Below are 112600 nucleotides of genomic sequence, written 5' to 3' on the forward strand. Positions count from 1 at the left end.
GCAACCATCGTCTCATCCCCAGAAAGACACTCCACAACAAACCGTAGCCGCTCGTCCATGATGCCAGTCTCTCGCCAAACCATCGCCGGTCCTCCGGCGGACAAGAAAACTGTCACCCATGCTATCGGTCCATTCTGTTACCTATCTATCCGGTTCGGACACAGCTTCTTTCTCCCCGTCACTATACGGGGAGAAATGCCCGGCAGGGCAATGAGGGGCGGCGCCAACATCTGAAACTATCGAGCTAAAGCTCCTCGGAATGCCCGATAGCCACACCATACTCCGCAGCCGAATCCAACATCGTGTGCCACAGACTTTCGGCAAACGTCGCAAACACCAGGAGGTTGAACACCGCCTGCCCATCCGCCTGGTCACCACCACGCCAGAGCGTGACGCTGGTGTGATCCATCGAGGTCGCGGCAGCAGCGCCAACCGGAAACGCATCGGGATGCAAATCAATCGACGACAGTTTCGCCAGCATGGCGCGCGCCTTGAGGCCGCAGATGCTGATCAGCACGCGTGCATGCGATTGGTCGGATAGCGAAGCGGAAGATGCAAAGGTCTGAGCGAGCACCTCAGTCCTGCCACCCTTCGACAGGACAAAAAACTGATCCGGTCCCGACCAGATCAGCGTCGCATCCGCGGTGCCACCCGCCTTCGGCGTTTCCGGAGCCGCGACGCCGAAACGAGCGTTCGCCGCCTCGGCCAAATCACCCGCCTTGCCGCGCCGTGCCATCACCTGGACGAGGTCGAAATTGCGGATCTCGGTCAGCGACACACCGGCATCGCCTTGCACGCCGTAAGCGCCAGGAGCGAGCGCGCGCTCGAGCGGGCTGCGAACATCCCAGGAAAAATCAGCCACGCTGGCGCCCTCCATCGGGATCGTAGAAGACGGGATTGCAGAGTTCGACATCATAGTCTTCACCGCGCAGCGGATCATGCGCGTGGACGATCTCGCCGATGCGTTCGCGGCCGCGCTCGACAAGGCCGAGACCGATCCACTGGTCGAGCGTCGGCGAGAAGCAGACCGAGGTGACGTAGCCCTGGTCGTTATCAGGCCCGGGCGTCTGGCCCTTCGGGATGATGTGCGCGCCGGAGCGCAGGCGGCGCGCCTTGTCGACCGGCTTGATCCCGACCACGACCTGCCGGTCCGGCGCCACCAGCGCCTCGCGGCCGGCCATGACGCGACCGATGAAATCCTTCTTGGTCGACATCATCTTGCCAAGGCCGAGATCGGCGGCGGTCGTCGTGCCGCTCAGTTCCGGTCCGGCGACATGGCCCTTTTCAACGCGCATGACGCCGAGGGCTTCTGTGCCATACGGCGTCACGCCGAACGGTTTTCCCGCCAGCATCAAATTGCGTGCCATCGCTTCACCGTAACGCGCCGGCACCGAAATCTCGAACGCCATCTCGCCGGAGAAGGAGATGCGGAACAGCCGCGCCTTGATGCCGCCGCGCAAAGCGACTTCGCGCACGCCCATGAAGGGAAAACCTTCGTTCGAAAGGTCCTCGGCAGGGTCGACGATTTCCTTCAACAGGTCTCGCGTCCTTGGCCCGGCAATCGAGAACTGCGCCCACTGGTCGGAGACCGAGGTCAGTTGCACGTCGAGTTCGGGGAATAGCACCTGCCGGCAGAATTCGAGATGCTGCATCACCAGCCCGGCCTTCGCCGTGGTCGTGGTGAGGAAATAATGGTCCTCGGCCAGCCGCGAGGTCGTGCCGTCATCATAGACGAGGCCGTCCTCGCGCAGCATCAGCCCGTAGCGGGCTTTTCCCACGGCAAGGTTTGAGAAGGTGTTGATGTAGACGCGGTCGAGGAAGGCGCCGGCATCGGGGCCGTGCACATCGATCTTCCCCAGCGTCGAGACATCGCAGAAGCCGACGCCCGAGCGCACCGCCTTGACCTCGCGGGTCACGGATTCCAGCCAGTCCTTCTCGCCCGCGCGCGGATACCATTGCGCGCGCTTCCACAGGCCGGTGTCGACAAAGATCGCGCCCTGTTCGGCCGCCCAGTGATGCGACGGCGTCAGCCGCGTCGCATGGAAATTTTCGTCGCGATGGTGGCCGGCAAAAGCGCCGATGGCGACCGGCACGTAGGGCGGGCGATAGATGGTCGTGCCCGTCTCGGGAATGGATTTGCCCGTCACCGCCGCCATGATGGCGAGGCCGGCGACGTTGGACGTCTTGCCCTGGTCGGTCGCCATGCCGAGCGTGGTGTAGCGCTTCAGGTGCTCGACCGATTCAAAACCCTCGCGCTGCGCCAGCTCGATGTCGGACGCGGTGACATCATGCTGCTGGTCGACGAAAGCCTTGCCTTTGCCAGCGACATGCCAGAGCGGGGTCAGCGAGAACGCCTCGTCGTCGGCGACCGGTGCCGATCCCGCATTGCCGATCCGGCTGGCGTCACGCGCCGCTGCGGCGCCGGCCTCGAAACCTGCGCGCAGGCAGGCGCCTAGCCCGAAGTCGCCATTAGCCGCACCTGCGGCGACCATACCGGGCGGCGCGCCGTCCGGCACGAAAGCTGAGATGTCGTCGCGCCATTTCGGCCGGCCGCGATGGTATGAGGTCAGCCCGACCGCCGGATTCCAGCCGCCGGAAACGGCAAGCCCGTCGGCCTCGACCTCGGCGCGCGCGCCGCCGGTCAGCGACACCGCTATTTTTCTTACGCCGTCCTTGCCGCCGTCGACGCCGCTGACCGAGCCGTGCAGCACGGTGAAGCCGTTCCTGGAGGCGAGGGAACGATGGGCAGGCGAGACGTCAGTCCGCGCATCGATCACCGCCGCGACCTGCAGTCCGGCTGCGAGCGCGGTCTCGACCGTGCGCCAGCCATCCTCATTGTTGGTGAACAGCGCAACACGCTTTGCCGGCGTCGCGGCATAGCGCGCGACATAGGTCCGCATCGCCGACGCCATCATTACGCCGGGCGTATCGTTGCCGGCAAAGACGATGGGACGCTCGATCGCGCCTGCAGCCACAACACAGCGCTTGGCCACGATGCGCCACAGCCGCTGTCGCACCTGATGCTCGGGCGGAACCGGCAGATGATCGTTGACGCGTTCGATCGCGCCATAGGTGCCGCCGTCATAGACGCCGAACAGCGTCGTGCGCGTCATGATGCGAACGTCAGGCATTGAGCTGAGTTCGGCCAGTGTGCGCTGGATCCATTCCGCAGCCGGCAGCCCATCGATCGTGCCGCCATCCGACAACAGACGGCCGCCGAGCGCAAAATCTTCTTCGCACAGGATGACGCGAGCGCCGCTGCGCCCGGCCGCCAAAGCCGCCGCCAGACCTGCGGGGCCGGAGCCGGCGATCACCACATCGCAATGCGCCCAGGCTTTGTCGTAGTGATCCGGATCGGGGGTGACCGCCGCGCGACCCAGACCCGCGGCGCGTCGGATCGCCGGCTCGTAGACCATTTCCCAGAATTTTGCCGGCCACATGAAGGTCTTGTAGTAGAAGCCGGCGACGAAGATCGGTGCGAACAGCTGGTTCACCGACATCACATCGTGGCGCAGCGACGGCCAGCGGTTCTGGCTGGCCGCTTCGAGGCCTTCATAGAGTTCGGCCGTCGTGGCCTTGGTGTTGGCCTCGCGCCGTGCGCCGGTGCGCAGTTCGACCAGCGCGTTGGGTTCTTCCGAGCCCGCAGTCAGAATGCCGCGCGGACGATGGTATTTGAACGAGCGGCCGACCAGCTTGACGCCATTGGCGACCAGCGCCGACGCCAGCGTGTCGCCCTGGAAGCCGGAGAGGCTCTTGCCATCGAAGCGGAAGTTGAGCGGCGCCGAGCGGTCGATGAGACCGCCGGATGTGAGACGATGGGATTGGCTGGAACTCACGATGGCCGGCCTCTCATCGATCCAATGCCAGGCGGGACCGTCGCGCTCTTCACCCTCCCCCTTGTGGGGGGGGTCGCTGCGCAGCAGCGGGGTGGGGGTGCGGCACCGACCCCCACCCGGACCTGCGGTCCGACCTCCCCACAAGGGGGAGGTAGGGGGCTGGCGCTTTTCGCGACGGCTGTGGTCTCGACAGAATAGCTCATGTCTCCACCTGGCTCGCACCAGCCCCCGCCGCCGGTTCCACCGCCGAGATCTCGTGCGTCAGCGTGTTGCGGGTGACCTTCAGCCAGGCCCGGCAGCCACCGCCGTGATACCAGTTCTCTGCCATCACGCCGGCGATGTTGTCGCGCAGATAGACATAGTCGTAGACGGCATCTTCGCCGGCATCCGCCGCCGGCCGTACAGGCTTGGCATCGCCGAGATAGCTGAACTCGCCGAGTTCGCGTTCGCCGCAGAAAGGACAGGTGATACGCATCTTGTTCCGGCCGCCTCAATGCAGGTTCGGTTGGGCGCCTTGGCCCTTTTCGTCGATCATGGCGCCGCGCTGGAAGCGGTCGAGCCGAAACAGCGCCGCCTCCTTGTGCGTTTCGTCACGCGCCAGAAGATGGGCAAAGACGAAGCCGGAACCGGGCGTCGCCTTGAAGCCGCCATAACACCAGCCGGCGTTGAGGTAGAGCCCGTCGACCGGTGTCTTGTCGATGATCGGCGAGCCATCCATCGACATGTCCATGATACCGCCCCACTGGCGCAGAAGCCGCACGCGGCCGATCATCGGGATCAGCGCCATGCCGCCTTCGCAGACATCTTCCATGACAGGCAAATTGCCGCGCTGGGCGTAGGAATTGTAGCCATCGATGTCGCCGCCGAAGACCAGCCCGCCCTTGTCCGACTGGCTGACATAGAAATGCCCGGCGCCGAAGGTCATGACGCCGGGGATGAGCGGCTTGATCGCCTCCGAGACGAAAGCTTGCAGCACATGGCTTTCGATCGGCAGGCGCATGCCCGCCATCGCTGCGACACGCGACGATGACCCGGCGACTGCCATGCCGACCTTGCCGGCGCCGATCTTGCCGCGCGACGTCTCGACGCCAGTCACCTTGCCGTTGCCGTCCCGGACAAAGCCGGTGACCTCGCAGTTCTGGATGATGTCGACGCCGAGTTCGCTCGCCGCATGGGCATAGCCCCAGACCACCGCGTCATGCCGCGCGGTGCCGCCGCGGCGCTGCAGGAGGCCGCCCTGCACGGGAAAGCGCGCATGGTCGAAATTCAGGAACGGCAGCATCTTCTTCAGCGCCGCCTGGTCGAGCAGTTCGGCATCGATGCCATTGATGCGCATGGTGTTGCCGCGCCGCGCATAAGCGTCGCGCTGCGCATCGGAATGATAGAGGTTGAGGACGCCGCGCTGGCTGACCATGGCGTTATAGTTGAGGTCCTGCTCCATCCGCTCCCAAAGCTTCATCGAAAGCTCGTAGAAGCCGGTATTGCCGGGCAGGCCGTAATTGGAACGGATGATGGTGGTGTTGCGGCCGGCATTGCCGGAGCCGATCCAGCCCTTTTCCAGCACGGCGACGTTTCTGATGCCGAACTCGCTGGCGAGGAACCAGGCGGTGGCGAGCCCATGGCCGCCGCCGCCGATGATCACAACATCGTAGTGGTCCTTGGGCGCCGCATCGCGCCAGGTGCGCTGCCAGTTCTTGTGGCCGGAAAGGGCAGCACGGGCGAGCGAGAAGATCGAATATTTCATCAGGTCATTCCGAGGTCGCTCGCACCGCTAGGACGATTATATGTCCAGCGTGTGGTCGCGCTCCCATTGCGTGAAGTGCGAAGCATAGGAATTCCATTCCTGTTGCTTCAGCTTTAGATAAGCCGACGAGAATTCCTCACCCAGCGCCGCCTTGAGCGATTTGTCCTTGTCGTATTCGCGAAGCGCGTCGAGCAGGTTGAGCGGCAGCTTCGGCGCGCCCTTCACAGTGTGACCGTTCTGGTACATGTCGATGTCGTAGCGCTTGCCGGGATCGGCCTTGGAGCGGATGCCGTCGAGACCGGCGGCAATGATGACGGCCTGCAGCAGATAAGGGTTTGCGGCGCCGTCCGGCAACCGCAGCTCGAAGCGGCCGGGGCCGGGCACGCGCACCATGTGAGTGCGGTTGTTTCCGGTCCAGGTCACCGTGTTCGGCGCCCAGGTGGCGCCCGAAATGGTGCGCGGCGCGTTGATGCGTTTGTAGGAGTTCACCGTCGGGTTGGTGATGGCGGCCAGCGCCGAGGCATGTTTCATGATGCCGCCGAGGAAATTCTTGCCCTTGGCCGACAGGCCGAGTTCCATCGCGTTATCGGCAAAGACGTTGACCTTGCCGGCCTTGTCCCAGACCGAAATATGGGCGTGGCAGCCATTGCCGGTCAGGCCCTGGAAAGGCTTTGGCATGAAGGTCGCGCGCAGGCCGTGTTTCTCGGCCACCGACTTGACCATGAACTTGAAGAAGGAGTGCTTGTCGGCGGTGGCGAGCACATCGTCGAAAGCCCAGTTCATCTCGAACTGGCCGTTGGCGTCCTCATGGTCGTTCTGGTAGGGGCTCCAGCCCAGCGCCAACATGTGGTCGCAAATCTCGGCGATGACATCGTAGCGGCGCATCACCGCTTGCTGGTCGTAGCAGGGTTTTGAAGCCGTGTCGTATTTGTCGGAGATGACGCTGCCGTCCGGCGAGATCAGGAAGAACTCTGCCTCGACGCCAGTCTTGACATGCATGCCGTCAGTGGCGGCTTCCGCGATCAGCCGGCGCAGCGTGTTGCGCGGCGCCTGCTCGACTTCCTTGTCGTCCATGATGCAGTTGGCGGCGACCCAGGCGACATCGGGCTTCCACGGCAGCTGGATCACCGAATCCGGATCCGGCACCGCCAGCATATCAGGATGCGCCGGCGTGAGGTCGAGCCAGGTGGCGAAACCGGCGAAGCCGGCGCCGTCCTTCTGCATGTCGGCGATCGCCTGCGCCGGCACCAGCTTGGCGCGCTGGCCGCCGAACAGGTCGGTGTAGGAAATCATGAAATATTTGACGCCGTTCTCTTTGGCGAATGCGGCGAGATCGTTCCCCATTATAGTTCCTCGCTTATTTTGATGTGTTTTTTAGAAGCCGTTTTTCCCCGGTATCCAGTTGGTGCCGGCCAGCGGCACGCCAGCCATGGCGGCGGCTTCGATGGTGAGGGCTACGAGATCCTCGGGCTCGAGATTGTGCAGGCTGTTCTTGCCGCAGGCACGCGCAATGGTCTGCGCCTCCAGCGTTATCACCTTGAGGTAGTTCGCCAGCCGCCGTCCGGCGGCGATCGGATCGACCCGCTTCATCAGTTCGGGGTCCTGCGTGGTGATGCCCGCGGGGTCGCGACCCTCGTGCCAGTCGTCATAGGCGCCGGCGGTGGTGCCGAGCGCATTGTATTCGGCCTCCCAGCGCGGGTCGTTGTCGCCGAGCGCGACGAGCGCTGCCGTGCCGATCGACACCGCGTCGACGCCGAGCGCCAGCGCCTTGGCGACGTCGGCGCCATTGCGGATGCCGCCCGACACGATCAGCTGCACCTTGCGGTGCATGCCGAGATCCTGCAGCGCCTGCACCGCCGGCCTGATGCAGGCAAGCGTCGGCTGGCCGACATTTTCGATGAATACTTCCTGGGTGGCCGCCGTGCCGCCCTGCATGCCGTCGACGACGACGACATCGGCGCCGGCCTTCACCGCAAGTGCTGTGTCGTAATAGGGGCGGGCGCCGCCGACCTTGACGTAGATCGGCTTTTCCCAGTCGGTGATCTCGCGCAGCTCGAGGATCTTGATCTCGAGATCGTCCGGCCCGGTCCAGTCGGGATGGCGTGAGGCCGAGCGCTGGTCGATGCCCTTCGGCAGCGTGCGCATTTCGGCGACGCGGTCGGAAATCTTTTGTCCCAACAGCATGCCGCCGCCGCCGGGCTTGGCGCCCTGGCCGACAACGACTTCGATGGCGTCGGCACGGCGCAAATCCCTGGGGTTCATGCCGTAGCGTGACGGCAGGTACTGGTAGACCAGTTGCTTGGAATGGCCGCGCTCTTCCTCGGTCATGCCGCCGTCGCCCGTGGTGGTCGACGTGCCTGAGAGCGTAGCGCCACGGCCGAGCGCTTCCTTGGCCGGGCCGGACAGCGACCCGAAGCTCATGCCGGCAACGGTGATCGGGATTTTCAGCTCGATCGGCTTCTTGGCATAGCGCGAGCCCAGCACGACCGACGTGTCGCACCGCTCGCGATAGCCTTCCAGCGGATAGCGCGAGATCGAGGCGCCGAGGAACAAAAGGTCGTCGAAATGCGGCAGCTTGCGCTTGGCCCCGGCGCCCCTGATGTCATAGATGCCGGTCGCCGCCGCGCGGCGGATTTCGGAAAGCGTGTAGTCGTCGAAGGTCGCGGATTTGCGCGGCGTCGTCGGCGGGTTCTTGTAGGTCATGCTGCCTCAATACGCGTCGGCGTTGTCGATATTGAAATTGTAGAGCGTGCGCGCCGAGCCGTAGCGCTTGAATTCCGACGGCTTGACGCCGGTGACGCCGGCGCGGTCGAGCAGTCCCTGCAGCAGTTCGATATGCTCGGGCCGCATCTCCTTGGCGATGCAGTCGGCGCCCAGGCTTTCGACCTTGCCGCGCACGAACAGCCGCGCTTCGTAGATGGAATCGCCAAGTGCGTCGCCGGCATCGCCCAGCACCACCAGATTGCCGGACTGCGCCATGAAGGCCGACATGTGGCCGATATTGCCGTGCACGACGATGTCGATGCCCTTCATCGAGATGCCGCAGCGCGAGGATGCGTTGCCCTCGATGACGAGCAGCCCGCCCTTGCCGGTGGCGCCGGCATACTGGCTGGCGTCGCCCTTGATGACGATCGAGCCCGACATCATGTTTTCGCCGACGCCAGGTCCGGCCGAGCCGTGCACGGTGATGGCAGCGCCGTCATTCATCCCGGCGCAGTAGTAGCCGACGCTGCCGCGCACATCGATGCTGACCGGCTGGTCGACGCCGACGGCAACCGAATGGCTGCCCTTCGGGTGCAGCACTTCCCACGCCGTTTCGTTGGAGCCGGGCGTCAGATTGTGAAGCGCCTGGTTGAGCTCTCGCAGCGACGACACATTGAGATCGAAGACCCGGGACGCCTGGTCTTGCGCCGCCTTCGAAAGTTTGGTTGCCGGCATGGGCTCAATGCTCCCAGAAATAGACGGTTGCGGGTTCCGGTTCCCAGACCCTCGCATTGTCTATGCCGGGCAGTTTGGTCAGCGCGCGATATTCCGAGCCGAAGGCGACATACTGGTCGGTCTCGGCCATGACGGCGGGCTTGCAGGCGATCGGATCGCGCACCACGCCGAAACCGTTCTTGGTGCCGACGACGAAGGTGAAGAAGCCGTCGAGGTCGGACAGCGTACCTTCCAGCGCCTCGCCGAGGTTCTTGCCATGCGCCATCTGCGAGGAGAGATAGGCGGCGGCGACCTCGGTGTCGTTCTCGGTCTCGAATTTCATGCCCTCCCGCACCAGCTCACGCCGCACATTGTTGTGGTTGGACAGCGAGCCATTGTGCACCAGGCACTGGTCGGCGCCGGTCGAGAACGGATGCGCGCCCATAGTGGTGACGGCCGATTCCGTCGCCATGCGGGTATGGCCGATGCCATGCGTGCCGGTCATCGAGCGGACGTCGAAGCGGTCGACGACCGCTTCCGGCAGACCGACTTCCTTGTAGATTTCCACCGCTTCGCCGGCGCCCATGATGCGCACGTCGGGGCGGATTGACTGCAGCGCTTCGCGCGCGGCATCGACCTTGTCGGGCGCGGTTCTCAACACTGCATGGGTGGACTTCACCGCTATGCTCACCGGCGCGCCGATGGCCTTCGCGAGTTCGGCGTCGAGGCCGCGGAAATCGCGCTCGGGCTTCGCGGACTGGATGGTGATCTTGGCTTCATTCCTGGAAGGCGCGCCATAGATGGCAATGCCGGCGCTGTCGGGGCCGCGATCGCTGAGCGATATCAGCATCTGCGACAGCATCGAGCCGAGCTGCGGCTCAAGCGACTTGTCTTTCAGAAAAAGTCCGACGATTCCACACATGTCAGCCTCCCGACGTTACCACTAGACGATGATGTATCGAATGCGTCGTGCGAATTCAATCGTATGAAAAAAATATTCCTGTAGTTACGTATCCGGCTCGATGCGGCCTTGTGAACTATCGCCGCCGTCGCGGGCGCTGTGAATCCATGTGGCGGTGCGGATGCGGGCTATTCTGTAGGCATCGAGGATCGACAGCGCATAGATCAGGAAGCCGCCGGCGTGGCGGCCGACGAAGCTGGCATCGGCCGGCGCGATCTTGGCCGTCACCCAGGCGAGGATCACCATGAAGAACAGGAACTGCAGGCCGCGCACGGGCACGCCCAGAATGACGTGGCCGCTGGCCGGTAAGACGATGGCAGCGCCGAGCACCAGATACGGGTTTGTCGGTGCGGGTGCGCTCATGCGACCTGCCTTTCCTGTCGGTTGATGGCATCGCGCAGCACTGAGGCCGAGGTCAGCAGTCTCTCGACCAGCGTTGGATCCAGCCTTGCGCCGCCGAATGCGGCCTGCCGGAACACGCCGTAGCGCGCCCGCTCGGCCTCGGCCAGCAGCCAGACGATGCGCACGCCGTTCGGGGTGATCAAGAGTTCCTTGGCGCGGCCTTCGGCAAAGATGTCGAGATGGCTGGCGATCAGGTTCTGCGGAAAGCGCGCCGCCCTGAGGTCGGTTCGCAGCACGGCTTCAGCCGGAAATCCCGGAGCCTTCGGCAGCGTATGCTGAAGATGATCGAAATTGGAGAAGGTCGTCGGCGAGCCCGGCCGCATCATCATGTCGAAGGTCGCCGGCACCGCAACCGGCTCTGTGATCGTGACACTCAACCATCGCGCCGGCAGCTTTCGCGTTGCCAGCGTGTCGACGATGGTGCGCAGCTGCACGCGCTGTCCGTTCCATGTGCCGGCCCAGGTGACAACGCCGGCTGTGCCATCGGAGACATCAACGGCATCTGTGATGACGGTCCGGATGCTGGCTGCCTCGGCTGCAAGATCAGCCTTGGCCTTTTTGCGGCTGGCGCGCGTATGCCAGGCGAGGTGCAGGACGAGAGCCACGGCGACCGCCCCGGCCAGCAATGCTGTCGTCACGTCAGACACCTCGTCACGCCATGCCCGCCCAGACCGGCAGGCCCTCTCCTGTCAATAGCCCTGCGGCTTCGGCCACGGCATGGTGAACTGGTCGCCGCGGCGCACATAGCGGTAACGGTAGAAGTGGAACCACAGCGAGATCAGGAAGTAGAAGGCGACCATGGCGATCAGCTGCGTGCCGTAGCCGAGGAAGATCGCAAAGAAGGTCACCACGCAGAGGCAAAACAGCACGATCGCCGGGATCGGGTGGAACGGGTGCGTATAGCCGCGGCGGATCGTGCCCAGCGGCCACTTTTTGCGGAACATCATGATGTTTATGCTCATGAAGGTGTATTGCAGCACGCCCGACAGGATTGAGAAGGTGATCGCCTGGTTGAGGTCGGCGATGAAGGCGAAGGCGAGCGCGATCGGCAACAGGAACAGGATCGAGCGATAGGGCGTGCGGTATTTCGGGTGCACGGCCGAGAACCATGTCGGCAGATAGCGGTCGCGTCCAAGCGAGAACCACGCGCGGGCCGCATCGTTGATACAGCCATTGGCCGACGCCAGTGCCGCGAGCAGCGTGGCGACGAACAACAGGTTTTCCAGCAGCGGGCTGCCGGTCAGCTTGCCGGCGTCCCACAAGGGATAATAGGTGATACCGAGGTACTCCCAGGGCATCAGCGAGGCGCAGACATACCAGGTCATGGCGGCGGCGATCAAAAGCGTGATCATGCCGGCCATGGTGCCGTAAGGCAGCGAACGCGCCGGCGAGCGCACTTCCTCGGCGGCCTGCGTGGTGCCTTCGATGCCGAGATAGTACCAGATGCCGAACTGGAAGGCCGCGATGACGCCGATCCAGCCATAGGGCAGCGCATTGCCGGGGGTGACCAGTTCGTTGAGCTTCAGCACAGCACCCTGCGTCCAGGGGCTGACCGAGAAGAACAGGATAACGATCGAGACATAGGCTATCGCCGTGATGACGAAGTTGACGTTGAGCGTCATCAGCACGCCGCGATAGTTCAGCCATGCCAGCACGACGATGGTGGCGGCAATGAAGGAGTTGTGGGTGAGCCCTTCGACGCCGGCCTTGGCGACGATGGTGTCGCCGAGCAGGATGGCGTCCGAAACCTCCAGCATGGTGTAGGCAAAGACCAGGAACAGCGCGACGTTGAAGGCCATCAGCGGCCCGACAATGTGCTTAGCCTGCGCGTATTGGCCGCCGGCGGCGGCAACCGTCGATGTCACCTCGGAGTCGATCATGGCGACCGAAGTGTACAAGAGCCCGACCACCCAGCAGACGATCAGCGCCGCCAGTGCGCCGCCCTTGTCGGCCGAGAAATTCCAGCCGGTGAATTCGCCGACCAGCACGATGCCGACGCCAAGCGCCCAGACATGGGCGGGGCCGAGCACGCGTAGCAGTGAAACTCTGTCGCCGTGTATTGCCGGTTCAAGCGTGATCGTCATTGTTCAATCCCCACTCAGATCCGGTGTTTTTCGGAAGCGGCTTCAAGCTCGCCTTCGCGCGAGGAAGTCAGCACCTCCTCGGAATAGGTCGTGTCGATCTTGAACCAGTCGTAGAGCATCCACAGCGCAAGCACGACCGAGATGCCCCACGATGCGTAAGAGAGTGCGACCCACATGAGCGTGCTTCCCCAAAATCTCTGGCGTTACTTGTCGTCGAACTTTTCGTTGATGACGTCGCGATATTCGCGGTCGGAGGCGCGGAACAGGAAGACGAAATAGCCGATCAGCACCGCCGCCATGATGATCAGCGTCGGCCAGTCGATGATGTAGTGGAAGCGGTTCTGGATGATGTCGTGCGCGGTCTCCGGCGTATAGCCGAGCTTTTCCCAGATCGAGGCCATGGTCGGGTTCTGTCCCAACGCTTCCCAGGTTTTGGCATCGAGCGCGTCGATGGATTTCGCCGCACCCGCCAGGCCGAGTTTCAATGGCAGCCACAGCGCCACGAAAATGGCGACCACGACGACCACGATATCGAAAATCTGCCCGGCCTTGCCTTGTTCCGGCGGCGTGTAGCGCGACATGTCTTCTACCCCTCAGGACGTTCTGTTTTCAGGACTTGCGGCTGCGGGCCGCGTCGGCGTTCTTGATGTCGAGACCGTAGATGAAGTCCTTGTCTTCCTTGTAGTGATTGACCATCGCCAGGATGGCGGCCGTATTGAAGATCAGCACGGCGGCGGCAGCGATGGCGACGACGATCTTGATCCCGGTGTCCGGGATGTAGGGCCATGTCATGACGAGCACGAAGAGGATCGTCGCCCAAAGGCAGATGATCAGGAGCGCGGACCCGCGCAGGTCGGAACGGTACAGCGTTTCGATGCGCTGCTGCAGGTCTGACATCGGTTTCCCCTTTTCCAGCGCCCGACCCCGAATTGGCCGCCCGCTGCCTCTTTCAACAGAGTGAAATTTTTTTCATAAATTCGGGCCGAATCCAGCAATTGTCAAGCCGATTTTACGTTGGGTTAACCGTTTGTCCCCAGCCGCGAATTTTGCCTGACAATGAAATTATTTGCTTCCGGGTATTGCGGCATCAGGACGTTTGCGATCAATATTCGACCAAATGCTCCCGCCTCGCGCAGGGAGCCGGGAACACAATAGAATTTTCGAACGGAGGATTTGCGGATGACGGCATCCTGGAGATTTTCGACCCTGGCGGATCGCCATCGCGCGTTAGGCTCGAAGCTCGAAGACTGGAGCGGCATGGGCACCGCCTGGACCTACGACAAGGACGCCGACGAGGAATACACCGCCATCCGCACCAGGGCCGGGCTGATGGATGTGTCGGGCCTGAAGAAGGTTCACATCACCGGGCCGCACGCCTCACACCTCATCGACCTGGCAACGACGCGCGACGTGGAGAAGATCTATCCCGGCAAGTCGGCCTATGCCTGCATGCTGAACGAGGCCGGAAAATTCACCGACGACTGCATCCTCTACCGCACCGGGCCGAACGCCTGGATGGTGGTGCACGGCTCCGGCACCGGCCATGAGGAATTGCAGCGCGCTTCCGTCGGCCGCGACGTATCGCTGCGCTTCGACGACAATCTGCACGACCTGTCGCTGCAGGGACCGACCGCGGTCGACTATCTCTCAAAGCATGTGCCGGGCATTCGCGACCTCAACTATTTCCATCATATGCAGACGCAGCTGTTCGGCTTTCCCGTCATGATCTCGCGCACCGGCTATACCGGCGAGCGCGGCTACGAGATATTCTGCCGCGGCCAGGACGCCGGCACGATCTGGGACAGGATCCTCGACGAGGGCAAGAGCGCCGGCATCATTCCGTGCCGCTTCACCACGCTCGATATGCTGCGCGTCGAAAGTTATTTGCTGTTTTATCCCTATGACAACTCGCAGAAATATCCGTTCGAGAACGAAGGCCCCGGCGACACGCTGTGGGAGCTCGGCCTCGACTTCACCGTCAGCCCCGGCAAGACCGGCTTTCGCGGCGCCGAAGAGCATTACCGCCTCAAGGGCAAGGAGCGCTTCAAGATCTACGGCGTGCTGCTCGACGGCAAGCAACCCGCGGATGAGGGCGCGCCGGTCTATCGCGACGGCAAAAAGGTGGGCGTGGTCACCTGCGCCATGTATTCGCCGCTGGTCGAGAAATCGATGGGCATCGCCCGCCTCGACGTCGACTGCGCGGTCAAGGACACCAAGCTCGAGATCCGCAACAAGAGCGGTTCGATCAGGGCGACGGCGCAGCCTCTGCCCTTCGACGATCCCAAAAAGACCAAGCGCACGGCGAAAGGCTGAGGCACAATCGACAGCGAGGGGTTTCGAGGTACGAAGTAGAGAATGGCAGCCAAAACGATCATCAGCCGGCCCATTTACGGAACCCTGTCCCCGCAGCCCGGCAAGCATCATCTTTTCGTGGCGGATGCGGAAGGCGCGCTGGCGATCGTCGATATGGCAAGGACGGCGCCCCCCGGCTTCTTCGACGGCGCCGAAATCGTCTTCATTCCCGGGGCCGACGGCAAGCATGTTGCCGCTCTTGAGGCACTGAAGTCCGCGCAATTTCATGTCGCGCCAACCTTCGCCAGCCTGCTGCCCCGGCTGAAGCAGACGCTTGCCAACGCGCATATGGGCCTGCGCCTCTATCTCGCCGGCACCGAAGGGCTGATCGGCCAGGCCATGCAGGTGGCGCTCGAAGCCGGCATCGATCATACCTCCATGCAGACCGAGCATCGCGGCTCATTGGCGCGGCGCATGCAGTGCGTGCATTGCAAAGGCATCACCGAAAATGTGACGACGCAGCCGGCCACCTGCGCGCATTGCGGCCTGCTGCTTCTGGTGCGCGATCATTATTCGCGACGGCTGGCAGCATTCCAGGGCGTCTGCATAAATGCCGAGGATCGCTCGGAGATTCCTCCCATCGAGGAGGTCTTCCCATGAGCACCGGCACCACCAAGCTCGATGTCGTCGTCAGCGACGTCGTCCCGGTCAACGAACTGGTGACGCGCTTCCATTTCCGCCGCCGTGACGGTGAGCTTTTGCCGACCTTTTCCGGCGGCGCCCATGTCGTGGTCGAGATGCGCGATGGCGACCGCACAAGGCTCAATCCCTATTCGCTGATGGGATCGCCGCTCCACACCCGCGAATACACCATCTCGGTGCGCCGCGACGATGTCGGCCGCGGCGGCTCGTTGTTCATGCACCGGAGCGTCAAGCCCGGCCTGGAGATGGTGGTCAGCTACCCCGTCAATCTGTTCTCGCTCGACCTCAGGGCAAAGAAGCATCTGATGCTTGCCGGCGGCATCGGTATCACGCCGTTCATGGCGCAGACCGCGCAGCTCGCCGGGTCCGGCGGCAATTTCGAGCTGCACTACACCTGCCGCACCGCCTCGCTCGGCACCTATGCCGATGTGCTGCAGGAGCGCTATGGCCGTCGCGTCCGGCTCTATCACGACGACCGCGACGAGCGCATCGAACTCGACCGTCTCTTGTCCTCGCAGCCGCTCGGCACCCATCTCTATGTCTGCGGCCCGGCCGGCATGATCAACTGGGTGCGCGAGCGCGCCACGGCTCTCGGCTGGCCGGCGGAGACCGTGCATTACGAGCATTTCGCGGCACCCCAGCCCGGCCTGCCGTTCGACGTCACACTTGCCGTCAGCGCCAAGTCCATCCGCGTCGGCGAGCAGCAGAGCCTGCTCGAAGCCATCGAGGCCGCCGGCGTCGATCCGCCCTATCTCTGCCGCGGCGGTGTCTGCGGCCAGTGCGAGACCAACGTCATCTCGCATGACGGCAAGTTCATCCACAACGACCACTGGCTGAGTGAGGAAGACCACCGCTCCGGCTGCAAGATCATGCCGTGCGTGTCGCGCTTCGAAGGCAAGTCGCTGGTCCTGGAAAGATAGGAGGCGAGCTTGGGCATCACCTTTCGCAAGGAAACGTTTCGCGACGATTTCACCTTCAGGAACAGCCCGGAACACATCAGGCGGTTTCCGTTTCCGTTCCACGAAGACAGCTACATGTATGCGGTCAACATCGAGCCGCATGTCGTCGGTCCCAAGGGCAGCGTGCTGGAAAACCTGATCGACGTCGACGAGCACTATGTCGCCGAGATGCAGGACCGCGCTTTGGTGCTGGCCGAGGATCCGCTGCGCTGCCAGTCGCTGCCGCACATGACGCTGGCCGGCTGGGACCTGCTCGAACTTTTGATGGAGCAACAGGCACTTGGCTATCCCGAGCATTTCACCCTGATCCGCGACGGCGACCGCTGGCGCTGGATCAACCGGCCGCTCGGCATCGACGACACCTTCACCTTCGGCGACACCTCGACACTGCCTTACGGGCCGATGGAGTACATCACCCGCCAGAGCCAGGGCGATTTTTGCATCCTCGACCAGCGCGACGGCAATCTGTGGATGGATGCCGGCATGGTCACCACCCAGGCCGACTGGTCGCTCGATTTCGACATCGGCATGAATTTTTTCGAATGGCACGCGCCGGTGCCGCTGGCGCATGAAAAGGGCATTTTCGTCAGGGCGCTGAAGTTCCTCACCAACATCCAGCAGGGCAAGCCGGCGCGGCGGCTGAACTGGACGATGACCATAAACCCGCGCCTCGACACCAGCCCGGAGAATTACCACAAATGGGGCCCGGACCGCGCGACGGTGACGCCCGAAAATGTCGGCGACAAGGTGCATCTGCGCGTCGAACTGCAAAGCTTCTGGCGCTTGCCGCGCTCGAACGGCATCGTCTTCCCGATCCGCTGCTATCTGATCAAGATGAACGAACTGGTGACACAGCCGAAATGGGCAAGGCGACTGCACCGGGTGATCCGGGATTTGCCGGAAGAGCTGGCCACCTACAAGGGCCTGACGCGGTATCGGCCGACGCTGCTCGAATGGCTGTCGAAGTTGGATGATGGCAGTGCGACGTCACCGGGGTTCGGGCCGGACTAAAGGCCCCCTCATCCGGCCGCTGCGCGGCCACCTTCTCCCCGAGCGGAGAAGAGATCGCCAGCGCTGACGCCAGACTCCTCTCCCCTCGGGGAGAGGTCGGATTGCCCCGAATTGCTCTTGCAATTCGGCCTTGGCAATCCGGGTGAGGGGGCTGCGGCGGTCCGATTACCCAGCGCTATTCTGCGGATAGCAAATGATCGACAGATACCGCATCGGCAGTTTTGTCAGCTGCTCCGGCCCATGCGGCGCATCGGCGTCGAAGAACAGGCTGTCGCCCGGCTTCATCGGATAGAGGTTGCTGCCGTGCCGGTACACCACCTCGCCCTCCAGCATGTAGAGGAATTCCATGCCCTCATGCTGGAAGGTCGGGAACACATCCGAATCCTCGGTCAGTGTGATCAGATAGGGTTCGACGACGACGCCGCTGGTGTTGGAGCCGATATGGCCGAGCAGATTGTATTGATGGCCGGCGCGGGTGCCGCGGCGTTCGACATCTAGCCCTTCGCCGGCCTTGACGAAGACGGCGCTGCGCTCTTCCTCGAAACGCCGGAAGAAGGCGGTGACGGGAACGCCGAGCGCCCTGGACAGCGCCTGCAGTGTGGTCAGCGACGGCGAGGTGATGCCGTTCTCGATCTTCGACAGCATGCCCAGCGAAATATCGGTGGCGACGGCGAGATCGGCGACGGTGATGCCGAGCTTCTTGCGGAAGGCGCGCACCTCGCGCCCGATCGCCACCTCCAGCACTTTTTCGCGCTTGTCGCGAATGGCGTGCGGATTCTGCGTCAGCGGCGCGCGGATGGCCTTCCCATCAGCGGAGGTCTTCGGCAGCGGCTTTGCTTTTGCCGAAGCGGGACCAGCCTTGGAGTCGGAACTTGTCTTCGCCATCTCGCCCCCGAATCCCTGTGATTTATTTCACTCCAGGTGAACATATTCGGTGCCGATACAGAAACGCAACCGCGACAGCAAGCCCTTAAGTCGAATGGTGTCCGCTCAGGATTTGCGCTGTCATCAGTTTCTGCTGGAAATCTGGTGGGGCGAAATGCGGTTTCGCCATAAGCCCAGTTGACAGCATCGAAGAGGCAATTACTGTCACTGTGAGTGAAATTTGTTTCGTAAGAGCAATCCTAAGAAAAGCGTGAAGCGGTTTTCCCATAGGAACTGCGTCAAAGTCGAAATCATCCCGGGAGGCCTGCCATGAAAACGCGCGTTGCCGTCATTGGAGCGGGGCCATCCGGTCTGGCCCAGCTCAGGGCCTTCAAGTCGGCTGCCGACAAGGGCGCCGAGATCCCCGAAATCGTCTGCTTCGAAAAGCAGTCGGACTGGGGCGGCCTGTGGAACTACACCTGGCGCACCGGCCTCGACGAGCATGGCGACCCCGTCCACGGCTCGATGTACCGCTACCTCTGGTCGAACGGACCGAAGGAGTGCCTGGAATTCGCCGACTACACATTCGAGGAGCACTTCGGCCGTCCCATCGGCTCCTACCCGCCACGCGCGGTGCTGTGGGATTACATCAAGGGCCGGGTCGAGAAATCAGGCCTGCGCAAATGGGTGCGCTTCAACAGTCCGGTGCGCATGGTGACCTTCTCGGACGAGACGAGAAAATTCACCGTCACCGCGCATGACCGCACGAACGACGTCACCTACTCCGAGGAGTTCGACAATGTCGTCGTTGCCTCAGGGCATTTCTCGGTTCCCAATGTTCCTTATTTCGAAGGCTTTTCGACGTTCAACGGCCGTATCCTGCACAGCCATGATTTCCGCGATGCTATGGAGTTCAAGGGCAAGGACATACTGATCATCGGCCGCTCCTATTCTGCCGAGGACATCGGCTCGCAGTGCTACAAATACGGCGCCAGATCGATCACTTCCAGCTACCGCTCCAAACCGATGGGGTTCAAATGGCCGGAGAACTGGAAGGAAGTACCGCTGCTGCAGAAGGTCGTCGGCAAGACGGCGCACTTCAAGGATGGCACCACCAAGGACGTCGACGCCATCATCCTGTGCACCGGCTACCTGCATTCCTTCCCGTTCCTCACGGAAGAGCTGAAACTGAAGACCGCCAATCGCATGTGGCCGGACGGGCTCTATGAGGGCGTCGTGTGGGAGAAGAACCCGAAACTGTCCTATATCGGCATGCAGGACCAGTTCTACACTTTCAACATGTTCGACGCCCAGGCCTGGTTCGCCCGCGACGTCATCATGGGCCGTATCAAGCTGCCGTCGGTACAGGCGATGGCCGAGCACGGCGCCAAGTGGCGGGCACGCGAAGAGACGCTGGAAGACGCCGAGCAGATGATCTGGTTCCAGGGCGACTACACCAAGGAATTGATGGACCAGACCGACTATCCCGGCTTCGACGTCGAGGCGGTCAACCAGACCTTCATGGAGTGGGAGCACCACAAGGCGGAAGACATTATGAGCTTTCGCGACCACGCCTACCGCTCGCTGATGACCGGCACCATGGCGCCATTGCACCATACGCCCTGGCTGCAGGCGCTGGACGACTCGATGGAAAGCTATCTCCAGGTGAAGGGCGTGGCGGCGGAATAGGTCGGCGTGATGCAAAACAATGCGCCGGCACCGGCCCAGTTTCAATTCAGAGGGTAGTCGGGAGCCGCATCGGTCTCCGTCACCTTGACCCACACCAATTCGCTATAATAGGCACCCTCCGGGCCGGTGCCGTACATGGACAGTCTGTCAGCCATCAGCAGATGTGTCATGTCGTTGAGTGCCCGGCCGGTCGGCTCCTCGGGCCAGGCGAAGACGCCGTCGGTTTTGGCGCCGAACCTCACATCGGTGCAGCCGAAATCGATCTCGACCTTCCAGGATAGCAACGGCCTGATATCGCTGGGCGGCGGGCGCGGCGGATCGGGCTGCTCGAAGTGATGGTCGACCGAGACTCTCGTCGGCACTGCCGGCGTGATGCCTTTGGCTTTGAAGGAGGCGATGGCGTCGTCGCCAAATCTTGCGAGCAGGCCAGCGTGCCATAACCGGTAGGTCGCGCGGAAAAAGCCGCTGACCCGGATAGATTTGCCGTCGTTGTTGAAGACGTTCACAGCGGCGTAGAAACGGCGCAGTCGTGGCGCCAGCGCCGGCCAGTCGCATTCGGCCGGTGTCCCCGGCGTCGAGATGAAATCGTCAAGCAGATCGCTGCCGCGCACATTGGCGTTCAGCACCGTGCAATCCTCACCATGGATATGCCAGTGCCGCCGGAGCTCGGCTGCTGCGATGCCAGGCTTGCGCAGCTCTTCCACCGAGGCGCGAACCCGAGCAATCGCGTAGGACGTAGCCGCATCCAACGTCTCAAACCCCGAAACCACATGCTCGCCGGTCTTGGCCATGTCGAAGACGACGACAGTAAAAGGCGGTTCGCGCTGATCGGACATTCGGCAGCAAGCTCAGGCTGGTCGAGGATGAAGCAGCTTTCCGCGCGAAAATGCGCCAAAGTCAAGAGCTGGAGCGCGGCCTGCCATTTCCAGAAGAGGCGAACTCCAGAAGAGGCGAAACCGTCTATCCGAGCCGTGCTTGAGCTTTCGCGGCTCAGGGGTCGAAGACCGACCGCGATGATGTCGATGGCAGGTTGTTGCCAGCCCGCGACAATGCCGCGACTTTGGACAGTGCGACCAACACTTCCTGGCCGAGATCGCGTGTGCCGGCCACGGGGCAGGTGATGATCATCACTTCAATCCAGCGGATAGTCGGGAGGCGCCTCCGTCTCGGTCACCTTGGCGGCTAGTATCTCGCAGTCGTTGGCCCAGTCGGGGCCATCGCCGCGCATGGCCATCATGTCGGCCATCAGCAGGAACTGCATGGTTCTGAGCGCCCAGTCGGTGGGCTCTTGCGGCCAGGCGAAGATTCCGGCGGCGTCGCCGCCGAACTTCACGTCATGGCAGACAAAACCGACCTCGACCTTCCAGGATCGCAGCGTCACGCCTGGCGGCGGGTAGGGCGGGTCGGGAAGCTCGAAGTAATTGGCGACCATGAGCTTCGTCGGCTCCGCCGGCTCGATCCCCTTGGCCTTGAAGGCGGCAATGGCGTCGTCGCCAAAGCGCTCGAGGAGGCCGTCTCGCGTCAGCCTGTAGGTCGAGCGAAAGAAGCCGCCCGCCCAGACGGATTCGTTGTTGCCGTTGGAGATCAGCAGCGAGGCGCGGAAGCGGCGCAGCCTTGGCGCGAGAACTTGCCAGTTGCATTCGGCCGGCATCGACGGCGTCGCAATGAAATCGTCGAGTAGATCGCTGCCGCGCACTCCGGCGTTCAGCACCGAACAGTCTTCGCCATAGAGGTGCCAGAGCTGGCGAAGCTCAGCAGTGGCGATGCCGGGCTTGCGCAACTCCTCCACCGAGGCGCGAACCCGCGCAATGGCGTAGGACGTCGCCGCCTCCAGCGTCTCAAACCCCGAAACTACGTGCTCCCCGTCCGGCTCGCCGGTCTTGGCCATGTCGAAGACGAGTACGGCAAAAGGCGGTTCGCCGGGATTGGACATTCAACAATTATCCTAGTCTTGCCCGCGCCTTCGCCGTCCAGGCATTGAACAGCCGGTCTGCGACGATGCCGATGAAAGCGATGGCGAGACCCGCGACAATGCCGCGTCCGGAATCGGCCTTGGACAGCGCGATGAAGACTTCCTGGCCGAGGTCGCGTGTGCCGACCATGGCGCAGATGATGATCATCGCCAGCGCCATCAGGATCGTCTGGTTGACGCCCAGCATGATTTCGGGAAGCGCCAGCGGCAATTGCACGCGAAAGAAGGTCTGGCGCGGCGTGCAGCCGGAAACCTTCGCCGCCTCGATCAGCGCCGGCGGCACTTGCCGGATGCCGTGATTGGTGTAGCGGATCGCTGGCACCACGGCGAACGCGACCGTTGCGATCATGGCGGTGACGTCGCCGACCCGGAACAGCATCACCACGGGAATGATGAAGCAGAAGGACGGCAGCACCTGCAGCGTGTCGATGATGGGCGTGACGATCTTTTCGAAGCGGTCGCTGCGGGCGGCCGCGAGACCGATCGGAATGCCGATCAGGCAGGCGATGAAGGCCGAGATGCCGCAGAGATAGACTGTGGCCATAGTCTTTTCCCAAAGGCCGGTGACGGCGCAGAAGGCGGTCAGCGCCGCGACAAGGGCGGCCAAACGCAGGCCACTGAGCTGATAGCCGGCGAGGCCGAGCAGGGCCACCGCGCCGAGCCACGGAAAGCCTTCGCAGAAGGCGCGCAGCGGGTTCAGTACATTGAGGATGAGCGCCACGCGAAACGCTTCGATCACGTCGAAGAAGTTGATCGTCACCCAGCTCACCGCCGCCTTCCACAGTGGCGCGGTGGTGAAGGTGATCTCCTTCGGCACCGCTGCGAAGGCCGGTACGAACAGGCCGAGCAGCGTCGTCACGACCAGGATGGCGATGGCCAGCGACAGATTGGGATAGCGCCGCCAAACGCTCTGGTTCGCCTGCCGTTGAACGTGGTCTTTTGCCTGCTTATGCGCGATCGCCTGGCTCAGCCGGTCGAGCGCGATTGCGAGCGCCACAATGGCGAGCCCGGCTTCCATCGCTTCGCCGACCTTCAGCGCACGCAGCGCCAGCAGCACATCATAGCCGAGGCCGCCGGCGCCGATCATCGAGGCGATGATCACCATGTTCAGCGCCAGCATGATCACCTGGTTGACGCCGATCATCAGTGTCGGCCGCGCCGACGGCAGCTGCACGCGCCACAATTTCTGCCGCGCCGTGCAGCCGGCCATCTCTGAGAAATCGTCGATCTCGGAGGGCACCCGCGACAGACCCAGCATCGTTGCCCGCACCATGGGCGGCGTGGCGAAGATGGCGGTGGCGATCATCGCCGAGACCGGGCTGTTGCCGAACAGGAGCAGCATCGGGATGAGATAGGCGAAGGTCGGGATGGTCTGCATCAAATCGAGGGCAGGGGAGATGATCAGCCGCTCGGCCCATGGCTTGCGCCACGCCCAGATGCCGGCGAACAGGCCGGTGACGATGCAGAACGGCACCGCGATGGAAATCAGTGCCAGTGTCAGCATGGCGCTGGTCCACTGGCCGAACAGCGCGGTGTAGAGGAAGCAGCCGCCGACCAGCATGCCGAGTTTTCTACCGCCCACGGCGTGCCCGGCGATGAAGGCGGCTACGCAGACGCCGATCCAGGACAGGCGCGGCAGGACATAGGCATCGGCACCGTGACCAATCTTGAAATTCTTGGCCAGCAGGTCGAGCGCGAAATCGAGGGGAACGCCGAGCACCGCGGTGATCGAGCGGGTCAGCCAGGACAAGTTCGACTTGATCCAGCGCATCAGCGCACTGACCCAGTCGGCGACGGGAACGACCGCATCGGCCGGATAGTCGACCGCCCATGGCAGCCTCTCCTGCAGCAGGAATACCACCAGCACGGCGGCCAGCGCCAGCGCCCAGATCAGCAGCCAGCGCTGAACCGGTGGCCTCGTTTGGCTGGCGCTTGCAGTCACCGTCATGCGCCGGCTCTTTGCTTGTCGATGCCGGCCAGCAGTCCGATCACGGCTTGCGGCGTCACCTCGCCGATCGACTTGCCGCTGCCGTTGACCACCGCGAACGGTTTTCCCGAAGCGACGATGCTGGCCGAGAAGCTGGCGATCCTGGCGTCGGGCGAAACCGTGCCGCCATGCTCGGAGCCATCCAGGGCACGCATCAGGCTGCGCGCCGAAATCACCTTGGCGCGGTCGACATCCCGGGTGAATTCGGCGACATAGTCGGTCGCCGGATTGACCACCAGTTGCTCCGGTGTGCCGATCTGGATGACCTCGCCGTCCTTCATGATGGCGATGCGGTCGGCCAGCCTGATCGCCTCGTCGAAATCATGGGTGATGAAAACGATGGTCTTGTGCAGCATGGTCTGCAGCCGCATCAGCTCGTCCTGCATCTCGCGGCGGATCAATGGGTCAAGCGCCGAGAACGGCTCGTCGAGGAACCAGATCTCCGGCTTGGTCGCGAGGCTGCGGGCAATGCCGACGCGCTGCTGCTGGCCGCCGGAGAGTTCGCGCGGATAGAAATGCTCGCGGCCGCGTAAGCCCACGAGATCGATCACCTCCCGCGCTCTCGCTTCGCGCGTCGGCCGGTCTTGGCCCTGGATACTCAGCGGGAAGGCAATGTTCTCCAGCACGTTCAGATGCGGCAGCAGCGCGAAATTCTGGAACACCATGCCCATGCGATGGCGCCGCAGTTCGATCAGCGCCGAATCGGAAATCTTGAGCAGATCGTTGCCTTCGAATTCGACCTTGCCGTGGGTCGGCTCGACCAGCCGCGACATGCAGCGCACCAGCGTCGACTTGCCGGAGCCGGACAGCCCCATAATGATGAAAATCTCGCCCTGGCGGATTTCGAGATCGACGGCGCGCACCGCGCCGACCAGTCCGGCCGCGGCGATGTCGGCCATGCTGGCCTTGCCGTCACGCTCGCGGATGAAGCTGGCCGCGTTCGATCCGAACAGTTTCCAGACATTACGGCAGGCAAGCTTTATCGGCCGCACATCCTCCGGCGTGCCAGTTGCCTGCGGTTCAGTCGCTTCCGTCATCCAATGGTCCTTCTGGAAAATGGAGATAAGACCCGGCCGCTAGGGCCGGGTCTGGCTTCCAGTCAGGCGATCACTGCGCCCAGGCTTTCCAGTCTGCTTCGTGGGCGGCGATCCAGGCGGCGGCGACATCTTCGGGCGTCTTGCCGCCGAGGTCGATCTCGCCGCTCATCTTGTTGAGCTCATCGGTGTCGATCGTGTACGCCTTGGCCACCTTGTAGGCGACCGGCCATTTGTCCTTCATGCCGGACCAGGAGTATTTCCAGATTTCGCCATGCGGTTTGCCGCAATCATATTTGGCATCCGGGTTGGTGCCCCATTTCGGGTCGGTGTAGCACTCGGGCGTATACTCCGGGAATTCGACCCACTCGCCCTTGTACTTGGCCGGCGCCCAATGCGGCGAATAGATCCACAGCATGATCGGCGCCTTGCGCTGATAGGCCGAGTCCAACTCGGCGAACATCGCCGCGTCGGTGCCGGCATGGATGACGGTGAAGGGCAGCTTCAGCGCCTCGACGCGCTCGTCGTCAAAGCCTTCCCAGGTTACCGGGCCGCCGAGATAGCGGCCCTTCGGCGCCGTCTCCGCTGTCGAGAACGCCTCGGCGCATTTCGGGTCCTTCAGCGCTTCCCAATTGGGCAGGCCGGGGCATTTCTCCTTCATATATTCGGGAAACCACCATTCCTCCTTGGCCTTCGGCCCGAGCTTGCCGAGCCGCTCGGTCTGGCCGGTGGCGTCTGAAGCCTTCATCGCTTCGCCGGCCGTCGTGTCCCAGAACTCCAGGCCGACATCGAGGTCGCCATTGGTGAGGCCGGTGGTCAGGCTGGAGAGGTAGTCGGCTGTCGGATATTCGACGGTATAGCCGAGCTTTTCGAGGATACCGCCAAGGATCTTGGCGTTGAGGTTGACGCTGGTCCAGTCGAACAGCGCGATCTTGATCGGGTCGTTGGATTCAGGTGCTGCTGCGTGGACCGGTGATGTAAGCGCACTTGCGGCGGCAAGCGCCAAGGCTCCCATTGATAGGTTCGAAATCACACTGCGAAATGACATGCTTGTTCTCCTGTCAAACCATGTGGAAATTTCTTGATCGTTCCCTTCTTGCGTCTTTTCTTGATTGTGTTGGAAAGGCGGGTCGTTACGCAAGCTCGTTCGCACCAAGCCAGTGCCGCGGCCGCAACTTGCGCAGGCGAAATGGTTGCTCGACTTGGTGTTTATGTGATGCCGGGCGGGCCCGCGTCATGGCATCGGATGGATTGCTGCGTGAGCAATCGTCAACGGATCGATCGCCGCTCCAGCGGCGCTCTCAGACGTGCGAGCCATCAAGGTCCCATGGTCTCGGCCGGCAAGCCCCATCCCCGCCAGGCCGTTTCATGGGATGGAATTATATATACCAACGTTCATGCGGCGCAACGGCTGATGCCCTGTGCACTGCGGAATTTCAGACTGGCGATTGCCAACCGCCAGAGCTGACGTTCACGACATGATCAGGCCGCCATCGACATTGATGGTTTGGCCGGTGATGTAGGTGGCGTCGTCGCTGGCGAGAAAGCTGACCAGGCCGGACACGTCCTCGCCGCTGCCGGCGCGTCCCATCGGGATGTTCTTCACCCATTCGGCCATCAGCTCGCCGGGCTTGTAGTCACCCATCAGCTTGCCCCACGCTGCGTCATTATAGGCCCACATGTCGGTGTCGATGATGCCGGGGCAGATGGCGTTGACGGTGATCTTTTCCTTGGCCACTTCCTTGGCCAGGCTCTGGGTAATGCCGACGACGCCGAACTTCGACGCCGCATAGTGCGGCGTGTAGATGAAACCCTGCCGCGCCTGGCCCGATGCCGTGTTGATCAGCCGGCCGCCGTCGCCATGCTTGCGAATGCGCGCGATCGCTTCCTGGCAGCACAGGAACACGCCCTTGGTGTTGACGGCCATCACCTTGTCCCACTCGGCCTCGGTCATCGCCTCGATCCGGGCGATGGTGATGACGCCGGCATTCTGCACCGAAATGTCGACACGGCCGAATTCCTTCTCGGCGAGGTCGTAAAGCGCGGTGACCTCATACTTCCTGGTAACGTCCATGCGCATCGACGCGACCTTGGCGCCTGCCGCTTTCAGGCCGGCGGCGACGTCCTCGACGCGGGTATCGATGGCGCTGACCACGACCGCGGCACCTTCCTCGGCGAAGCGCTTCGCCATCGCCGCGCCGATGCCACCGCTCGCGCCGGTGATGACCGCAGTCTTGCCTTCAAAACGCTTCTGCATCTTTTCTCCTTACCAGCAGACAAAACCGCCATCGACGATCAGGTCGATGCCGGTGACGTAACTCGCGGCGCGGCTGGCCAGGAACACGGTCGGGCCGACCATCTCTTCCGGCGTCGCCATGCGCCCCATGGGCGTGTCGCGTTCGAAGATCTTGATCTGTTCGGCGACCTCCGGCCGCTTGTTCATCGGCGTCAGCGTGTAGCCTGGGCTCACCACATTGACGCGCAGGCCGCGATCGGCCCATTCCATGGCGAGGCTTTTCGACATGTGGATGACCGCCGCCTTCGACGAATTGTAATGCGCCTGGGTCAGGCCGCGATTGACGATCGAACCCGACATGGAGGCGATGTTGATGATCGAGCCCTTGCGCCGCGTCAGCATGGCGCGCGCTTCGGCCTGGCAGGACAGGAACACGCCGCTGACATTCACGTCGTAGATTTTCTGCCATTTCTCCAGCGACAGCGTCTCGGCGGCCTCGGCTCCTGCAATGCCGGCATTGTTGACGGCGATGGTCAGCGCGCCGAGCTCCTTTTCCGTGCGCTCGACTGCGGTCGCCAGGTCGGCCTCCGACGTCACCGTCCCGGTCAGCACCACCGCCTTGCGGCCAAGCACGGCGATCCTGTGCGCGGTCTCATCCAGCCCGCCTTTCGAGGCATGGCCGAAACAGGCTATGTCGGCGCCGGCTTCGGCGAGCCCGATGGCAATGGCCTGGCCAATGCCGCTGCCGGCGCCTGTTACCACCGCTACGTCGCCGCTGAGATCGAATAGTTTCATGTTGTTCCCCCTCCTGAAATGAAGGGGCGCTAGTCTTTGCTGGCGCCCCGCGCGGTCCGGTCCTTGGGAGGATACCACCTGCTGCGCTTTGTTCCGACTCCTGTCCTCAGCTCGTGGCGAGTTCCATCACCGCGACATTGCTGGCCTCGCTGCGGCCGAGAATGCCGCGCTGGCGGCCGCGGCTCAGCACCAGCACGCGGTGCGACAGCCCCAGCACCTCCTCGAGGTCGGAGCTCACCACCACCACCGCCATGCCGGAACGGGCGAGGTCGGCGATGACGTCGTAGATCGCAGCGCGCGCACCGACATCGATACCGCGCGTCGGCTCATCGAGGATGAACACCTTCGGCGGGCGTGACACCCATTTGGCGATGATCACCTTCTGCTGGTTGCCGCCGGAAAGCTTGCTGACCGCCTGGCCAGGTTTGCCCTTGACCCCGAGCCTTGCGATGCCGGCTTCGGCGAATTTCTGCACCGCTTTCGGAAACACCCAGCCCTTCGGCGCGACATGGTCGAAATTGCCGAACGCCAAATTCTCGCCGATGGTCTGGTCGAGCACGACGCCTTGCGCCTTGCGGTCTTCCGGCACCAGCACGACGCCGGCCTTGATCGCTGCCGCCGGCCCGCTGAGATGCACCGATTTGCCGGCAACGCGCACCGAGCCCGACGAGATCGGATCGGCGCCGGCGATCGCCCGCACCAGTTCGGTGCGGCCGGCGCCGATCAACCCGGCAATGCCGAGGATCTCGCCTGCTTTGACCGAGAAGGAAACGTTGTTGAAGCTCTTCTCCGGCGAGGACAGGTTGTCGACCTCGAGCAGCGTCTCCTCGCGCGGCGGCGTCAAGTGTGGGAACATCCGCTCGACCGAGCGGCCGACCATCTGCTCCACTACTGTGCGCACGGGAATATCGGCGCGTTCGTGGCGGGCGACGATGCGTCCGTCGCGCATCACAACCACGCGGTCGGCAATCTGCGCGATCTCGTCGAGACGATGGCTGATGTAGATGAAGGACATGCCCTCCGCCTTGAGCTTGCGGATCTGCTGGAACAAAAGCTCCGTTTCCTCGCCGCCAAGCGCTGCGGTCGGTTCGTCGAAGATCAGCAATTCGGCATTGAGCGTCAACGCCTTGGCGATCTCGACCTGTTGCTGGGCGGCGATGCGCAGCGTGCCCACCTTGCGCTCGGGCGAGACGTCGAGGCCAAGCCGCTTCAACTGCGCCGAGGCCTTGGCGTTCATCGCTGCGCGGTCGATGCGGCCGCCGCGCATCGGCAGGCGCCCGACATAGACGTTCTCCGCCACCGACAGATCCGGCAGCAGCTTCAGTTCCTGATGGATCATGCCCACACCGGCATCGATGGCGGCGGCGGGCGAGGCGGGGGAATAGGGCTTCCCCCGCCAGATGATGGTGCCCGCGTCGGGCCGGGTCGAGCCGGCGATGATATTGGACACCGTCGACTTGCCGGCGCCGTTTTCGCCGAGCAGCGCCACAACCTCGCCCGGCCGCACCTCGAAGCTCGCATCGGCCAGGACCTGGACCGGTCCGTAGCTCTTGCAGAGGCCGTTGACGAAAAGCCCGTTGTGCGGGCTTTCGCTGTGGCGAGGATCAGGAGACATCGTGGCGCTCTCTCTAAGCGGTGCCGCAGGTTACGGGTGCTTGGCGATGAACTGCTCGACATTGTCCTTGGTGGTCAGCGTCGCATCCTGCAGCTGCTCGGCCGGAACGCTTTCGCCGGCCACCAGCTTGATCGCCGCATCAACGGCGAGCCGGCCCATGCCTTGCGTCTGCTGCGTCGCGGTGACGTCGAACACGCCGTCCTTCAGCGCCTTGAGTGCGGCCACGTCGCCATCGAAGCCGGCAACCCAGACCTTGTGGCCGGGATTGGCGACCTTGACCGCCTGTGCCGCGCCCAGCGCCAGCGCATCGGCCTGGCCGATGACGATGGAGACATCGGGATGCGACTGCAGCAGGTCCTGCGTCAGCTTGAAGCCTTCGTCCTGGTGCCAGCCTTCGCTCCACAATTCGCCGACCACCTTGATATCGGGATAGGCCTTGAGCGCTTCGCCGCAGCCCTTCGAGCGATCGACTTCCGGCGTGGTGCCCTTCTGGCCGTGGATGATGATCAGTTCGCCTTTGCCGCCGGCCTGCTTGGCGATGTAGTCGCACACCGCCTGCGCCGAGGCGACACTGTTGGTGGCGATGAAGGTGTCGCCGGGCGCGCCGTCGGCGTTGCGGTCGACATTGACGACCGGGATGCCGGCAGCCTTGGCGGTCTTGGTCGGCACGGTGGCGGCTGTGGCGCCGGCCGGAATGTAGATCAGCGCGTCGATGTTCTGCGTGATCAGATCCTGGACCTGGCTGACCTGGGTCGCTGAATCGCCCTTGGCGTCGACGGTGACGATCTCGATGCCCTTCTCCTTGCCGTAGGCTTCGACCGACTGCTTGATCTGGTTGAAGAAGTCGGCCTGCAAATTGGCCACGGCGAGGCCGAGTTTCTTGGCCTCCTTGGCCGAGGCCATGTCGGTCAGCCCGAGCATAGGAATGATGGCGGCAGCGGCGAGCAGCAGTGAACGTTTGGTCAGCATGTTTTTCCTCCGTTGATAGTCAAACTGTCCCGCCAGCGCATCGCGCCCCTTGGAACATCCCAGTTTCGGATCGACCGATCCGTCTATCGCCCGGACGCTCCGGGCGAATTCTCAATTGTGCCCCGTTCTCTATCGCGCCCTGCGCCGCCAGGTATCGCTGGCGACCGCCAGCGCGATCACCACGCCGATCACCACCTGCTGGATGAAGGGCGAGACGCCGAGCAGATTGAGCCCGTTGCGCAGCACGCCGATGATGAGCACGCCGACCGCGGTGCCGCCGATCGAGCCGACGCCGCCCGACAGGCTGGCGCCGCCGATCACCACCGCCGCGATGGTGTCGAGCTCATAGCCGAGGCCGGAACTCGGCTGCACCGAATCCAGCCGCGCGGCAAGCACAATGCCGGCAAGACCCGCAAGCACGCCGCAGATGGCGTAGACCCAGTTGGTCAGCGACTTCACCGGAATGCCGGAGAGCCGCGCCACCTCGGCGCTGCCGCCGATGGCGTAAAGGCTGCGGCCGGTGGCGCGGTAGTTGAGGAAGATGGCGAAGACGATCGCCAGCACCATCATCACCCCGACTGTGACCGACAGGAAGCCGAAATGGCGGATGATCGACAGGCTGGTGAACCAGTCGGGAAAGCCGACGATCTGCGAACCGTCGGTGATCATGTTGGCAAGGCCGCGCGCCACCGACATCATCGCCAGCGTCGCGATGAACGGCGGCAGCCGGGTGACGGTCACCAGCAGGCCGGACACCAGTCCGCAAAGGCCGGCGACGACCAGTGCTGCAACGACGCCGGCGGCAAGGCCGAGATTGAGATAGTCGGGGTGGGCGACGAAGCCCATCACCATGGCGGCCAGCGCCAGCACCGAGCCGACCGAGAGATCGATGCCGCCGATCAGGATCACCAGCGTCATGCCGATTGCCATGATGCCGAGCACGGTGATCTGGTCGAGTACGTTGAGGATGTTGCGCATGGTGAGGAACGTGTCGGTGGTCAACGTCAACGCCAGGCAAAGCAGCAGCAGCCCGATCAGCGGCCCCATGGTTCCGGCAAACAGCGCCGAAAGCTTCGCGGCCGTCGCACCTTGAGTGCCGGGCGCGGCTTTCAACTCGCCAGCCTTCGACTCGCTTGCATCATTACTCACGGCCACTTCGTCTCCTCCGTCAGCGAAACGGCGATGGCCTGCCGTCCGCTCTTGTTCACCAGGCACCTCCCTGTGAACAATTTATCTTTGATATGCAATTTTGTTCAGCTAAACTGTTCATTAGAAAATTGTCAAGAGCCGTTGCGCCATTCGGCGGTGGTTTGCGCCACCGGGCGGTTTGTCCTAGGGAAGGCCAGGGGGTGGCGCTTGCGGAAAGATTTCCGAAATTTGCCGCGGGAGGGCAAAAGATGGCGACCGTCGAAAACGAGAAGGCCTCGCGCTTCCCCGATGCCGAGCTCAAGGCCCGGGCCGCCTGGCATTACTATGTCGAAGGTCTGACGCAAGAGCGCATTTCCGAGATCCTCGGCGTCGGCCGCATCAAGGTGCACCGCATTCTCTCCGCTGCGCGAGAGGAGGGCATCGTGCAGTTCCGCATTCGCGACAGTGTCGTCGAATGCGTGCAGCTCGAGGAGAGCCTGAAGCAGCGTTTCGGGCTCAGCCAGGCGGTCGTGGTGCCATCAGCCGCTGATCGCAGCAACGCGCCGCTGATGATCGGCCACGCGGCTGCCGCCTATCTCGCCGACAATGTGAATGCCGGCGACGTCATTGCGCTGGGCTGGGGCCGCACGCTGAAATTCGCCATCAACGAATTGCCGAGGCGGCCGATCGCCAGGACGACGGTCGTCTCGATGCTCGGCGGCCTCACCCACGCGCAGCCGCTCAACCCGACCGAAAGCGCCTGGGAGTTCGCCGAAAAGATCGGCGCTGAATGTTTCCTGCTGCCGGTGCCGGTCTATGCCGACAAGCCGGAACAGCGCGATGCCTTCATGAGCCAGCGCAGCGTCCAGGATGTCGTCTTCCGCGCGCGCCGCGCCAACATCGCCGTGCTCAGCGTCGGCTCGTTTTCCAAGGACAGCCCGATCGCCAATTACGGCTTCATCAAGCCGAGCGAACTTGAGGAACTGCAGGCCGCCGGCGCGGTCGGAGACCTCTTGTGCCATTTCATCGACGCCGAGGGCCACCCGGTCGACCATGAGGTCAACCGCCGCGTCTGCGCCTATCCGCTGCAGGATTTGTCCGATATTCCGAGCATCATACTGGTTTCAGGTGGTCAGGAGAAGGTCGCTGTGATGCGCGCGGCGCTGGCCAACACCAGGATTTCGGTGCTGATCACCGATGAGGATGCGGCCAAAGGCCTGCTCAATCGTTGAGCGCTGTCCGGCGTCGGTCAGAATTCGCAGGGCTCCGGACGACTGTCGTCCGACCAGTCGGCCAGTGCGATCGGCACGAATTTTCCCGCGACCGGTTTGCCGTCGTCCAGGTCCTTTGAGGCAACGCCTCTGCCGGTGAGAAAATTGATGTCGCAACCGCCCAGCGTCGTCTCGACCGAGCCGTCGGCTTTCTGAACATTCCAGTCCCAGTCGCGACTGTAGCCGGCGACAAGGAATTTACCGCCGCGCCAGACGATGGTCAGCGTTGTATCCCATGATTTGTTGGCGCCGCAGCCGAAGCACGAGGTGACGACAAGCGATCCCTTGCCCTTGCTTTCGAGCCCGAGAATACGGTCCTGCGTCAGCGCCTTTTTGACAAAGTCAGGCTTGCGCGAAGGATCGAGCTTTCCTTCGCCGGCAGCCAGATAGATCGAGAGATCCGCCAGCCCGGTGTCGGAATCCGCCGCGATCGCGGCCCGATCCATCCTGCCGTCATTGTCCATGTCGAGCGTGACCTCGAAGGGCGGCTCGTCCTGCGCACGCGCCGTCATCGGAGCTGCCGCAAGCGCGACAATCCAGGGCAGGGCGGCAAGGTGAAATACTGCTTTCATGAGCCCGATGAGTCTAGCATTGGCCGGGCAGGACGCAAAATCGGCAAGCTGGGCAGGTTGGGCATGGGAGCCTCACGCAGGCAAGCTGCGCTTGAACTCAGATCGCACCGAGCCGCGCGTGGATGTCGCGTGTCGCGTGATAGAGGTCGCGGTAGATCGCCTTGCGCGCCCGGTAAGCCGGCACCAGCGTCATATCCGGATCGACACGCCTGGCCGGCGCCGCCGCCATTGCCTTGGCGGCGTCTTCCGCCGAGGCGAACCAGCCGATCGCCGAAGCAGCCAGCATGGCCGCGCCAAGGGCCGCCGCCTCGTTGACCGGCGACACGAACAGCGGCCGCTCCAGCACGCTGGCCATGATCTTCATCAGCAGCGCCGAATTGGTGCCGCCGCCGGCGGAAATCATCTCTCCCGACTTGCCGCCGCTTTCGGCCTCCATCGCCTCGCTGGCGATGGCCTGCTCCAAAGCGATGCCTTCCAGCGTGGCGCGGAAGAGATGCCTGGGCTCATGGTCGAGCGACAGGCCAACAACGGCGCCGCGCGCCGCGCCATCCCAATAGGGGCTCATGACGCCGGCCCAATAGGGCATGACCAAAAGACCGTCGCCGCCGGCCGCAACATCGACCGCACCCTTCTCCAGTTCTGCCGCGGAAGACGCGCCGGTGGTGCGCACGATCCAGTCGACCAGTTGCATGCCCGAGCGCAGCACGGTTTCCAGCATGAAGCCGGAGCCGGTCGGCGAGACCAGCGTGCGAAACGCATCCGAAGTGGTGACCGTGCCGGAATAGCAGCCGCTGACGACGCCGGAGCCGAGCGAGAGATAGCTCCTGCCGGCACCATAGACGCCCATGCCGAGACCCATGGCCTGGCCATCGCCGGCGCCGGCGACAATTGGCGTGCCCGCTTTGAGGCCAGTCAGCTGGGCAATGCTTTCGGCAAGGCCGCCGCAGATTTCGCCTGGGCCGATCAGCGCCGGCAACTGCCGTGGCTGCAACCCTGCAGCCGAGACAAGCTCAGGGTGCCATTCGCCTGTCGTGACATCGAGCAAGCCGAGCGGGTCGGCACTTGCCGTGCTGGTTACCAGCCGTGCGGTCAGCCGGTGAACGAAGAAGCCATGAACATCGACCAGGGCGGCGGCGTTGGCCAGCACCTGCGGCTGGTGTTCCGCCAGCCAGGCGATGGCATAGAGCGCCGGCGTCGGATCCGGCGGCTTGCCGCTCCAGTCGCGGATCGTCTCGCGGCCAAGCTCGGCCGACAGCTTGGCGACTTGAGGCCGGGCGCGCTCGTCAAGCCACAGGATCGCCGGGATGAGCGGCGTGCCGGCCTGATCGATCAGGGTGAAGGTCTCGCGCTGATGGGCTATGGCAATTGCCGCCACGCGCGCGGCGCCGACCTTGTCGGCAACCTGCTTCAGCGCACTGATAAGGGCTGCCCACCAATGTTCGGCATCCTGCTCGAAATGGCCGGGCTTAGGATTGGCCAGCGGATAGGCCTCGCGCGCCTGGAACAGCTCCGCGCCGTCGCCGGTGAAGGCGATCGCCTTCACCGCCGTCGTCGAGGCATCGATCCCGATAACGACATCGTCCATCACAGGGAGATCCCGAAGGTTCAGGCGGCGTTGGTCACAAACTGTCCATCCGACTGGTCTAGACGGCGGCGGATCTGCGTTATCACCATCGAATCGTCGGGTACACAATTTTCATAGGTAAGGAAGTCGCCGGTCTTGACCGGCTTGACCACCTTGGCGCGTTCGGCAATCCCGAGCGGCAGCGCGCCCTTGGCGCGGGCGTCCTCCCAGGTCATGGCGAAGCCGCGATAGTCGTTCTCGCCGATCATGCCGAGCGATTGGCCCGCGCCGAGATCGCTCTTGGCCACCGCCACCGCTTCGGCGACCGGATGGTCGAGGGGCTCCATGTCGGCGCGTTTGTAGACAACGGCGCGCGCCGCCGACAGTGGCACTTCAAGGCTTGTCAGGTGATAGGGACGGTAGATCGTGAAATAGGGGCCCTTGCCGACCTTGAGGTCGACCATGCGCTCCAGCACGCGCGGATGCCTCGTTTCGATGATGCAGAACACGCCGGGCGCCACGCCCTTGCCGATAGAATAGTCCACCACGCCCTTGCGGTGCAGCACGCCGCCATCCTCGCGCGGGCAAAGCACGCTGGCCAGTTCCTCCAGCGTCGCCGTCGGGCCGTGCATGCCCGGCACGTCGGGCACCAGCCCGGTGGCGTTGGCGATAGCCACCATCTCGATCGCCGTCTTGGAACCGTCGACGAACTCGACCAGCATGCGCGCATTCATGTTGCGCTCGGCCGCTTCCTTCTCGTAGTCGGCGGGCATGGCGTCGATCTTGAGCGGGTTGTTTTTGCCCTTGCCGGCGGCGATGATGTTGAAGCCGAGGCTCTTGGCGAAGCCGATGATCTCCAGCGTGCAGGCGGGTTCGTCGCCGGCCGCACCGGTGTAGACCACGCCGGCCTTGCGCGCTTCCTCCTTGAGGAAGCGGCCGATCGTAATGTCCGCCTCGACATTGAGCATAACGATGTGCTTGCCGTTCTTCATCACTTCGAGCGCAAACAGCGTGCCGATGTTGGGATTGCCTGTCGCGTCGATGATGACATCAATGCGGCCGGCCGCGGCCAGCGCATGCAGATCTTCGGTGACAGCGATCTTGCCGGCCTCGATGGCGCGGTCGATGGCAGAGGCGTTCGCAGCCTGGACGATGTCGGAGCGGTCATGGCCGGCGAGCAGTGCGGCATCGATCGCCGCTTGCGGCCGCACCTCGGAAATGGCACCGATCCGCATGCCCGGCATCAGCGCCACCTGGACGACGATGTCGGTGCCCATCTGCCCGGCGCCGGCGAGTCCGATGGTGATGGGCCCTTGGGCTTCAGCGCGCTGCAGAAGTTCCGCTGCAAATTGCGGATGGGCCATATCGCTTCCTCCAGTCACGACGCGCCGCAGCGTCAAATCATCATTTTGAACATTCCTATTTCCATCTGAAAAATATTTCAACCCACAAATCGGAGAATGGCTGCAGGACCAAATCTCCCACGGAGGATTCGTGGGGTGACAGCTTCATGCTGCGCTTGATCTCAGCCGATCTCTAGGAAAGGCTTGCCGAGCAGGTCGGGCACGACATCGATGCCGAGGCCGGGCCCGTCGGGAATGCCCATGTGGCTGCCGGTGACCGGTGGGGCGTTGGAGGCCGTGCGCACCGTCACCCACTCATGGAAGGCGATGGCGTGCAGCCGGCGTTCTTCCGGCGTCGACAGCGACAGATGCGCCATCGCCGCCGTGTCGATCTCGGCGCCGCCCGTATCCTCGACGGTGATCATGAAACCGAGATCGACGGCGACGTCGCGGATTTGCCTTGTCCTGGTTACGCCGCCCAGCCGCGAAATCTTCAGCGTCAGCCCATCGGCGGCGCCGAGGCGATGGATTTCCAGCATCGCCTCGAGCGAGATGACGCTCTCGTCCAGCACCATCGGCTTGTCGAGCATGCGGCGCACCGACATGTTCTCCTCGATCGTCGTGCAGGGCTGCTCGAACGTGTAGTCGATGCCGCGCGTTGCATCGGCGAACTGCCGCGCCTGGTAGGGTGTCCAGCCGGCATTGGCGTCGCAGAAAATCACCGTGCCTTTCGGCACGGCCGAAGCGACTGCGCTCACCCGCTCGATGTCTTCATGCACATTGCCGCCGACCTTGACCTGCAGCCGGCGGCAGCCCTGGGCGATGATCCTTTTGGCCAGTGCCGCCATCTGGTCGAGCGTGCCGTGGGTGACGACGCGGTAGGTCTCCGCCATGTCGCTCTCGCGGCCGCCAAGCATGGTCACCAGCGGCACGTCGGCGGCCCGGGCCGCCAGATCCCAGCAGGCCATGTCGAGCGCCGACTTGATGTAGGGATGCCCCTTGAACACCGTATCCATCAATCGGCCGATGCCGGCGAGGCCACGCGGGTCTTGGCCGATCAGGTGCGGCGCGATCTCGACCACGCCCGCGCGCGTTCCCGCCGGAAAGGCGGCCGAATAGAAATTGCCGAGCGGCGCCATCTCGCCCCAGCCGGTCACGCCGCTGTCGGAGGTGATGGCGACGATCACCGCATCGAAGCAGTCTGCAACCCGCCCCTTTGACATGCGGTAGGGCCCGTCCACGAAGGGCTGCACGACGCGATAGGCCTTGATGGTTTTGATCTGCACTTGTCTGTCCGTTGTCTCTAGGCGTTGAGGAGGGTCAGCCCTTCGATGTTCCGCTGATCGAGGCCACGCGCATAGGCAAGCAGCTCTTCGAAATCGAGGTCGATATGCTCGCGCGCATGGCGCTGGGCAGCGCGCATGTCGGCGCCCTTCAAGAGCCGCACATAGGTTTCGTGGAGATCTTCGGCCGGCACCGGCTCGTTGCGGGCCCGCTGGTGCAGGGCAAAGTACATCTGCAGCCGGCTGGTCAGCCGCTGCCAAGTTTCCAGCAGCACCGAATTGTCGGCCCATTCATAGATCAGCCCGTGCAATTGCAGTGCGGTCTCGATCTGGCGGGTGGTGTCGCGCGCGCCCGTTGCCTGCTTCACCGCTTCGTGGCGGCGGTCGAGTTCATCGAAGAAGCGCTGGTCGCGCAGCTTCCATGTCCGCTCGATGGCGAATTCATCGAGCACCTTGTTCAGCGAGTAGGCGTCGTCAATGTCCTTGGCGGTGACATCGATGACGAAGGTGCCGGCATAGGGAATGCTGGTCAGGATGCCTTCCTGCACCAGCTCGCGCATAGCTTCGCGCAAAGGCGCGCGGCTGACCCGCATCTGCTCAGCGATCCTCAGCTCGCTCAGCTTTTGGCCGGGTTCCAGCTGGCCGATCAGGATCGCCCGCCGCAACAGCGCAACGATCTCGGCTCGGCGTGTCGTATCCGCGATCGGATTGAAGTCCAGCTTGGCCATTCCGTCACTCCAGTGAGAGCCGGAAACAGACAAGCAGATTGTCGACAATCCTACAATATATTCCGGATTCTTGTGCCTTGCGGTTACCCAAAAACGGCGTGCGGCGCTCCATAAAAAAACGGCGCCCTCGGCGTGGAAGCCGAAGGCGCCGCAGGACCGGGGCTGATGGGGGTTATCAGCTGGCCGGTTTCTCCTGGGGCAACGGCGAGATCGGCATTCCTGGTCCGATCTTCTGCAGATTGCCCGTTATCACCTGGTCGCCTTCGGCAACGCCGCTGAGGACCGCCACAAGGTCGCCGCTGGTCGCGCCAAGCGAGACGATGCGCTGGTCGACCGTGTTGCCCTTGCCGACGACATAGACATATTTGCCGAGCTGGCTCGAACCCAGCGCCACCTGCGGCACCATCAGCGCCTCGGGCAGCTGCTTGATGTGCAGCCGCACGCGGACATACTGGCCCGGCAGCAGCGAGAACTTCGCATTGCCGATGGTGGCGCGCGCCGTAATCGTGCCGGTCGAGTGGTCGACCGTGTTGTCGATGAAGGTGAGTTCGCCCTTCTGGCTGGCTTCGGTCTCGCCGGGCAGCAGCACCTCGACCTCGATCGGGCCGGCGGCGCGGGCCTGTTCGATTTCGGCCAGGTCCGTCTCGCTCGGATTGAAGGTGACGTAGATCGGGTCGAGCTGCACCAGCGTGTTCAGCACCGTGCCGGCGACGCTGACCAGCGTGCCGACCGAAGCCTGGTTGCGGCCGACGCGGCCGGCAAACGGAGCGTGGATTTCGGCGTAGCTCAAATTGAGCTCGGCCGTCCGCACCGCCGCCTGGTTGACGGCAAGCGACGCTTCGGCCTGGCGCAAGGTGCTCGTGCGCTGGTCGAACCCGTCCTTGGCGAGATAACCGCTCTTGGCGAGTTCGGAGCCGCGGCCGAGATTGGAGCGTGCATAGTCGAGGCTCGCCTGGTCGCGCTGCACTTCGGCCTTGGCCTGGTCGAGAGCCGCCTTGAAGTCGTCGGGCGAGATCTTGTAGAGCAGATCACCCTGGCGCACATCGGCGCCGTCCTCAGCCGTCTGCTCCTGCAGATAGCCGGGCACGCGGGCCTGCAAGGTGACGCTGCGGATCGCCTCGATGCGGGCGGCGTAGTCGAGATAGATCGGGATCGTCTTCTTGACCACGCTCGTCACCGGCACCGGCATGACGAATGCCGCAGGTGCTGCCGTCGCTGCCGCCGTGCCGGCATTGAGGCTGAGATTGCCCATGTCGAGGAAGTGGACGCTTGCCACCGAGATCGCTCCCAGGGCGACGGCCGTTCCCAAAGCTATTTTCCATTTACGCATTTTGGTCTCCAATTCTATTCGGCTGCTTCGGCCAGGCGCATCGGCGCTGGTTCGGCAGTCGGTTCATTATTGTCCTGGTCATGAGCAGCGTTGCGTTCGCTGCGCACGCGGCGTTCGCGCAGCTGTTCGATGACCGCGTAGAAGACCGGCACGAAGACCAGCGACAGGATGGTCGCCGCGACCATGCCGCCAAACACGGTGGTGCCGATCGACTGCCGGCTTGCCGCACCCGCACCCGTCGCAAACATCAGCGGCAGCACGCCGAGGATGAAGGCGAAGGCCGTCATCAGGATCGGCCGCAGCCTCAGCCGCGCGGCTTCCATCGCCGCGTCGACAATGCTCAAGCCTTCCTCGCGCCGCCGCCTTGCAAACTCGACGATCAGGATCGCGTTCTTGGCGGCGAGGCCGATCAGCATGACGAAGCCGATCTGCGAGTAGACGTCGATCTGCATGCCGCGCAGGAACAGGGCTGCGAAGGCGCCGAACAGGGCCAGTGGCACCGCCAGCAGCACCATGAACGGCATCGCCCAGCTCTCATACTGCATCGCCAGGATCAGGAAGACGAAGACGATGGCGAGGCCGAAGACGACCGACGCGATCGATCCTGCCTTGAGCTCCTGGAAGGTGATGCCGGTCCATTCGAAGCCGAAATCCCTGGGCAAAGCGGTGGCGGCGGCCCGTTCCATCGCGGCAACCGCCTGGCCCGACGAGAAGCCGGGGGCTGCGCCGCCATTGATCGTGGCCGAGGCGTTGTTGTTGTAGTGCGGCACGGTTTCCGGGCCGACGAACGGCACCAGTTTGCCCAGTGTGCTCAGCGGCACCATGCCGCCGGAGGCGTTGCGCACATAGAGCCGCGAAAGGTCGCCTGCGTCGGCACGTGCATCCTTGTCGGCCTGGATGGTCACCCGGAAGGTGCGGCCGAACAGGTTGAAGTCGTTGACGTAGAGCGAGCCGAGATAGATCTGCAGCGTGTTGAAGACGTCGGGCAGGTTGAGGCCGAGCAGTTTGGCCTTGCTGCGGTCGAGGTCGTAGTTGAACTGCGGCGTCGAGGTCGAGAACGGCGAGAACAGCTGCTGCGGGTTGATTTCCGGCTGCTTGCGCGCCTCGGCGATCACGGCTTGCGTCGCGTCGTTGAGGGCTGAACTGCCGCGCCCGGTGAGATCCTCGACGACGAATTCGAAGCCGCCCGTGGTGCCGATACCCGGGATCGAAGGCGGATCGAAGGACAGCGCGAAGGCTTCCGGAATCTGCATCAGCTTGCCGCGCACGTCGGCGACGAGCTTCGACGCGCTCTGGTCGGGGCCGCGCTCTTCCCACGGCTTCAGGATGGCGAACTCGACAGCCGAGTTCGACTGCGCCGCACTGGTCAGGAAGTTCAGGCCGCTGATCGAACCGACAATCTCGACTCCGGGCGTAGCTTGGAGGATGTCGCGCGCCTTCTGGGCCACCGCGTCGGTGCGCTCCAGCGAGGCGCCGTCAGGCAGCTGGATGACGACGAAGAAGTAACCCTGGTCCTCGACCGGAAGGAAGGTCGAGGGCAGCTTCTGCCAGACGAAGTAGGTGGCCACCAGGCCGGCCGCGAACAGACCGAGCATGATCCAGCGCAGCCGGATGAGGATACGCACGCCGTGCGCATAGGCATGCGACAGCCTGTCGAAGCCCGTGTTGAACCAGCGGAATGGGGCGAACTGCGTCTCGCCGCGATGGCGCAGGAAGGCGGCACTCAGCGCCGGGCTGAGCGTCAGCGAGTTGAAGGCGGATATGCCGACCGAAATCGCCACCGTCAGCGCGAACTGATTGTAGAGCTTGCCGGAGACGCCAGGAATGAAGGCGACGGGCACGAAGACGGCCATCAGCACCGCGGTGGTGGCGATGATCGGTCCGGTGACCTCGGCCATCGCGGCCTTGGTCGCCGCCAGCGGTTTGAGGCCCGCCTCCAATTGACGCTCGACATTTTCCACCACCACGATGGCGTCGTCGACGACGAGGCCGATGGCCAGCACCATGCCGAGCAGGGAGAGCATGTTGAGCGAGAAGCCCATCATTTCCATGACGACCATCGTCGCCACCAGCGACACCGGAATGGCGATGGTCGGGATGATCGTCGTGCGCCAGCTCTGCAGGAAGATGAACACCACGGCCACGACCAGCACCAGCGCTTCGCCAAGCGTGATCAGCACGTCGTGCATCGATGCCGACACGAAGCGCGTCGTGTCGTAGTGCATGGCGTAGCTGACGCCCTTGGGGAAACGGGCCGACAGTTCCTGCATCTTGTCCTTGACGTGCTGCTGCAGATCGAGCGCGTTGGAACCGGGCATCTGGTAGACGGCCAGCACCACCGTCGGGTCCTTGCCAAAGAAGGCCGACGACGAATATTGCAGCGCGCCGAGCTCGATGCGGGCGACGTCGCGCAGCCGCACCAGCGAGCCGGTGCCGGTGTTGGCGCGCACGACGATGTCGCCGAACTCCTTGGGGTCGCTCAGGCGGCCGACGGCGTTGACCTGCATCTCGAAGGCGGTGCCGGCGGGCGCCGGCGACTGGCCGATCTTGCCGGCCGCCACCTGGACGTTCTGTTCCGAGATGGCGTTCTGGACGTCGACAGCGGTGATGCCGAGATTGGCGAGCTTGTCCGGATCGAGCCAGACGCGCATCGAATAGCGGCGTTCGCCGAAGATCTGCACGTCGCCGACGCCGGGCAGCCGCTTCAAAGGATCGACAACCTGCAGATAGGCGAGGTTGCTCAGCGCCACCGGATCGACCGAACTGTCGGGCGAGGTCAGATTGACGATGAGGACGAAATTCGGGTTCTGCTTCTTGATCGTCACGCCACCCTGGTTGACGATCGCCGGCAGCGACGAGGCGGCTTGCGAGACGCGGTTCTGGACGTCGACGGCCGCGGTGCTCAGGGAATAGCCGACATCGAAGGTGATGGTGATGGTCGAGGAGCCGTCATTGGAGCTCGACGACGACATGTAGGTCATGCCTTCGACGCCGTTGATCTGCTGCTCCAGCGGCGTCGTCACCGTATCGGCGACCACTTGCGCGCTGGCGCCCGGATAATGCGCACTGACCACGACCTGCGGCGGCGTGATGTCGGGAAACTGCGAAACCGGCAAAAGGAAATAACAAATCGTCCCGGCGAGCACCATGATGATGGCGATCGCCGAGGCGAAGATCGGACGATGGATGAAATAATTTACCACGACACGCAAACCTCTTTTGAAGAACGGGCCTCTTTAAAAGAACCGGCCTCTTTAAAAGAACCGGCCTCTTTAAAAGAATGGGCAGAACGGGACAGCCGCTTGGCGCGCACTGAGCCCGGGTCCTGCAAAAAATAGGAAGACGGCGCCACGCCGCTGAGACCTTGTTCATCGGCCACGGTCCTCAGCATCGCTTCGAAGGCGCGCGGATTGATGCGGTCCGCCTTCATCACCAGCCGGATCATCGGATCCCGGATGGCTTCATCGATGGTCAAATCCTTGCGCTGCGACATTGGAGCGTCTCCATTCCAGCGGCCCGCATCGGATGATCGCGAACCGGTTTTCATCTCTTCACCGGCCGGAGCCGCATGATCTGCAATTTTCACCCTTTGTGATCTGGCAGGACCAGTTCACGGCCTTGTTATTGACGGAAGGCCACATAGGTGTTACCAGTAAGTAACATTCGGATAGTTACAGACCGGTAACACCCTAGTCAAGAGGTGAACCGAATTTTTAGGGAGACAAGGAGACTGCGATGGCAGACGGCATTACGGATCGCGTGCGTCCCCGGGATCGAATCCTGGAGACGGCGCAGGACATGTTTCACAAACATGGCATCAAGGGCGTCGGCGTAGACGCCATCACGGAAGCCGCCGGTACTAACAAGATGACGCTCTACCGTCATTTTGAGTCGAAGGACGAACTGATCGTCCAGTGCCTGCGCGCCTCTGCGGCCAAGGGCGCCGCGATGTGGGACCAATTCGAGGCTGAGCATCCCGGCGACAAACTCGCCCAGTTGCATGCCTGGATTCGCATGGCGGCGGGTTGTCTGGCTGCTGACGGCCGCGGCTGCGACATGGCCAATGCTGCCGTCGAACTGACTGAAACGGACCATCCGGCTAGGCGTGTCATCAAGGAACTCAAGGAGGCCCAGCGCGACCGCCTGGTTACGCTGTGCCGCGATGCCGGCATCGGTCAGGCCGAGCTTCTGGCCGATACGTTGTCGCTGCTGTTCGAGGGCGCGCGTGTCAGCGTCCAGACCATGGGCTGCGAAGGCCCCAGCACGCAGTTCGTGCGCATGGCTGAAGGCCTGATCAGCTCTTTCAGGGCGCGCTGAATTCCAGCTTTCGGAGTTGAGGAGTCCCCATCATCCGGCGGGGCTTTGGGCTATTCTCCGAACTTGCCGTCAACTCTAATTTAGAATCATTTGAGAATGAAAAAAGCCCGCTGCCGGGAGGAGGTGGCAGCGGGCTCGATTTCGAACGAGATGCGGGAGGAGGTGCACCGCGCTCAGCGTCGGCATCGCATCTGGGAGGAGTAGATGGCCGACACCCAGATGAGTACGGGTTGCCCAATGATTCGGCAACAATGAAAGTTGCATGGCTGCTGTGCAGATTTGCGGCATCTACCCCGACTTGTCGTACAAATCGGAGAAACCGCCACGGCGCGACTTCACTGCACCGGCACGTTTTCCTTGAAGATCAGCCGTGGCTCGATGAACTTCTTCGTCAGGTAGGGCGCGGCGGACGCGATCGAGCCGAGCAGGCGGATCACAGATTGCTCCGCGATCAGCCGCGCATTCTGGTCGATGACGACATCGGCGAGGTCGTCGACGAGATAGCCGCGCGTTTCCTTGGTCAGGTCGTGGCAGATGAAGACCGGCTTCTTCTTTGGCTTGGCCTCGAGCAGCGCTCTCGCCACACCTGAGCGCCCAGCGCCGACGCAGTAGATGCCGAGCAGTTCCGGCTCGTTGTGCAGCGCCTGCATCGTTGCGGTGTAGCTGCCCTCCGGTTCGTCATTGATCTCGACCGCACTCGAGACCGTGAGATTGGGGAATTCCTCTGTCAGCACCGACCGAAAGCCCATCTCGCGCTCCTCGTGCCCGCGATAGGAACGCGAGCCGACGACCATCGCCAGATGACCCTGGCGGCCATTGAGGAAGCGCCCCATCAACAGCGCCGCCGTGCGTCCGGCAACCCGGTTGTCGATGCCGACATAGGCCGAACGCGGGGCGGCTGGAACGTCGGAGACCAGCGTGACAAGGCGGATGCCTGCCTCGACCACATCGCGCAATATGTTGCGCGTTCGCGGATGATCGACGGCAATGACGCCGACGCCATTGGCCTTCAGCGACAGATTTTCAACCGCCGCCTGCAGCGCTGCCGGCGAGATGCCGCCGAGATTGTGGATCCGGCACGAGGCGACCAGCGGCAGGCGCCCCGCATAGTCCTCGATGTGCCCGGCGAGGTCGATCATGAAACCGTTGGCGCCGATCGGCAGGAAGAATTCAAGATGCGCCGGCCGCGACGGCAGCGTCACCTGATCGACCACCGGCAAATAGCCGAGCTGCTTGGCCGCCTCCATCACCCGTTGGCGGTTGGCGGCGCTCGCGCCGGCCCGGTTGTTCAGAACCCGGTCGACGGTCGCGGTCGACAGGCCGCAGCTCCTGGCTATGTCGGCAACGGTGGCTTTCATGGCTGTAGTCATAGAGCATGATCCCGAAAAGTGGGAACCGGTTTTCTCGGACAAACGGGAACCGTTTTGTCAAAAGGTCATGCTCTACAACGAGTTAGAGCGGATGCGTTTCCGTGCCAGACGGCGCGAAGACGGTTCAGCCGTGCGATGGCCCGCCTTCGATGATGGCGTCGCGGATCTCCTTGTCCGACATCCCGGTGATGATGCGTTCGACCTCGGCCACGCTGGTCTTCTTCGGGTCGATGTCGTCGGCCACCACCTTGCCCCGGCGCATGACGACGATGCGGTCAACCACCTGGAAGACATGGTGGATGTTGTGGGCGATGAAGATGCAGGAATGCCCGGAATCGCGCGCGTTGCGCACGAAGCTCAGCACGCCTTGCGTCTCGGCGACGCCGAGATTGTTGGTCGGCTCGTCGAGGATGATCAGGTCGCTGTCGAAGTGCATGGCGCGCGCGATGGCGACGGCCTGCCGCTCGCCGCCGGACAGGGAGCCGATCGGCGTCGTCGGCGGGATGTTCTTGGAGATGCCGACCTGTTTCAACAGGTCGCGGGCGACATTGTTCATCGCCTCCTGGTCCATGCGGTTCAAAAAGCGCGGCGGTTTGATCGGCTCGCGGCCGAGGAACAGGTTGCGCGCGATCGACAGCTGCGTCACCAGTGCCGAATCCTGGTAGATCGTCTCGATGCCGTGCGCGATGGCGTCGCTGGTGCTGCGCAGATTGACCTTCTTGCCGCGGATGAAAATGTCGCCGCTGGTCAGCGGCACCGCCCCCGACAACACCTTGATCAGCGTCGATTTGCCGGCGCCATTGTCGCCGAGCAGGCCGACGATCTCCCTTTCGTTGACATGAAAATTGGCGTCTTCGAGCGCCTGCACGCGCCCGTAGGACTTTTTGATGTTGGACATGCGGATGAGCGGTTCAGCCATGGTTCTAGGTCCCTGCCTGATGCCGGCGTTCCAGCCATGAGTGCAGCGCCATCATGCCGAGGATGATGGCGCCGATGAAGATGTTGTAGGCCAGCCCGGGCACGCCGATCAGCACGATGCCGTTGCGCATGACGCGCAGGATGAGGATGCCGAGCACGGTGCCGATGATGGTGCCGCGCCCACCGGTCAGCGCCGTGCCGCCGATCACCACCATGGCGATGACTTCGAGCTCGTAGCCGGTGCCGCTGTTGGGGTTGGCGGCCGACGTGCGCAGCGACGAGATGACGCCGGCAAGCGAAGCCATCACCGACGACAGCACGAACAGGCCGATCTTGACGCCGCTGACGTTGACGCCGCGCGCCCTTGCGGCGCCTGGATTGCCGCCGGCTGCCTGGATCCAGTTGCCGGTCCGGCTTTGCGTCAGCACGTAGCCCAGCGCGATGGCCGCCGCGATGAACCAGAAGAGCGACATGTAGATGCGGAACGGGCCGATGAAGAAATCACCGACCAGCGCTTCGGCCAGCCAGCTGCCCTCGGCGCTCCACGTCCGCTGCGGAAAGCCGTCGGTGACGAACAGCGCGGTGCCGCGCACCACCAGCAGCATGCCGAGCGTCACCAGGAAGGATGGGATTTTCAGCTGCGTGACGAACCAGCCATTGACCAGGCCGATGAAGGCCGCGATCAGCAGCGCGGCGAGGAAGCCGACCTCCAGCGAGGTCAGGCCGCTGTTGAACAGCGTCCACATCAGCACCGGCGAAAAGCCGAACAGCGAGCCGACCGAAAGATCGAATTCACCCGACGTCATCAACAGCGTCATCGCCAGCGCGATCAGCCCGAGCTCGACGGTGAAGGCCAGCGTGTTGGAGATGTTCTGCGGCGACAGGAAATCGTGGTTGATGCTCCAGAACACCGCGATTTCGACGATGAGCAGAACGAAGGGCCCGAATTCCGGCCTCGCGATCAGGCGTTGGATGAGCGAACGGTTTTCCACTGATAACCTGCGACAGGAAGGGGAAGGCTGAGCCCCGCGCGCAACGCGAAGGGCTCGGCGAAAGACAGTCGCGACCGCGGCTGCGGCCGCGACTGTTGAAGGTCTGGGTTATTTGCCGGACAGGATGTCGTCGTAGACCTGCGCGGTGTCCTTTTCATAGAGCGCGCCGGTGATGACGTTGAAGCCCGGAGGAATGCCTGACGCCGCCATGTTGGCCAGCGACAGCGCGACGTAGCTGGTCGCCTGCGGGTCCTGCCACTGGCCGGCATTGACGTAGCCGGTCAGCACTTCCTGGGTGGTGTCGAGCGAGTTGCCCCAGCCGACGACCGGGATTTCGCCCGGCTTGATGCCGGCCTGGTCGAACACCCGCTTGATCGAGCCGGTGACCAGATCGCCGAGGCCGATGATTGCCTTGACCTTGGCCTTGTTGGCGGTGAGATAGTCGACCATGCGGTTGATGGCTTCGGCCTGGTCGAGGGTCGCTTCGGTGATCTCATAGGTGATCCCCAGCGGTTCGAAGACGCTCTTGATGCCTTCCTCTTCCTGGACGCCGTAGGTGGCGCCGGGGATTTCGACCGGCATCCAGACGAAGTCGCCCTTCTTCACCAGGCCCTTGTCGACCAGATATTGCGCCCAGTGCTTGCCGAAGGTGACGTTGTCGCCGCCGACATAGGCGTCGAAGCTTGCCTTGGGATCGGGCGTGTTGAAGTTGATGATCGGGATCTTGGCCGTGTTGGCTTCCTTGGCGATTTCGATCAGGCTGCCCGGATCGGGGCTGGTGGTGACGATGCCGTCGGCCTTTGCCGAGATCGCGGCGCGCACGGCCTCCTGCTGCGAGGCAACGTCGCCATTGTGGAACGAGGTGTTGACGGTGTTGCCGGTGTCCTTCGCCCATTGCTTGGCGCCGGCCAGGAAGTAGGTCCAGACCGGGTCGGCCGGGCCGCCATGCGAAATCCAGTAGAACGTCTTGGCCTGTGCCGCCGCCGGAACGGCCAGCGCCACAATCAGGCCAAGCACGAGTAATCGTAGCCTCGTCAGCATTTGCTTTCCTCCCATGTTGAAAAACGACCTCCACGTCCGGCGATGATCCGGGCGATGCCCTTGATCCTCTCCTCCTGCCAGCGCCGACCCGGATGCGCAGAGCATCTTCTTTTGCGGCCGATGGCAAGCCTCCATCCGCTCAATGGATGGTGGCGCGATGCAACGCGCCATCAGCGATCCCATCAGATCGCATCAGTTAGAGAGCAATTCCAGGAAAAGTGTGAAACGGTTTTCCGCCCGGAATTGCGTCAAACCAAGAGATAGAGATATTCCCCGGCAAGCAGGCGGGGCTTAAACTCAGGCGCGCGGATTTTCCTGGAAGCGCTCGGCCTGGCGGATGCGCAGCACCTTGTCCAGCCGGTCGAGCGCGAGCGCCAGCACCATCACCGCGCCGATCACGAAGGGGCTCCATGCGGCGTCGATGCCGAACAGGGTCACGCCGCTCAAGATGACCTGGACGATCAGCATGCCGATCACCGCACCGAAGACGGTGCCGCGCCCGCCGGAAAGCGAGGTGCCGCCGATGATCGCCGCGGCAATCGCCATCAGCACGAAACCGCCGCCTTGGTCGACGTCGGTAACGGGAGAGCCAAGCCACAGCGCGCCCGCCAGCCCCGAGACGATGCCCATCAGCACCAGCGTCTGCAGCCGCACAGCACCTGTCGGGATGCCGGCATAGAGCGCCGCCTGCGGATTGCTGCCGACGGCCTGGATCCGGTAGCCGAAGCGGCTGCGGTGAAGCACGAGGTGCATCACCACCGCCATTGCGGCGAAGACAAAGACAGCCGTCGGCACAAGGCCGAACAGCTTGCCGTGAACGATCTCAAAGAAGTCGCCGCCTGGGCTGGCCGGAGCTGTCGCTTGCATCTTGACGGCCACCGCCGCCAGGCCCCGGAACATTGCAAAGGTGCCCAGCGTAACGACGATGGCCGGCAGTCGCAGCGCCACCACCAGCAGGCCGTTGACGAGGCCGAGCCCGGCGCCGAGCAGCACGCCGGCAAGGGCGGCAAGCCACGGGTCGATGCCGGCGGCCAGAAGGAATGCGGTGAGAAGGGCCGCGAGATGGAATATCCAGCCGACGGAAAGGTCGATCTCGCGGAGTGCGAGCACGAACACCATGCCGATCGCCAGCATGCCGGGATAAGCAGCGGTTTCCAGCAACGACAGCACATTGGCCTCATCGAGGAAATCCGGCCGGGCAAAGCCTGTAATCGCCACCAGGACAACGAGCCCGATGAGCGGCCTGAGTTCGACGGGCAGGCGAAGGCTGCGCTTCGGGTGGGCAGCCGAACCGGCAAGCTGTAGCATGGGATCCAATCGTGTCATGCCATGGCTCCCACGAGTTTCTTTTTCGGCCGCTCCGCCTCCGGCATCTCGCCGGTGGTGGTCAGTTGCAGCACTGTCCTTCGCTTCATCTCGGCGCCGGACAGCTCGCCGGCGACCCGGCCGCGGTGGAAGACAAGGACGCGGTTGCTGAGGTTGGTCAGGTCGGACGGCTCGACCGAACGCAGCAAAACGATACAGCCATTGGCTGCCATCTGCCGGATCAGCGCATAGATCTTGCGCTTGGCAGCCGCCTCGATACCGCCAGCCGGATTGTCTAGGAGCAGCACTTGCGGCGCCGTCTCCAGCCATTTGGCGACTACGATCTTCTGCTGATCGCCGGCCAGCAGCGAATTCACCGGCGCGTCCGGCAGGCCCTTGATGCGCAGCGCATCGATCTGCCTTGCGGCGGCGGCGATCGCGGCCTTGGGCGAGTAGCGGCGCGACCCCCAGTTGCGGGCGCCGGTAGCGATGTTGCCTATGTTGAAGGCCAGCGACCGGTCGGGCATCAGGCCGTTGCACAGGCGGTTAGCCGGCACCAGGCCGATGCCGCGCCGCGCCGCTTCGGTCGGATTTCCAGGCAAGCCGTAGCCGTCGGGGAGCCGCACCCTGCCGCTTTGCGCCTTGCGCAGGCCAAACAGCATCTCGAACAGGTGTTCAACGCCTGACCCCTCAAGCCCGGCCAAGCCGATGATCTCGCCGGAGCGGGCGGTGAAGCTGACGCCGGAAATCCGGCCGCCGCTCAGACCCTCCACCGTGATCCGCGGCCTTATCGTGCTGGCATTGGCCGGCAGTGCAGGCGGGAACAGGCTGCCGCGCTGCTGGCCGATCATGGCGTCGATCACATCGGCTTCGCTCAACGCCGAGCGCTCACTTGTCAGCACGTCACGGCCGTTGCGCATCACGGTGACCTGGTCTGCGATCGCAAACACATCCTCCAGCCGGTGCGAGACATAGAGCACGCTCGTGCCCTTGGCCTTGAGGTCACTTAGTACGGTGAACAGGTGCTCGGTCTGGCGCCGGTCGAGCGCAGAATTCGGTTCATCGAGGATCAGCAGCCTCGGGCCTTCCAGAATTGCGCGGCCGAGTTCGACATATTGCCGTTCGCCCATGCCGAGTTGTCCCACAGGAGCGTGGACATCGACGTCGAGCTTGAGTTGCCGAAGCAAGGTGCGGCTGCGTGCCTCCATCTCGCGCCTGGAGACGAAGCCATTGCGCAACGGCTCGCGATTGACGAACAGATTGGCCAGCACCGAGCGGTCGGCAAACAGGCCGAGCCCCTGGTGGACGACGCCGAAGCTGTGCTTGCGTGCAGCGATCGGGCTGTCGACGGTGACGATCTGGTCGCCGACGCGGATGGTGCCGCTGTTGGGCCGGAGCACGCCGGCAAGCACCTTCACCAGCGTCGACTTTCCGGCGCCGCTTTCACCGACGACAGCATGGATGGTCCCCTGTCCGACAGACAGGTTCATATCCCTGAGCGCGACAACGCCGCCATAACGCATGGCGAGATTGCGCACCGATATCATCGGCAAACCGAGCATGCGATTCGGCCCCCACAGACCGCGCCCCGATCCTGGAGCGAATTTCCGATACAGTCACCCGGATTCCGCTAACAAACGGCTTACAGGGACCGGATACGAACGTTTATCGGCTATCCGTTCGTCCCGCTGCTCCGAAATCAGATCAGGTCGGCCTTGGCGAGGTCCCGCATGAGATGGCTGGCGCCGTAGGTCCAGTGCGGGCAATCGGGCGACAGAAGCACGCGGTTCACCAGCGCGCCGAATTTCTCCGACGAGATGGTGACGATGTCGCCGATCTTGTGGGTGAATCCCTTGCCCTTCTCGCCGCGATCCTTCGACGGCACGAACATGGTGCCGAGATAAAGCGCCAAGCCGTCGGGATACTGGTGGTGCGGCCCCATGGCGGCCGCGACCAGCTCTTCGGGCGAACGGCTGATCTCGGCCATCGAGCTCGCGCCCTCCAGCGAAAACCCGTCCTCGCCCTCGACCTTCAGCCGCACCGTGGCGCGCTTGACATCGTCGATGGAAAAGCTTGCGTCGAACAACCGGATGAAGGGCCCAAGCGAGGCCGAGGCATTGTTGTCCTTGGCCTTGCCGAGCAGCAGCGCCGAGCGTCCCTCGACGTCGCGCAGATTGACGTCGTTGCCGATGGTCGCGCCGACGATCTTGCCGGTGCTGGCGGCGATCATGGCGATCTCCGGCTCGGGGTTGTTCCAGGTGGAGACAGGATGCAGCCCGACATCGGCGCCGAAGCCGACGGACGCCATCGGCTGGCATTTGGTGAAGATCTCGGCGTCGGGGCCGATGCCGACTTCCAGATATTGCGACCAGGCGCCGCGCTGGATGAGCTTGGCCTTGATCTCCATCGCTTCGGGCGAGCCGGGCTTCAGCTTGGACAGATCGTGGCCGATCAGCCCGGCAATGTCGGCGCGGATGGCGTCGGCCTTTTCCGCCGAGCCGCGCGCCTGCTCCTCGATGACGCGTTCGAGCAGGCTGACCACGAAGGTCACGCCCGACGCCTTCACCGCCTGCAGGTCGACAGGCGAGAGCAGATAGGGTTTTGCCGGATCGCGGGTGGCCTGAAAACTGTTGGCGGCGATCGCGTCGAGCGAGCCGATCGGTTCGCCCTTGGCAGAGCGCACGTGTCCGGCCGGATCGGCCATCTCGCAGATGTCGCGCACTGTGGGTGCGGTGGTCGAGGTGACGTCGAAAACGATGCCGTCGCGCACGGTGACCACCAGCGGATGCGAGGCATCGCTTGCCCTGGCTCGGCCGATGAAGAGCCCGTCGGCGGGAAGCTGCGTTGGGTTCGTCATGGCTTACGGTCCTTTGATGATCGAGATGGCAGCTGGGCCGCTGCACTTTCACCGGATTCACGCCAAAGGTCTATCCCGTGGCGCAGGCAATTGTCGGTTCTGACATGAGGCCCGCCCTTTCAAAAAAATGAAACTGGCACTAGAATTTTCATTTTCCGCATACTCCAGGTGAAGCCTTGCCCGCACCGTTTTCCGTTCCGATCTGGCAGAAGCCGCAGACCGCATCCGCCTTCCAGTTGCTCGTCACTGCGCCGGTCGACGTTGCCATCGTCGGCGGCGGCTTCATGGGCCTGTCGACCGCCTTGCACGCAGCCCGGCTCGGTCTCGGTGTACAGGTGCTGGAGGCTGGCGAGATCGGCCAGGGCGCCTCGGGCCTCAATGGCGGCCAGGTCATTCCCGGCCTGAAATATGATCCCGAATGGCTGCTCGAGCATTTCGGCCCCGAGCGTGGCCAAGCGCTGGTCGATTTCGCCGCCTCGGCGGCGGATACGGTGTTCGATCTCATCCGCGACGAAAAGCTGGCGGTGCCGCTCACCCGCAAGGGCTGGATCCAGGCCGCGCATACCGAAACCGCATTGAAAGCGGCGGCGAACAGGGATGGTCAATGGCGGGCGCGTGGCGCCGATGTCCGGCTTCTGAATGAAAGCGAGATCGCCGATATGACCGGCGCGCAAGGCTATCTCGGCGGCTGGCTCGACCGCCGCGCCGGCATCATCGATCCGCTCGCCTATACAGTGGAACTGGCGCGCATCGCCGCCGCCGCCGGCGCCAGCATTGCCGAGCGGCAGAAGGTGGTGAAACTCCGCAAGGAGGCCGGCCTTTGGCGTGTCTCAACCGAAAGCGGCGCCGAGGTGCGGGCGAAAGCGGTTGTCCTGGCGACGAACGCCTATACCGATGGACTGCTTCCGGGCCTCGCGGAAACGATCGTGCCGCTGCATTCCTTCCAGGTCGCGACCGCGCCGCTGTCATCCAACCTTGCGGCGACGATCCTGCCGGAAGGGCAGGCGGTGTCCGACTCCAGGCGCATTCTCGTCTACTACCGCAAAACAGCCGACGGCCATCTGGTGCTTGGCGGCCGGGGCCGCATGGCGCGGCCGAGGAGCGAGGCCGACTGGGCGCATCTGCAGCACGCGCTGGTGCGGCTCTATCCGGCGCTCTCCGATGTCGTCATCGAGAAGCGCTGGTTCGGCCGCGTGGCGATGACACCGGATCACCTGCCGCACATCCATGAGCCGGAAAAGGGCCTGCTCGCCGTGGTTGGTTGCCAGGGCAGGGGCGTCGGCCTGATGACCGCGCTGGGAAAACGCATGGCGGGCTACCTCGCGGGCGGCGATGTCAATCAATTGCCGTTCCCGCTGTCGCCGGTCCGGCCGATCCCGTTCCACGCCTTCCGCCAGGTCGGCGTCGCCGCGACCATCGCCTGGTACCGGATGCTCGACGCCTTCGAGCGCTGATTGGGTGCCGGTCGCCTAGGCCTCGTGGATTCAGCTTGACAGTTTCACAAATATGAAAAAAGCTAAGCCGATTTCATATTTCCGTTGAGCAGTCCGATGTCGAGCATCGTTGCAACAGAAGCGCCGGCAGGGTCGTCCCGAGGCTTCCGCTTCGCCATGTTGCTGCCGGGCGGGCTGGTCACCTTGTTCCTGATCCTGTTTGCCCTTGGCCTTGTGCTCTTCCTCTCACTTCGCGGCAATGACGGTTCGCTGCTCGGCGCCGGCTTCACGGCAGGCAACTTCATCACCGTGGTCTCCGATCCGCTCTACTGGACGGTGACGCTGCGCTCGCTGGTGATCGCCGGCCTGGTGACGCTGGCGACCGTCGTCACCGCCTATCCCGTCGCCTACTATCTCGCCTTCCATGCCGGCCGCCGCCGCAGCCTGCTTTTGTTTCTGGTGACCCTGCCGTTCTGGACCAGCTATCTCCTGCGCGTCTTCGCCTGGAAGATCGTGCTCGCCTACAACGGCGTCTTGAACTCGGCGCTGATCGAAAGCGGCATCTGGTCGGAGCCGACGCTGGCCTTCCTCAACACGCCGGCGGCGGTGGTCGCCACGCTGGCGCATGCCTATGCGCCCTTCGCCATCCTGCCGATCTATGTGGCGCTGGACACCATCCCGAAATCACTGCTCGAAGCCGCCTCCGATCTCGGCGCCAGACCGTTCACGGCGTTTCGCCGCGTCGTCTTGCCCAATTCGATGCCGGGCGTTCTGGCGGCCGCCCTCGTCGTCTTTGTGCCGACGGTCGGCGACTATGTCACCCCGGCCATGGTCGGCGGTCCCGCCAGCACCATGATCGGCACATTGATCCAGTCGCAGTTCGGCAAGGCCAATGACTGGCCGTTCGGGGCGGCACTTTCAGTCTGCGTGATGCTGGTCATCCTCTGCGTGGTGCTGGTCGCACGCGGCGCCGACCGCAGATTCGGCAGCCGCACATGAGCGCCGCGCGGAGAGATGATGGCCGCGGCTGGCTCGGCGTCTATGTGCTTGCCTATCTCGTCTTCCTCTATCTGCCGGTGCTGTTGATCCCGCTGTTTTCCTTCAACAACTCCATCCAGGCCGCGTTTCCGCTGCAGGGCTTCACGCTCGAATGGTATGCCACGCTCTATGGCAATCCGGCGCTGTCCGGCGCGCTTTTGAACAGTCTCGTCATTGGCGTCGTGGCCGCCGCCGGCGCCACGCTCTGCGGCATCACCGTCTCCTATATGGACCTCTACGGTCGTTCGCCGCTCGCCGCCACCATCAGCGCCATCTCCAGGCTGCCGATCCTGATCCCCGGCGTCATCGTCGGCATATCGTTGCTGATCCTCGTCAATCTCATCGGCCTCGGCCCGTCGCGCATCGCCATCGTTCTCGGCCACATACTGGTGGCGCTGCCGACCACCGTGGTGATCATGCGCAGCCGGTTTGCCGCAATTCCGAAAACCATTCGCGAGGCCGCACTCGATCTCGGCGCTTCCGACTGGACGACCTTCCGGCGGGTGATGTTGCCGCTCTCGCTGCCGGCCATCGTCTCGGCCTTCATGCTGGCCTTTCTGATTTCCTTCGACGAGTTCATCGTCGTCTTCTTCCTCGCCGGCACCGAGCCGACGCTGCCGCTCTACATCTGGAGCCAACTGCGTTTTCCTCGCTCGCTGCCGACCGTGATGGCGCTGGGGACAGCTATCCTTGCTGTGTCAGTCATCATCGCCGGCATCGCCGAAATCCTGCGCCATCGCGGGCTGAGCACAGCCCGTCGGACGGCGCCCACCAGTCCAGCCTGAACCATAACAAAAGAGGAGAACCGAAATGGCATTCGACCCGAAATCAATTACTGGGCTGAAATCGATCACTGGCCCGAAATCGATCACTGCAAAGACAGCCCGCACCGGGCTTGCCGCGCTTGCAATCGTCCTGTCGTCGACTGTCGCCTTCGCCGCCGACAAGCTGCAATATTTCACTTGGTCCGGCTATGAACTGCCAGACTTCAACAAGAGCTTCCTGACGGCCCATCCCGATGGCGTCGAGGCCTCGATCTTCGGCGACGACGACGATGCCTTCACCAAGGTCAAGGCCGGCTTCCGCCCCGATATCGCCCATCCCTGCTACGACAAGGTGGCGCGCTGGAACAAGGAAGGCCTGCTGCAGCCGATCGATACCAAGCGCATCAAGAACTGGGATTCGATCTTCCCGGTGTTCAAGAACCTGCCCGACATCCAGGCCGGCGACGGCAAGGTCTGGATGGTGCCGTGGGATTGGGGCAACACCTCGATCCTCTACCGCACCGATCTGGTGAAGAACCCGGAAGCGAGCTGGAACCTTCTGTGGGACAAGCAATATGCCGGCCGCATGGCGACCATCGATGCCGTGCATGACACGCCGATCGTTGCAGCACTTCTGGCCGGCGTAAACCCCTTCGATATGACGCCGGAGCAGATGGACAAGGTGGCGGAAAAATTGCGCGAGCAGCGTCCGCTGCTCTCCAACTACACCACCGACATGACCTCGGTCGAACAGGCGCTGGCCAGCGGCCAGCTGGTCGCCGCCATGACCTGGAACGCGTCGGCAACCTCGCTGAAGAAGCAGGGCGTGCCGGTCGAGTTCATGAAGCCGAAGGAGGGCATGCTGACCTGGGCCTGCGGCTTCGTCATGCTCAAGGACGCCAAAAACGTCGACCTCGCCTATGACTTCATCAACAGCCGGCTCGACGCCGACTCGGGTAAGTACCTGATCCAGGCCTACGGCTATGGCAGCTCGCTGAGCACCGCCTTCGCCGGCGTGGCGAAGGACGAACTGGACAAGCTGCAATTGCCGGCGGACCCGGAGGTGATGCTGAAGACCACCATCTTCACCGGCCCGATGAAGCAGAACGACGATGTGGCGAAGATGTTCGAGAAAGTGAAGGCGGGCGGGTGAGGGATCCATCGCCGACGGTTGCGCTGCCCCTCACCTGCCTGCCGGCATCCTCTCCCCGTATAGTGACGGGGAGAGGGGCGCTGTCACCAGCGATTTCGCAAATCGCAAACGTTGCAGAAATGGCGCCGAGTTTGCGACCAGCCGCTTTCTCCCCGTCACTATACGGGGAGAAATGTCCGGCAGGACAATGAGGGCAGCGCCGACGGCAGGTAATTGTGACTAATCTCCTGAAGCCGCGGGTCTTGCCGCCGCGCCAAAGACTGCAACAAGGACCAACTGATGGACATGCTTGAAGCGAAACCAAAGGCCGACGCCGACATTCGCGTCGGCCGGCGCGTGCGGGCGCTGCGGCTGGAGCGCAATTTGTCGTTGGCCGAGCTGGCAGCAAAAGCCGGCGTCTCCATTGGTGCGCTGAGCCAGATCGAGCGCGGCCTGTCTTCGCTGCGCGTCAAGGTGATCTGGCCGCTTGCGGCCGCGCTCGACATCGAGCCTTTGGCGCTGATCACCGACGGCAACGAAGCCGCCAACGATCTCTATTGCGTGCGCGCCGACAAAAGGCGGCAGCTCCCGGTCAAGTCGGAAGGCATCGCCAAGGCGCTGCTGTCGCCGCCGGGCGCGGCGCTGACCGGCCTCTTGGTGACCGTGGAAGCCGATGGCGGCACGGCGGAAGCCTATGCGCATATCGGTCACGAGTTCGGCTATGTCCTGTCGGGCGAGGTCGAACTGGTGGTGGACTCGACAAAATACGTGCTGAAGAGCGGCGACTCCTTTGCCTTCAAGAGCACGCTTCTGCACGCCTTCCGCAATCCCGGCACCGAGCCTTGCCAGATCCTCTGGGTCAACACCACCAAGCCGTCCGAGGTTCGCGATGGCGCCTGATGCGCTGGTACGCCTGGACACGGTCTCGAAGGTTTTCCCCGGCGGCATTGTCGGGCTCGACGCCGTCGATCTCGACATTATCAGCGGCGAGTTCATCACCCTGCTCGGGCCCTCGGGCTGCGGCAAGACCACCAGCCTGCGCGTCATTGCCGGTTTCGAGAGCCCGTCGAGCGGCAAGGTGCTGCTCGATGGTCGCGACATCACCGCGCTCAGGCCGTTCGACCGTCCCGTCAACACCGTGTTCCAGGATTATGCGCTGTTCCCGCATATGAAGGTCGCCGAGAATGTCGGCTTCGGCCTGTCGCTGCGCAAACTGTCCGGCGCCGAGCAGGCAAAGCGCGTCCGCGAAGCCCTCGACATGGTCGGCCTCGCCGACAAGCTCGGCACCCGCGTTTCCGAACTGTCGGGTGGCCAGCGCCAGCGCGTCGCGCTCGCCCGCGCCATAGTCTGCGAGCCGCGCGTTCTGTTGCTCGATGAACCGCTGTCGGCGCTCGATGCGCATCTGCGCGAACAGATGCAGGTCGAACTGAAGCGGCTGCAGTCGCGGCTCGGCACCACCTTCGTCATGGTCACCCACGACCAGACCGAAGCGCTGTCGATCTCCGACCGCATCGTCGTCATGAACAAGGGCCGCATCGAGCAGATCGCGCCGCCGGCTACGCTTTACGACCGGCCGGCGACGAAATTCGTCGCAAGCTTCATCGGCACCATGAACCTCTTGCAATCGCGCTTCATCGGCCGCGACGGCGACCGCCTGCGCTTCGCCGCTGGCGGGCTTTCGCTGGAAGCAACATCTGAAACCGGCGACACACCCGGCGAAGGCACTGAGCGCACCATCGGCGTTCGCCCCGAGGACTTGCTGGCCACCACCGATGCCGCCGCCGGCACCGCGCCGGCGCGCGTCAACTCCATCGTCTTCCACGGCCGCACGCTGCGGCTGCATGCTGAGCTGGGGCAGGGATTGCCGGTGGTGATCGATGCGCCGCGCCAGGCCGAGGGCTTTCAATTCAGCGTCGGCGACGTGGCGCATATCAGCCTGCGCCGTGGTGCCAACTGCCCTATGCTGCCAAGCTGATCCAACCCAATCCCTTCATCGACGGTTGGATTTAACCTGCTGTGAAGATCGCCAAGGTGGAATTAAGTGTGAATTGACTCGCAAAGGAACATATTCCTACTTTGCGGGATGCCCGAACTAAGCACCCGACCGCGCCGAAATGTGCAAACCCTCTGCTTGGCGCATGAAGTCGGGCAGCTAATTCGTGTTCGATGTCGGAACTGCAACATCACTCGACACTATCTGCCTGGCGATCTCGCAAAGCTGGTTGGTGATATCCCCTTTTGGGATGTGGAGCGGCACATGCGGTGCGAGCGCTGCAAAGGTCGTGAGCTCGATGCAGGCATCATTCTGCCAAGCGCTGCTGAACGCCTTAAAATTCGCGTCAGACGTCTTGTCGAAATCCGCATGGTTCGCCGGGTAATCTGGCGAGACGACGATTGAGGAGAGCCGATTTCGGGCTAAAACAGAGACCCTTGGGCCGGGGCCTGTGGTGGGAACTTGATCTGTGTGGCTGGCTTCTCAACGATCACCAACGCGTCGTTGGGCGCCGTCCGCTGCAAATGCCGTGCTTTCGACCATGGCGCCGTCAGCCAAGCCTCGGTTTCCTCCGGCGTGGTGAGGATCACGGGCATAGCCTTCTCATGGATCGGCGCAATGAGAGCATTAGGCTTGGTGGTCATGAAGGCGTATAGCTCGAAGTCGCCGGGACCGTCCTTGACCTTTCGCACGCCCTGCCAAGACGTCCAGAAACCAGCGAAGAAGAACAACGGCCGGCTCTCGCCACGGGCAAACCAGTAATTTCGCTGGATTCCTGTTTCCGGGTCTTTATCGTTCGCCGCAGGGCTGGGCTCGGCAAAGCTGGTCACCGGCACGACACATCTGTGCTCGACCCCCACATATTGCTGCCAGTGCGAATATTGCGGATTGCGAACGTTGGTGGTGCCGTAGTCGGCCTTACCTTTCATGCGCTCGGGCGGCGTTGGCAAACCCCAAAGCAGTTTCGCCAGTTCACGCTCCCCATCCGCCCTGTTGCGAACGACAAGCCCAGGTTGATTGGGATAGACATCAAGCGAAGGTTCGAGGTTGCCGCTGATATCGTGCAATGTGCGGGTCCATTGGCGGACCGCCTCTTGCGTCGTCGTGATGTTGTAGAGGTTGCACATGCACCCAGCATTGCGGAATTGGCTTTTGTCTGCAACCGAAGTCGCTGTCCGACGCCGCCGCAATCGTCGTCACACAGCCGCGCTATATCATCGTCCTGACACACCTTGTCAGCTGTCGTGCGGGTAAAGGTGGCGGGCCGGCAAGCGCTTCCCTACTTCAAACCAGTCTGAACAGGAGGAACACACATGACCATCGCGGATGTTGCCAAGGATTTCACCGAAATGCTCCAGCAGGGGGATCACCTGGGTGCTGGTGAAAAGTACAATGCCGATGATATCGTCAGCCTCGAAGCGATGGAGGGGCCGATGGCCATTGCCCGTGGCAAGGAAGCTCTCAGGCAAAAGGGCGAATGGTGGCAAGCGAACCACGAAGTCCATGGCGGCTCTGTCGAAGGCCCCTATGTCAACGGCGACCAGTTCGCGGTGCGCTTCAAGTTCGACATAACGCCCAAGGCCACCGGCGAACGGGTCACCATGGACGAGGTTGGCCTGTACACGGTCAAGAACGGCAAGATCACAGAAGAGCGCTTCTACTACTGAGCCCGGGTGCCGTCGGGTTCCGGCGCGCTTCGCTGCACGACCCAAAAACTAGGCGGCCGGGACAAAGTCCTGGCCGCAGTGGGAAAAGCTCAAATGGTCTTCACATACTGCGCCAACTGATCGGCCACCGTGCCCCAGCCGTCGAAGAACCCCATCTCTTCATGATTGTTGCGGGTAGCCTCGTCGCGATGGATGGCCGTTGCCGTGTAGCGCGTGCCCTTGTCATCCGACTGAAGCGAAATGACTGCGGTGATGAAGGGCTCGCCGGAGGGCCGATAGCCCGGCAGCAGCGCATCGGTCCACACCAGCCGCTCGTTCGGCACGATCTCGAGATAGCAGCAATGGCGGTCGTTGACCTCCTTGCCGTCGGGCGATTGCATGCGCGTCCGGAACAGTCCGCCCGGACGAAGGTCGATCTCGCAATCGGTGATCAGCCAGGGCTTGGGCGTGAACCATTGCTTGACATGCTCCGGCACCGTCATCGCGCTCCACAAGAGTTCGCGCGGCGCGTCGAGCTTGCGCTCCAGCACAAGGTCCAGTCTGGGGTCGGGCTTGAAGGGATAGCTCACTTTTCTTGCTCCTTGAGGCTCATCACATAGGCGTCGAATTGATCGAGTCGGCGCTCCCACAGCGTGCGCTGTTCGGCCAGCCAGTTTTCGGCGAACTGCAGCGGTTCGGGCGCCAGCTGATAGGTCCTGGTGCGGCCGATTTTTTCCGATCGCACCAGACCGCAGCCTTCCAGCACTTTCAGATGCTCGATGAAGGAAGGCAGCGCCATCTCGAAAGGCTGCGCCAACTCGCTGACCGAGGCCGGACTGCGGTTCAACCGCTCGACCACGCGCCGCCGCGTCGGGTCAGCCAGCGCGCGGAAGATGCCGTCGATCGGCGGGAGACTTGTAGTTGGGGCGAGGAGGCTTGGCATGGGCGATCCTGAGGTCTGTCGACGCGGTGCAGGCAGATACTTAGGAAATTTCCTTAGTATTGGCAACCTCTAAAAAAGCGCCGCTAGCGATTGGGAAGCTGGCAAAGCGGGGAGGGCGGTTTTAGGCTGTCTGAGGATTCGACTGTCAGTCAAGGGAAGCGCGTTTTGACGATCACCATGTACGGCATCACCACCTGCGACACGATCCGCAAGGCGCGCACCTGGCTGGAGGGCCATGCTGTGCCCTACCGCTTTCACGACTACCGGGCCGAGGGGATAGAGGCGGGCAGACTGGACGGGTGGGTCGGCAAGGTTGGCTGGGAAAAGCTGCTCAACAAGGGCAGCACCACATTTCGCGAACTGCCGGACAAGGACAAGCAAGGGCTCGACGAGAAGAAGGCCAGGAAGCTGATGCTGGCCAACCCGACGATGATCAAGCGCCCGGTGCTCGAGGTCGGGGATGAGATTTTGGTGGGGTTCAAGCCGGAGGCTTATGAAGGGGTGGTGAAGTAGCGTAGCCTTGCCTCGTCAGCCTATGGCGTAGCAAGGAGCGAAGCGACGCAGCGCAGACCCGAGGATGACGAACGCGTGGAGGGCGATCGCTAATTGTGAAGGCTTTCGCTTGCGGCGTATGCAGCGGTTCGCTGTCTCTCAACCCGTCCCGCGCAAATATCCCGCCAACGCCACCGCATTGTTATGCGCCTCGTCATGCGCGCCATAAAGCAGCGTCACCTTGGCCTTGCCGAGCAAGCCACGCAGTTTCGCCACCGCTTCTCTATTCCCATCCAGTTCGACCGAATACCGCACCTGAAACTCCGCCCATCGCGCCGGCTCATGTCCGAACCACCTCCGCAATTCATCGCTCGGCGCGATCTCCTTCAGCCACAGCGTCAGCGCGGCATCCTCCTTGCTGACGCCGCGCGGCCAGATGCGATCGACCAGCACCCGCTGCCCGTCATCGGGCGCGGGTGCTTCGTAAATTCGCTTGACCGTCAGGTCGAAGGCCATCCGCCCCCTTTACGCCCACTCGCCCTTGCGCATCACCGGCACGCGGCGGCCATCCTTATGCACGCCGTCTATGTCGATCTTGTCCGAGCCGATCATCCAGTCGATGTGGATAAAACTCTTGTTGCCGCCGCGCTGGGCGATTTCGTCCTGGCTGAGCGAGGCGCCGTCGACGAAGCATTTTGAATAGCACTGCCCGAGCGCGATGTGGCAGGCGGCGTTCTCGTCGAACAGCGTGTTGAAGAACAGCAGGCCGCTGGCCGAGATCGGCGAGGAATGCGGCACCAGCGCCACCTCGCCGAGCCGGCGCGAACCCTCGTCGGTGTCGAGCACTCTCTTCAGCACGTCCTCGCCCTTCGAAGCCTTGGCTTCGACGATCCTGCCCTCTTCGAAACGCACCGAGATATCGTCGATCAGCGTGCCTTGGTAGGACAGCGGCTTGGTCGAGGATACATGGCCGGAGACGCGCCGTGCATGCGGCGTGGTGAAGACCTCCTCGGTCGGGATGTTCGGATTGCAGGTGACGCCGTTCTTGGCAGTCGAGGCGCCGCCCATCCATTCATGGCCATCGGCCAGCCCGACGGTCAGGTCGGTGCCCGGGCCGCTGAAATGCAGATCATGGAAATTGTGCTCGTTCAGCCACTTTGTGCGGCCGCGCAGCGCTGCATTGTGCGCCGTCCAGTTTGCGATCGGGTCTTCCACATCGACCCGTGATGCCGAAAAGATCGCATCGGCGAGCTTCACCACCGCGACATCGTCGGCATCGCCGGGGAAGACCTGTTTTGCCCAGGCGAGATCCGGGTAGGCGACGATGTTCCAGTTGATGTCGAAGCCGGTGATCTTTTCCAGCGCCGGCTGGTAGGCCATCGAGTTCGCCTTGTTGGCGCGCGCCACTTTCGCCGGGTCCTGCGCCGACAACAGCGACGGGTCCTCGCCGCGCACGGCAAGCCGCGCCGCATTGTTGGAAAAGGCCTTCGCCATGCCTTCATACATCCAGCCGGCGGCGCGGTCGAAGCCGGCATCCGCGCCGTAGCGGAAGCGCGCCAGCGTGATCTCGTCATCGTTGAAGATCGGCGTTACCAGCCCGGCGCCCGCCTTGTAAGCGTGCTCGACGATGCGCCTGGTCAGCGGCAGTGCGGCGATCGACGAGGTCAGCACCAGATCCTGCCCCGGCTGCAATTGCAGCCCCACCTTGATGGCGACTTCCGCCAGCCTGTCGAGCTTCACCGGGTCGATGGTTGCGGAAACGCCGCGCGAATGTGTGGTCATGATCCTGCCTGCCTTGGTCCGGGAGTGAGAGTTCCAACATAGGCCGGCGCGGCTGTCCTTTCCAGCACCGTCGCGACGGACAGCCCTAGGCAGCGCTTTCCAGCGCGCTGAACTGCGCCACGGTCGCCGCGATCTCTTCGCGGATCCAGATCTTGAAATCGCGCACCTTGCGGCTTTCGGTCTTGGTGGCCGAGGTCACCAGCCAGTAGCCGAGGCCGCTCTGCGCCCGCACGCCGAAAGGCGCGACGAGGCGGCCGTCGGCCAGCGCATCGGCGGCCAGCAATTGCCAGCCGAGCATGACGCCGTGGCCGGCGATTGCCGATTCCAGGCACAGCATCGGGTCGGTGAAGCGCGCGCCCTTGCGGAAGCTGACCGGCTCGGCCCCGGCAGCCTTGAACCAGCTCTCCCAGTTGATCATCGCCCGCTCGTCGGTGATGGCGCAGGTCTGCGCCAGGTCTTCGATCGACTTCAGTTTCTTGGCGATCACCGGCGCGCAGACCGGAAAGACTTCCTGCGCCAACAAAAGTTCCGCCCGGCCGCCCGGCCATTTGCCGTCGCCAAGCCGGATGGCGATGTCGATGTCGGAACGTTCGAGATCGGCGAGGCGCACCGAGGCGTCGATGCGCAGCAGCACGTTGGGATGGCGGTCGAAATGCCGCGACAATCGCGGCAGCAGCCATTTCGAGGCGAAGGCCGGCGCCACCGAAACCACCAGCGTGCATTGGCTTGCCTCATCGGCCAGCGCCACCGCCTGCGCCAGCTCGCGAAAACCGGCGCCCAGCCGGGCGGAAAAAACCGTTCCGAATTCGGTCAGCACCAGCCCGCTTGCGGTGCGTTCGAACAGCGCCTGTCCGAGCTGCTTTTCAGTGCGGTTGATCTGCTGGCTGACGGCGCTGACCGAGACGTTGAGTTCGCCGGCCGCCGCCGCGAGCGAGCCGAGGCGGGCGACGGTTTCGACGGCGCGCAGGCCGTTGAGATGGACGCGGTTCAGCATAGCCATTTCAGTTTTTCTAAACCGGCGCGGCTGAAATCTCAATTGAAAGACAGCCCGACAAGGCAGATTTTAGTGGGACAGTCAGACCGAGGAGGCGAGGATGACGATCGTATCATTGTTCAAGATCTTAGCCGCTGCCGGCCTCCGGCCGGACCGCTATGATGGGATGCACGGCGGCGATGTCATCGACTGGGTTACCGACCCATTGTCGCATCCGGTGCTGGACACCATGTCGGAACGCGAACTCGGAGATATCCCGTTCCGGCTGACGGCGCGCCGCACCGCCTACGAGACCGGGGCGGTCGGCTGCGGCTGAGATGCGGGGGCGTTAGTCGCGCCCGCTGGCCCAACACAAAGCGGATTGTTTCATCGGTCGCCAATTCTATGGTGCGCTGCAATGAACGCCGCTCCATCACCCTTGCGCCAAGCTCTCGCTGGCATGATCGCCATGGCCGTTGCCATGGGCATTGGCCGTTTCGTCTACACGCCGATCCTGCCCGGAATGATGGAAGAACTGCATCTGTCGCCGGCCGATGCCGGCTGGATCGCGTCGGCCAATTATCTCGGCTACCTCGTCGGCGCGCTTGCGGCGGCAGGCGGCTGGGCGCATGGGCGCGAGCGCCTGCTGATGTTTGGCGGCCTTGCCGCCAGTGCTGCGCTCGCCGCCCTGATGGGGCTGAGCGAGACGATGACCGCCTTTGTCGTCCTCCGCTTCCTTGCCGGTCTCGCCAGCGCCTTCGTCATGGTGTTCATGGCCTCGATCGTCTTCGGTCACCTGGCAGCCGCCAACAGAAGCGACCTGCAGGCGCTGCATTTCGGCGGCGTCGGCCTCGGCATCGCGGCATCCTCAGCGCTGATGGCGGTTCTGGTCACCGAACATGCCGGCTGGGCTTCGGGCTGGCTGTGGTCGGCAGCGATTTCCGCCGGCGGCCTTGCGATGGTCGCCTTGCTCGCCGGCAGCACCGCACCTGGCCGCGGCGTGGCCGACCGCGAACCGGCACTGCCGAGGGACCGGTCGTTGGCAAAAGTCATCGTTGCCTACGGCCTGTTCGGCTTCGGCTATGTGGTGACGGCGACCTTCCTGGTCGCCATCGTGCGCCAGGGCGGCGGCGGCCGCGTCTTCGAGGCAAGCGTCTGGATGGTCACCGGCCTTGCCGGCTTTCCCTCGGTCTGGCTGTGGCAGAAGGTAGCGGCACGGATCGGGCTTTATACCGCCTATGCCGTGGGCTGCCTGGTCGAGGTGGTCGGCGTCACCGCCAGCGTCGCCATCGGCGGCACCGCCGGGCCGCTGCTGGCGGGCGTCCTGCTCGGCGGCACCTTCATCGCCATCACCGCGCTCGGCCTGCAGACGGCAAGGCAGCTCGTGCCGGAGGCGCCGCGCCGGATTTTTGCGCTGATGACCGCTTCCTTCGGCATCGGCCAGATCGTCGGCCCGATCGTCGCCGGACTGCTGGCGCAAGCCTCGGGCAACTTCTTCCTGGCCTCGATCGTCGCTGCTGGCGTATTGCTGGTATCTGCTGGGATCACCTGGTCGGCCGCGCCAAAATCGCCATGATTGTGGTCTTGCTCGATGCCGGGCATCGGGTACGGGCATTTGCTTTCCACCTAATGTGTGACTTTATGCCCGCTGAACCCCGCTGATTTGCGCACCGACCGAGGATTTCACCACAGTGTTCGTATCCTTCTTCCCGCAGCCGAAGCTGTTTTTCACCTCGGCCGCCGTCTGGAGCCTTTTGCTCATCATAATTTGGTTTTTCGGCGGCCAAGAGCTGGGTACCCTGATTGGGCTTGCTCCGGTGGCAGCCGACACGCCCGTTGGCGTTGAAGTCTTTTGGTCTGACCCGTTCGTCTGGTTCTACCTATACTACGGCACGGGCGTAGCGCTTTTCGCTGGCTTTTGGAGGTGGTATTCACCCCATCCTTGGCAGAACTGGTCGATCCTTGGGTCCGCGCTCATTCTCTTCGTGATCTATTTCCAGGTTCAAGTGGATGTAGCCTTTAACGCTTGGTACGGACCGTTCTACGATCTCATACAGCGGGCGCTCGGCAAGGCGTATTCGACAACGCCGTGGGATTTCTACAGCCAACTGCTGACCATCTCCTGGGTCGCTGGATTGGCCGTTGCCGTGGGTGTCCTTAACCTATTTTTTGTGAGCCATTGGATCTTCCGCTGGCGCACGGCGATGAATGAATACTACATGTTCTATTGGGACAGGCTTCGCACTATCGAAGGAGCGTCGCAGCGTGTCCAGGACGACACCATGCGCTTTTCCACGACGATGGAAGCACTCGGTGTGAATTTGGTCCGCTCGGTAATGACGCTGATCGCATTCTTGCCCGTTCTCCTCGTTCTGTCGAAAAATGTAACTGAATTGCCAATCGTCGGAGAGGTCCCTTACTCCCTAGTGGTGGTAGCGATTGTTTGGTCGATTTTTGGGACTACTTTCTTGGCGCTCGTCGGCATCAAGTTGCCAGGCCTCGAATTCCGTAACCAGCGCGTCGAGGCTGCCTATCGAAAAGAACTTGTTTATGGTGAAGATGATCCGAATCGTGCTCGGCCGCCCACTGTCGCCGAACTATTTAACAACGTGCGGCGAAATTACTTTAGGCTTTACTTCCACTACATGTATTTCAATGTGGCTCGCATATTCTATCTTCAGATAGATAATATATTCCCTTATATAGTATTGGTCCCAACGATGGTGGCCGCCAAAATCAGTTTGGGTCTATTGAACCGAATTCTCGATGCCTTCGGGCAAGTGCGCTCCTCGTTCCAATATCTCGTCAATGCGTGGACAACGATTGTCGAGCTTCTGTCCATTTACAAGCGCCTGCGTGCCTTCGAGGCAATTATCCACGGCGAGCCGCTTCCCGATATCGATCGTCGTTTCCTCGCGCGCCAGGCAAAGGAACCCGACCCGGCTTGATCCTATCTGCATAGACGGTTGGCGGCTCAGCCGCCCACCGCCGCCTGCCTCTCGCTACCACGTTGCCGCTGCACATAATCGCGAAAACTGATGCACTCGACATCTGATTTGACGCAGTTTTCGCCGGCAAAGCGCTCCAGCGCGTCCCAGTAGGCGCCGTTGTTCATCGGCGTGAAGTGGAAGCTGAGCACCAGCGGGATGCGCTTGCCCTGATATTGCCTGTCGAAGGCGGCGCGGAACGCCTGGTACGTCCGCTCGGTGAAGTCTGCCGCCTGGCTTGGCCGCTCGAAGCCGCCGGAATGCCTGACATAGAGATTGTAGTCCATGGCGATCACCAGCCTACCATCAGGGCCTTCCGGGATCTGCGGCAGCGAAAAGCGGGTCAAGCCGCCGCCGGTCGGCGGCTCGACCGGGCCTTTCGAAACGCCGCTGGCATCATAGTGGTAGCCGGCTTCAGGCAGGGCCTCATAGAGCCCTTTGCTGGTCGAGAGGTACGGCGCGCGAAAGCCGACAACGGCATGGGCAATATCGCTCCATCCCTTGGGCTCGGGTTCAATACCGTTGATCGCATAGGCGTTTTCCAGAATGCGCTCGAACGAGGCGAATTCCTTCAGCCAGTCGGCCTTGCTCCAGTCCTTGCCGTCGAAATGGCCGCAGCCATGGCTGGCGATGTCGTGGCCTTCCGAAGCGGCGAGCCCGATCTGATCGAGCCGATCGGCGACGTCCTGCTTCGAAGCGGCAAAGCCGATGTTGGATTTGCCCGCGGACTTGGCCGGAGCTGTGTAGTCGGCCCGCGTCTGCGGCGACAGCAGGAAGACGCAGGACAAAAAGTAGGTGAAATGCGCGCCGGTGCGCTTGGCCAGCGCCCGGCTGCGCTGCCATTGCGAGATCTCCCGGGCGCTGTCGAATGAGATGATGACGATTTGCTTCGGCTTTGCCGGGGCAGGCGGCGCCGGCGGGTCGGCGAAAGCCGCACCAGCCATGGCAAGCACGGCTGAGGAAAACGCAACAACGCGGGACAAACGTGGCATCGGCAATCTGGGCTTGATCTGGAGGCAGTCCAAGCCGGCTATCGGCAAAATGTGGCGTGGGTGCGATCAACGTCGGCAGCTATGCGCCCGGCGATTAGCCGATTTTCCTGCCGAGCCCCTTCCATGCCCGCGAAATTTCGCTAAAACGCGGGCTCAAGAAGCGCCCCTGTTAGGGCAGCAATGGTTTTGATTGATGTCCGACGACAGTTTTATCCGCGAAGTCAACGACGAGATCCGTCGCGAGCAGGCGCAGGCGCTATGGGACCGCTTTGGTCCGGCGATCCTTGGCCTCGCCATCCTGGTGGTGCTTGGCACCGCCGCCTTCGTCGGCTACCGCTATTGGGACGAGACGCGCGCCAACCGCTCCGGCGATGCCTTCTCGCAGGCGCTGAAGCTTGCCAATGACGGCAAGAGCGACGAGGCGCTGACCGCCCTCGAACAGCTGGAAAAGGACGGCTACGGCGCCTATCCGCTGCTCGCCCGCATGCGCGCGGCGACCGTCAAGGCCGACAAGGGCGACTTTGCCGCCGCCGTCGCCGATTTCGATGGCGTCGCCGCCGACAACGCCATTCCCCAGGGCATTCGCGACATGGCGCGCCTGCGGGCCGCCCTGCTGCTCGTCGATCACGGCTCCTTCGCCGACGTCTCCAGCCGCGTCGAGGCGCTGACCGCCGACAACAACACGCTGCGCCACACAGCGCGCGAAGCGCTCGGCCTTGCCGCCTGGAAGGAAGGCAAGACCCAGGATGCGCTGAAACTGTTCGACCAGATCGCCGCCGATGACGGCGCCCCGCGCAACGCGCGCCAGCGGGCGACGCTGATGTCGGAATTGATCCGCGGCTCGGGCGCGTCATGATACGCATCGCCCAAAGCCTGCCCTCGGGCCTGACCCAAGGGCGCGCTGCGGTTTGGGCGATGATATGGATAGCCGGATGAGCTTCAAAGTCGCCATTATCGGCCGGCCCAATGTCGGCAAATCGACGCTTTTCAACCGATTGGTGGGACGGAAGCTGGCGCTTGTCGACGACACGCCGGGCGTCACCCGCGACCGTCGCGTCCACGCGGCCAAACTCTACGATCTGCATTTCGATGTCATCGACACCGCCGGTTTCGAAGACGCCGCCGCCTCGACGTTGCCCGGCCGCATGCGCGCGCAGACCGAGATCGCGATCCGCGAAGCCGACCTGATCTTCTTCACCATCGACGCCAAATCAGGCCTTTTGCCCGACGACCGCACCTTTGCCGAGATCGTGCGCAAATCCGGCAAGCCGGTCGTGCTGGTCGCCAACAAGGCCGAGGCCAAGGGCGCCCAGGGCGGCATGCTGGAGGCCTGGGAACTCGGCCTCGGCGAGCCGATCCCGGTCTCGGCCGAGCACGGCCAGGGCATGCCCGATCTGCGCGACGCGGTGATCGAGGCGCTGGGCAAAGACCGCGCCTTCGGCGAGGAAGAAGACGAGGCCGAGGACGTCGCCGCCAGCGAGGTGCTGATCGGCGAGGACATCACCGATCCCGACGCCGAACCTGCCTATGACGACACCAAGCCGATGCGCATCGCCGTCGTCGGCCGTCCCAATGCCGGCAAGTCGACGCTGATCAACGCGCTGATCGGCGAGGAGCGGCTTTTGACCGGCCCGGAAGCCGGCATCACCCGCGATTCCATCTCGGTCGACTGGGACTGGCATGGCCGTCGCCTAAAACTGTTCGACACTGCCGGCATGCGCCGCAAGGCCAGGATCCACGAAAAGCTGGAAGTGATGTCGGTGCAGGACGGTCTGCGCGCCATCCGCTTTGCCGAGATCGTCATCATCGTGCTCGACGCCACCATCCCATTCGAGAAGCAGGACCTCCAGATCGCCGACCTGATCATCCGCGAGGGCAGGGCGCCGGTCATCGCCTTCAACAAATGGGACCTGATCGACAATCCGCAGGAACTGCTGGCCGAATTGCGCGAAAAGTCCACACGGCTTTTGCCGCAAGTGCGCGGCATCCAGGCGGTGACGGTTTCGGCCGAGACCGGGCGCAGCCTCGACAAGCTGATGGATGCCGTCATCAAGACGCACAAGGTGTGGAACAGCCGCGTTTCCACCGGCAAGCTCAACCGCTGGCTGGAAAGCATTCTTGCGCATCATCCGCCGCCCGCCGTCGCCGGACGCCGGCTCAAGGTCAAATACGTCACCCAGGCCAAGACCCGGCCGCCGGGTTTCGTCGTCCAGTGCTCGCGGCCCGACGCGATGCCGCAATCCTATGTCCGCTACCTCTCCAACAGCCTGCGCGAAGCCTTCGACATGCCCGGCGTGCCGATCAGGATAGCGCTGCGGACTTCGGACAACCCGTTCGCGGGGAGAGCGAACAAGCGCAAGTGAGCGGTGACGGTTGCGAAATTCTCCGCAAGATTGGCGGGGCAGCACCCCCCTCTGCCCTGCCGGGCATCCCCCTCAAGGGGGGAGATCAGCAGCCGCTGCGGCCGTTCTCACCTTGCAAGATCAAAAATTGGCGAAAGCGTTGATGACAGCAATCTCCCCCCTTGAGGGCCCTTGAGGGGGAGATGTCCGGCAGGACAGAGGGGGGTGTGACGGAACGCGACACCGGGTGATCACCGCGTCTAAGCGACCTCTCTCAACCGCTCGTCCTGCGGCAGCGCCGCCACCGCCGCCTGCCACAAAATATCCGCCAGCCGCGTCGCCACCGGGTCCAGTTCGGCGTCTTTCTGGTGCATCACCAGCGCCATGGTTGGCAGCGCGGGTAAGCCCAACGTTTGCGGTGCCATCGTCCTGACATTGGCCGGCAGGCCGATATCCGTGCGGATGGTCAGGCCGAGGCCGGCGGCGACCGCCGCCCAGATGCCGCCAAGGCTGGGGCTGGAGAAGGCCATCCGCCATGGCAGGCCGGCGCGGTCGAGCGTTTCCGTCGTCACTGTGCGCAGCAGGCATGGCGCTTCCAGCGCCACCAGCGGCAGTGCCTCGCCCTCGCGTAGCCTGGTCTCGATCAGCTTTGCCGGCCCGATCCAGCGCAATTGCGCGTCGCCGACATGCCGGCTGTAAGGCAGCGCCTGGCCGCTGTCCCAGGCCAGCGCAATGTCGAGATTGCCTGATGTGATCCGCTCGGCGAGTTCATAGCTGCGCCCGATCCGCGCCTCGATCTTGACCTTGGGGTGCGCGCGGGCGAAGCGTCCGAGCACCTCCGGCAGCACCGCCTCGCCGAAATCCTCCTGCAAGCCGAGCCTGACCCAGCCTTCCAGTTCCACGTCGTGGATGGCCGAGGCCGCCTCGTCGTTCAACTCGAGCAGCCGCCTGGCATAGCCGAGCATGGTTTCGCCGGCTTCGGTCAACGCCAGTCCGCGGCCCGACTTGCGGAAGATCGGCGTCGCCGCCTGGTCCTCCAACTTCTTCAGTTGCGCGCTCACCGCCGAGGTCGAGCGGCCAAGCCGGTCGGCGGCCTTGGCGAAGCTGCCGAGTTCCATGCCGGTGACGAAGCTTCGGAGGACATCGAGGTCGAAGGTTACGCGGCGCATCACAACGATCCTGTTTTTCGGGAACAATTGTCAAAAACTTCCCGATATTCGGGATGAAGTTATGGCGGTAAAGACGAGGCGTCAAGGTCCCGAAAGGGCATCAACAGGAGTCCCGCCATGTCGATCGCCGACGCAAATTGTGAGCCAGGCCGGGTTGGCCGAGCCGCCGCCGTCACGTCGAAGGCTGAACGATTTCGCGCCAATCATCGCTGGAAGGTGCTTGGCATCGGCGTTGCCGCCAATGCCAGTTTCTCCGCCACCTTCGCCGGCATACCGGCGGCGGCGGTGTTTCTGCGGTCGGGCTATCACTTGAGCAATGGCAATCTCGGCCTGGTCCTCGGTCTTCTCGGACTGGGCGTTGCCTTGAGCGAACTGCCCTGGGGTCTGCTCACCGACCGCTGGGGCGATCGCGGCGTGCTATTGACCGGCCTTGGTGCGACCGCGGCGTGGCTCGCCCTGATGGCGTTGTTCATCGTGCCCTCAGTGACCTATGTGCCTGGCGTCGCAATGCTGGCCGCATGCCTTCTGGTCACCGGCCTGCTCGGCGGCAGCGTCAACGGTTCCAGCGGCCGCGCCATCATGGCCTGGTTCCACGAAGGCGAACGTGGCTTTGCCATGAGCATCAGGCAGACCGCGGTGCCGCTCGGCGGCGGGCTCGGCGCGCTGGTCCTGCCGTCGCTGGCATCGGTGCACGGTTTCGCGGCGGTCTTCGGGCTGCTGGCCGCCATGAACGCCGTCTCTGCGCTGTTTGCCTGGCGATGGCTGCACCAGCCGCCGGAACTGGACAATGCCGGCAGCATGGCCGTGGCAAAGTCGGGCGGTCCGGCGCCGCTGCGCAATGTCGAGGTCTGGCGCATCGCCACCGCCATCGGCCTGCTCTGCTTTCCGCAAGTGGCGGTGCTCACCTTCGCCTCCGTCTTCCTGCACGATTTCGCCGGCATGGCCACGCTCACGATCAGCGCCAGCCTTGCCGCGGTGCAGACCGGCGCGATGGTGATGCGCGTCTGGAGCGGCCGCTTCACCGACCGCCATGGCAACCGCCGCTGGTTCCTGCGCCTCTGCAGCATGACGAGCGCGCTTGGCTTCGCGGCCGTCGGCCTGCTGGTCCTGGCGGCAGGAGCCACGCCAGACGCCCATGCCGCGTTGATCCCGGCGATCGACGTGCTGCTGGTCGTTGCCGGCATTTCGGTCTCCGCCTGGCATGGCGTCGCCTACACCGAACTCGCCACGCTTGCCGGCGCCAGCCGCGCCGGAACCGCGCTCGGTCTTGCCAACAGCTTCGTCTTCATCGCCTTCTTCGTGGTGCCGACCGCCATTCCGGCTTTGCTGCTCATCTGGTCGTGGCCTGGCGTCTGGCTGGTGGGCGCGCTCTGCGCCATGATTGCATGGCCAATTTTCCTGCGGCCGAACTGACGGGTTGCCGGTCGGCAAACGGCGTCCCATTTCGGGCCGCTTCGGAAAAACACGATCAACCGCGTTAACCCCGCATCAAGGTTAATGCTTCACTTTGGCTCTCCAGTGGCTCAGTGGCGTTTCTGGAGAGTTCCCCGTGCATCGACGTGTCCTGAAGCGGCTGGCCGCCGCCGCCGGTGAGAAAAAACGTTCCTTCGTATCGCCATTGGTCATCGGGCTCGGCATCTGGATCGGCTTTCCAACTGTCGTCGCCTACCAGGACATGGGCAGCTTGATTTCCGGCCTCGAAGCTTCGGGCACCCGCTGGAACTCTTATGTCGAGCGCTCCGTCGCCGGCTCGGTTCATGCCGCCGAAATGCCTTTCATCGATTCCGTCACCACCGGTTCGCTCTCGGGCTCGGGCGTGCGCCTGCCCGGCGTCGGCAAGGTCTCGTTTCGCGGCAAGGGCAATGTCGCCGGCATCACGCCCGACGAGGACCGCATCATGCGCGCCGACAAGAAGGGCCGCATCATCCAGGTCTCGCCGGTGGCGCCGCCGAAGAACTTCAATGCCGGCTCAATCTTTCAGCGCACGTCCTCGCTGCTGCGGCCGAGCATGGACAGCGGCCTGAAGCTCGCCTTCGCCAAGCCCGGCATCAAGGGCAAGGAAATCCAGATCGCCCAGGCCTTCCATACCAATGTGGACAAGAAGCCCGATCCCGGCGTGCCGGCCATGCTTGCCGCGTTGGTCAACAATGACAGACCGGACGTGCTGGCCACCGCCTATGCCCAGGCCGAACCCGATTACGCCAAGGCCTCACCCTTCGAAGCGCTGCTGCAGGACGAGGAGCCGAGCAGCGGGCGCTTCATTCCGCCGATGGCCAAGGGTGACCACTCGTGGATCCAGAACCCGCTGCCGGCCAGCGTCTTCTCCACGAAGGAGCAGGCCTGCCTCGCCAACGGCATCTATTTCGAGGCGCGCGGCGAATCCGTGCGCGGCCAGGCCGCCGTCGCGCAGGTCATTCTCAACCGCGTCCGCAATCCGGCCTATCCGAACTCGATTTGCGGCGTCGTCTACCAGAACGACAACTGGCTGAACCGCTGCCAGTTCTCCTTCGCCTGCGACGGCCGCAAGAAGCGCATCGAGAGCCCCGCCCATTACAAGACCGCGCAGGACGTCGCGATGGCGGTCACCGCCGGCAAGATATTCATTCCCGAAGTCGGCTCATCGACCCACTACTACGCCAACTACGTCCATCCGGGCTGGGCGCGCACGATGCAGAAGATGACCAAGATCGGCCTGCATATCTTCTACCGCACCTATGGCGGCGGCTGGAGCTGAGCCCTTCGGCTTGCCTGTCGCAAACGAACCGCAAAGGCCCTGGAAGCCGAAATCGGACAACGGTCGCCGGACGGATTCGGGGCATGTGCCGACCCGATAGTGCCGGGCACGATGTCGCACCTCGCCAAGTGATTGATTCCAATAGAAAAAATACATGGCTTTGAAGTCCCGCCCGTGGCTTGACGGGCGCAAACCCTCTAACTATGTTGCCGGCGACTTTAGAAGCGGACGGACGGTGACGGTCTGACCGGGCAGGGGGGTTACGATGGCCGACAAGAACGGGCCAGACGGAACCGGAGAAACCGGCCGCGGCAGCAAGCACGAGGCCGACATCCGCGACGAAGATCTCGAACGCCGCCGGCGTGAGCTTGGAGCATCGCTTGCGACAAGACGGCCGGATCAGCTCGAGGGGAATGACGGCGCGAAGGCGACGGCCGGATATGGCCAGGCGCTCAAGCTGTCCAGCGAGTTCATCGCCGGGATAGTGGTGGGTGTGGGCCTTGGCTGGTTTCTGGATCGCGTGGCGGGAACCTCGCCATGGGGTCTGGTCGTCGGCTTGTTGCTGGGCTTTGGCGCCGGCGTGCTCAATGTCCTGCGTTCGTCAGGTGTTGTGGCGGAATTCGGAAAAAGCGAGAAGTCGCACGATCCGAAAGAATGAAATGGCGCGCCGCCAATGGCGCACAAGGACACTTAAGGCCGCTCGCGGTTTTGACGGGGATGTAAATGGCTGCTGACAAGGTCGATCCGATCCACCAGTTCCATATCGTCAAGCTGATTCCGATCAATATCGGCGGCTATGACCTGTCCTTCACCAATTCGGCTCTGTTCATGGTCGCGACCGTGCTCGTCGCATCGGCGTTTCTGTACCTCTCGACCTCCAGCCGCAGCCTTGTTCCCGGGCGCCTGCAGTCGGTTTCGGAAATGGGCTATGAGTTCGTCTCCAACATGCTGCGCGACGCCGCCGGAACGCAGGGCATGAAGTTCTTCCCCTTCGTGTTCTCGCTGTTCATGTTCGTGCTGGTCGCCAACCTGCTTGGCCTTTTCCCTTACTTCTTCACCGTCACCAGCCACATCATCGTCACCTTCGGCCTCGCAGCCCTGGTGATCGGAACCGTCGTTGTCTACGGCTTCACGAAGCACGGTCTGGGCTTCCTCAAGCTCTTCGTGCCGCACGGCGTTCCGGTGTTCCTGTTACCGCTGGTGGTGCTGATCGAGGTGATCTCCTTCGTGTCGCGCCCGGTCAGCCTCTCGGTTCGTCTGTTCGCCAACATGCTGGCCGGCCACATCACCCTGAAGGTGTTTTCGGGCTTCGTCGTCAGCCTGAGCGCGCTCGGCGCCGTCGGCGTTGCCGGTTCGGTGTTGCCGCTGGCCATGGCAGTCGCGCTGACCGCGCTGGAATTGCTGGTCGCTTTCCTGCAGGCCTACGTCTTTGCGGTGCTGACCTGCATGTATCTGAACGACGCCCTGCATCCCGGGCACTGACCTTAGAATTTCCGGCATCTTTCGCCGGATGGAATTGCAACGGAATTACAGATCCAAAGGAGTTCAAAATGGACGCAGAAGCAGCAAAGTACATCGGCGCCGGTATCGCTTGCCTGGGCATGGGCGGCGCGGGCATTGGCCTCGGCAACATCTTCGGCAGCTACCTGGCGGGCGCCCTGCGCAATCCGTCGGCCGCCGATGGCCAGTTCGGCCGCCTGATTTTCGGCTTCGCCGTGACCGAAGCTCTGGGCATTTTCTCGCTTCTCATCGCGCTTCTCGCCCTGTTCGGCTGAGCCCCTGTTCGGCCAATTATCGGTCGGACGAGCATTGGGAAGAATTGGCTGGCCGCATTCCTGCGGCCATGCCTGATATGAGGGGATAGTCCATGTTCGTGACATCTGCGTTTGCGCAAGAGTCCGCACCCGCCGCTGAAGGCGCCCACACCGGTACGGAAGGCGACACGCATTCCGGCACCGGCGTGCCTGCCGAGGCGCACGGCACGTTCCCGCCATTCGATCCGGCGACGTTTCCGTCCCAGCTTCTGTGGCTGGCGATCACGTTCGGGCTGTTCTATTTGTTCCTGAAGAAGGTGGTGATGCCGCGCCTTGGCGGCATCATCGACGTCCGCAGCGATCGCATCACGCAGGACCTCGACCAGGCCGCCAAGCTGAAGGGCGAGGCCGACGCCGCCGTTGCCGCTTACGAGCAGGAACTGGCGGAAGCCAAGGCCAAGGCCAACGCGATCGGCCAGCAGGCCAACGACGCTGCCAAGGCTGAAGCCGAGGCTGCCCGCAAGAAGGTCGAGGCCGCCCTCGACAAGAAGCTCGGCGAGGCCGAGGCCAGCATTGCTTCCATCAAGGCCAACGCCATGAAGGAAGTCGGCATGATTGCCGAGGACACCGCTTCAGCCATCGTCGATGCGCTTGTCGGCGGCAAGACGAGCAAGGCCGAGATCTCGGCTGCGGTCAAATCCGTGGCCCGGTGAGGAGCACATCATGGACGCCACATCTCTCGCAACGCTTTGGGCAACGGTTGCCCTCGTCATTTTCCTCGGCGTTGCCGTTTACATCAAGGTGCCAGGCCTGATCGCCAAGTCGCTCGACGCCCGTGCGACCAAGATCAGCGACGAGCTTGCGGAAGCCCGCCGGTTGCGCGAAGAGGCCCAGCAACTGCTCGGCCAATACCAGAAGAAGCGCAAGGAAGCCGAGCAGGAGGCCGCAGCCATCGTCGCTGCCGCCAAGCGCGAGGCCGACATGCTTGCCGCCGAGGCGCACAAGAAGACCGAAGACTATGTCACCCGTCGCACTGCGCTTGCCGAGCAGAAGATCGGCCAGGCCGAGCGCGAAGCCGTCGCCGAAGTGCGCGCCAGCGCCGTCGACATCGCCGTCGAGGCGGCCCGCACGCTGCTTGCCGGCAAGATCGACGCCAAGGCCGGCGCCGACCTGTTCAAGTCCGCGCTGCAGGACGTGAAGGCCAGGCTGAACTAAGCGGGGTTAACTCGCTGACATCAAGCCGCCCGGGCAACCCGGCGGCTTTTTTGTTGAGCGGCGACGGAGATTGGCGAAGGCGGTGGTGCGCCTGATCTCCCCCTCGAGGGCCCTCGAGGGGGGATGTCGCCAAAGGCGACAGAGGGGGTCCGTTCGACCAGGCGCGACGCTCTTTCTGCGACCAAGAAGGGCTAGCACTTCACGCGCGCGACCCCCTCTGGCCTGCCGGCCATCTCCCCCTCAAGGGGGGAGATTAGCTGTCCAACCCGACAAACCCTTCTTCTTCCACCACCTCAACCCCACCCAGCCTGAACGGCGCGAATGATGCCCGGTGCAGCCTTGCCACCGGCCCATGCGCTTCGATCGCGGTGCGGTGCCGCACGGTGGCGTAGCCCATATGGACCTCGAACCCGTAGCGCTCGTGATGGCTGCCGCAGCCGCACATCATGCGGTCGCGCATCACCTTGGCGACGATCGAGGCGGCGGCGATCGATTGCGAGCGCTGGTCGCCCTTGATCAGCGCGCGGCCTTCGCAGAGGAGGCCCGGCGGCACATCGCGGCCATCGGCCAGCGCCAGCTTCGCCTGGATCGGCAGGCCGGCAAGGGCGCGGCGCATGGCTTCCAGGCTGGCCTTGAGGATGTTGCTGCCGTCAATGCCTTCGGCGCTGACCGAGGCCATCGACACGCCGAGCGCTGACCCCAGGATTTTCAGGAACAGCGCCTCGCGCTGCAAATGGTTGAGCCGTTTGGAATCGTCGAGCCCGTCGGGAATGTTGGCGGGATCGAGGATCACGGCCGCCGCCACCACCGGCCCGGCCAGCGGACCGCGGCCGGCCTCGTCCATGCCTGCCACCGGCCACAGGCCTTCCGCCATCGCCTTCGTCTCGAAGGAGAAGTCGGGCTTTTCGACGATTTCGAAAAGAAGCGGAGAATCGGAACGTGCGCGAGCCATGTTGCGGCGAGGTTCGCATCGGCTCCGATTCTCCGCAAGTCCCTCCAAGGTCGAGTGGGGCAAGACCGGGAGGGCACCGTCTGCAGGCCGGGGGACAGGCCGGACGGGATTCTTGGGTCGCCTGACAGCCACGAGGGCAGGGCAGGCGCTACTCTCAGAGCAGCATCAGCTGCTCGGTCGCCTTGGCGGCGGCGACAAACTGGTCGGTTCGGAGCGTGCGCCGCTCGGCGTTGAGGCCGAGCCGCTTGGCCGTGATCTCGAAGCGCCGGCCGATCTGCCAGGCATAGGGGCCGGCGCCTTTCATCCGCTTGCCCCATTCCGAATCATAGTCCTTGCCGTCGCGCATCGAACGGATCAGCGACATCACGTGCCGATAGCGGTCGGGATAATGGCGCAGCAGCCAGTCCTTGAAGATCGGCGCCACCTCGAGCGGCAGGCGCAGGATGACATAGCCGGCCTCGCGGGCGCCTGCGGCGCGTGCCGAATCGAGGATGCGCTCCATCTCCTGGTCGGTCAGGCCGGGAATGATCGGCGCCACCATGACAGAGGCCGGAATGCCGGCATCGGAAAGCTGCCGGATCGCCTCAAGCCGCTTGGTCGGCGTCGACGCGCGTGGCTCCATGGTGCGCGCCAGCATGCGGTCCATCGTTGTCACCGACAGCGCCACCTTGGCCAAGCCCCGTTCGGCCATGCGCGACAAGATGTCGATGTCGCGCGTCACCAGATGGGATTTGGTGACGATGCCGACCGGATGGCCGCGCGCCTCCAGCACTTCGAGGATCTCGCGCATAATCCGGTATTGTTTCTCGATCGGCTGGTAGGGATCGGTGTTGGTGCCGATCGCGATGGTGCGCGGCTGATAGCCATCCTTCGACAGTTCCTTGTCGAGCAGCCGCGCCGCATCCGGCTTGGCAAACAGCTTCGCTTCGAAATCCAGCCCCGGCGACAGGCCCATGAAGGAATGCGTCGGCCGGGCGAAACAATAGACGCAGCCATGCTCGCAGCCGCGATAGGGGTTGATCGAGCGGTCGAAGGAAATGTCGGGCGATTCGTTGCGGGTGATGATGGTGCGCGGCTTCTCGACCTGCACTTCGGTCTTGAACGGCGGCAATTCCTCCAGCGAATTCCAGCCGTCGTCGAACACATCCCGGCTGACCGGCTCGAACCGGCCGGACGGGTTGATGCCCGCGGAACGGCCGCGGTTGCGATCCGGACGGACGCGCATGCCGCTCTGTTCGATCATCGCATTGGCCATCTCGGCTCGCCCTGCTCCGAAAGCAGCAATGTCCGCACGCACGATATGTTCCATTTTGGCCCTTTCCCAAGGACTGTCGGCTGGCTGTCGAATCGCTCTGTTCATGAAAATAATCCTATTTCGCTGATGAGAACAAAGCAAGAACTTTTTCGTTGGGCCATGCAAAACTGGCGCTGCGCCGGGCTTTCCGCTATTCGGCTAAAAATGCTCAGCGTTCTCATCGAAACCCGGGATGACGAAGAAGGCCTTGCCCGCACGCTCGCCTCGTTGATCGGCGGCGCGGTCGAGGGCGTGGTGCGCGATGTCATCGTCTGCGACACCGGCTCGACCGACCAGACGCATCGGGTTGCCGATCATGCCGGCTGCCACTTCGTGGCCGGCGGCATTGCCGCGGGAATCAGGCAGGCGAAGGGTGACTGGCTGCTGTTTCTGGAACCCGGCGCAAGGCTGGCGGAGGGCTGGATCGACGACGTTGTCGCTCACACGGCGCGGCAAACCATGCCGGCGCGCTTTTCCCGTGCGCGCGGCAGCCGCACGCCGTTCCTGTCACGGGTGTTTTCGGGCAACCGGGCGCTGGCCGAAGGGCTGGTCATCAGCAAGCGCCAGGCCGCTGCCCTGTCGAAGAACGCGCACAGCGCCGAAGCCCTTGCGCGCGGTCTCGCCACCAGGCGGCTCGACGCCGAAATCTGGCTGGCGCCGAAGAAGTGATCTTTCTCCCTTTTCCCGTTCCCAGGGAGAAGGGTGCCCGAAGGGCGGATGAGGGGCAGCGTCGGCGTCTCATCCGCATTGGCACGGTCGCAGCACCATCCCTCTTTTTCGCCGCAAAAAGCTATTGTGCATTGCACAAAAGCTGACGCGGGATTAGCATTCCGTTGATGCGGGATATCGGGGTTTGGGTAGTGCCGGAGCGGTAAGCAAGCGCCGCGTCGTCGTTGCTGCCGTTCATATCTGAGGACCCCGATGAACCTTTCGTCCCCTGACAAATCCGGCGCCCCCAGTCTGGAAGCCATTGCCCGCAACGGCAGCCAGCTCCGCCGCATTGCGGTGCGTATCCCGACCTATCTGTCCGACCTGCGCGAAAATCCCGCATGGCTGCCGATGTTCGTGCTTGCCCGCACCATGCCGGCGCGCAAACTGCACTGGCTTGGCGCCAAAGCCGCGCGCCCCGCGCAGAGTGCCGGAGCGACGATGTTCAGGGGCGTCGACCTCAAGTCGATCGTCGCGGCGCTGCGCGCCGATGGCCTGTTCTCCGGACTGGTCCTTCCGCAGGCAATCCACGAAGAGATCGCCAGCTTTGCTCAGAGCACGCCGTGCTTCGGCAATTTCGACCGCCGGCTCGAATTCATGCCCGGAGAACACGCAGAAGCCGAGAAGCGGTTCGGCCGCTCTTTGCTCAGCGGCCACTATTTCGAGCGCATCCTCAGCTGCAAGGCAGCACTCGCCATCCAAAACGATCCGCTGCTGCTCGACATCGCCCAGCACTATCTGGGCGGGCAGGCAAAGCTGATCACCACGCGTGTCTGGTGGAGCTTTCCGACCGGCGAGGCTTCCGACGCCGACAAGAACCTTGCCTCGCTCGGCAAATATCATTTCGATCTCGACGACTGGCGGATGCTGAAATTCTTCTTCTATCTCAAGCCCTGCGATGCCGGCACCGGCCCGCATGTCTATGTCAAAGGCAGCCACAACAGGCGCAGCCTCAAGCACCAGTTGACGCTGCTGGTCGGCCATCCGGCGCAAGACGTGCTCAAGGTCTATGGCGACGACAGCCCGGTCACGCTGACCGGCGAGGCCGGCCTCGGCTTCGTCGAGGACCCGTTCGGCTTCCACATGGGCACCGTGCCGTCCACCACGCCACGGCTGATGATGGAGGTCGGCTTCGGCGTCTCGCCGCCCTCGCGCCGCCGCTTCCACGGCGAACCGGTCATCCGCTGAGGCCGGAGCGGATCTCGACCGGCATCCAGCGCGCTTGCCGCCGGGCAATGCGACCCTCTTTGTTCTCGGCATCATAGTCCATTGGGACCGGCTCGCGGTTGAACCGCGGCCGGTCATCCAGCGCATTGACGATGACGATCGCTCTCGGTTCGCCGTCGGTGGTCACAGCAGCGACATAGACGCCGCGGTCCCGGCAGATGAGATAATCGGCGGTGCGCAATCCGAACCGGTATCGGTGCAGCCGCGCCTCGTCCTCGACCGAGACGATCAATCGGCCCTGCGGATCGGCGGCGGCGCGTGAGCCATGCCGGACGCAGAAGGCGCACTGGCAGGCGCGGATCTCCATCTCGGCCGGCTCCATTCCCGTTTCGAACGTCAGGTGGATGTTGCCGCAATGGCAGCCGCCGCGGTGCGCGCTCATTGGATCTCTTCCGTCTTGACTTGGCGACAGACTATCCGCCCGACGACCCGGAGGAAATGACCTCTCGAAAGCGCAGCCGCCATTCTGCCTGACAAAGGCAGCACTTGGCCGGCACTTTGCCTTGGTTTACGAGGCGGCCTTGCCGCGCCGCAAATGCTCGTCCAGGCGCGGCATGATCTCGACGAAGTTGCAGGGCATGTGGCGGTAGTCGAGCTGCGGTTTCAGGATGCCGTCCCAGGCGTCCCTGCAGGCGCCGGGCGAGCCCGGCAGCACGAAGACGAAGGTCGCGTTGACGACGCCGCCCGTCGCCCGACTCTGCACTGTCGAGGTGCCGATCTTGTCGTAGGAAATGCGGTGGAACACTTCGGAAAAGCCATCCATGCGCTTCTCGAAGATCGGCTCCAGCGCCTCCGGCGTCACGTCGCGGCCGGTAAAACCGGTGCCGCCGGTGGTGATGACGACATCGATGTCTTCGTCGCGCGACCAGCCCAGCACCTTGTCGCGGATTTTCTCCCGGTCGTCGGTGACGATGTCGCGCGCGGCCAGGACATGGCCGGCCTCGGCGATGCGATCAGCCAGCGTCTGGCCGGATTTGTCGTCGGCAAGGCTGCGCGTATCGGACACCGTCAGCACCGCGATGCGCACCGGAATGAACGGCCGGCTCTCGTCAATTTTGGCCATCGGCCCCCTCCGAAGCGATGCTTCGTGTCGCGGCGACAAACCACTCCGGTTCGCGGCTGCGAATCTCGGCGGCGGCGCGCTTGGCGACATTGCCGGTCTCGAACAGCCCGAAGCATGTCGCGCCGGATCCCGACATGCGCGAGAATCCAGATCCGGCCCTGTTCAGCAGGGAAAGCGCTCTGCCGATGGGCGGCTGTATTGCTTGCGCCGGTTCCTCAAGATCGTTGCGGGTGATCTCCAGCCAATTGCGGACGCCGTGGAAATCGAAACCGCGCGGCAGCGGCGGCAGTCCTTCATTGTCGCGTTTTTCAAGTGCATTGAACACATCGGGCGTCGAGACGGCGACGCCGGGATTGACCAGCACCAAAGCGAGCGCCGGAAAATCCGGCACCAGCGACAGCTCGTCGCCGACGCCACGCGCAACCAGCGGTTTTGCCGCAAGACACATCGGCACGTCGGCGCCGAGCGTGAGACCGATCCGGCTCAGTTCGGCCTCGCCGATGTCGAGCCCCCAGGTCCGGACAAGACCCTGCAATACCGCCGCCGCGTCGCTCGAGCCGCCGCCGACCCCGGATGCGACCGGCAGGTTCTTTTCCAGCCGGATGGCAACCGGCGGCGTGCTCTGCTGGCCGGCCTGCCTGCGCAGCGCCTCGCGCGCCTTCACCACCAGATTGCTGTCGTCGATCGGCACGGAAGTCGCGTAACGGCCCGATACGGAGAACCGGTCGGCGTCGGCAGGCTCGATCTCGACCCTGTCGCCGAAGCGGGTGAAAACGACCAGGCTCTCGAGCAGATGGTAGCCGTCGGCGCGCTTGCCGGTGACGTGCAGCGCCAGATTTATCTTGGCGGGCGCAAGCCACGTCCGGGCTGCGGCATCCAAACTGTCGGCTGCTGACGGGATGATGATCAGTCCTTGGCCAGGCGGTATTCGCCGGTCTTGGGATCCTGGACCAGCGTGCCGTTGGTGCCGTTGGCTGCCTGCTTTTCGGTGCGCCGCACCTTGGCGGTCACACGTTCGGCCTCGCGGACGAAGGTGCGGTAGCCGAAATAAGCGGCTGCGCCGACAACTGCGAAGAAAATGATCTGTGGCATTTCAAAGCTCCTCCCTCGCAAGGCGGCAAGGCAGACTGTCAAGCCCTCATGCTAGACGCTTTCCCTGCTTTTTCAAAGCCCGAAGCGCGCCCACAATGCGCGCTCTTCCGCCGCATCGATCACGCCGCTTGCGGCGGCGGCGGCAATATCGGGCGCCGAAACGTTCGAGCCGAACAGGCCGATGCGGCCAAACAGGCCACGCGGCGCGGTGACCAGCCTGAGCTGGGTTTTCGCGCCGAAGCGGGTTTTCAGTACCGTGCGCATGTCGCTCAACGCATCGACGAGGCCAAGCTCCAGCCCTTTCTTGCCGGTCCAGAACAGGCCGGTGAACAGGTCCGGATCGTCCTTCAGCTTGGTGCCACGGCGTTCCCTGACCAGGTCGATGAAGGTCTCGTGCACTTCCAGCTGCAGCGCCTTCAGGCGCTCGACGTCTTCCCTCTTCTCCGGCTTGAACGGGTCGAGCACCGCCTTGTTCTGGCCGGCGGTGTGGACACGGCGCTCGACACCGATCTTCTTCATCAGTTCGGGAAAGCCGAACGAGGCCGAGACGACACCAATCGAACCGACGATGGAGGACGGATCGGCAAAGATCTCGTCGCCGGCGACCGCGATCATGTAGCCGCCCGAGGCCGCCACATCCTCGACGAAGACCAGCACCTTCTTGTTCTTCTCGACCGCGAGGTCACGGATGCGCTTGAAGATCAGCCGCGACTGCACCGGCGAGCCGCCAGGCGAATTGATCGAAATGGCGACGGCGGGCGCATCGAACAGGAACGCCTTTTCGATGAGGGCGGCGGTGGACGCCAAGGACAGGCTCGGCCGGAACGGGCCGCCGCCGGCCATGATGGTGCCATGCAGCCTGATGACGGGAATGGTGACGACGCTGGATCGCCAGGATTTCGGCAGCAGGCGGTTGAAAAGGCGTTTCACGAGGTGGCTGTCTCCAAATGGCTTCAACGCATGTAGGGATTTGCGGGTCAACGGCAATGCTGCAATCCATCTCAGCCAACTGTGTGCCGGTTTTGCGGCAACGACACTGACGGGCCCAAAATCAATCGCCAAACAGCGACGCCAGTCCGTTGTTGATCATCTCGGTTCGTTCCGACGGGCCGTCGCCCGTTTGCCCATGCAGCATCAAAGGCGGGCGGATCGACAGCTTGCCGCGCGCGCCGAGCGCTGCCCTAACGACAATGCGGATTGCGGCTGCTTCCGGGCGCGGATGCACGGCCAGCATCTCGGCGTCGCCGAAGCGGCCCGACAGCGCATGGAGGAGGTCGCCAAGCTGTTCCGGCCGCGCAATGACGGCCAGGCCGCCGCGCGGCTTGGCGACGGCAGCCGCACTTCGGATCCAGCTCTCGAACAGCCCGTCGTCCATGACATGCGCTTGCCGCCGCAGCGGATCTGGCGTGGCGCGGTCCTGCGCCGCGTTGAAGGGCGGGTTCATGATGACGAAATCGAAGGAATTGTCGGCAAGGCCGGCTTGCGTCCGCGCCCGGCCCGACAGCGTGACGTCGGCGGTCAGCACCGAGGCGCGATTGCCGAGATGCGCATTGCCGGGATGGGCGAGCGTGGTTGTGGCGAAGCCTGCCATCTCGGTCGACCGTTCGACGAGCACGACCTGCGCCTCTGGGCAGCGCGACAGCACGGCAAGACCCGCCGCACCGGCGCCGGCGCCGAAATCGGCGAGGCGTCCAGCAAAGCCGGATGGAACTGCTGCCGCCAGCATCATGGCATCCATCCCGGCGCGATGCCCTGTCCTGGGCTGGACCAGCCAGAAGCGGCCGCGATGGAAGGCATCGACCGTATGGGCCGGCGTATCGCTGGTAAGCGCGCTCGCTTCAGCCATTATGTCTGGCGGATTTCGTTCTCGATGCCGGCGTTTTTCAAGATGCGCCGCGCCTGATCGGCCTGGTCGGCATCGACCATGACGCGCTTCTGCAAAAGACCGATCGACCCTTCGAGAATGCTCATGTTCTGGTCGGCGACGAAGCAGGCAATCCCGGCATCGCGCATCAGCGATTCGACGAAGGAGATGATCACGGCATCGTTGGTGCGCACGAGTTCTATCATCGGACGAAGTTCGCAGGTTGCAGCGTTGATGTAAACGCTGGAGCATGGCGCCGAAAAGTGTGGAGCGGTTTTCGGGCAACGGCATGCGGTCGCTAAGGTTGACACGCCGTCACCGCAGCCGCGCCAATTCGCCTCTTGCCGTGCCCGTATGTGCCGCCCTAGAGTCCCAGGCGGGACCAGGGTGCCGTCGCACGCGTGATCAAAGACGGGAGTGTTTGTTGGTGGGTGTCGTTCTCAACATCGAAAACGGTAAGCGGGAACCCGCCTCCATCAAGGATCTCATCGACCTGACAGCAGCCGATATGGGGCGCGTCAACAAACTGATCCTGTCCAAGGCCGGCTCCGACGTCGAGATGATCCCGGAGGTCGCCAATCATCTGATCTCGTCGGGCGGCAAAAGGCTGCGTCCCATGCTGACGCTCGCGGCGGCCCAGATGTTCGGCTATTCCGGCGAGGGCCACGTCAAGCTCGCCACCGCGGTCGAGTTCATGCACACCGCCACGCTGCTCCACGACGACGTCGTCGACGAGAGCGGCATGCGGCGCGGCAAAAAGACTGCCCGCATGATCTGGGGCAACCAGGCGAGCGTGCTGGTCGGCGATTTCCTGCTCGGCCAGGCTTTTCGCATGATGGTCGATGTCGGTTCGCTGGAAGCGCTCGACATCCTGTCCAGCGCCGCCTCGATCATCGCCGAGGGCGAGGTGATGCAGCTGGCGGCAGCCAAGAACCTGGATACCACCGAGGACGAGCATTTCGCCGTCATCAAGGCCAAGACCGCGGCGCTGTTCTCGGCTGCCGCCGAGGTCGGTCCGGTCATCGCATCGGCGACGCGCAACGATCGCGCCGCATTGCGCTCCTACGGCATGAATCTCGGCCTTGCCTTCCAGCTCATCGACGATGCGCTGGATTATGGCGGCTCCAGCCAGGAGCTGGGCAAGAATGTCGGCGACGATTTCCGCGAAGGCAAGGTTACGCTGCCGGTCATCCTCGCCTACCGGCGCGGCACCAAGGCCGAGCGCACCTTCTGGAAGCGCGCCATCGAGGACAATGTCACCGACGATGCCGGCCTGGAAAAGGCGATCGGCCTGATGACCCGCCATGGCGCCATTGCCGACACCATCGGACGGGCCCGCCATTTCGGCGAGATCGCCCGCGACGCGCTGGCGCCGCTGGAGGCGACGCCGCAGAAATCGGCGCTGATCGACGTGATCGACTTCTGCATCAGCCGGGTGAACTGACACGCGCCTGGCGCCAAAGCAAGTTTGCATGCAAAATCGGGCAATCACCGCTCGACAATCGGCAGCAGTGCAAATTATCTATAAAACATGGCAAAGACCGCAGACGACACCATCGCCGTGCGCATCAGCAAGGTGCTGGCGGATCGCATCATATCGGGCGCGATCGAACCCGGCGCCCGGCTGCGGCAGGATCACATCGCCGAGGAATTCCAGACCAGCCATGTCCCGGTGCGCGAAGCCTTCCGGCGCCTGGAGGCGCAAGGGCTGGCGGTCAGTGAGCCCAGGCGGGGCGTGCGCGTCGCCGCTTTCGATCTCGGCGAGGTAAGGGAAGTCGCCGAGATGCGGGCAGCCCTCGAAGTGCTGGCGCTGCGCCATGCCGCGCCGCATCTGACGGCTTCCATTCTCAATCTTGCCGAAGAAGCCACAAAGGCCGGCGACAAATCCCGCGATGTCCGATCTTGGGAGGAGGCCAACCGCACCTTCCACCGGCTGATCCTGGCGCCCTGCGGCATGCCGCGGCTCATCGCCACCATCGACGATTTGCACGCCGCAAGCGCCCGCTTCCTGTTCGCCGCCTGGCGCTCGGAATGGGAAATCCGCACCGACCAGGATCATCGCGCGATCCTGAGCGCGCTGCGGCAGGGCAATACCGAATCGGCCGCCGCCACGCTTGGCCGGCACGTGCAGTGGATCGGCCAGAAACCGGTCAAGACCGCGTCGGGCAAGATGCGCGAAGCGTTTGCCATCGTCGGGTAGGGACGAAGGGACAAGTCGTCGGATTCCGCGCGTAGCGATCCTTCACACCCCCCTCTGTCCTGCCGGACATCTCCCCCGCAAGGGGGGAGATCAACAGCTTTGCCGTTGCGTTAGTCCTGCAACGTCGGCCATTGGCGAAAGCAAAGGCGACATCCGATCTCCCCACTTGCGGGGGAGATGGCCGGCAGGCCAGAGGGGGGTGCTGTCCCGCCAGCCTTTCCAAATGTCCTTTATTCGACACGCAAGCCCAAGCCTTTTTAGGGGTGAGGGTTGCCATTCCCGCGCAAATATGGATTCGATAATAGATTGAACAACAAAATTATCTATAATTTCAAACCAGCTAGGAAGCACCATGACCTACATCGCCTTTTCGCCGTCCAAGCCGTCCTTCAGCCCGTTGCGCCTGCAAACCCGCTCGCATAGCTGGCAGGCCGCGGCCGTCGCCCTCGGTACGCTGTTTCTGGCGCTGTTGTCCCAGATCGAGGTGCCGATGGTGCCGGTGCCGGTCACCATGCAGACCTTCGCCGTGACGCTGGTCGGCGCACTTTATGGCTGGCGGCTTGGCGCCATGACCATCATCGCCTGGCTCGCCGAGGGCGCCGTGGGCTTTCCTGTCCTGTCCGGAGGGGCAGCGGGCGCGTCGTATTTCGTCGGGGCAACGGGCGGTTATCTCTTCGCCTTCCCGGTCGTCGGCGCGCTGGTCGGCTGGCTGGCCGAACGCGGCTGGAACGGCAACCGCGTGCTGCTCGCCTTCGCCGGCATGGTCCTCGGCAACCTCGCCTGCCTGGTTCTCGGCACGGCCTGGCTCGCCGTCATGATCGGCCTCGAACAGGCCATCACCTTCGGCTTCTTGCCCTTCCTCGTCGGCGGCCTGCTGAAATCGGCGCTCGGCGCCGCGACGCTCAAGCTGTTTTCCGGTAAGGCGGACCCGGCAGGAGCATGATCCCGAAAAGTGGAGTCCGGTTTTCGGAAGAGATCATGCTCAAACAAAAAGATGGAGCCCCATCCCGATATCTTCGGGATGGAACAGGCTCCGCAACCGCGTCCTAAGACCGATGACCGTCAGGCTGCGCTCCCACCATCTGCTTTGCCTGCTGACCTATATCGGCGAAGGGTACAGCGCAGCCTTCGTCGCCAACTATGACGTGATCGCGAAACGTCTGGGCCGGGGCGAGGATATTCTGATCGTCTCCGGCCCCGACGACATCTGTCGGCCGCTGCTCGGCGAGGCCGAGCCCCACTGCTTGCGCGAAAGCGCCGCAGGCCGGGACGAGCTGGCAGCACGCGATGTCTGCAAGCTGCTGGCCCGGCCCATCGAGGCGGGCGTCCGTTTCAGCCTCGACGCGGCAACGCTTGCCGCCTTGCGCGCGGCCTTTTCAGCCGGTGTGACGCGTGAGGCCTGCCAGGGTTGCGAGTGGGCCGGCCTGTGCAGCACGATAGCGGCACGCGGATATCGCGATGTCAGGCTGTAGCTCCCAACCCCGATCTGCTATTGTCGGAACCGACAGTGTCTGCGTCGCCATGGTTTGTTAATCGGGTGACCCGATTGTGAATTCGGCCCGGATTGAAGCCTGACCCCAAAAAGGCCATGCTTTGTCAGGAAACATCGAGTCTATGGCTTCTCCGCGCCGACGCGGGATGGCGCTTGGCTGAAAGGGATACGATGCGGCAAGGACGTGCGCGCTGGCTCGCGGGGCTGGCAATTATGGCAGGGATGGCGATTTCTCCATTGCCTGCCTACGCCAAGGAATCGACCGACCCGGTCAAGATCACCTCCTTCTCGGGCGCCTATCTCGCCGCCCGCATCGCCGAAGGCGACAACGACCTCGACAATGCCATCGCTTATTACAAGCAGGCGCTCGCCTTCAATCCCGGCGACACCTCGCTGCAGCAAAGCCTGATGCTGTCGCTGATCGCGCAAGGCCGCTTCGAGGAATCGCTGGTCTATGCCGACAAGCTCAAGGCAGTTCCCGACGTCGAGCGCTTCTCGCGTCTGGCTCTGGCGGTCGATTCCTTCCACAAGAAGGATTTCACCAAGGCGCAGTACTGGCTCAAGCTGTCGCTCGAATCCGATCTCGACCGGCTGATTTCCGGCGTCATGTCCGGCTGGGCACAAGAGGGCGCCGGCGACCCCACCGGGGCGATGGCCTCGATCGACAAACTGCAGGGGCCTGACTGGTTCGGCCTGTTCAAGTCCTTCCACCGCGCGCTGATCGCCGATGCCGCAGGCCTATCGGACAAGGCCGACGCGCTTTATGACGCGACCCTGACCGACGTCACGGCCGGCGGTGCCGCGCCCGAGACATGGATGCGCAACGCCCAGGCCTACGCGTCTTTCCTGGCGCGCAAGGGAAACAAGAACAAGGCGCTCTACGTGCTCGACAAGGCCGAGGCGTTCGCGCCCGGCAAGCTCGACATCCAGGCGCTTCGCGACAGGATCAGCAAGGGCGACAAGATCGAGCCCTTCGTCGCCAGTCCCTCCGAAGGCGCCGCTGAAATCCTGCTCGACCTCGCCATCGCGCTCAATCGCGGCGGCGGCGAGCCGTTCGTGCGCCTCTATCTGCAATATGCGCTCGCGCTCAAGCCCGACAGCGACGCCGCTTTGGTGCAGCTTGCCGCCGTTGCGGAGCAGCTGAAGGACGGCGAAGGCGCCATTGCGCTCTATAGCCGCATTCCAGCCTCCTCGCCGCTGAAGGAGCTTTCCGACCTGCAGCTCGGCCTCAACCTTGCCGATCTCAACCGTCACGACGAGGCTATCGCCCATCTCAAAGCATTCGTCGAAGCTCACCCCGATGACATGCGCGCCTATCTGGCGCTGGGCGGGGTCTATGCCTCGAAAGAGGATTTCCGCTCCGCCGCCACTCTCTACGACAAGGCGGTCGCGGTGCTGAAGACGCCGACCAATGCCAACTGGAACATCTACTATCAGCGCGGCATCGCCTATGAGCGGCTGAAGGAATGGCCGAAGGCCGAACCGAACTTCCTCAAGGCGCTGGAGCTGTTCCCCGACCAGCCGCAGGTGCTGAACTATCTCGGCTATTCCTGGGTCGACATGAACATGAACCTCAAGGAAGGCCTGGCGATGATCCAAAAGGCCGTCGACCTCAGGCCGAGCGACGGCTACATCGTCGATTCGCTGGGCTGGGCCTATTTCCGCATGGGCCGCTTCGACGACGCCGTGCGCGAAATGGAGCGCGCCGTGTCGCTCAAGCCGGAAGATCCGGTGCTCAACGACCATCTCGGCGATGCCTATTGGCGCGTCGGCCGCAAGCTCGAAGCCACTTTCCAGTGGAACCAGGCGCGCGACCTGAAGCCGGATCCCGATGTGCTTGCCATTTTGCAGCAGAAGCTGATGAAGGGCCTGCCGCCGATCGAATCCAACACGGCGCAGGAAACCCCGAAGGTCAAGCCGGCCACCCCGCCAGCGCCGAAGGGGTGATCGGGCCATACTTCTGATGAAACGGGGCTCGCTGAGCCCCGTTTTTGTTTCGGCTTGGCGTCTTAGAGCAATTCCAGGAAAAGTGTGCGCGGTTTTCCGCTCGGAATTGCGACAGAAACAAAGAGAGATAGAGACGCCCTATCGCGATCGTCATTCTATGGCGGAGCAAGGAGCGAAGCGACGCGGCGCAGACCATAGAATCCATGCCGTGACCTTAAGGCGTTGCGAAGGTGCAGAATTCTGCTCCGCTGCGTTCTTCGATCAAGCTCACGGAATGGGCTCCAGGGTCTGCGCGACGCCGCTTCGCGGCTGCTTCGCCCTGGAATGACGAAGTCGGGAAGGCTTTCAGCCAAGACCCAGCGTTGGCGCTCATTCTAGAACAGCTTTCGGTAGACGACGAACCCCGAGAGATCGCCGATCTTGTCGTAGAGGTTCATCGCCGTGTGGTTGGTTTCGTGTGTCAGCCAGTAGACGCGGCTGGAGCCTGCGGTTTGCGCCCTGGTATAGACGTCTTCGATCAGTGCCCGGCCGACGCCCTTGCCGCGCGACGCCTCATTGGTGAAGAGATCCTGCAGATAGCAGTTCGGCGAAATCGCCGTCGTGGTGCGGTGGTAGAGATAGTGGACAAGGCCGAGAAGCTTGCCTTCGCTCTCGGCGACCAGCGCATGCATCGGCTCATAGGCATCGAAGAAGCGCGACCATGTCATTGCAGTGATGTCACCGGGCAAGGCGGTCTCGCCCGAGCGGCCGTAAAACGCATTGTAGCCGTCCCACAGCGGCAGCCATTGCTCGTAATCCTCTCGGGTGACGGGGCGTACGGTGAACTGGCCTTGCATGGCTGAACCTTTGTCGTTGAAGCTGGGCGAGCAAACGGCCACCGGCACCGTCCGGCAATGGGCCAGTTCGAAGCAAAGCGTTCAACCTCTCATCAAGGCGGCGATAGGCGCTGCCTTGACGCCTACCGGCCCGGCAACTAGGGAATGGCATCATTTCAGCGCTTTCCGAGGCCGCCGTGACGTCAGACAGTCCAGCCCATATGCATCCCAGCCGCTCGTTCCAGGGGCTGATCCTGACCCTGCACAATTACTGGGCCGCCTATGGCTGCGTCATCCTGCAGCCTTACGACATGGAAGTCGGCGCCGGCACCTTCCATCCGGCCACCACGCTGCGCGCGCTCGGGCCCAAGGGCTGGAACGCCGCCTACGTCCAGCCCTCGCGCCGGCCCAAGGACGGCCGCTACGGCGAAAACCCCAACCGGCTGCAGCATTATTACCAGTACCAGGTGATCCTGAAGCCCAACCCGCCGAACCTGCAGGAACTCTATCTCGGCTCGCTCAAGGCGATCGGCGTCGATCCGTTGCTGCACGACATTCGCTTCGTCGAGGACGACTGGGCAAGCCCGACGCTTGGCGCCTGGGGGCTCGGCTGGGAGTGCTGGTGCGACGGCATGGAAGTGTCGCAGTTCACCTATTTCCAGCAGGTCTGCGGCATCGAATGCGCGCCGGTGGCGGGAGAACTGACCTACGGCCTGGAGCGGCTGGCCATGTATGTGCAGGGCGTCGACAATGTCTACGACCTCAACTTCAATGGCCGAGAAGGCGCCGAAAAAGTCACCTATGGCGATGTCTTCCTGCAGGCCGAGCAGGAATATTCCAGGCACAATTTCGAATATGCCAACACCGCCATGCTGCTCAGGCATTTCGAGGACGCCGAAGCCGAATGCAAGGCGCTGCTCGCGGCCGGCGCCCCGGCTTCGAACGACAATCTGCCGATGCACCGCATGGTCTTCCCGGCCTATGACCAGTGCATCAAGGCCAGCCACGTCTTCAACCTGCTCGACGCGCGCGGCGTGATTTCGGTAACCGAGCGGCAGAGCTACATCCTGCGGGTGCGCAATCTGGCGAAAGCCTGCGGCGAGGCATTTTTGCAGACCCAGGCCGGCGGGCTCGCCGCCTGAGGTTCAGGCTCACTTCATCATTTCGGGGGAAATGTTGATTGGCGCCGAGAACTGGCCAGACGATCCCGCCATGGTCCGGCGCTGAGCGCGATGATCTGGAGAAGTCTCGATGCCGTTTTCATGGTCGTTCAGCCAATAGGTCCCTGCCTGAGCGTTGGTCGCTTCAGCGCTGCGTTTGGTTCATGGAAATCTTTGATCCAAGGACGGGCGGGCTGGTTGCGGCCCGACAGGGGCGGTCAAAATTCCTGGAAACAGCGGTCAGCCGAGTTGCTATGCCCTCTTACCTCCCCCTAGATGGGGGAGGTCGCCGCGAAGCGGCGGGTGGGGGTGACAGCGCGACGTTCCATGCCAAAACTCGATCGATTCAAGCTGCAGTCTGCGCAAAGGCTTCGCGCGGCGATGACCGACGAGGAACGCATCCTGTGGCGGCATCTGTGGCGCATTCCAGTAGAAGGCACTCATTTTCGCAGGCAGGCGTCGGTAGGCGTTTACTTCCCTGATTTCATCTCCCACCGGCTGAAGCTGATCATTGAGGTGGACGGTGCCCATCACAGCTTCGATGACCAGCTGCGCCATGACGAGCGTCGAACGAAATGGTTCGAGAGCCAAGGCTACCGCGTCATTCGCTTCTGGAACCATGAAATCAAAAACGAACTGGATTCCGTGCTCGATACGATCTATGCGGCGGTGGAAGAACGAAAATCACACCTGCGTTTGCGCGATGGTGCCGAAGGTATCGGCGGCTGAGAGGTCGCCACCCCACCCCGGCGCTACGCGCCGACCCTCCCCATCAAGGGGAGGGTGGGAGCTTAACCATGCCAGACCTGCTCTTAGAACTTCGCTCCGAGGAAATCCCCGCCCGTATGCAGCGCAAGGCGGCGGGCGATCTCAGGAAGATGCTGACCGACGGTCTGGTCGAGGCGGGTCTGACCTATGACGCCGCGCGCGAATACTGGACGCCGCGGCGCCTGGCGCTCGATGTCAGGGGCCTGACCGCGCGCTCGAAGGATATCCACGAGGAGATCAAGGGGCCGTCGACGACGGCGCCGGAACAGGCGGTGCAGGGTTTTCTGCGCAAGGCAGGCCTTGCCTCGGTTGCCGAGGCGCATGTTCATTCCGATCCGAAGAAGGGCGATTTCTACGTCGCCCATATTTCGAAGCCGGGCAGGGCGGCGGAAGAAATCATCGCCGAACTGGTGCCGGCCATCATTCGCGGCTTCCCCTGGCCGACATCGATGCGCTGGGGGCCGGCTTCGGCCAAGCCCGGTTCGCTACGCTGGGTGCGGCCGCTGCAGACGATTCTGTGCACCTTCGGCCCGGAGACCGAGGAGCCGGTGGTGGTCGATTTCGAGATCGATGGCATCCGCTCGGGCAATATCACCTACGGCCATCGTTTCATGGCGCCGGGAGAAATCACCGTGCGCCGCTTCGACGATTACGTGACCAAGCTGGAAGCGGCCAAGGTCGTGCTCGATGGCGACCGCCGCAAGGAGATCATCCTTGCCGACGCCCGCAACCTCGCCTTCGCCAACGGGCTCGATCTGGTCGAGGACGAAGGGTTGTTGGAAGAAGTGTCGGGCCTGGTCGAATGGCCGGTGGTGCTGATGGGCGAATTCGAGCAGGCCTTTCTTGCCATACCGCCAGAAGTGGTCCGGCTGACCATCCGCGCCAATCAGAAATGCTTTGTCACCCGGCCGCAGGGCGACGGCGAAAACCTCTCCAACCGCTTCATCCTCACCGCCAACATCGAGGCCAAGGACGGCGGCAAGGAGGTCGCGCACGGCAACGGCAAGGTGGTGCGTGCCCGCCTGTCGGACGCGCTGTATTTCTGGAAGACCGACCAGGGCGATCTGCCGGATCTGGAGCAGCTCGAGGCGTCGGCGAAGAAATTCGGGCTCGATCTGAAAAAGCCGCTCGACCAGCACATGGCCCGTCTCGACCATCTCAATGTCACCTTTCACGCCAAGCTCGGTACGCAAGGCGATCGGGTGGAGCGGATCAAGCGGCTGGCGCAGGAGCTGGCGCCAACAGTGGCGCAGTCGATCTCCCCCCTTGAGGGGGAGATGGCCGGCAGGCCAGAGGGGGTCGCTTCGGCTGCCGCGACGCCGTCCGATCTCTCGAAGAAAGAGGGAGTTGGCACTCCACGCGAGACGACCCCCTCTGTCGCCTTCGGCGACATCTCCCCCTCAAGGGGGGAGATTACCGCGCTCGCCGCTCGCGCCGCGGTGCTGGCCAAGGCTGATCTCACGACAGAAGCAGTGGGCGAGTTTCCGGAACTGCAAGGCGCAATGGGCCGCAAATACGCGCTGCTGCAGGGTGAGCATCCGTCCGTGGCTGCGGCGATCGAGGAGCACTACAAACCGCAAGGTCCGTCGGATAGCGTGCCGACCAATCCGGTGTCGATTGCCGTCGCGCTGGCCGACAAAATCGATACGCTGGTCGGCTTCTGGGTCATTGATGAAAAGCCGACGGGGTCGAAGGACCCTTACGCGCTGAGAAGGGCCGCACTGGGCGTGGTGAGAATCCTGATCGAGAATGGGATCTCACTGCCGCTGACATCGCTCTTCGATAGTGCCTATCAAACGGCGCGTTATCTCGCGTCCAAGGCTGGACGGGCCTTTGGCCCCGACCTCCTCGCCTTCTTCCACGACCGCCTGAAAGTCTATCTCCGCGACCAGGGCGCTCGGCATGATCTCATTGACGCCGTGCTGGCAGGTGGTGGAAGCGCGCCAATCTCCCCCATTATGGGGGCGGCGAAGCCGACAAAGGGGGGCGCTGTCCCGCCGACCTCTCATTCTGGCGCGCCCCCCTCTGCCCTGCCGGGCATCTCCCCCACAAGGGGGGAGATCGGCCAATCGCAGTCGGACGACCTCCTGCAGATCGTGCGTCGCGTCGAAGCTCTGGGGTCCTTCCTCGACACCGAGGACGGCAAGAACCTGCTCGCCGGCGCCAAGCGGGCGGCCAACATTCTGGCTGCCGAGGAGAAGAAGAAAACGCTCGTCGCCGAGACTGTTGAGCCGGCGCTGTTTCGCGAGGAGGCCGAGAAATCGCTGTTTGCAGCGGTGAATCAGGCGGAGAGAGAAGCCGGCGAAGCGATTCAAAACGAAGACTTTTCCGCCGCCATGCTGGCGCTTAGCGTGCTGCGCGAACCGGTTGATTCATTCTTTGAACGTGTTCTCGTGAATGATGAGGACCAGGCCGTGCGCGCCAACCGTCTGGCATTGCTCGCCCGCATCCGCACGGCCACCGACCAGGTGGCTGATTTCTCCAGAATAGCTGGCTAGCTAAGGGACGGACAAGCCCGAACACGGGCGGCGTTCACACGCCGCCCGTCTTGTTTTCAGTCCTCCCGAGGCTGACTCCGTCAGTCCTCCAAAATGCTGACATGCACGCTGTCTGAATAGACGTCGACCTGGATCAGCGGCTCGCCATTGACGATGGCGTTCCGTGTCGAGGAGCTCATCGCGCCACCGCGCTTCAGCATGCGTTCCAGATACGCGCGATCATCGTTGCTGCGGAACCAGTCATCGCCCTGGTCGTCGGCATCGCGCCGGTGGAACTTGTGCCAGTTGGCACGGTCCTGCCGCACCATCTGTGCTGCGCTGCTCAGCTCATAGCCGTCGCTGGCATGGTGGTCGCGATCGGAAATGCGCGCGACGTAGGACCCTAGCTCGTCACCGGCCTGCGCGCCGCCGACACCTATAGGTGACGCCAGCAACAGGCCGGCAATAGTCAAAGATTTCGTCATGTTCATGATAACCCCTCGCTCTCCTAGAACCCGGCGCGCTCATGCCAAACCCGATTGGCGAAATTGGGGCCGCCGCCGCCAAGCCGATCCTGCGCCGGGGCGTCGATCGGCGTCAAGCGGCATGGATCGGCCGACTGTCTTGGCCGACTGTTTTGGCTGAATGGCCTACTCGGCTTTGCCGACGCCCTCGATCGGCTGCTGCGGTGTTGCCGGCTGCGGCGCTGCCGGTTGCGACTCGGGCTTGCCGTTCGATGCCGTTGCAGTTCCGGCTGGTGCGGTCTCTGCCGTCGGCTCAGTCGCCGGCGCCGCGGCGCTCGCCCTGGCGGGAGCCGGCGCGGCTAAGGCGCCGCCGACGATGCCGCCGCGAATGATCATCGGGTCCTGGCCGTGCCTAGGCTTTTCGGGGATCGCCGCGACCTTTTCATAAGTCACATCGGGCTGGGCATCGCCGAGTGCGACGATCGATGGCGACGAGGCGATCCTGACCGGTTCGGATCCGCCAACCTTGATGACCGATGGCGTCGAGGTCGAGACGCCGAGAAAGACGATCGACGAGGCGTGCGCCCCACCGGTCATCGCCGCCAGGGTGAAACCAAGCGCTCCAAGCACACGCATCGACATCGAAACCGTCCCCTTGCCCGACAAGCCGCCAGCCCTAACCGCAAATAGCCTTAACCCCAGTGGATTGATGCCGGCTTGCAGGGAAACGTAGCATTTTAGGCATTGATAATTCGCCAACGCCGGCTTGCCCGAAAACCACTGCCGTATTAGAGCAATTCCAGGAAAAGTGAGTAGCGGTTTTCCGTCCGGAATTGCGCAAAAACAAATACTTAGAGCGTTTCAGCGAACCGCTGAACCGCTCTAATGCATGTCGCTCAAAAGTGGCCCCGGTTTTGAGAGAACGACATGCATCAAAACAAAGACCTAAAGCGCGTCGCATGAATCCGGTTCAGCGCGACGCGCTTTAGGTCCGGTGCCTGTGAGGTGAAGCGAGTGGCTGAGATACTATCCGTCGGCGAAGCGATGGAGCAGGCGTTGGCGCTGCTTGAGGGCGGCGACGTCGTCGCCATCCCGACGGAGACCGTCTATGGACTGGCCAGCGACGCGACCAATGGCGTCGGCGTCGCCCGCATTTTCGAAGCCAAGGGCCGGCCGCGCTTCAACCCGCTGATCGCCCATGTCGCCGATCTGGCGATGGCCGAGCGCATTGCGATCTTCGACCCGCTTTCGAAGCGGCTGGCCGAGGCGTTCTGGCCGGGGCCGCTGACGCTGGTGCTGCCGCTCCGACCCGGCAACGGCATCCATCCGCTGGTCACCGCCGGGCTCGATACGATCGCGCTGCGCATGCCGAGGGGGTTCGGCGGCGAGCTGATCGCCAGACTCGGCCGGCCGTTGGCCGCGCCCAGCGCGAACTCTTCGGGCAAGATCAGCGCCACGACGGCGCAAGCCGTCGCGGCCGATCTCGGCGCCAAAATCCAGCTGGTGGTCGATGGCGGCGCCACCCCGGTCGGGCTGGAATCGACCATCGTCAAGGTCGAAGGCAACAGCGTGCGGCTGCTGAGGCCAGGCGGCATCGCTGCCGCCGATATCGAGGCCGTCACCGGCATTAAGCTGCAGCGCGGCGCGACTGCCGGCATCGAGGCGCCCGGCATGCTGGCGTCGCATTATGCGCCGCGCGCATCGGTGCGGCTCGATGCACAGAGTGTGGCTGAAGGCGAGGCCTTGCTGGCCTTTGGTGGCGACCGCGCCGAAGGCTGGCAAGCGGCGGCCGCCTTGCGCAACCTCTCCGCGTCAGGCGATTTGCGCGAAGCCGCAAGCAATCTGTTCGCGTATTTGCAGGAACTCGACCGCAGCGGTGCGGCGACGATCGCCGTCGAGCCGATCCCGTTCGATGGGCTCGGCGAGGCGATCAACGATCGGCTGTTTCGTGCCGCTGCCCCCCGTGACAAGCTCGATTGAGCGCCATAGTTTGCGCCCATGAACGACGCACCCTTCGACCTCGATCCCGCTCTCATCGCCCGCTTCGCGGCAATCGTCGGCGACAAATATGCGCTGCGCGACCAGGCCGATATTGCGCCGTATCTGACCGAGCGGCGCGGCCTATGGCACGGCAGGACCGCCTTGGTGCTGCGTCCCGGCAGCGTCGACGAGATCAGCCGGATCATGCGCCTGGCGAGCGAGACGGGAACGCCGGTCGTGCCGCAAAGCGGCAACACCGGGCTGGTCGGCGCCCAGGTGCCGGATGCCTCCGGCCGCGAGATCGTGCTTTCTTTGTCGCGGCTGAACCGCATTCGCGAGATCGACGTCTTCTCGAACACGGTGACCGTCGAAGCCGGCGTCATCCTGCAGACGCTGCAGGAAGCCGCCGACGCCGCCGACCGGCTGTTTCCGCTGTCGCTTGCCGCGCAGGGCTCCTGCCAAATCGGCGGCAACCTCTCGTCCAATGCCGGCGGCACCGGCGTGCTCGCCTATGGCAATGCGCGCGAACTCTGCCTCGGCGTCGAAGTGGTGCTGCCGACCGGCGAAATCTTCGACGATCTGCGCAAACTGAAGAAGGACAACACCGGTTACGATCTGAAGAACCTGTTCGTCGGCGCCGAAGGCACGCTCGGCATCATCACCGCGGCGGTGCTGAAACTGTTTCCCAAGCCCAAGGGGCGCGAAGTGGCCTTTGCCGGCCTGTCGTCGCCGGAAGCAGCGCTTTCGCTGTTCAGCCTGGCGATGGACCGGGCAGGGGCGGCACTCACCGCCTTCGAGCTGATCGGCCAGCGTCCTTATGATTTCACGCTGCGCCATGCGCAGGGCGTCACGCGGCCGCTGGCGCAGGATTGGCCATGGTATGTGTTGATGCAGGTGTCGTCGGGCCGTTCGGCCGAGGACGCGAGGGGGCTGATCGAAGAAGTGCTGTCGACAGGCCTCCAGCAAGGCATCGTCGGCGACGCGGTGATCGCGGCCAGCCTGGCGCAGGGCGACGCGTTCTGGAACTTCCGCGAGGTGCTGCCGGATTCGCAAAAGCCCGAAGGCGCTTCGATCAAGCATGATATTTCGGTACCGGTGGCATCCATCCCGGCGTTTATCGAAAAGGCGGCCGGTGCAGTGGCTTCGGTCAGTCCGCAGGCGCGCGTGGTCTGCTTCGGCCATATGGGCGACGGCAATCTCCACTACAACATCTCCCGGCCGGAGGGCGGTGACGACGAAGCGTTTCTCGGCCTCTACCACGCCATGAACCATGCCGTGCACGATGTCGTGCGCTCCTTCCACGGCTCGATCTCGGCCGAGCACGGCATCGGCCAGTTGAAGCGCGACGAGCTGATCGCCACCGCGCCGCCAATGGCGATCGAGCTGATGCGCCGGGTGAAGGCCGTCTTCGATCCGGCCGGCATCATGAATCCCGGTAAGGTTATCTGATCCTTTCAACATTTTGTGGCTGGTCTCATTCCGATAACCATTGCCTGAGATCAGCAAAATTTAACTGACTTTCTTAAGCCGCGCGGCAGAAGCTCGCGCTAATGTTTCACACAACGAGGCCGGGAAAACCGGCCCGGAGAGACCCGCAAAACGGCTCTCAGGAGAAACACAGGAAGGCAGCAGATGAACAGTGTATTGAAGCCCGTCTGGGCCGGGCGCAACATGCGCCTCGACCCATTCCGCCTGCCGCAAGTGGTGAGCTATGCCACGCGCGACGACTATGGCGACGTTACCTTCACCATCGACCAGCGCGGCGCCGTCATCCGCCGCACGCTCGAGATGAGCGGCGTGCCGGCGATCATCGCGCTGCCCGCCAACGCGTTTCGCGGCGTCGCCGCCCGCGCGATGGAGGATGCGCAAGGCAATGTCACGGTAACCCTCGAACTCCTGCACAACGACCCGATGCTGTCGGTGCCGCTGCTGGTGGCCGACGATCTCGACGACGTCGCCGCCGACTGGCGCGCCTGGGCCGATGCTTACCGGCTGCAGATGCTGCTGATCGAATCCGACGGCATTGCCCGCACGCTTGAGGAATCGCTCGGCGCCGCCATCAAGGCGCTGCCGGCCAAGGATCGCCGCAAGGGCCGGGTCTCGACCACGCGCCGCCCGCGCTTCCTCGCCCGCCGCAGGGCCGGCAATCTCGGGCTGAGACTGGTGATCGACGGCCAGGAGATTATTTCGCGGGAGTAGCTTGACCGGCGATTGGCGAAACCGCCGACGACAGCCTTCTTCTCCCCGTCACTATACGGGGGTTGAGGAGCGGTCCGCGTAGCGGACGAAAAGCCAATTGCTTGGCTTTTCGAGTGACCAACGCCCTGCAGGGCGATGAGGGGCGGCGCTGACCGAGGCATTTCTCGCAATATCGCCGCTGTGCATCTCACCTCAACTGCAAAGATTGGCGCTGCCCCTCATCCGGCTGCCGCCACCTTCTCCCCGTGTAGTGACGGGGAGAAGGAGATTAAACCAGCGGCTTTAGCGCCACCCACAGCGCACCGCCGATCAGGCCGATGAAGATCAACCAGCCGACCTGGTTGTTGGATTTGAACAGCCGCAGGCATTGATCGGGATCGTCGATATCCAGAACCGCTATCTGCCGCGCCATATGGGCGCCGGCGGCGATCAGCCCGGCCAGCGCCACCACCGGCACCTGCGCCGAGGCGAAGGCGATGGCGAAGCAGACCAGCGTGCCGCCATAAAGCCCGACCAGCCAGGTCTTGGTGTTGTCGCCGAATAGCCGCGCCGTCGAGCGCACGCCGACGATTGCGTCGTCTTCCTTGTCCTGATGTGCATAGATGGTGTCGTAGCCGATCACCCACAGGATCGAGCCGATATAGAGCATGATGGCCGGGCCATCGAGATCGCCGAACTCGACCGCCCAGCCCATCAGCGCACCCCAGGAGAAGGCGAGCCCGAGCACCAATTGCGGCCAGTTGGTGAAGCGCTTCATGAAGGGATAGACGGCAACGATGACCAGCGAGACGATGCCGAGCGGAATGGCGAAGTCGTTGAACTGCAGCAGCACGACGAGGCCCAGCAAGGCCTGGATGACCAGGAACGCCCAGGCTTGGCGGCGCGTCACCTTGCCGGCCGGCAATGGCCGCGAGCGCGTGCGCTCGACCTTGTTGTCGATGTCCTGGTCGACAATGTCGTTATAGGTGCAGCCGGCGCCACGCATGGCGACGGCGCCGACAAAGAACAGGAACAGGAACCACGGCGACGGCAGCAATGTGAGCAACGGGTCTGCCGGGCGGGGATAGGCGCTGGCCGCAAGCGCTGCCGACCACCAGCAGGGCCACAGCAGCAATTGCCAGCCGATCGGCCGGTCCCAGCGCGCAAGCTGCGCGTAAGGCCACAGCCAGCGCGGCAATATCTTGTAGACCCAATGGCCGCTCGGCGCGTCGGCGACGCGGCCCTGTGCGGCTTTCGACTGGATGGTTTCCATCGTGCTGGAGTGGCAGCAGCGGCGTGCGCCGTCAAGCGGCCGCATTGTCGCTCAGGCGGTGAAAATATCGTGGCTGGCAAACCATTCCTTCGCCACCTCCGTGAAGGCCAGCGCCGCCTTCGACAGCCTTTGCCTTGTGTCATGGGTGAGGATGATGCGCTGCATCGGCAGCGGATCGGACAGCGGCTTGCAGACCAGCGGCAGCCCGTCATAACTCCTGTCGCCATAAGGCCTGGTGTAGCTCACCGCGACGCCGAAGCCGTTGGCGACCATGCTGCGCTGCAGTTCGAACGAACTCGCCGTCGATTGCGAGACCGGCGACAGGCCGCGGCTGAGGAACAGGTCCAGCATATGCTGCCAGCTGTGCGGCTGGTCGGTGGTGATCAAGGGATGGGTCGCCAGCTCCGCCAGGCTGACGCTGGCCTGGCTGGCCAGCGCGTGGCCTTGCGGCAGAAGCGCGTGTGGCCGCAGCTCATGCAGCAGGATGCGGGCGAAGTGCGAGGGCAGGCCGAGATCGTAGGTCAGGCCGAGATCGATTGCCGCATCGCCGAGCCGCCGGCCGAGCGTCTCGAAGGTCTCGTCGCGGACCACCACGGTGACCGCCGGGCAGCGTTGCGAAAAAGCGCGGATCAGCGCCGGCGCGAAATAAGGCGCCAGATCCTCGAAACAGCCGAGCACAAGTTCGCCCCCGACATCGGCGTCGCGCGTCCCGAGCCCAACCAGTTCGTCCGCTTCGGCCAGCACCTGCTTTGCCTTCGCCACCGCGCTGCGGCCGAACGAGGTCAGCGCGATGCCGCTGCCGCGCTGGCGCACGAACAGTTTCTGGCCGAGCGTCGCTTCGACATTGTCGATCGCCACCGAGATCGAGGGCTGCGAGACGTTCAGCATCCGGGCGGCCACGGTGACGCTGCCGTGACGGGCAACAGTGACGAGGTAGCGCAACTGGGTGAGGGTCAGGTTCATAGGGTAAAGCTATAAGAGGGATGAGAAGTTATTATTTTACGCGATGTGCGGCGGCCGCGATAGTCGGTCATCGAAACAGGAGAGACATGACATGGCCGCCAGACATATCGATGCCGCAGCGATTGCCGACTACCAGCGCGACGGCGCGGTCTGCATACGCGGCGCCTTCAAGGACTGGGTCGGCACCATCGCCGCCGGCATCGAGCGCAACATGCAAAACCGCAGCGCCGCGGCGTCGGACATCGCCAACGGCAAGGGCAGCTTCTTCGACGATTACTGCAACTGGGAGCGCATTCCCGAATTCGTCGACGTGGTGCGCAATTCCCCGGCCGCGGAACTCGCGGCAGCGGCGATGCAGTCGCGCAGCGCCCAGTTCTTCCACGACCATGTGCTGGTCAAGGAACCGGGCACGCAAAAGCCGACGCCCTGGCACCAGGACATCCCGTATTACTTCGTCGATGGCACCCAGACCGTCAGCTTCTGGATCCCGATCGATCCGGTCAAGGAAGCGACGCTGCGGCTGATCGCCGGCTCGCACAAATGGGACAAGATGATCCTGCCGGTGCGCTGGCTCGATGACAGCAATTTCTATGCCGGCGAGGGCGACTACCTCCCCGTGCCGGATCCAGACAAGGACCCGTCGCTGAAGGTGCTCGAATGGGAGATGGAGCCGGGCGACGCCATCCTGTTCGACTTCCGCACCGCGCATGGTGCGCGCGGCAATCCGACCGCGGCGCGTCGCCGGGCGCTGTCGCTGCGCTGGGTCGGCGACGATGCGCGCTATGTCGAGCGCCCCGGCCGTACCTCGCCGCCCTATCCCGGCCATGACATGAAGCCCGGCCAGAAACTGCGCGAGGACTGGTTCCCGGTCGTCTTCCAGAGCTGATACCGGCCGGGGACGCCGTGCTCTCGGCGCGACGTCCCGTGCGCAACCGGTATGGCGCAAGGTAAAACTCTTGACCCGCGCCGCCCGGGGCAATAGCGCAGTCCCTGTCGTGAAATGACAAGGGACATCGGCATGCGCGTTTTGTTGATCGGCTCCGGCGGCCGCGAACATGCCTTGGCCTGGAAGATCGCGGCCTCGCCGCTTTTGACCAAGCTCTATGCCGCGCCCGGCAATCCGGGCGTCGCCCGCGAGGCCGAACTGGTCAAGCTCAACATTAGCGACCATGCCGCTGTCGCAACCTTCTGCAAGGACAATGCGATCGACCTCGTCGTCGTCGGGCCGGAAGGGCCGCTGGTCGCCGGCATTGCCGACGACCTGCGCGGCGAGGGCATCCGCGTCTTCGGCCCGTCGAAGCGGGCAGCGCGGCTCGAAGGCTCGAAAGGTTTTACCAAGGACCTTTGCGCCAAATACGGCATCCCGACCGCCGCCTATGGCCGCTTCACCGAACTGGCTGCGGCCAAGGCTTACGTCGAAAAGGTGGGAGCGCCGATCGTCATCAAGGCCGACGGGCTCGCTGCCGGCAAGGGCGTCACCATCGCCATGACGCTGGACGAGGCGCGCGCCGCCCTCGATGCTTGTTTCGACGGCGCATTCGGTGACGCCGGTGCCGAGGTCGTGGTCGAGGAATTCATGACCGGCGAGGAGGCGAGTTTCTTCTGCCTGTGCGACGGCACGACCGCACTTCCCTTCGGCACCGCGCAGGACCACAAGCGCGTCGGCGATGGCGATACCGGCCCCAACACCGGCGGCATGGGCGCCTATTCGCCGGCGCCGGTGATGAGCCCCGAAATGGTAGAGCGCACCATGCGCGAGATCGTCGAGCCGACCATGCGCGGCATGGCCGAGCTTGGCGCGCCGTTCGCCGGTATTCTGTTTGCCGGGCTGATGATCACCGACAAGGGGCCGAAGCTGATCGAATACAACACCCGCTTCGGCGATCCCGAGTGTCAGGTGCTGATGATGCGGCTGAAGGACGATCTGCTGGTGCTGCTCAACGCCGCCGTCGACGGCCAGTTGGCGCACAGTTCGATCCGCTGGCGCGACGATGCCGCGCTGACCGTGGTGATGGCGGCACAGGGCTATCCCGGGACGCCGGAAAAAGGCTCGGTCATTCGGGGTCTCGACGAAGCCGCTGGCGAAGGCGTTGAGATTTTCCATGCCGGCACTGCCATCAACGGCGGCGCGCTGGTCGCCAATGGCGGCCGCGTGCTCAACGTCACGGCATCAGGCAAGACGGTGGGCGAAGCGCAAAGCCGCGCTTACGCCGCGCTCGACCGTATCGACTGGCCGCAAGGCTTCTTCCGCCGCGACATAGGCTGGCAGGCGGTGGCGCGGGAAAAGGCCAGCGCCGCCACATAAGCCTCAGCGCTCGCGAACCAGTTCCGTCGAAGCGGTGCTGACCGGGTCGGCGGCCTGCGAGAAGGCGGCCTCGAGCAGAGCCTCCGAACGATACGCAGTCCGCTTCCAGGCGACATACTCGGCAATGCCGAAGCGCGCGCGGCGCGGCACCGTCTTGACCACCGGCATGCGGAAGGCAGCGCGGAATGTCTGCCAGCGCGCGCCGAGCACCGCCACCATCTCCTCGACCGTCGGTGGCGTCGCCACATCGGCATAGGTGATGGTGACTTTGCCGGCGAGCCCGGCTGCGCGCGAGACCGGCACCGGTATCGAGGCGAGGTAGTCGGGCGGCACGTCGATCAGGCCGCCGAAGGGCCATTGCTGGCGCAGTGCCGCCGCGTCCATCGGCGCGACGTTGACGTCGATGTCGTTGGGCGTGCCGGCGACCCGGTAGGGGCAGCGCAGCCGTCCGCAATTGGCCTGCGCCGAGAACTGCCACAGCGCATAGCCCTGCCAGTTGCCCATCGGAAAATGCACGTCGATGTCGGGCTTGTAGCGCGCATACCAGAGCGGCAGCCGCGACAAGAGCCGGTATCGATAGCGGTTGTCGGCCATGAACTGGGCGGTCTTGCCGTTGGTGTAGAGGATCGGGAAACGGCCGAGCCGCCGGTGCACCTGGCGCACGAATTCCTCGGCATCCTCGAGTGACATCCATTGCGAGGGGTCGTTGCCTTCGAGATCGAGGGCGAGCAGATCGTCAGGGGCTGGCTCGGCGAAATCGATGAAACTGTTGGCCTGCTCGAGCGGATTGCCGGGGCGGGCAAGATGATAGGCGCCCCATTTCAGGCCGAGCGCCTTGGCCACCACCTTGCGCGTCTGGAACAGCTCGCGCGTCACCGCAAAGCGTTTCCACAATGTCTTGCAGAGTTTGACCGCAATCTCGTCGCCGAAGCAGAAATAGGGCGGCGGCAGCCCGTCGGAGGCCTTGTTGATGAAGCCGACAATGCGCTTGTCGGTGGCAAGCGCACCCCAGTCGATGGAATTGTATTCATAGGCGTCGACCACCAGCGCGCGGTCGCCATCCCGCCACGGCTCGGAAAACTCCGAGGCTGTAGCCGCTGATATCAGCGCCATCATCGCCGCGAGAGCGATCGCTGAGCGGCGAAGAAGATGCGCCGGCGTTTTCAAACAGGGGATCCCCGCTGACCAAACACCGATGGTGGACCGGTATGGTTAAGGAAGTGCTTTCGGGCAGGAGTCCTGATCGCTCTCGCGATTTCGTCATTCTATGGCGAAGCAAGGAGCGAAGCGACGCGGCGCAGACCATAGAATCCATTCCGCGACTTCGAAGCGTTGCCACGGCGCAGAATTCTGCACCGTTGCACGCCTAGCGCGAGGTCGCGACATGGTACTCGGCGTCCGCTACGCTCCCGCTCCACCCGTGGACGACGGAGTTCGCTACAAAATTCGCGTGACAAAGTTTGACGTTTACGTAAAAAGAAGGTCGGAGGCCGCCCAGAGGCGGATGGTTTTGCATCGGCCCGGGTCCTAGGATCGAGCGATCGGAGCAGCGGAGGAGAAGCGGCATGTACAAGGCCCCGGTCGACGACATTTCGTTCACGCTCAAGCATGTCGCCGGGCTCAAGCCGGCACTCGACAGCGGCGCGTTCGGGGACCTCGGCGAAGACCTTGTCGACGCCATCCTGGCCGAGGCCGGCCGCTTCGCCAGCGAGGAGGTGGCGCCGCTCTACAAGATCGGCGACCAGCACGGTGCGGTGCTGAAGGATGCAGCCGTGACCATGCCGCCCGGTTGGAAGGCGCTTTACCGCAGCTGGATCGACGGCGGCTGGAACGCGCTGTCGGGGCCGGAAGAATTTGGTGGCCAGGGCCTGCCGACCATGCTCGGCGTTGCCGCGCTCGAGATGTGGAACTCCGCCGCCATGGCCTTCGGCATCGGCCCGACGCTGACCATGGGCGCCGTCGAGGCGCTGGACAAGCATGCCTCCGAAGCGCTGAAGGCAAAGTATCTGGCAAAGCTCGTCTCCGGCGAGTGGATGGGGACGATGAACCTGACCGAGCCGCAGGCCGGTTCCGATCTCGCCGCCTTGCGCAGCCGCGCCGAGCCTGCCGGCGACGGCACCTACCGCATCTTCGGCCAGAAAATCTTCATCACCTATGGCGAGCATGATTTCACCGACAACATCATCCATCTGGTGTTGGCGCGGCTGCCCGACGCACCGGCCGGCACGCGCGGCATCTCGCTGTTTTTGGTGCCGAAATTCCTGGTCAATGATGCCGGCTCGCTCGGCGCCCGCAACGACGTCTTCTGTTCCGGCCTCGAGCACAAGCTCGGCATCCATGCCTCGCCGACTTGCACCATGATCTATGGCGACGGGTTCCAGGGTGCTGCGCCCGGCGCCATCGGTTGGCTGATCGGCGAGGAGAACAAGGGGCTCGCCTGCATGTTCACCATGATGAACAACGCGAGGCTTTGCGTCGGCATGCAGGGCGTGGCAGTGGCAGAAGCCGCGACGCAGAAGGCGATCGCCTATGCCAATGAGCGCCGCCAGGGCAAGGCATCGGACTTTTCAGGCGCCGGGATGGCGCCGATCGTCCATCACCCCGACGTGCAGCGCAATCTCTTGACCATGAAGGCTTTGACCCAGATCGCCCGCGCCATCTCGTATTCCTGCGCCTATGCCATCGACTTCGCGCGTGTGTCGACAGGCGAGGAGGCCGCGCATTGGCGCGATCGCGCCAATCTGCTGACGCCGCTGGCTAAGGCCTTTTCCACCGATATCGGCGTCGACGTTGCGTCGCTGGGTGTCCAGGTCCACGGCGGCATGGGCTTCATCGAGGAGACGGGCGCGGCCGCGCTCTATCGCGACGCCCGCATTGCGCCGATCTATGAAGGCACCAACGGCATCCAGGCGATCGACCTTGTAGCCCGCAAATTGCCGCTTGGCGGCGGCGAGCATGTGCACGGCTATATCGCCGAACTGAAGGCCATCGCCGACGAGGTGCGGACCTCGAACCTGCGGGGCTTCGGCCGCACCGCCGAAGCGCTTGACCAGGCGTTCGACGATCTCACCGAGGCGACGCGCTTCCTGCAGAAGCTGCTGGCCGACGGCCGTCTGGACGAAGCGCAAGCCGGTGCGACCCCCTATCTCAGGCTGATCTCGCTTGCTGCCGGCGGCGCTTATCTGGCGCGTGGCGGACTTGCCCAGCAGAGCCGCATCGCCCTTTGCCGCTTTTTCGCCGAAAACCTGCTCGGCGAAGTCAGCGCCTTGAAGGAACGCGTAATCGATGGCGCCGAGAGCCTCGCCGCCGCCGGCAAGGCGCTGATATCGGCCTGAATACCACAGCGCTCACCAGGGAAATGACCGTGACAGACCATATCCTCGTCGAGCGCCAGGGCGCCATCCAGATCATCCGCATGAACCGTCCCGACAAGAAGAACGCACTGACGCGCGCCATGTACGCGACAATGTCCAAGGCGCTGGCCGATGGCGATGCCGACCCGGCGGTTCGCGTCCATATCTTCCTCGGTGTTTCTGGCGCCTTCTCTTCCGGCAACGATCTCGCCGATTTCCTGGTCATCGCCACCGGCGGTGAGGGCGGCAACGAGGTCTGGGACTTCCTGATGGCGCTGGCCAAAACGGAGAAGCCGATGGTCTCCGGCGTCGACGGCATTGCGGTCGGCATCGGCACCACGCTCAATTTGCATTGCGACCTGACTTTCGCCACGCCGCGCACGGTGTTCCGCACACCCTTCGTCGACCTCGGCCTGGTGCCGGAGGCGGGCTCCAGCCTGCTGGCCCCGCTCATCCTCGGCAGGCAGGGCGCCTTCGCGCTGCTTGGGCTGGGCGAAGGTTTTTCCGCCGAGCGCGCCAAGGCCGCCGGCCTGATCTATGAGGTGGTCGAGGAGGACGGGCTAGAAGCCGCGGTACTCGCAGCGGCCGGCGCGATCGCCGCCAAGCCGCCGCAGGCGCTGAAGATCGCTCGTGACCTGATGCGCGCCCCGCGCCACGAGCTTGTCGCCCGCATCAAGGTGGAGAGCGAGCATTTCTCCGAGCGGCTGAAGTCCGACGAAGCGCGCGCCGCGTTGACGGCCTTCATGACGCGCAAGAAGGCCTGAACCTCTCCTCAGGGATAAAGCCGTGTCTTGTCCCAGCCGCCTTCGGCGTTGCGCGAAAAGACCAGCCGATCGTGCAGCCGGAATGGCCGGTCGTGCCAGAACTCGATCGCCTGCGGCACGATGCGGAAGCCCGACCAGTGCTTTGGCCGCGGGATTTCGCCGATAGGGTAGCGCGCCGTGTATTCGGCCACCGCCTTCTCCAGGGCAAAGCGGCTTTCCAGCGGCCGCGACTGTTTCGAAGCCCATGCGCCGATCCGGCTGCCGCGCGGCCGCGTCGCGTAATAGGCGTCGGCTTCAGCGTCGCTGACGATCTCCACCGGACCGCGTATGCGCACCTGGCGGCGCAGCGATTTCCAGTGGAAGCACATCGCCGCCTTCATGCTGCCAAGAATCTCGCGGCCCTTGGCGCTCTCGAAATTCGTGTAGAAGACAAAGCCGCTTTCATCGAAACCCTTGAGCAGCACCATCCGCACATCCGGCATGCCGTCGGCATCGACGGTTGCAAGTGCTACGCCGTTGGCGTCGTTGATTTCGCTTTTCTTGGCGTCCTCCAGCCACTCAGCAAAGAGCCGGAACGGCTCGGCGGCTTCGGTAAAGTCACTACTTGTTAACTCAGTGTCACTCATAGTTTTTCTCAAATTGTCTCGAGCTTCAGGAGGTTGCCGATTGTCGCGTATCGCGCAAGCTTTTGACAGCGGGCAATGGAGCGTTATCGCTTCGGCCAGTTCGAAAGCCGTGATCGTGATTATCGCACTGCCGCTTGCCGCCTGCGGCGCCGGCGGCTTCAGCCTGGAAAAGGCCGAGGTCGATCGTTCCATCGTCACCTCAAGCGCGCCGGCCAGGGTGACATCGACGGACGCCGACAGCGCTTCCGACCAGACCACGATCGGCAATGCGGTGTCTTCGGCCGACATCGAGGAGCTTCGCGGCCAGGCCGTGCCGTGGGCGAATGCCGACACCGGCTCGCGCGGCTCCATCACCGAACTCGCCGAAGTGCAGGACAACGGCCAAGACTGCCGCAGCTTTACCGCCTCGCGCGAAAGCTTCGACGGCGTCACTTTGTTCAAGGGCCAATTGTGCATCGCCGCGGCCGGCGGCTGGCACATGCAGGACTTCAAACCGCTCTGATTTTCCAGGGTTTGCGGGCGCCGCAATTTCAGCCTCGATAAGCCTGCGCGCCACTGGAATTTCTTCCTATGGGAGCGCATATAAGGGCCAACGTGGATTTAACTCATTTTCCAGGGCAGGACGCATGCGCGACCCCTATGAGGTGCTGGGCGTTGCCAAGAACGCATCGGCCAAGGACATAAAATCGGCCTACCGCAAGCTCGCCAAAAAGTATCATCCGGACCAGAATCCGAATGATCCCAAGGCCAAGGACCGTTTTGCCGCCGCCAATCAGGCCTATGAGGTCGTCGGCGACGAGAAGAACCGTGCGGCCTTCGACCGCGGCGAGATCGACGCCGACGGCAAGCCGAAATTCCAGGGCTTCGAGGGCGCAGCCGGCGGCGGCGATCCGTTCGGTGGCTTCCGCCGCCAGCAGGGCGCCGGCGGCCCGCGCTTCGAATTCCGATCCGGGCGTCCGGGCGGCGATCCGTTCGACGGCAACAGCGACATTTTCAGCCAGATCTTCGGCGACGCCTTTTCCGGCGCGCGCGGCGCCGGAACAGGCGACCGCCGCCAGCAGGCGACCGCCGCCGATCTGAACGTCACGCTCGACGTCACCATCGAGGAGATAGCGACCGCCGAAAAGGTGACGGCGATGTTCCCCGACGGCCGCAAGATCGCGGTCAAGCTGCCGGTCTATGTCGAGGATGGCCAGACCATCCGGCTGAAGGGCCAGGGCGAGCAGGGGCCGGGACAGCCGGGCGATGCGCTGGTCAAGATCCGTATCCGCAGGCACCCGCGCTACCGCATCGAGGGCCGTGACTTGCATGCCGATCTGGAGGTAGCGTTGGCCGACGCGGTGCTGGGCGCCAAGGTGCCGGTCGACACGCCGACCGGCAGGCTGGCGGTCAACATTCCGGCCTGGTCGAGTTCCGATAAGGTGCTGCGCCTGAAGGGCAGGGGCTTGCCGGAAAAGGCCGGCGGCCATGGCGATCTCTACGCCCATGTCCGCATCATGCTGCCGGAAGGCGGCGACAGCGAACTCGAAGCGCTGATGCGCAGCCGCAAAGGCTGACGCGGCTCGACTTGGCTGCCTAGCTGCCGGGCGCTGCTTCCTCCATCCGCCGGATGGTTTCGCCGAAGCGGCGCAACGCCTGCCGCACCGGGACATGCGGGC

General features: G+C 63.6%; 112 protein-coding genes (1 of these 112 cut by a window edge). 46 read left to right on the plus strand and 66 right to left on the minus strand.

The window, feature by feature from the left end; all coding sequences use genetic code 11:
* Positions 1-244 precede the first annotated feature (244 nt).
* From NKI37_RS15175 to NKI37_RS15240, 14 genes are all read right to left on the minus strand, one after another.
* Complete coding sequence (locus tag NKI37_RS15175; protein WP_352790414.1) at positions 245-862, minus strand: sarcosine oxidase subunit gamma; 618 nt, start codon at positions 860-862, stop codon at positions 245-247.
* Positions 855-3836: a sarcosine oxidase subunit alpha gene (locus NKI37_RS15180; protein WP_352790416.1), complete on the minus strand. Its 2982-nt coding sequence runs from the start codon at positions 3834-3836 to the stop codon at positions 855-857. Before NKI37_RS15180 ends, NKI37_RS15175 begins: the two co-directional genes overlap by 8 nt.
* A gap of 199 nt (positions 3837-4035) precedes the next feature.
* A complete protein-coding gene (locus tag NKI37_RS15185; protein ID WP_023684437.1) occupies positions 4036-4311 on the minus strand; it encodes a sarcosine oxidase subunit delta in 276 nt (91 codons plus the stop codon).
* Between the two features lie 15 nt (positions 4312-4326).
* Positions 4327-5580 carry a sarcosine oxidase subunit beta family protein gene (locus tag NKI37_RS15190; RefSeq protein ID WP_023668554.1) on the minus strand — a complete coding sequence of 418 codons (1254 nt, stop codon included), beginning with the start codon at positions 5578-5580 and terminating at the stop codon, positions 4327-4329.
* Positions 5581-5616: 36 nt separating this feature from the next.
* Positions 5617-6924 (minus strand): type III glutamate--ammonia ligase, encoded by a 1308-nt coding sequence (gene glnT / locus NKI37_RS15195; protein ID WP_023684436.1) that lies wholly within the window; start codon positions 6922-6924, stop codon positions 5617-5619.
* Between the two features lie 30 nt (positions 6925-6954).
* Entirely contained in the window at positions 6955-8283 is a 1329-nt protein-coding gene (locus NKI37_RS15200; RefSeq protein ID WP_023687061.1) for an FMN-binding glutamate synthase family protein, read from the minus strand.
* 6 nt (positions 8284-8289) lie between these two features.
* Positions 8290-9018, minus strand: coding sequence for a GltB/FmdC/FwdC-like GXGXG domain-containing protein (locus tag NKI37_RS15205; RefSeq protein WP_352711063.1), 729 nt, complete (start codon positions 9016-9018; stop codon positions 8290-8292).
* Between the two features lie 4 nt (positions 9019-9022).
* Positions 9023-9919, minus strand: coding sequence for a class II glutamine amidotransferase (locus NKI37_RS15210; protein WP_023668550.1), 897 nt, complete (start codon positions 9917-9919; stop codon positions 9023-9025).
* An 84-nt stretch (positions 9920-10003) separates the two neighbouring features.
* Positions 10004-10321, minus strand: a complete 318-nt coding sequence (locus tag NKI37_RS15215; RefSeq protein ID WP_023668549.1) for a hypothetical protein — start codon at positions 10319-10321, stop codon at positions 10004-10006.
* Positions 10318-11007 (minus strand): hypothetical protein, encoded by a 690-nt coding sequence (locus tag NKI37_RS15220; RefSeq protein ID WP_023704841.1) that lies wholly within the window; start codon positions 11005-11007, stop codon positions 10318-10320. Before NKI37_RS15220 ends, NKI37_RS15215 begins: the two co-directional genes overlap by 4 nt.
* 42 nt (positions 11008-11049) lie before the next feature.
* Positions 11050-12444 carry an APC family permease gene (locus tag NKI37_RS15225; protein ID WP_023668547.1) on the minus strand — a complete coding sequence of 465 codons (1395 nt, stop codon included), beginning with the start codon at positions 12442-12444 and terminating at the stop codon, positions 11050-11052.
* Between the two features lie 14 nt (positions 12445-12458).
* On the minus strand, positions 12459-12620 hold the full coding sequence (locus NKI37_RS15230) for a hypothetical protein (RefSeq protein ID WP_023668546.1): 162 nt from the start codon (positions 12618-12620) through the stop codon (positions 12459-12461).
* A gap of 27 nt (positions 12621-12647) precedes the next feature.
* Complete coding sequence (locus NKI37_RS15235; protein WP_023668545.1) at positions 12648-13025, minus strand: hypothetical protein; 378 nt, start codon at positions 13023-13025, stop codon at positions 12648-12650.
* 28 nt (positions 13026-13053) lie between these two features.
* On the minus strand, positions 13054-13341 hold the full coding sequence (locus NKI37_RS15240) for a hypothetical protein (protein ID WP_023804352.1): 288 nt from the start codon (positions 13339-13341) through the stop codon (positions 13054-13056).
* A 282-nt stretch (positions 13342-13623) separates the two neighbouring features.
* Here NKI37_RS15240 and NKI37_RS15245 point away from each other — a divergent pair, with 282 nt between their 5' ends.
* The 4 genes from NKI37_RS15245 to NKI37_RS15260 are packed head-to-tail and all read left to right on the plus strand — an operon-like array spanning position 13624 to position 17408.
* Complete coding sequence (locus NKI37_RS15245) at positions 13624-14757, plus strand: aminomethyl transferase family protein (protein ID WP_023668543.1); 1134 nt, start codon at positions 13624-13626, stop codon at positions 14755-14757.
* A gap of 42 nt (positions 14758-14799) precedes the next feature.
* Complete coding sequence (locus NKI37_RS15250) at positions 14800-15396, plus strand: dimethylamine monooxygenase subunit DmmA family protein (protein ID WP_023668542.1); 597 nt, start codon at positions 14800-14802, stop codon at positions 15394-15396.
* Positions 15393-16358 (plus strand): PDR/VanB family oxidoreductase, encoded by a 966-nt coding sequence (locus NKI37_RS15255; RefSeq protein ID WP_352462066.1) that lies wholly within the window; start codon positions 15393-15395, stop codon positions 16356-16358. Before NKI37_RS15250 ends, NKI37_RS15255 begins: the two co-directional genes overlap by 4 nt.
* 9 nt (positions 16359-16367) lie before the next feature.
* Positions 16368-17408: a heme-dependent oxidative N-demethylase family protein gene (locus NKI37_RS15260; RefSeq protein ID WP_352667612.1), complete on the plus strand. Its 1041-nt coding sequence runs from the start codon at positions 16368-16370 to the stop codon at positions 17406-17408.
* 165 nt (positions 17409-17573) lie between these two features.
* Here the strand turns inward: NKI37_RS15260 and NKI37_RS15265 are convergent, their stop codons facing one another.
* Positions 17574-18293 (minus strand): helix-turn-helix domain-containing protein, encoded by a 720-nt coding sequence (locus NKI37_RS15265; RefSeq protein ID WP_352667609.1) that lies wholly within the window; start codon positions 18291-18293, stop codon positions 17574-17576.
* Positions 18294-18602: 309 nt separating this feature from the next.
* On the opposite strand from NKI37_RS15265, the gene NKI37_RS15270 reads away from it, so the two are divergent.
* The gene (locus NKI37_RS15270) at positions 18603-19961 is read left to right on the plus strand and encodes a trimethylamine monooxygenase (protein WP_023668538.1); all 1359 of its coding nucleotides are present in this window, start codon (positions 18603-18605) and stop codon (positions 19959-19961) included.
* A 41-nt stretch (positions 19962-20002) separates the two neighbouring features.
* Here the strand turns inward: NKI37_RS15270 and NKI37_RS15275 are convergent, their stop codons facing one another.
* The 11 genes from NKI37_RS15275 to NKI37_RS15325 all read right to left on the minus strand — a co-directional run bounded on the left by NKI37_RS15275 (position 20003) and on the right by NKI37_RS15325 (position 31682).
* Positions 20003-20797: a hypothetical protein gene (locus tag NKI37_RS15275; protein ID WP_023709928.1), complete on the minus strand. Its 795-nt coding sequence runs from the start codon at positions 20795-20797 to the stop codon at positions 20003-20005.
* A gap of 154 nt (positions 20798-20951) precedes the next feature.
* Positions 20952-21089, minus strand: a complete 138-nt coding sequence (locus tag NKI37_RS15280; protein ID WP_023726364.1) for a hypothetical protein — start codon at positions 21087-21089, stop codon at positions 20952-20954.
* Positions 21090-21093: 4 nt separating this feature from the next.
* Positions 21094-21894 (minus strand): hypothetical protein, encoded by an 801-nt coding sequence (locus tag NKI37_RS15285; RefSeq protein WP_352790418.1) that lies wholly within the window; start codon positions 21892-21894, stop codon positions 21094-21096.
* Between the two features lie 7 nt (positions 21895-21901).
* Complete coding sequence (locus NKI37_RS15290) at positions 21902-23881, minus strand: ABC transporter permease (RefSeq protein WP_352790420.1); 1980 nt, start codon at positions 23879-23881, stop codon at positions 21902-21904.
* On the minus strand, positions 23878-24957 hold the full coding sequence (locus NKI37_RS15295) for a quaternary amine ABC transporter ATP-binding protein (protein ID WP_023668534.1): 1080 nt from the start codon (positions 24955-24957) through the stop codon (positions 23878-23880). The genes NKI37_RS15290 and NKI37_RS15295 overlap by 4 nt, the downstream gene beginning before the upstream one ends.
* Before the next feature lie 70 nt (positions 24958-25027).
* Positions 25028-26002 (minus strand): ABC transporter substrate-binding protein, encoded by a 975-nt coding sequence (locus NKI37_RS15300; RefSeq protein WP_023709181.1) that lies wholly within the window; start codon positions 26000-26002, stop codon positions 25028-25030.
* Positions 26003-26425: 423 nt separating this feature from the next.
* Positions 26426-27211, minus strand: coding sequence for an SDR family oxidoreductase (locus NKI37_RS15305; protein ID WP_023668532.1), 786 nt, complete (start codon positions 27209-27211; stop codon positions 26426-26428).
* A gap of 9 nt (positions 27212-27220) precedes the next feature.
* Entirely contained in the window at positions 27221-27985 is a 765-nt protein-coding gene (locus NKI37_RS15310) for an SDR family oxidoreductase (protein ID WP_023668531.1), read from the minus strand.
* Between the two features lie 106 nt (positions 27986-28091).
* Entirely contained in the window at positions 28092-29600 is a 1509-nt protein-coding gene (locus NKI37_RS15315) for a sugar ABC transporter ATP-binding protein (RefSeq protein ID WP_023668530.1), read from the minus strand.
* A 30-nt stretch (positions 29601-29630) separates the two neighbouring features.
* Positions 29631-30569, minus strand: a complete 939-nt coding sequence (locus NKI37_RS15320) for a sugar ABC transporter substrate-binding protein (protein WP_023668529.1) — start codon at positions 30567-30569, stop codon at positions 29631-29633.
* 129 nt (positions 30570-30698) lie between these two features.
* Positions 30699-31682, minus strand: a complete 984-nt coding sequence (locus NKI37_RS15325; RefSeq protein ID WP_050587056.1) for an ABC transporter permease — start codon at positions 31680-31682, stop codon at positions 30699-30701.
* A gap of 284 nt (positions 31683-31966) precedes the next feature.
* Between NKI37_RS15325 and NKI37_RS15330 the strand changes: the two genes are divergently transcribed.
* Positions 31967-32929, plus strand: a complete 963-nt coding sequence (locus tag NKI37_RS15330; protein WP_023668527.1) for a sugar-binding transcriptional regulator — start codon at positions 31967-31969, stop codon at positions 32927-32929.
* A 17-nt stretch (positions 32930-32946) separates the two neighbouring features.
* Here NKI37_RS15330 and NKI37_RS15335 read toward each other — a convergent pair whose 3' ends face one another.
* The 8 genes from NKI37_RS15335 to NKI37_RS15370 form a co-directional block, all read right to left on the minus strand.
* Complete coding sequence (locus NKI37_RS15335; RefSeq protein ID WP_023668526.1) at positions 32947-33540, minus strand: hypothetical protein; 594 nt, start codon at positions 33538-33540, stop codon at positions 32947-32949.
* Between the two features lie 97 nt (positions 33541-33637).
* Positions 33638-35125, minus strand: coding sequence for a xylulokinase (locus NKI37_RS15340; RefSeq protein ID WP_023668525.1), 1488 nt, complete (start codon positions 35123-35125; stop codon positions 33638-33640).
* Positions 35126-35145: 20 nt separating this feature from the next.
* Complete coding sequence (locus NKI37_RS15345; protein WP_023668524.1) at positions 35146-36468, minus strand: NAD(P)H-dependent oxidoreductase; 1323 nt, start codon at positions 36466-36468, stop codon at positions 35146-35148.
* 161 nt (positions 36469-36629) lie between these two features.
* Positions 36630-37733, minus strand: coding sequence for a mandelate racemase/muconate lactonizing enzyme family protein (locus tag NKI37_RS15350; protein WP_023696609.1), 1104 nt, complete (start codon positions 37731-37733; stop codon positions 36630-36632).
* Positions 37734-37750: 17 nt separating this feature from the next.
* Positions 37751-38458, minus strand: coding sequence for a GntR family transcriptional regulator (locus NKI37_RS15355; RefSeq protein WP_352790424.1), 708 nt, complete (start codon positions 38456-38458; stop codon positions 37751-37753).
* 175 nt (positions 38459-38633) lie between these two features.
* On the minus strand, positions 38634-39788 hold the full coding sequence (locus tag NKI37_RS15360) for an efflux RND transporter periplasmic adaptor subunit (protein WP_352790426.1): 1155 nt from the start codon (positions 39786-39788) through the stop codon (positions 38634-38636).
* 14 nt (positions 39789-39802) lie between these two features.
* Positions 39803-42991: an efflux RND transporter permease subunit gene (locus NKI37_RS15365; protein WP_352790428.1), complete on the minus strand. Its 3189-nt coding sequence runs from the start codon at positions 42989-42991 to the stop codon at positions 39803-39805.
* Positions 42985-43281 (minus strand): hypothetical protein, encoded by a 297-nt coding sequence (locus tag NKI37_RS15370; protein ID WP_352790429.1) that lies wholly within the window; start codon positions 43279-43281, stop codon positions 42985-42987. Before NKI37_RS15370 ends, NKI37_RS15365 begins: the two co-directional genes overlap by 7 nt.
* Before the next feature lie 242 nt (positions 43282-43523).
* Between NKI37_RS15370 and NKI37_RS15375 the strand changes: the two genes are divergently transcribed.
* Positions 43524-44105 carry a TetR/AcrR family transcriptional regulator gene (locus NKI37_RS15375; protein WP_352790431.1) on the plus strand — a complete coding sequence of 194 codons (582 nt, stop codon included), beginning with the start codon at positions 43524-43526 and terminating at the stop codon, positions 44103-44105.
* Positions 44106-44440: 335 nt separating this feature from the next.
* Here NKI37_RS15375 and NKI37_RS15380 read toward each other — a convergent pair whose 3' ends face one another.
* The 7 genes from NKI37_RS15380 to NKI37_RS15410 form a co-directional block, all read right to left on the minus strand.
* Positions 44441-45463, minus strand: coding sequence for a LacI family DNA-binding transcriptional regulator (locus NKI37_RS15380; protein ID WP_023668516.1), 1023 nt, complete (start codon positions 45461-45463; stop codon positions 44441-44443).
* A 136-nt stretch (positions 45464-45599) separates the two neighbouring features.
* Positions 45600-46394 carry an ATP-binding cassette domain-containing protein gene (locus NKI37_RS15385; RefSeq protein WP_023668515.1) on the minus strand — a complete coding sequence of 265 codons (795 nt, stop codon included), beginning with the start codon at positions 46392-46394 and terminating at the stop codon, positions 45600-45602.
* A 4-nt stretch (positions 46395-46398) separates the two neighbouring features.
* On the minus strand, positions 46399-47385 hold the full coding sequence (locus tag NKI37_RS15390) for an ABC transporter permease (protein ID WP_023668514.1): 987 nt from the start codon (positions 47383-47385) through the stop codon (positions 46399-46401).
* A 108-nt stretch (positions 47386-47493) separates the two neighbouring features.
* A complete protein-coding gene (locus NKI37_RS15395) occupies positions 47494-48426 on the minus strand; it encodes a substrate-binding domain-containing protein (protein WP_023687083.1) in 933 nt (310 codons plus the stop codon).
* Between the two features lie 297 nt (positions 48427-48723).
* Positions 48724-49752 (minus strand): ABC transporter permease, encoded by a 1029-nt coding sequence (locus NKI37_RS15400; protein WP_352790433.1) that lies wholly within the window; start codon positions 49750-49752, stop codon positions 48724-48726.
* Positions 49749-51293, minus strand: coding sequence for a sugar ABC transporter ATP-binding protein (locus NKI37_RS15405; RefSeq protein ID WP_352790435.1), 1545 nt, complete (start codon positions 51291-51293; stop codon positions 49749-49751). The genes NKI37_RS15400 and NKI37_RS15405 overlap by 4 nt, the downstream gene beginning before the upstream one ends.
* 137 nt (positions 51294-51430) lie before the next feature.
* Positions 51431-52588, minus strand: a complete 1158-nt coding sequence (locus NKI37_RS15410) for a fumarylacetoacetate hydrolase family protein (RefSeq protein ID WP_023668510.1) — start codon at positions 52586-52588, stop codon at positions 51431-51433.
* A 176-nt stretch (positions 52589-52764) separates the two neighbouring features.
* Here NKI37_RS15410 and NKI37_RS15415 point away from each other — a divergent pair, with 176 nt between their 5' ends.
* From NKI37_RS15415 to NKI37_RS15440, 6 genes are all read left to right on the plus strand, one after another.
* Entirely contained in the window at positions 52765-54042 is a 1278-nt protein-coding gene (locus NKI37_RS15415; RefSeq protein WP_023747935.1) for an NAD(P)/FAD-dependent oxidoreductase, read from the plus strand.
* 96 nt (positions 54043-54138) lie between these two features.
* Positions 54139-55020, plus strand: coding sequence for an ABC transporter permease (locus NKI37_RS15420; RefSeq protein ID WP_352790439.1), 882 nt, complete (start codon positions 54139-54141; stop codon positions 55018-55020).
* Positions 55017-55844, plus strand: coding sequence for an ABC transporter permease (locus tag NKI37_RS15425; protein WP_023709184.1), 828 nt, complete (start codon positions 55017-55019; stop codon positions 55842-55844). Before NKI37_RS15420 ends, NKI37_RS15425 begins: the two co-directional genes overlap by 4 nt.
* Before the next feature lie 25 nt (positions 55845-55869).
* Positions 55870-56976 carry an ABC transporter substrate-binding protein gene (locus NKI37_RS15430; RefSeq protein ID WP_023668506.1) on the plus strand — a complete coding sequence of 369 codons (1107 nt, stop codon included), beginning with the start codon at positions 55870-55872 and terminating at the stop codon, positions 56974-56976.
* 279 nt (positions 56977-57255) lie between these two features.
* Positions 57256-57855, plus strand: coding sequence for a helix-turn-helix domain-containing protein (locus tag NKI37_RS15435; protein WP_023668505.1), 600 nt, complete (start codon positions 57256-57258; stop codon positions 57853-57855).
* Positions 57845-58930 carry an ABC transporter ATP-binding protein gene (locus NKI37_RS15440; protein WP_352790441.1) on the plus strand — a complete coding sequence of 362 codons (1086 nt, stop codon included), beginning with the start codon at positions 57845-57847 and terminating at the stop codon, positions 58928-58930. The genes NKI37_RS15435 and NKI37_RS15440 overlap by 11 nt, the downstream gene beginning before the upstream one ends.
* 440 nt (positions 58931-59370) lie before the next feature.
* Here the strand turns inward: NKI37_RS15440 and NKI37_RS15445 are convergent, their stop codons facing one another.
* Complete coding sequence (locus NKI37_RS15445; protein ID WP_023668503.1) at positions 59371-60075, minus strand: SOS response-associated peptidase; 705 nt, start codon at positions 60073-60075, stop codon at positions 59371-59373.
* A 186-nt stretch (positions 60076-60261) separates the two neighbouring features.
* Here NKI37_RS15445 and NKI37_RS15450 point away from each other — a divergent pair, with 186 nt between their 5' ends.
* On the plus strand, positions 60262-60615 hold the full coding sequence (locus NKI37_RS15450; protein WP_023668502.1) for a nuclear transport factor 2 family protein: 354 nt from the start codon (positions 60262-60264) through the stop codon (positions 60613-60615).
* Positions 60616-60704: 89 nt separating this feature from the next.
* Here NKI37_RS15450 and NKI37_RS15455 read toward each other — a convergent pair whose 3' ends face one another.
* Entirely contained in the window at positions 60705-61184 is a 480-nt protein-coding gene (locus tag NKI37_RS15455; RefSeq protein WP_023668501.1) for an SRPBCC family protein, read from the minus strand.
* Positions 61181-61537, minus strand: coding sequence for an ArsR/SmtB family transcription factor (locus tag NKI37_RS15460; RefSeq protein ID WP_352790443.1), 357 nt, complete (start codon positions 61535-61537; stop codon positions 61181-61183). The genes NKI37_RS15455 and NKI37_RS15460 overlap by 4 nt, the downstream gene beginning before the upstream one ends.
* Positions 61538-61702: 165 nt before the next feature.
* On the opposite strand from NKI37_RS15460, the gene NKI37_RS15465 reads away from it, so the two are divergent.
* A complete protein-coding gene (locus tag NKI37_RS15465) occupies positions 61703-62050 on the plus strand; it encodes an ArsC family reductase (protein WP_023709906.1) in 348 nt (115 codons plus the stop codon).
* Between the two features lie 138 nt (positions 62051-62188).
* Here NKI37_RS15465 and NKI37_RS15470 read toward each other — a convergent pair whose 3' ends face one another.
* From NKI37_RS15470 to NKI37_RS15480, 3 genes are all read right to left on the minus strand, one after another.
* Entirely contained in the window at positions 62189-62545 is a 357-nt protein-coding gene (locus NKI37_RS15470) for a DUF488 domain-containing protein (protein ID WP_023668498.1), read from the minus strand.
* A gap of 9 nt (positions 62546-62554) precedes the next feature.
* A complete protein-coding gene (locus tag NKI37_RS15475) occupies positions 62555-63811 on the minus strand; it encodes an aminopeptidase (protein ID WP_023804337.1) in 1257 nt (418 codons plus the stop codon).
* A gap of 85 nt (positions 63812-63896) precedes the next feature.
* On the minus strand, positions 63897-64811 hold the full coding sequence (locus NKI37_RS15480) for a LysR substrate-binding domain-containing protein (RefSeq protein WP_023687096.1): 915 nt from the start codon (positions 64809-64811) through the stop codon (positions 63897-63899).
* A 94-nt stretch (positions 64812-64905) separates the two neighbouring features.
* Here NKI37_RS15480 and NKI37_RS15485 point away from each other — a divergent pair, with 94 nt between their 5' ends.
* The 3 genes from NKI37_RS15485 (at position 64906) to sbmA (ending at position 67732) form a co-directional block, all read left to right on the plus strand.
* Positions 64906-65121 carry a hypothetical protein gene (locus NKI37_RS15485; RefSeq protein WP_023668495.1) on the plus strand — a complete coding sequence of 72 codons (216 nt, stop codon included), beginning with the start codon at positions 64906-64908 and terminating at the stop codon, positions 65119-65121.
* Between the two features lie 81 nt (positions 65122-65202).
* On the plus strand, positions 65203-66360 hold the full coding sequence (locus tag NKI37_RS15490; protein WP_023738455.1) for a YbfB/YjiJ family MFS transporter: 1158 nt from the start codon (positions 65203-65205) through the stop codon (positions 66358-66360).
* Positions 66361-66475: 115 nt separating this feature from the next.
* Positions 66476-67732, plus strand: a complete 1257-nt coding sequence (sbmA, locus tag NKI37_RS15495) for a peptide antibiotic transporter SbmA (RefSeq protein WP_023668493.1) — start codon at positions 66476-66478, stop codon at positions 67730-67732.
* Between the two features lie 26 nt (positions 67733-67758).
* On the opposite strand, the gene NKI37_RS15500 is transcribed toward sbmA, so the two are convergent.
* Positions 67759-68763, minus strand: a complete 1005-nt coding sequence (locus NKI37_RS15500) for a polysaccharide deacetylase family protein (protein WP_352790445.1) — start codon at positions 68761-68763, stop codon at positions 67759-67761.
* 193 nt (positions 68764-68956) lie between these two features.
* Between NKI37_RS15500 and NKI37_RS15505 the strand changes: the two genes are divergently transcribed.
* Positions 68957-69619: a tetratricopeptide repeat protein gene (locus NKI37_RS15505; RefSeq protein ID WP_023729304.1), complete on the plus strand. Its 663-nt coding sequence runs from the start codon at positions 68957-68959 to the stop codon at positions 69617-69619.
* Positions 69620-69695: 76 nt separating this feature from the next.
* Positions 69696-71126 (plus strand): ribosome biogenesis GTPase Der, encoded by a 1431-nt coding sequence (der, locus tag NKI37_RS15510; RefSeq protein WP_352790447.1) that lies wholly within the window; start codon positions 69696-69698, stop codon positions 71124-71126.
* A 239-nt stretch (positions 71127-71365) separates the two neighbouring features.
* On the opposite strand, the gene NKI37_RS15515 is transcribed toward der, so the two are convergent.
* Entirely contained in the window at positions 71366-72274 is a 909-nt protein-coding gene (locus tag NKI37_RS15515) for a LysR substrate-binding domain-containing protein (RefSeq protein WP_023738457.1), read from the minus strand.
* Between the two features lie 117 nt (positions 72275-72391).
* On the opposite strand from NKI37_RS15515, the gene NKI37_RS15520 reads away from it, so the two are divergent.
* The 7 genes from NKI37_RS15520 (at position 72392) to NKI37_RS15550 (ending at position 77977) form a co-directional block, all read left to right on the plus strand.
* Entirely contained in the window at positions 72392-73687 is a 1296-nt protein-coding gene (locus NKI37_RS15520; RefSeq protein WP_023745507.1) for an MFS transporter, read from the plus strand.
* A 136-nt stretch (positions 73688-73823) separates the two neighbouring features.
* The gene (locus tag NKI37_RS15525) at positions 73824-75008 is read left to right on the plus strand and encodes a cell wall hydrolase (RefSeq protein ID WP_023668487.1); all 1185 of its coding nucleotides are present in this window, start codon (positions 73824-73826) and stop codon (positions 75006-75008) included.
* A gap of 265 nt (positions 75009-75273) precedes the next feature.
* On the plus strand, positions 75274-75666 hold the full coding sequence (locus tag NKI37_RS15530; protein ID WP_023668486.1) for an AtpZ/AtpI family protein: 393 nt from the start codon (positions 75274-75276) through the stop codon (positions 75664-75666).
* A 65-nt stretch (positions 75667-75731) separates the two neighbouring features.
* Positions 75732-76490 (plus strand): F0F1 ATP synthase subunit A, encoded by a 759-nt coding sequence (locus tag NKI37_RS15535; protein ID WP_023745505.1) that lies wholly within the window; start codon positions 75732-75734, stop codon positions 76488-76490.
* Between the two features lie 68 nt (positions 76491-76558).
* Entirely contained in the window at positions 76559-76783 is a 225-nt protein-coding gene (locus NKI37_RS15540; RefSeq protein WP_006206606.1) for a F0F1 ATP synthase subunit C, read from the plus strand.
* A 92-nt stretch (positions 76784-76875) separates the two neighbouring features.
* Positions 76876-77475, plus strand: a complete 600-nt coding sequence (locus tag NKI37_RS15545) for a F0F1 ATP synthase subunit B (RefSeq protein ID WP_352512927.1) — start codon at positions 76876-76878, stop codon at positions 77473-77475.
* Positions 77476-77485: 10 nt separating this feature from the next.
* Positions 77486-77977 (plus strand): F0F1 ATP synthase subunit B, encoded by a 492-nt coding sequence (locus NKI37_RS15550; RefSeq protein ID WP_023668483.1) that lies wholly within the window; start codon positions 77486-77488, stop codon positions 77975-77977.
* Between the two features lie 253 nt (positions 77978-78230).
* Here the strand turns inward: NKI37_RS15550 and rnhB are convergent, their stop codons facing one another.
* Both rnhB and NKI37_RS15560 read right to left on the minus strand, forming a co-directional pair.
* Positions 78231-78929, minus strand: coding sequence for a ribonuclease HII (gene rnhB, locus NKI37_RS15555; RefSeq protein ID WP_023726390.1), 699 nt, complete (start codon positions 78927-78929; stop codon positions 78231-78233).
* Between the two features lie 154 nt (positions 78930-79083).
* Positions 79084-80238, minus strand: a complete 1155-nt coding sequence (locus NKI37_RS15560; RefSeq protein WP_023754078.1) for a PA0069 family radical SAM protein — start codon at positions 80236-80238, stop codon at positions 79084-79086.
* Between the two features lie 150 nt (positions 80239-80388).
* Here NKI37_RS15560 and NKI37_RS15565 point away from each other — a divergent pair, with 150 nt between their 5' ends.
* Both NKI37_RS15565 and NKI37_RS15570 read left to right on the plus strand, forming a co-directional pair.
* Positions 80389-80892: a glycosyltransferase gene (locus NKI37_RS15565; protein WP_023684377.1), complete on the plus strand. Its 504-nt coding sequence runs from the start codon at positions 80389-80391 to the stop codon at positions 80890-80892.
* Positions 80893-81144: 252 nt separating this feature from the next.
* The gene (locus tag NKI37_RS15570) at positions 81145-82119 is read left to right on the plus strand and encodes a hypothetical protein (RefSeq protein ID WP_023745502.1); all 975 of its coding nucleotides are present in this window, start codon (positions 81145-81147) and stop codon (positions 82117-82119) included.
* On the opposite strand, the gene NKI37_RS15575 is transcribed toward NKI37_RS15570, so the two are convergent.
* The 7 genes from NKI37_RS15575 to NKI37_RS15605 form a co-directional block, all read right to left on the minus strand.
* Complete coding sequence (locus NKI37_RS15575; protein WP_352791166.1) at positions 82109-82540, minus strand: GFA family protein; 432 nt, start codon at positions 82538-82540, stop codon at positions 82109-82111. The genes NKI37_RS15570 and NKI37_RS15575 overlap by 11 nt on opposite strands.
* Before the next feature lie 126 nt (positions 82541-82666).
* On the minus strand, positions 82667-83221 hold the full coding sequence (gene moaB, locus NKI37_RS15580; RefSeq protein ID WP_023692108.1) for a molybdenum cofactor biosynthesis protein B: 555 nt from the start codon (positions 83219-83221) through the stop codon (positions 82667-82669).
* Positions 83208-84101 carry a 4-(cytidine 5'-diphospho)-2-C-methyl-D-erythritol kinase gene (locus tag NKI37_RS15585; RefSeq protein WP_352791164.1) on the minus strand — a complete coding sequence of 298 codons (894 nt, stop codon included), beginning with the start codon at positions 84099-84101 and terminating at the stop codon, positions 83208-83210. Before NKI37_RS15585 ends, moaB begins: the two co-directional genes overlap by 14 nt.
* 26 nt (positions 84102-84127) lie before the next feature.
* On the minus strand, positions 84128-84313 hold the full coding sequence (locus NKI37_RS15590; protein WP_023668475.1) for a membrane protein: 186 nt from the start codon (positions 84311-84313) through the stop codon (positions 84128-84130).
* Between the two features lie 72 nt (positions 84314-84385).
* The gene (locus NKI37_RS15595) at positions 84386-85243 is read right to left on the minus strand and encodes a S49 family peptidase (RefSeq protein ID WP_023834487.1); all 858 of its coding nucleotides are present in this window, start codon (positions 85241-85243) and stop codon (positions 84386-84388) included.
* 121 nt (positions 85244-85364) lie between these two features.
* Positions 85365-86159 carry a tRNA1(Val) (adenine(37)-N6)-methyltransferase gene (locus tag NKI37_RS15600; RefSeq protein WP_023702056.1) on the minus strand — a complete coding sequence of 265 codons (795 nt, stop codon included), beginning with the start codon at positions 86157-86159 and terminating at the stop codon, positions 85365-85367.
* Positions 86159-86383, minus strand: a complete 225-nt coding sequence (locus NKI37_RS15605) for a putative signal transducing protein (protein ID WP_352791162.1) — start codon at positions 86381-86383, stop codon at positions 86159-86161. The genes NKI37_RS15600 and NKI37_RS15605 overlap by 1 nt, the downstream gene beginning before the upstream one ends.
* Before the next feature lie 221 nt (positions 86384-86604).
* Here NKI37_RS15605 and NKI37_RS15610 point away from each other — a divergent pair, with 221 nt between their 5' ends.
* The 5 genes from NKI37_RS15610 to NKI37_RS15630 all read left to right on the plus strand — a co-directional run bounded on the left by NKI37_RS15610 (position 86605) and on the right by NKI37_RS15630 (position 91816).
* Complete coding sequence (locus tag NKI37_RS15610) at positions 86605-87621, plus strand: polyprenyl synthetase family protein (protein WP_023668471.1); 1017 nt, start codon at positions 86605-86607, stop codon at positions 87619-87621.
* A gap of 87 nt (positions 87622-87708) precedes the next feature.
* Complete coding sequence (locus NKI37_RS15615; protein WP_023687112.1) at positions 87709-88377, plus strand: GntR family transcriptional regulator; 669 nt, start codon at positions 87709-87711, stop codon at positions 88375-88377.
* Positions 88378-88729: 352 nt separating this feature from the next.
* On the plus strand, positions 88730-89320 hold the full coding sequence (locus tag NKI37_RS15620; RefSeq protein ID WP_023668469.1) for a biotin transporter BioY: 591 nt from the start codon (positions 88730-88732) through the stop codon (positions 89318-89320).
* 112 nt (positions 89321-89432) lie between these two features.
* Positions 89433-89849, plus strand: a complete 417-nt coding sequence (locus NKI37_RS15625) for a DUF1284 domain-containing protein (protein ID WP_352791160.1) — start codon at positions 89433-89435, stop codon at positions 89847-89849.
* A gap of 191 nt (positions 89850-90040) precedes the next feature.
* Positions 90041-91816 (plus strand): tetratricopeptide repeat protein, encoded by a 1776-nt coding sequence (locus NKI37_RS15630; protein ID WP_023692102.1) that lies wholly within the window; start codon positions 90041-90043, stop codon positions 91814-91816.
* A 374-nt stretch (positions 91817-92190) separates the two neighbouring features.
* On the opposite strand, the gene NKI37_RS15635 is transcribed toward NKI37_RS15630, so the two are convergent.
* Positions 92191-92652 (minus strand): GNAT family N-acetyltransferase, encoded by a 462-nt coding sequence (locus NKI37_RS15635; protein ID WP_352791158.1) that lies wholly within the window; start codon positions 92650-92652, stop codon positions 92191-92193.
* 176 nt (positions 92653-92828) lie between these two features.
* Here NKI37_RS15635 and NKI37_RS15640 point away from each other — a divergent pair, with 176 nt between their 5' ends.
* From NKI37_RS15640 to glyS, 3 genes are all read left to right on the plus strand, one after another.
* Positions 92829-93773, plus strand: coding sequence for a glycine--tRNA ligase subunit alpha (locus tag NKI37_RS15640; RefSeq protein WP_023687115.1), 945 nt, complete (start codon positions 92829-92831; stop codon positions 93771-93773).
* Between the two features lie 345 nt (positions 93774-94118).
* The gene (locus NKI37_RS15645) at positions 94119-94520 is read left to right on the plus strand and encodes an endonuclease domain-containing protein (protein WP_023692101.1); all 402 of its coding nucleotides are present in this window, start codon (positions 94119-94121) and stop codon (positions 94518-94520) included.
* Positions 94521-94588: 68 nt separating this feature from the next.
* Entirely contained in the window at positions 94589-97057 is a 2469-nt protein-coding gene (glyS, locus tag NKI37_RS15650) for a glycine--tRNA ligase subunit beta (protein WP_352791156.1), read from the plus strand.
* Between the two features lie 80 nt (positions 97058-97137).
* Here glyS and NKI37_RS15655 read toward each other — a convergent pair whose 3' ends face one another.
* Together NKI37_RS15655 and NKI37_RS15660 are read right to left on the minus strand one after the other, a co-directional pair.
* Entirely contained in the window at positions 97138-97527 is a 390-nt protein-coding gene (locus tag NKI37_RS15655) for a hypothetical protein (RefSeq protein ID WP_023668461.1), read from the minus strand.
* 159 nt (positions 97528-97686) lie between these two features.
* Positions 97687-98142 carry a hypothetical protein gene (locus NKI37_RS15660; RefSeq protein ID WP_352794493.1) on the minus strand — a complete coding sequence of 152 codons (456 nt, stop codon included), beginning with the start codon at positions 98140-98142 and terminating at the stop codon, positions 97687-97689.
* A 372-nt stretch (positions 98143-98514) separates the two neighbouring features.
* On the opposite strand from NKI37_RS15660, the gene NKI37_RS15665 reads away from it, so the two are divergent.
* The 3 genes from NKI37_RS15665 (at position 98515) to NKI37_RS15675 (ending at position 101679) form a co-directional block, all read left to right on the plus strand.
* The gene (locus NKI37_RS15665) at positions 98515-99480 is read left to right on the plus strand and encodes an L-threonylcarbamoyladenylate synthase (protein ID WP_023709889.1); all 966 of its coding nucleotides are present in this window, start codon (positions 98515-98517) and stop codon (positions 99478-99480) included.
* An 18-nt stretch (positions 99481-99498) separates the two neighbouring features.
* Entirely contained in the window at positions 99499-100929 is a 1431-nt protein-coding gene (locus tag NKI37_RS15670) for an FAD-binding oxidoreductase (RefSeq protein WP_352791152.1), read from the plus strand.
* Positions 100930-101112: 183 nt separating this feature from the next.
* Entirely contained in the window at positions 101113-101679 is a 567-nt protein-coding gene (locus tag NKI37_RS15675) for a DUF6101 family protein (protein WP_023668457.1), read from the plus strand.
* A 268-nt stretch (positions 101680-101947) separates the two neighbouring features.
* Here NKI37_RS15675 and ubiA read toward each other — a convergent pair whose 3' ends face one another.
* Both ubiA and NKI37_RS15685 read right to left on the minus strand, forming a co-directional pair.
* On the minus strand, positions 101948-102931 hold the full coding sequence (gene ubiA / locus NKI37_RS15680) for a 4-hydroxybenzoate octaprenyltransferase (protein ID WP_023706640.1): 984 nt from the start codon (positions 102929-102931) through the stop codon (positions 101948-101950).
* A gap of 51 nt (positions 102932-102982) precedes the next feature.
* Positions 102983-103894 carry a LysR family transcriptional regulator gene (locus NKI37_RS15685; protein WP_023687123.1) on the minus strand — a complete coding sequence of 304 codons (912 nt, stop codon included), beginning with the start codon at positions 103892-103894 and terminating at the stop codon, positions 102983-102985.
* Positions 103895-103985: 91 nt separating this feature from the next.
* Between NKI37_RS15685 and NKI37_RS15690 the strand changes: the two genes are divergently transcribed.
* Together NKI37_RS15690 and purD are read left to right on the plus strand one after the other, a co-directional pair.
* Positions 103986-104780, plus strand: coding sequence for a phytanoyl-CoA dioxygenase family protein (locus NKI37_RS15690; protein WP_023692095.1), 795 nt, complete (start codon positions 103986-103988; stop codon positions 104778-104780).
* A gap of 132 nt (positions 104781-104912) precedes the next feature.
* The gene (gene purD, locus NKI37_RS15695) at positions 104913-106199 is read left to right on the plus strand and encodes a phosphoribosylamine--glycine ligase (RefSeq protein WP_023738478.1); all 1287 of its coding nucleotides are present in this window, start codon (positions 104913-104915) and stop codon (positions 106197-106199) included.
* A 3-nt stretch (positions 106200-106202) separates the two neighbouring features.
* Here the strand turns inward: purD and NKI37_RS15700 are convergent, their stop codons facing one another.
* Positions 106203-107315 (minus strand): glycoside hydrolase family 25 protein, encoded by a 1113-nt coding sequence (locus tag NKI37_RS15700; protein ID WP_352794504.1) that lies wholly within the window; start codon positions 107313-107315, stop codon positions 106203-106205.
* A 449-nt stretch (positions 107316-107764) separates the two neighbouring features.
* Here NKI37_RS15700 and NKI37_RS15705 point away from each other — a divergent pair, with 449 nt between their 5' ends.
* Both NKI37_RS15705 and NKI37_RS15710 read left to right on the plus strand, forming a co-directional pair.
* Entirely contained in the window at positions 107765-109534 is a 1770-nt protein-coding gene (locus NKI37_RS15705; protein ID WP_352791149.1) for an acyl-CoA dehydrogenase family protein, read from the plus strand.
* Between the two features lie 29 nt (positions 109535-109563).
* Positions 109564-110316, plus strand: a complete 753-nt coding sequence (locus tag NKI37_RS15710; RefSeq protein ID WP_023821025.1) for a crotonase/enoyl-CoA hydratase family protein — start codon at positions 109564-109566, stop codon at positions 110314-110316.
* Between the two features lie 8 nt (positions 110317-110324).
* On the opposite strand, the gene pdxH is transcribed toward NKI37_RS15710, so the two are convergent.
* Entirely contained in the window at positions 110325-110954 is a 630-nt protein-coding gene (gene pdxH / locus NKI37_RS15715; RefSeq protein ID WP_081725434.1) for a pyridoxamine 5'-phosphate oxidase, read from the minus strand.
* A gap of 28 nt (positions 110955-110982) precedes the next feature.
* Between pdxH and NKI37_RS15720 the strand changes: the two genes are divergently transcribed.
* A complete protein-coding gene (locus tag NKI37_RS15720) occupies positions 110983-111444 on the plus strand; it encodes an RT0821/Lpp0805 family surface protein (protein WP_023702032.1) in 462 nt (153 codons plus the stop codon).
* Between the two features lie 124 nt (positions 111445-111568).
* Entirely contained in the window at positions 111569-112498 is a 930-nt protein-coding gene (locus NKI37_RS15725; RefSeq protein ID WP_023702031.1) for a DnaJ C-terminal domain-containing protein, read from the plus strand.
* Positions 112499-112517: 19 nt separating this feature from the next.
* Here NKI37_RS15725 and NKI37_RS15730 read toward each other — a convergent pair whose 3' ends face one another.
* Positions 112518-112600, minus strand: partial view of a TetR/AcrR family transcriptional regulator gene (locus NKI37_RS15730; RefSeq protein WP_023740699.1) — the end only. The gene runs 553 nt beyond the window's last position; the window shows 83 of its 636 coding nt (coding positions 554-636); the start codon falls outside the window, past its right edge; its stop codon occupies positions 112518-112520.

It is taken from the genome of Mesorhizobium sp. M0626 (assembly GCF_040320665.1).
Taxonomy (GTDB): Bacteria; Pseudomonadota; Alphaproteobacteria; order Rhizobiales; family Rhizobiaceae; genus Mesorhizobium.

Bases quoted from the DNA above. Each gene is read 5' to 3' on its own strand.
- NKI37_RS15725 (WP_023702031.1), top strand. From the start codon at position 111,569: ATGCGCGACCCCTATGAGGTGCTGGGCGTTGCCAAGAACGCATCGGCC.
- NKI37_RS15375 (WP_352790431.1), top strand. From the start codon at position 43,524: ATGGCAGACGGCATTACGGATCGCGTGCGTCCCCGGGATCGAATCCTG.
- NKI37_RS15620 (WP_023668469.1), top strand. From the start codon at position 88,730: ATGACCTACATCGCCTTTTCGCCGTCCAAGCCGTCCTTCAGCCCGTTG.
- NKI37_RS15475 (WP_023804337.1), bottom strand. From the start codon at position 63,811: ATGACCACACATTCGCGCGGCGTTTCCGCAACCATCGACCCGGTGAAG.
- NKI37_RS15430 (WP_023668506.1), top strand. From the start codon at position 55,870: ATGGCATTCGACCCGAAATCAATTACTGGGCTGAAATCGATCACTGGC.
- NKI37_RS15280 (WP_023726364.1), bottom strand. From the start codon at position 21,089: ATGATCATCACCTGCCCCGTGGCCGGCACACGCGATCTCGGCCAGGAA.
- NKI37_RS15560 (WP_023754078.1), bottom strand. From the start codon at position 80,238: ATGGAACATATCGTGCGTGCGGACATTGCTGCTTTCGGAGCAGGGCGA.
- NKI37_RS15605 (WP_352791162.1), bottom strand. From the start codon at position 86,383: ATGATAGAACTCGTGCGCACCAACGATGCCGTGATCATCTCCTTCGTC.
- NKI37_RS15265 (WP_352667609.1), bottom strand. From the start codon at position 18,293: ATGGCGAAGACAAGTTCCGACTCCAAGGCTGGTCCCGCTTCGGCAAAA.
- NKI37_RS15420 (WP_352790439.1), top strand. From the start codon at position 54,139: ATGTCGAGCATCGTTGCAACAGAAGCGCCGGCAGGGTCGTCCCGAGGC.
- NKI37_RS15490 (WP_023738455.1), top strand. From the start codon at position 65,203: ATGAACGCCGCTCCATCACCCTTGCGCCAAGCTCTCGCTGGCATGATC.
- NKI37_RS15335 (WP_023668526.1), bottom strand. From the start codon at position 33,540: ATGAAAGCAGTATTTCACCTTGCCGCCCTGCCCTGGATTGTCGCGCTT.
- NKI37_RS15410 (WP_023668510.1), bottom strand. From the start codon at position 52,588: ATGACGAACCCAACGCAGCTTCCCGCCGACGGGCTCTTCATCGGCCGA.
- NKI37_RS15310 (WP_023668531.1), bottom strand. From the start codon at position 27,985: ATGAAACTATTCGATCTCAGCGGCGACGTAGCGGTGGTAACAGGCGCC.
- NKI37_RS15530 (WP_023668486.1), top strand. From the start codon at position 75,274: ATGGCCGACAAGAACGGGCCAGACGGAACCGGAGAAACCGGCCGCGGC.
- NKI37_RS15535 (WP_023745505.1), top strand. From the start codon at position 75,732: ATGGCTGCTGACAAGGTCGATCCGATCCACCAGTTCCATATCGTCAAG.
- NKI37_RS15250 (WP_023668542.1), top strand. From the start codon at position 14,800: ATGGCAGCCAAAACGATCATCAGCCGGCCCATTTACGGAACCCTGTCC.
- NKI37_RS15690 (WP_023692095.1), top strand. From the start codon at position 103,986: ATGGCCGCCAGACATATCGATGCCGCAGCGATTGCCGACTACCAGCGC.
- glnT (WP_023684436.1), bottom strand. From the start codon at position 6,924: ATGGGGAACGATCTCGCCGCATTCGCCAAAGAGAACGGCGTCAAATAT.
- NKI37_RS15315 (WP_023668530.1), bottom strand. From the start codon at position 29,600: ATGTCTCCTGATCCTCGCCACAGCGAAAGCCCGCACAACGGGCTTTTC.
- NKI37_RS15210 (WP_023668550.1), bottom strand. From the start codon at position 9,919: ATGTGTGGAATCGTCGGACTTTTTCTGAAAGACAAGTCGCTTGAGCCG.
- NKI37_RS15445 (WP_023668503.1), bottom strand. From the start codon at position 60,075: ATGTGCAACCTCTACAACATCACGACGACGCAAGAGGCGGTCCGCCAA.
- NKI37_RS15685 (WP_023687123.1), bottom strand. From the start codon at position 103,894: ATGAACCTGACCCTCACCCAGTTGCGCTACCTCGTCACTGTTGCCCGT.
- rnhB (WP_023726390.1), bottom strand. From the start codon at position 78,929: ATGGCTCGCGCACGTTCCGATTCTCCGCTTCTTTTCGAAATCGTCGAA.
- NKI37_RS15520 (WP_023745507.1), top strand. From the start codon at position 72,392: ATGTCGATCGCCGACGCAAATTGTGAGCCAGGCCGGGTTGGCCGAGCC.
- NKI37_RS15635 (WP_352791158.1), bottom strand. From the start codon at position 92,652: ATGCAAGGCCAGTTCACCGTACGCCCCGTCACCCGAGAGGATTACGAG.
- NKI37_RS15460 (WP_352790443.1), bottom strand. From the start codon at position 61,537: ATGCCAAGCCTCCTCGCCCCAACTACAAGTCTCCCGCCGATCGACGGC.
- NKI37_RS15235 (WP_023668545.1), bottom strand. From the start codon at position 13,025: ATGTCGCGCTACACGCCGCCGGAACAAGGCAAGGCCGGGCAGATTTTC.
- NKI37_RS15345 (WP_023668524.1), bottom strand. From the start codon at position 36,468: ATGGCCCATCCGCAATTTGCAGCGGAACTTCTGCAGCGCGCTGAAGCC.
- NKI37_RS15270 (WP_023668538.1), top strand. From the start codon at position 18,603: ATGAAAACGCGCGTTGCCGTCATTGGAGCGGGGCCATCCGGTCTGGCC.
- NKI37_RS15320 (WP_023668529.1), bottom strand. From the start codon at position 30,569: ATGCTGACCAAACGTTCACTGCTGCTCGCCGCTGCCGCCATCATTCCT.
- NKI37_RS15540 (WP_006206606.1), top strand. From the start codon at position 76,559: ATGGACGCAGAAGCAGCAAAGTACATCGGCGCCGGTATCGCTTGCCTG.
- NKI37_RS15575 (WP_352791166.1), bottom strand. From the start codon at position 82,540: ATGAGCGCGCACCGCGGCGGCTGCCATTGCGGCAACATCCACCTGACG.
- NKI37_RS15645 (WP_023692101.1), top strand. From the start codon at position 94,119: ATGCCAAAACTCGATCGATTCAAGCTGCAGTCTGCGCAAAGGCTTCGC.
- NKI37_RS15590 (WP_023668475.1), bottom strand. From the start codon at position 84,313: ATGCCACAGATCATTTTCTTCGCAGTTGTCGGCGCAGCCGCTTATTTC.
- NKI37_RS15245 (WP_023668543.1), top strand. From the start codon at position 13,624: ATGACGGCATCCTGGAGATTTTCGACCCTGGCGGATCGCCATCGCGCG.
- NKI37_RS15275 (WP_023709928.1), bottom strand. From the start codon at position 20,797: ATGTCCGATCAGCGCGAACCGCCTTTTACTGTCGTCGTCTTCGACATG.
- NKI37_RS15405 (WP_352790435.1), bottom strand. From the start codon at position 51,293: ATGCTCGGTTTGCCGATGATATCGGTGCGCAATCTCGCCATGCGTTAT.
- NKI37_RS15485 (WP_023668495.1), top strand. From the start codon at position 64,906: ATGACGATCGTATCATTGTTCAAGATCTTAGCCGCTGCCGGCCTCCGG.
- NKI37_RS15355 (WP_352790424.1), bottom strand. From the start codon at position 38,458: ATGGCCAAGCTGGACTTCAATCCGATCGCGGATACGACACGCCGAGCC.
- NKI37_RS15230 (WP_023668546.1), bottom strand. From the start codon at position 12,620: ATGTGGGTCGCACTCTCTTACGCATCGTGGGGCATCTCGGTCGTGCTT.
- NKI37_RS15655 (WP_023668461.1), bottom strand. From the start codon at position 97,527: ATGAACATGACGAAATCTTTGACTATTGCCGGCCTGTTGCTGGCGTCA.
- NKI37_RS15500 (WP_352790445.1), bottom strand. From the start codon at position 68,763: ATGCCACGTTTGTCCCGCGTTGTTGCGTTTTCCTCAGCCGTGCTTGCC.
- NKI37_RS15450 (WP_023668502.1), top strand. From the start codon at position 60,262: ATGACCATCGCGGATGTTGCCAAGGATTTCACCGAAATGCTCCAGCAG.
- NKI37_RS15550 (WP_023668483.1), top strand. From the start codon at position 77,486: ATGGACGCCACATCTCTCGCAACGCTTTGGGCAACGGTTGCCCTCGTC.
- NKI37_RS15565 (WP_023684377.1), top strand. From the start codon at position 80,389: ATGCTCAGCGTTCTCATCGAAACCCGGGATGACGAAGAAGGCCTTGCC.
- purD (WP_023738478.1), top strand. From the start codon at position 104,913: ATGCGCGTTTTGTTGATCGGCTCCGGCGGCCGCGAACATGCCTTGGCC.
- NKI37_RS15625 (WP_352791160.1), top strand. From the start codon at position 89,433: ATGACCGTCAGGCTGCGCTCCCACCATCTGCTTTGCCTGCTGACCTAT.
- NKI37_RS15600 (WP_023702056.1), bottom strand. From the start codon at position 86,159: ATGGCTGAAGCGAGCGCGCTTACCAGCGATACGCCGGCCCATACGGTC.
- NKI37_RS15470 (WP_023668498.1), bottom strand. From the start codon at position 62,545: ATGGCCTTCGACCTGACGGTCAAGCGAATTTACGAAGCACCCGCGCCC.
- NKI37_RS15545 (WP_352512927.1), top strand. From the start codon at position 76,876: ATGTTCGTGACATCTGCGTTTGCGCAAGAGTCCGCACCCGCCGCTGAA.
- NKI37_RS15505 (WP_023729304.1), top strand. From the start codon at position 68,957: ATGTCCGACGACAGTTTTATCCGCGAAGTCAACGACGAGATCCGTCGC.
- NKI37_RS15330 (WP_023668527.1), top strand. From the start codon at position 31,967: ATGGCGACCGTCGAAAACGAGAAGGCCTCGCGCTTCCCCGATGCCGAG.
- NKI37_RS15295 (WP_023668534.1), bottom strand. From the start codon at position 24,957: ATGACGGAAGCGACTGAACCGCAGGCAACTGGCACGCCGGAGGATGTG.
- NKI37_RS15630 (WP_023692102.1), top strand. From the start codon at position 90,041: ATGCGGCAAGGACGTGCGCGCTGGCTCGCGGGGCTGGCAATTATGGCA.
- NKI37_RS15700 (WP_352794504.1), bottom strand. From the start codon at position 107,315: ATGATGGCGCTGATATCAGCGGCTACAGCCTCGGAGTTTTCCGAGCCG.
- NKI37_RS15380 (WP_023668516.1), bottom strand. From the start codon at position 45,463: ATGAAAGCCACCGTTGCCGACATAGCCAGGAGCTGCGGCCTGTCGACC.
- NKI37_RS15705 (WP_352791149.1), top strand. From the start codon at position 107,765: ATGTACAAGGCCCCGGTCGACGACATTTCGTTCACGCTCAAGCATGTC.
- NKI37_RS15440 (WP_352790441.1), top strand. From the start codon at position 57,845: ATGGCGCCTGATGCGCTGGTACGCCTGGACACGGTCTCGAAGGTTTTC.
- NKI37_RS15675 (WP_023668457.1), top strand. From the start codon at position 101,113: ATGAACAGTGTATTGAAGCCCGTCTGGGCCGGGCGCAACATGCGCCTC.
- NKI37_RS15205 (WP_352711063.1), bottom strand. From the start codon at position 9,018: ATGCCGGCAACCAAACTTTCGAAGGCGGCGCAAGACCAGGCGTCCCGG.
- moaB (WP_023692108.1), bottom strand. From the start codon at position 83,221: ATGGCCAAAATTGACGAGAGCCGGCCGTTCATTCCGGTGCGCATCGCG.
- NKI37_RS15340 (WP_023668525.1), bottom strand. From the start codon at position 35,125: ATGGACGATGTCGTTATCGGGATCGATGCCTCGACGACGGCGGTGAAG.
- NKI37_RS15425 (WP_023709184.1), top strand. From the start codon at position 55,017: ATGAGCGCCGCGCGGAGAGATGATGGCCGCGGCTGGCTCGGCGTCTAT.
- NKI37_RS15215 (WP_023668549.1), bottom strand. From the start codon at position 10,321: ATGAGCGCACCCGCACCGACAAACCCGTATCTGGTGCTCGGCGCTGCC.
- NKI37_RS15660 (WP_352794493.1), bottom strand. From the start codon at position 98,142: ATGTCGATGCGTGTGCTTGGAGCGCTTGGTTTCACCCTGGCGGCGATG.
- NKI37_RS15305 (WP_023668532.1), bottom strand. From the start codon at position 27,211: ATGCAGAAGCGTTTTGAAGGCAAGACTGCGGTCATCACCGGCGCGAGC.
- NKI37_RS15185 (WP_023684437.1), bottom strand. From the start codon at position 4,311: ATGCGTATCACCTGTCCTTTCTGCGGCGAACGCGAACTCGGCGAGTTC.
- NKI37_RS15385 (WP_023668515.1), bottom strand. From the start codon at position 46,394: ATGGCTGAACCGCTCATCCGCATGTCCAACATCAAAAAGTCCTACGGG.
- NKI37_RS15190 (WP_023668554.1), bottom strand. From the start codon at position 5,580: ATGAAATATTCGATCTTCTCGCTCGCCCGTGCTGCCCTTTCCGGCCAC.
- NKI37_RS15290 (WP_352790420.1), bottom strand. From the start codon at position 23,881: ATGACGGTGACTGCAAGCGCCAGCCAAACGAGGCCACCGGTTCAGCGC.
- glyS (WP_352791156.1), top strand. From the start codon at position 94,589: ATGCCAGACCTGCTCTTAGAACTTCGCTCCGAGGAAATCCCCGCCCGT.
- NKI37_RS15370 (WP_352790429.1), bottom strand. From the start codon at position 43,281: ATGTCGCAGCGCAAGGATTTGACCATCGATGAAGCCATCCGGGATCCG.
- der (WP_352790447.1), top strand. From the start codon at position 69,696: ATGAGCTTCAAAGTCGCCATTATCGGCCGGCCCAATGTCGGCAAATCG.
- NKI37_RS15225 (WP_023668547.1), bottom strand. From the start codon at position 12,444: ATGACGATCACGCTTGAACCGGCAATACACGGCGACAGAGTTTCACTG.
- NKI37_RS15615 (WP_023687112.1), top strand. From the start codon at position 87,709: ATGGCAAAGACCGCAGACGACACCATCGCCGTGCGCATCAGCAAGGTG.
- ubiA (WP_023706640.1), bottom strand. From the start codon at position 102,931: ATGGAAACCATCCAGTCGAAAGCCGCACAGGGCCGCGTCGCCGACGCG.
- NKI37_RS15570 (WP_023745502.1), top strand. From the start codon at position 81,145: ATGAACCTTTCGTCCCCTGACAAATCCGGCGCCCCCAGTCTGGAAGCC.
- NKI37_RS15400 (WP_352790433.1), bottom strand. From the start codon at position 49,752: ATGACACGATTGGATCCCATGCTACAGCTTGCCGGTTCGGCTGCCCAC.
- NKI37_RS15395 (WP_023687083.1), bottom strand. From the start codon at position 48,426: ATGCTGACGAGGCTACGATTACTCGTGCTTGGCCTGATTGTGGCGCTG.
- NKI37_RS15515 (WP_023738457.1), bottom strand. From the start codon at position 72,274: ATGCGCCGCGTAACCTTCGACCTCGATGTCCTCCGAAGCTTCGTCACC.
- NKI37_RS15300 (WP_023709181.1), bottom strand. From the start codon at position 26,002: ATGTCATTTCGCAGTGTGATTTCGAACCTATCAATGGGAGCCTTGGCG.
- NKI37_RS15670 (WP_352791152.1), top strand. From the start codon at position 99,499: ATGAACGACGCACCCTTCGACCTCGATCCCGCTCTCATCGCCCGCTTC.
- NKI37_RS15200 (WP_023687061.1), bottom strand. From the start codon at position 8,283: ATGACCTACAAGAACCCGCCGACGACGCCGCGCAAATCCGCGACCTTC.
- NKI37_RS15285 (WP_352790418.1), bottom strand. From the start codon at position 21,894: ATGTCCAATCCCGGCGAACCGCCTTTTGCCGTACTCGTCTTCGACATG.
- NKI37_RS15255 (WP_352462066.1), top strand. From the start codon at position 15,393: ATGAGCACCGGCACCACCAAGCTCGATGTCGTCGTCAGCGACGTCGTC.
- NKI37_RS15360 (WP_352790426.1), bottom strand. From the start codon at position 39,788: ATGCGTAAATGGAAAATAGCTTTGGGAACGGCCGTCGCCCTGGGAGCG.
- NKI37_RS15240 (WP_023804352.1), bottom strand. From the start codon at position 13,341: ATGTCAGACCTGCAGCAGCGCATCGAAACGCTGTACCGTTCCGACCTG.
- NKI37_RS15480 (WP_023687096.1), bottom strand. From the start codon at position 64,811: ATGGCTATGCTGAACCGCGTCCATCTCAACGGCCTGCGCGCCGTCGAA.
- NKI37_RS15435 (WP_023668505.1), top strand. From the start codon at position 57,256: ATGGACATGCTTGAAGCGAAACCAAAGGCCGACGCCGACATTCGCGTC.